The 115,343-nt window shown below is 58.0% G+C and carries 93 protein-coding genes and 1 pseudogene (2 of these 94 only partly in view); 39 read left to right on the top strand and 55 right to left on the bottom strand.

All coding sequences use genetic code 11. From position 1 onward, the window contains the following. On the top strand, nt 1-50 hold the final stretch of the coding sequence (gene ompA / locus ACQUTI_RS09295) for a porin OmpA (protein ID WP_002898408.1). 1,021 nt of this gene lie to the left of the window's left edge; the window shows 50 of its 1,071 coding nt (coding positions 1,022-1,071); the start codon falls outside the window, past its left edge; its stop codon occupies nt 48-50. A gap of 222 nt (nt 51-272) precedes the next feature. Here the strand turns inward: ompA and matP are convergent, their stop codons facing one another. Next, nucleotides 273-725 (bottom strand): macrodomain Ter protein MatP, encoded by a 453-nt coding sequence (matP, locus tag ACQUTI_RS09300; RefSeq protein WP_002898404.1) that lies wholly within the window; start codon nt 723-725, stop codon nt 273-275. Nucleotides 726-910: 185 nt separating this feature from the next. Here matP and ACQUTI_RS09305 point away from each other — a divergent pair, with 185 nt between their 5' ends. After that, nucleotides 911-2,668, top strand: coding sequence for an AAA family ATPase (locus ACQUTI_RS09305; RefSeq protein ID WP_122543105.1), 1,758 nt, complete (start codon nt 911-913; stop codon nt 2,666-2,668). Between the two features lie 69 nt (nt 2,669-2,737). Then, nucleotides 2,738-3,256 (top strand): bifunctional 3-hydroxydecanoyl-ACP dehydratase/trans-2-decenoyl-ACP isomerase, encoded by a 519-nt coding sequence (fabA, locus tag ACQUTI_RS09310; protein ID WP_004201428.1) that lies wholly within the window; start codon nt 2,738-2,740, stop codon nt 3,254-3,256. 68 nt (nt 3,257-3,324) lie between these two features. On the opposite strand, the gene rmf is transcribed toward fabA, so the two are convergent. From rmf to rlmKL, 6 genes are all read right to left on the bottom strand, one after another. Next, nucleotides 3,325-3,492 (bottom strand): ribosome modulation factor, encoded by a 168-nt coding sequence (gene rmf / locus ACQUTI_RS09315; RefSeq protein ID WP_002898396.1) that lies wholly within the window; start codon nt 3,490-3,492, stop codon nt 3,325-3,327. Between the two features lie 252 nt (nt 3,493-3,744). After that, nucleotides 3,745-4,308 carry a membrane integrity-associated transporter subunit PqiC gene (gene pqiC, locus ACQUTI_RS09320; protein ID WP_004201425.1) on the bottom strand — a complete coding sequence of 188 codons (564 nt, stop codon included), beginning with the start codon at nt 4,306-4,308 and terminating at the stop codon, nt 3,745-3,747. Beyond that, nucleotides 4,308-5,945, bottom strand: a complete 1,638-nt coding sequence (gene pqiB / locus ACQUTI_RS09325; RefSeq protein WP_004201423.1) for an intermembrane transport protein PqiB — start codon at nt 5,943-5,945, stop codon at nt 4,308-4,310. Before pqiB ends, pqiC begins: the two co-directional genes overlap by 1 nt. Beyond that, nucleotides 5,935-7,203: a membrane integrity-associated transporter subunit PqiA gene (gene pqiA, locus ACQUTI_RS09330; protein WP_004201422.1), complete on the bottom strand. Its 1,269-nt coding sequence runs from the start codon at nt 7,201-7,203 to the stop codon at nt 5,935-5,937. The genes pqiB and pqiA overlap by 11 nt, the downstream gene beginning before the upstream one ends. 14 nt (nt 7,204-7,217) lie before the next feature. Then, a complete protein-coding gene (locus ACQUTI_RS09335) occupies nt 7,218-9,125 on the bottom strand; it encodes an ABC transporter ATP-binding protein (protein ID WP_004201421.1) in 1,908 nt (635 codons plus the stop codon). A 12-nt stretch (nt 9,126-9,137) separates the two neighbouring features. Continuing rightward, entirely contained in the window at nt 9,138-11,243 is a 2,106-nt protein-coding gene (rlmKL, locus tag ACQUTI_RS09340) for a bifunctional 23S rRNA (guanine(2069)-N(7))-methyltransferase RlmK/23S rRNA (guanine(2445)-N(2))-methyltransferase RlmL (protein WP_049092771.1), read from the bottom strand. Between the two features lie 99 nt (nt 11,244-11,342). Here rlmKL and ACQUTI_RS09345 point away from each other — a divergent pair, with 99 nt between their 5' ends. Beyond that, on the top strand, nt 11,343-12,452 hold the full coding sequence (locus ACQUTI_RS09345; RefSeq protein ID WP_032455793.1) for a YcbX family protein: 1,110 nt from the start codon (nt 11,343-11,345) through the stop codon (nt 12,450-12,452). On the opposite strand, the gene zapC is transcribed toward ACQUTI_RS09345, so the two are convergent. Both zapC and pyrD read right to left on the bottom strand, forming a co-directional pair. Next, a complete protein-coding gene (gene zapC / locus ACQUTI_RS09350) occupies nt 12,449-12,991 on the bottom strand; it encodes a cell division protein ZapC (protein WP_002898308.1) in 543 nt (180 codons plus the stop codon). The genes ACQUTI_RS09345 and zapC overlap by 4 nt on opposite strands. Nucleotides 12,992-13,159: 168 nt before the next feature. Beyond that, a complete protein-coding gene (gene pyrD / locus ACQUTI_RS09355) occupies nt 13,160-14,170 on the bottom strand; it encodes a quinone-dependent dihydroorotate dehydrogenase (protein WP_004201417.1) in 1,011 nt (336 codons plus the stop codon). A gap of 248 nt (nt 14,171-14,418) precedes the next feature. On the opposite strand from pyrD, the gene ssuE reads away from it, so the two are divergent. From ssuE to ssuB, 5 genes are read left to right on the top strand one after another with little or no spacing between them, the layout of a single operon-like run. Beyond that, a complete protein-coding gene (ssuE, locus tag ACQUTI_RS09360; protein WP_004201416.1) occupies nt 14,419-14,994 on the top strand; it encodes an NADPH-dependent FMN reductase in 576 nt (191 codons plus the stop codon). Continuing rightward, nucleotides 14,987-15,949, top strand: coding sequence for a sulfonate ABC transporter substrate-binding protein (locus ACQUTI_RS09365; RefSeq protein ID WP_122543111.1), 963 nt, complete (start codon nt 14,987-14,989; stop codon nt 15,947-15,949). The genes ssuE and ACQUTI_RS09365 overlap by 8 nt, the downstream gene beginning before the upstream one ends. Beyond that, entirely contained in the window at nt 15,946-17,091 is a 1,146-nt protein-coding gene (gene ssuD / locus ACQUTI_RS09370) for an FMNH2-dependent alkanesulfonate monooxygenase (protein ID WP_048323568.1), read from the top strand. The genes ACQUTI_RS09365 and ssuD overlap by 4 nt, the downstream gene beginning before the upstream one ends. A 10-nt stretch (nt 17,092-17,101) precedes the next feature. After that, complete coding sequence (gene ssuC, locus ACQUTI_RS09375) at nt 17,102-17,893, top strand: aliphatic sulfonate ABC transporter permease SsuC (protein ID WP_004201413.1); 792 nt, start codon at nt 17,102-17,104, stop codon at nt 17,891-17,893. Then, nucleotides 17,890-18,663 carry an aliphatic sulfonates ABC transporter ATP-binding protein gene (gene ssuB, locus ACQUTI_RS09380; RefSeq protein WP_004201411.1) on the top strand — a complete coding sequence of 258 codons (774 nt, stop codon included), beginning with the start codon at nt 17,890-17,892 and terminating at the stop codon, nt 18,661-18,663. The genes ssuC and ssuB overlap by 4 nt, the downstream gene beginning before the upstream one ends. Nucleotides 18,664-18,867: 204 nt before the next feature. Here ssuB and pepN read toward each other — a convergent pair whose 3' ends face one another. Next, entirely contained in the window at nt 18,868-21,483 is a 2,616-nt protein-coding gene (pepN, locus tag ACQUTI_RS09385) for an aminopeptidase N (RefSeq protein WP_048294447.1), read from the bottom strand. 326 nt (nt 21,484-21,809) lie between these two features. Here pepN and pncB point away from each other — a divergent pair, with 326 nt between their 5' ends. From pncB to ACQUTI_RS09405, 4 genes are all read left to right on the top strand, one after another. Beyond that, nucleotides 21,810-23,012, top strand: coding sequence for a nicotinate phosphoribosyltransferase (gene pncB / locus ACQUTI_RS09390; protein ID WP_004201408.1), 1,203 nt, complete (start codon nt 21,810-21,812; stop codon nt 23,010-23,012). Between the two features lie 164 nt (nt 23,013-23,176). Beyond that, a complete protein-coding gene (gene asnS, locus ACQUTI_RS09395; protein WP_017899452.1) occupies nt 23,177-24,577 on the top strand; it encodes an asparagine--tRNA ligase in 1,401 nt (466 codons plus the stop codon). A gap of 591 nt (nt 24,578-25,168) precedes the next feature. Beyond that, on the top strand, nt 25,169-26,251 hold the full coding sequence (gene ompK35 / locus ACQUTI_RS09400; protein WP_049116479.1) for a porin OmpK35: 1,083 nt from the start codon (nt 25,169-25,171) through the stop codon (nt 26,249-26,251). Between the two features lie 187 nt (nt 26,252-26,438). Beyond that, on the top strand, nt 26,439-27,629 hold the full coding sequence (locus tag ACQUTI_RS09405) for an amino acid aminotransferase (protein WP_017899450.1): 1,191 nt from the start codon (nt 26,439-26,441) through the stop codon (nt 27,627-27,629). 65 nt (nt 27,630-27,694) lie between these two features. Here ACQUTI_RS09405 and ACQUTI_RS09410 read toward each other — a convergent pair whose 3' ends face one another. The 7 genes from ACQUTI_RS09410 to cmoM all read right to left on the bottom strand — a co-directional run bounded on the left by ACQUTI_RS09410 (nt 27,695) and on the right by cmoM (nt 38,454). After that, nucleotides 27,695-28,342 (bottom strand): MBL fold metallo-hydrolase, encoded by a 648-nt coding sequence (locus ACQUTI_RS09410; protein WP_114508006.1) that lies wholly within the window; start codon nt 28,340-28,342, stop codon nt 27,695-27,697. 13 nt (nt 28,343-28,355) lie between these two features. Beyond that, complete coding sequence (locus ACQUTI_RS09415) at nt 28,356-28,907, bottom strand: YcbK family protein (protein ID WP_004201403.1); 552 nt, start codon at nt 28,905-28,907, stop codon at nt 28,356-28,358. Nucleotides 28,908-29,210: 303 nt separating this feature from the next. Further along, nucleotides 29,211-31,001 carry a L,D-transpeptidase gene (ldtD, locus tag ACQUTI_RS09420; RefSeq protein ID WP_004201402.1) on the bottom strand — a complete coding sequence of 597 codons (1,791 nt, stop codon included), beginning with the start codon at nt 30,999-31,001 and terminating at the stop codon, nt 29,211-29,213. Nucleotides 31,002-31,201: 200 nt separating this feature from the next. Beyond that, nucleotides 31,202-35,650, bottom strand: a complete 4,449-nt coding sequence (gene mukB / locus ACQUTI_RS09425; RefSeq protein ID WP_004201401.1) for a chromosome partition protein MukB — start codon at nt 35,648-35,650, stop codon at nt 31,202-31,204. Further along, nucleotides 35,650-36,354 carry a chromosome partition protein MukE gene (gene mukE / locus ACQUTI_RS09430; protein WP_004150840.1) on the bottom strand — a complete coding sequence of 235 codons (705 nt, stop codon included), beginning with the start codon at nt 36,352-36,354 and terminating at the stop codon, nt 35,650-35,652. Before mukE ends, mukB begins: the two co-directional genes overlap by 1 nt. After that, on the bottom strand, nt 36,335-37,657 hold the full coding sequence (mukF, locus tag ACQUTI_RS09435; RefSeq protein ID WP_002898189.1) for a chromosome partition protein MukF: 1,323 nt from the start codon (nt 37,655-37,657) through the stop codon (nt 36,335-36,337). The genes mukE and mukF overlap by 20 nt, the downstream gene beginning before the upstream one ends. Continuing rightward, nucleotides 37,654-38,454, bottom strand: coding sequence for a tRNA uridine 5-oxyacetic acid(34) methyltransferase CmoM (cmoM, locus tag ACQUTI_RS09440; RefSeq protein ID WP_017899447.1), 801 nt, complete (start codon nt 38,452-38,454; stop codon nt 37,654-37,656). The genes mukF and cmoM overlap by 4 nt, the downstream gene beginning before the upstream one ends. Before the next feature lie 121 nt (nt 38,455-38,575). On the opposite strand from cmoM, the gene elyC reads away from it, so the two are divergent. Then, nucleotides 38,576-39,355 carry an envelope biogenesis factor ElyC gene (elyC, locus tag ACQUTI_RS09445; protein ID WP_004201396.1) on the top strand — a complete coding sequence of 260 codons (780 nt, stop codon included), beginning with the start codon at nt 38,576-38,578 and terminating at the stop codon, nt 39,353-39,355. On the opposite strand, the gene ACQUTI_RS09450 is transcribed toward elyC, so the two are convergent. The 13 genes from ACQUTI_RS09450 to ACQUTI_RS09510 all read right to left on the bottom strand — a co-directional run bounded on the left by ACQUTI_RS09450 (nt 39,332) and on the right by ACQUTI_RS09510 (nt 54,295). Continuing rightward, nucleotides 39,332-40,225, bottom strand: coding sequence for a YcbJ family phosphotransferase (locus tag ACQUTI_RS09450; protein ID WP_004201393.1), 894 nt, complete (start codon nt 40,223-40,225; stop codon nt 39,332-39,334). The genes elyC and ACQUTI_RS09450 overlap by 24 nt on opposite strands. Nucleotides 40,226-40,362: 137 nt before the next feature. Then, nucleotides 40,363-41,109: a 3-deoxy-manno-octulosonate cytidylyltransferase gene (gene kdsB, locus ACQUTI_RS09455; protein WP_004201392.1), complete on the bottom strand. Its 747-nt coding sequence runs from the start codon at nt 41,107-41,109 to the stop codon at nt 40,363-40,365. Further along, nucleotides 41,106-41,288, bottom strand: a complete 183-nt coding sequence (gene ycaR, locus ACQUTI_RS09460; protein ID WP_004201390.1) for a protein YcaR — start codon at nt 41,286-41,288, stop codon at nt 41,106-41,108. The genes kdsB and ycaR overlap by 4 nt, the downstream gene beginning before the upstream one ends. A gap of 63 nt (nt 41,289-41,351) precedes the next feature. After that, nucleotides 41,352-42,581: a winged helix-turn-helix domain-containing protein gene (locus ACQUTI_RS09465; RefSeq protein WP_122543113.1), complete on the bottom strand. Its 1,230-nt coding sequence runs from the start codon at nt 42,579-42,581 to the stop codon at nt 41,352-41,354. A 54-nt stretch (nt 42,582-42,635) separates the two neighbouring features. After that, nucleotides 42,636-43,616, bottom strand: coding sequence for a tetraacyldisaccharide 4'-kinase (gene lpxK / locus ACQUTI_RS09470; protein ID WP_117130241.1), 981 nt, complete (start codon nt 43,614-43,616; stop codon nt 42,636-42,638). Further along, entirely contained in the window at nt 43,613-45,361 is a 1,749-nt protein-coding gene (gene msbA, locus ACQUTI_RS09475; protein WP_004201387.1) for a lipid A ABC transporter ATP-binding protein/permease MsbA, read from the bottom strand. The genes lpxK and msbA overlap by 4 nt, the downstream gene beginning before the upstream one ends. 36 nt (nt 45,362-45,397) lie before the next feature. Next, a complete protein-coding gene (locus ACQUTI_RS09480; protein ID WP_080841185.1) occupies nt 45,398-47,662 on the bottom strand; it encodes a ComEC family protein in 2,265 nt (754 codons plus the stop codon). Nucleotides 47,663-47,864: 202 nt separating this feature from the next. Continuing rightward, nucleotides 47,865-48,152, bottom strand: coding sequence for an integration host factor subunit beta (ihfB, locus tag ACQUTI_RS09485; protein ID WP_002898165.1), 288 nt, complete (start codon nt 48,150-48,152; stop codon nt 47,865-47,867). Nucleotides 48,153-48,303: 151 nt separating this feature from the next. Beyond that, nucleotides 48,304-49,977 carry a 30S ribosomal protein S1 gene (gene rpsA, locus ACQUTI_RS09490; protein ID WP_002898162.1) on the bottom strand — a complete coding sequence of 558 codons (1,674 nt, stop codon included), beginning with the start codon at nt 49,975-49,977 and terminating at the stop codon, nt 48,304-48,306. A 133-nt stretch (nt 49,978-50,110) separates the two neighbouring features. After that, a complete protein-coding gene (gene cmk / locus ACQUTI_RS09495; protein ID WP_004201385.1) occupies nt 50,111-50,794 on the bottom strand; it encodes a (d)CMP kinase in 684 nt (227 codons plus the stop codon). Nucleotides 50,795-50,968: 174 nt separating this feature from the next. Further along, nucleotides 50,969-52,252: a 3-phosphoshikimate 1-carboxyvinyltransferase gene (gene aroA / locus ACQUTI_RS09500; RefSeq protein WP_032455786.1), complete on the bottom strand. Its 1,284-nt coding sequence runs from the start codon at nt 52,250-52,252 to the stop codon at nt 50,969-50,971. 73 nt (nt 52,253-52,325) lie between these two features. Beyond that, complete coding sequence (serC, locus tag ACQUTI_RS09505; protein ID WP_004201383.1) at nt 52,326-53,414, bottom strand: 3-phosphoserine/phosphohydroxythreonine transaminase; 1,089 nt, start codon at nt 53,412-53,414, stop codon at nt 52,326-52,328. 188 nt (nt 53,415-53,602) lie between these two features. Continuing rightward, nucleotides 53,603-54,295 carry a DUF421 domain-containing protein gene (locus ACQUTI_RS09510; protein WP_004201382.1) on the bottom strand — a complete coding sequence of 231 codons (693 nt, stop codon included), beginning with the start codon at nt 54,293-54,295 and terminating at the stop codon, nt 53,603-53,605. A 115-nt stretch (nt 54,296-54,410) separates the two neighbouring features. On the opposite strand from ACQUTI_RS09510, the gene ycaO reads away from it, so the two are divergent. From ycaO to pflA, 4 genes are all read left to right on the top strand, one after another. After that, nucleotides 54,411-56,171, top strand: a complete 1,761-nt coding sequence (gene ycaO, locus ACQUTI_RS09515; protein ID WP_023320066.1) for a 30S ribosomal protein S12 methylthiotransferase accessory factor YcaO — start codon at nt 54,411-54,413, stop codon at nt 56,169-56,171. Between the two features lie 385 nt (nt 56,172-56,556). Beyond that, nucleotides 56,557-57,414: a formate transporter FocA gene (gene focA, locus ACQUTI_RS09520; protein WP_004201380.1), complete on the top strand. Its 858-nt coding sequence runs from the start codon at nt 56,557-56,559 to the stop codon at nt 57,412-57,414. A gap of 51 nt (nt 57,415-57,465) precedes the next feature. Continuing rightward, a complete protein-coding gene (gene pflB, locus ACQUTI_RS09525; protein ID WP_004201379.1) occupies nt 57,466-59,748 on the top strand; it encodes a formate C-acetyltransferase in 2,283 nt (760 codons plus the stop codon). Nucleotides 59,749-59,939: 191 nt separating this feature from the next. Further along, the gene (gene pflA / locus ACQUTI_RS09530) at nt 59,940-60,680 is read left to right on the top strand and encodes a pyruvate formate lyase 1-activating protein (RefSeq protein ID WP_002898145.1); all 741 of its coding nucleotides are present in this window, start codon (nt 59,940-59,942) and stop codon (nt 60,678-60,680) included. 162 nt (nt 60,681-60,842) lie between these two features. Here pflA and ACQUTI_RS09535 read toward each other — a convergent pair whose 3' ends face one another. From ACQUTI_RS09535 to lrp, 9 genes are all read right to left on the bottom strand, one after another. Beyond that, entirely contained in the window at nt 60,843-61,991 is a 1,149-nt protein-coding gene (locus ACQUTI_RS09535) for an MFS transporter (RefSeq protein ID WP_004201378.1), read from the bottom strand. 274 nt (nt 61,992-62,265) lie between these two features. Beyond that, nucleotides 62,266-63,129, bottom strand: a complete 864-nt coding sequence (locus ACQUTI_RS09540; RefSeq protein WP_062914568.1) for a dimethyl sulfoxide reductase anchor subunit family protein — start codon at nt 63,127-63,129, stop codon at nt 62,266-62,268. Nucleotide 63,130: 1 nt separating this feature from the next. Beyond that, nucleotides 63,131-63,748 carry a DMSO/selenate family reductase complex B subunit gene (locus ACQUTI_RS09545; protein ID WP_004201375.1) on the bottom strand — a complete coding sequence of 206 codons (618 nt, stop codon included), beginning with the start codon at nt 63,746-63,748 and terminating at the stop codon, nt 63,131-63,133. Nucleotides 63,749-63,758: 10 nt separating this feature from the next. Beyond that, nucleotides 63,759-66,197 (bottom strand): dimethylsulfoxide reductase subunit A, encoded by a 2,439-nt coding sequence (dmsA, locus tag ACQUTI_RS09550; protein ID WP_064183031.1) that lies wholly within the window; start codon nt 66,195-66,197, stop codon nt 63,759-63,761. Between the two features lie 198 nt (nt 66,198-66,395). Next, entirely contained in the window at nt 66,396-67,688 is a 1,293-nt protein-coding gene (serS, locus tag ACQUTI_RS09555) for a serine--tRNA ligase (protein ID WP_319830447.1), read from the bottom strand. 91 nt (nt 67,689-67,779) lie between these two features. Further along, nucleotides 67,780-69,123 (bottom strand): replication-associated recombination protein RarA, encoded by a 1,344-nt coding sequence (gene rarA, locus ACQUTI_RS09560; protein WP_122543117.1) that lies wholly within the window; start codon nt 69,121-69,123, stop codon nt 67,780-67,782. Nucleotides 69,124-69,131: 8 nt separating this feature from the next. Continuing rightward, on the bottom strand, nt 69,132-69,743 hold the full coding sequence (lolA, locus tag ACQUTI_RS09565) for an outer membrane lipoprotein chaperone LolA (RefSeq protein ID WP_004201368.1): 612 nt from the start codon (nt 69,741-69,743) through the stop codon (nt 69,132-69,134). 122 nt (nt 69,744-69,865) lie between these two features. Then, the gene (ftsK, locus tag ACQUTI_RS09570; protein WP_428923246.1) at nt 69,866-74,059 is read right to left on the bottom strand and encodes a DNA translocase FtsK; all 4,194 of its coding nucleotides are present in this window, start codon (nt 74,057-74,059) and stop codon (nt 69,866-69,868) included. Between the two features lie 135 nt (nt 74,060-74,194). Next, entirely contained in the window at nt 74,195-74,689 is a 495-nt protein-coding gene (gene lrp / locus ACQUTI_RS09575; RefSeq protein ID WP_000228469.1) for a leucine-responsive transcriptional regulator Lrp, read from the bottom strand. A 532-nt stretch (nt 74,690-75,221) separates the two neighbouring features. On the opposite strand from lrp, the gene trxB reads away from it, so the two are divergent. From trxB to infA, 5 genes are all read left to right on the top strand, one after another. After that, nucleotides 75,222-76,190: a thioredoxin-disulfide reductase gene (gene trxB, locus ACQUTI_RS09580; protein WP_004201366.1), complete on the top strand. Its 969-nt coding sequence runs from the start codon at nt 75,222-75,224 to the stop codon at nt 76,188-76,190. A 114-nt stretch (nt 76,191-76,304) separates the two neighbouring features. After that, complete coding sequence (cydD, locus tag ACQUTI_RS09585) at nt 76,305-78,071, top strand: heme ABC transporter permease/ATP-binding protein CydD (protein WP_017899437.1); 1,767 nt, start codon at nt 76,305-76,307, stop codon at nt 78,069-78,071. Then, entirely contained in the window at nt 78,072-79,793 is a 1,722-nt protein-coding gene (gene cydC, locus ACQUTI_RS09590; RefSeq protein WP_017899436.1) for a heme ABC transporter ATP-binding protein/permease CydC, read from the top strand. It begins immediately after the preceding gene. Nucleotides 79,794-79,832: 39 nt separating this feature from the next. Further along, nucleotides 79,833-80,537 carry a leucyl/phenylalanyl-tRNA--protein transferase gene (gene aat / locus ACQUTI_RS09595; RefSeq protein ID WP_017899435.1) on the top strand — a complete coding sequence of 235 codons (705 nt, stop codon included), beginning with the start codon at nt 79,833-79,835 and terminating at the stop codon, nt 80,535-80,537. 350 nt (nt 80,538-80,887) lie between these two features. Further along, the gene (infA, locus tag ACQUTI_RS09600) at nt 80,888-81,106 is read left to right on the top strand and encodes a translation initiation factor IF-1 (RefSeq protein ID WP_001040187.1); all 219 of its coding nucleotides are present in this window, start codon (nt 80,888-80,890) and stop codon (nt 81,104-81,106) included. A 123-nt stretch (nt 81,107-81,229) separates the two neighbouring features. Here infA and clpA read toward each other — a convergent pair whose 3' ends face one another. Beyond that, on the bottom strand, nt 81,230-83,509 hold the full coding sequence (gene clpA / locus ACQUTI_RS09605; protein WP_004201360.1) for an ATP-dependent Clp protease ATP-binding subunit ClpA: 2,280 nt from the start codon (nt 83,507-83,509) through the stop codon (nt 81,230-81,232). A 30-nt stretch (nt 83,510-83,539) separates the two neighbouring features. Continuing rightward, the gene (clpS, locus tag ACQUTI_RS09610) at nt 83,540-83,857 is read right to left on the bottom strand and encodes an ATP-dependent Clp protease adapter ClpS (RefSeq protein ID WP_002896520.1); all 318 of its coding nucleotides are present in this window, start codon (nt 83,855-83,857) and stop codon (nt 83,540-83,542) included. A gap of 325 nt (nt 83,858-84,182) precedes the next feature. Between clpS and cspD the strand changes: the two genes are divergently transcribed. Further along, a complete protein-coding gene (gene cspD, locus ACQUTI_RS09615; RefSeq protein WP_002896516.1) occupies nt 84,183-84,404 on the top strand; it encodes a cold shock-like protein CspD in 222 nt (73 codons plus the stop codon). Between the two features lie 76 nt (nt 84,405-84,480). Here cspD and macB read toward each other — a convergent pair whose 3' ends face one another. The 3 genes from macB to ACQUTI_RS09630 all read right to left on the bottom strand — a co-directional run bounded on the left by macB (nt 84,481) and on the right by ACQUTI_RS09630 (nt 89,338). Beyond that, nucleotides 84,481-86,421, bottom strand: coding sequence for a macrolide ABC transporter ATP-binding protein/permease MacB (gene macB / locus ACQUTI_RS09620; protein ID WP_186602216.1), 1,941 nt, complete (start codon nt 86,419-86,421; stop codon nt 84,481-84,483). Then, entirely contained in the window at nt 86,418-87,533 is a 1,116-nt protein-coding gene (gene macA, locus ACQUTI_RS09625; RefSeq protein WP_004201357.1) for a macrolide transporter subunit MacA, read from the bottom strand. Before macA ends, macB begins: the two co-directional genes overlap by 4 nt. A gap of 146 nt (nt 87,534-87,679) precedes the next feature. After that, complete coding sequence (locus tag ACQUTI_RS09630; RefSeq protein WP_048323524.1) at nt 87,680-89,338, bottom strand: ATP-dependent endonuclease; 1,659 nt, start codon at nt 89,336-89,338, stop codon at nt 87,680-87,682. Nucleotides 89,339-89,757: 419 nt separating this feature from the next. Between ACQUTI_RS09630 and aqpZ the strand changes: the two are divergent. The 4 genes and pseudogenes from aqpZ to hcr all read left to right on the top strand — a co-directional run bounded on the left by aqpZ (nt 89,758) and on the right by hcr (nt 94,247). After that, nucleotides 89,758-90,457 (top strand): annotated as a pseudogene (gene aqpZ, locus ACQUTI_RS09635) (aquaporin Z). 115 nt (nt 90,458-90,572) lie between these two features. Then, a complete protein-coding gene (locus tag ACQUTI_RS09640; RefSeq protein ID WP_004201354.1) occupies nt 90,573-91,472 on the top strand; it encodes a lysine exporter LysO family protein in 900 nt (299 codons plus the stop codon). A gap of 143 nt (nt 91,473-91,615) precedes the next feature. Next, nucleotides 91,616-93,268 carry a hydroxylamine reductase gene (gene hcp / locus ACQUTI_RS09645; protein WP_043522176.1) on the top strand — a complete coding sequence of 551 codons (1,653 nt, stop codon included), beginning with the start codon at nt 91,616-91,618 and terminating at the stop codon, nt 93,266-93,268. Nucleotides 93,269-93,278: 10 nt separating this feature from the next. Then, the gene (gene hcr / locus ACQUTI_RS09650) at nt 93,279-94,247 is read left to right on the top strand and encodes an NADH oxidoreductase (protein ID WP_043522152.1); all 969 of its coding nucleotides are present in this window, start codon (nt 93,279-93,281) and stop codon (nt 94,245-94,247) included. Nucleotides 94,248-94,453: 206 nt separating this feature from the next. Here the strand turns inward: hcr and ACQUTI_RS09655 are convergent, their stop codons facing one another. Beyond that, nucleotides 94,454-94,888, bottom strand: a complete 435-nt coding sequence (locus ACQUTI_RS09655) for a DoxX family protein (RefSeq protein ID WP_004201350.1) — start codon at nt 94,886-94,888, stop codon at nt 94,454-94,456. A gap of 151 nt (nt 94,889-95,039) precedes the next feature. On the opposite strand from ACQUTI_RS09655, the gene poxB reads away from it, so the two are divergent. From poxB to ACQUTI_RS09675, 4 genes are all read left to right on the top strand, one after another. Then, the gene (gene poxB, locus ACQUTI_RS09660; RefSeq protein ID WP_023320052.1) at nt 95,040-96,758 is read left to right on the top strand and encodes a ubiquinone-dependent pyruvate dehydrogenase; all 1,719 of its coding nucleotides are present in this window, start codon (nt 95,040-95,042) and stop codon (nt 96,756-96,758) included. 38 nt (nt 96,759-96,796) lie between these two features. Beyond that, nucleotides 96,797-97,798 carry a low-specificity L-threonine aldolase gene (ltaE, locus tag ACQUTI_RS09665; RefSeq protein WP_064794448.1) on the top strand — a complete coding sequence of 334 codons (1,002 nt, stop codon included), beginning with the start codon at nt 96,797-96,799 and terminating at the stop codon, nt 97,796-97,798. Between the two features lie 10 nt (nt 97,799-97,808). Continuing rightward, nucleotides 97,809-99,251, top strand: coding sequence for an SDR family oxidoreductase (locus ACQUTI_RS09670; RefSeq protein ID WP_080935886.1), 1,443 nt, complete (start codon nt 97,809-97,811; stop codon nt 99,249-99,251). An 87-nt stretch (nt 99,252-99,338) separates the two neighbouring features. Continuing rightward, nucleotides 99,339-100,352, top strand: a complete 1,014-nt coding sequence (locus ACQUTI_RS09675; RefSeq protein WP_428923247.1) for an NAD-dependent epimerase/dehydratase family protein — start codon at nt 99,339-99,341, stop codon at nt 100,350-100,352. On the opposite strand, the gene ACQUTI_RS09680 is transcribed toward ACQUTI_RS09675, so the two are convergent. Both ACQUTI_RS09680 and ACQUTI_RS09685 read right to left on the bottom strand, forming a co-directional pair. Beyond that, nucleotides 100,349-101,179 carry an N-acetylmuramoyl-L-alanine amidase gene (locus ACQUTI_RS09680; RefSeq protein ID WP_004201345.1) on the bottom strand — a complete coding sequence of 277 codons (831 nt, stop codon included), beginning with the start codon at nt 101,177-101,179 and terminating at the stop codon, nt 100,349-100,351. The two genes, ACQUTI_RS09675 and ACQUTI_RS09680, sit on opposite strands and share 4 nt — an antisense overlap. A gap of 31 nt (nt 101,180-101,210) precedes the next feature. Beyond that, nucleotides 101,211-102,350, bottom strand: a complete 1,140-nt coding sequence (locus ACQUTI_RS09685) for a sensor domain-containing diguanylate cyclase (RefSeq protein WP_004201344.1) — start codon at nt 102,348-102,350, stop codon at nt 101,211-101,213. Nucleotides 102,351-102,710: 360 nt separating this feature from the next. Here ACQUTI_RS09685 and yahO point away from each other — a divergent pair, with 360 nt between their 5' ends. The 7 genes from yahO (at nt 102,711) to artJ (ending at nt 107,763) form a co-directional block, all read left to right on the top strand. After that, a complete protein-coding gene (yahO, locus tag ACQUTI_RS09690) occupies nt 102,711-102,947 on the top strand; it encodes a DUF1471 family periplasmic protein YahO (protein WP_428923248.1) in 237 nt (78 codons plus the stop codon). Nucleotides 102,948-103,233: 286 nt separating this feature from the next. Continuing rightward, the gene (locus ACQUTI_RS09695; protein WP_004201341.1) at nt 103,234-103,749 is read left to right on the top strand and encodes a lipoprotein; all 516 of its coding nucleotides are present in this window, start codon (nt 103,234-103,236) and stop codon (nt 103,747-103,749) included. A 226-nt stretch (nt 103,750-103,975) separates the two neighbouring features. Continuing rightward, nucleotides 103,976-104,704, top strand: coding sequence for an arginine ABC transporter ATP-binding protein ArtP (gene artP, locus ACQUTI_RS09700; protein WP_004201340.1), 729 nt, complete (start codon nt 103,976-103,978; stop codon nt 104,702-104,704). 20 nt (nt 104,705-104,724) lie between these two features. Then, nucleotides 104,725-105,456 (top strand): arginine ABC transporter substrate-binding protein ArtI, encoded by a 732-nt coding sequence (gene artI / locus ACQUTI_RS09705; RefSeq protein WP_002896390.1) that lies wholly within the window; start codon nt 104,725-104,727, stop codon nt 105,454-105,456. Between the two features lie 6 nt (nt 105,457-105,462). Then, nucleotides 105,463-106,179 carry an arginine ABC transporter permease ArtQ gene (gene artQ, locus ACQUTI_RS09710; RefSeq protein WP_004201339.1) on the top strand — a complete coding sequence of 239 codons (717 nt, stop codon included), beginning with the start codon at nt 105,463-105,465 and terminating at the stop codon, nt 106,177-106,179. Further along, the gene (gene artM / locus ACQUTI_RS09715) at nt 106,179-106,847 is read left to right on the top strand and encodes an arginine ABC transporter permease ArtM (protein ID WP_004201338.1); all 669 of its coding nucleotides are present in this window, start codon (nt 106,179-106,181) and stop codon (nt 106,845-106,847) included. Before artQ ends, artM begins: the two co-directional genes overlap by 1 nt. 184 nt (nt 106,848-107,031) lie before the next feature. Beyond that, entirely contained in the window at nt 107,032-107,763 is a 732-nt protein-coding gene (artJ, locus tag ACQUTI_RS09720; protein ID WP_004201336.1) for an arginine ABC transporter substrate-binding protein ArtJ, read from the top strand. Between the two features lie 83 nt (nt 107,764-107,846). On the opposite strand, the gene ACQUTI_RS09725 is transcribed toward artJ, so the two are convergent. The 8 genes from ACQUTI_RS09725 to potF all read right to left on the bottom strand — a co-directional run. Then, complete coding sequence (locus ACQUTI_RS09725; protein ID WP_004201335.1) at nt 107,847-109,319, bottom strand: sensor histidine kinase; 1,473 nt, start codon at nt 109,317-109,319, stop codon at nt 107,847-107,849. Beyond that, complete coding sequence (locus ACQUTI_RS09730; RefSeq protein WP_032455769.1) at nt 109,316-110,032, bottom strand: response regulator transcription factor; 717 nt, start codon at nt 110,030-110,032, stop codon at nt 109,316-109,318. The genes ACQUTI_RS09725 and ACQUTI_RS09730 overlap by 4 nt, the downstream gene beginning before the upstream one ends. A gap of 78 nt (nt 110,033-110,110) precedes the next feature. After that, nucleotides 110,111-111,238 carry a 23S rRNA (uracil(747)-C(5))-methyltransferase RlmC gene (gene rlmC / locus ACQUTI_RS09735; protein ID WP_017899418.1) on the bottom strand — a complete coding sequence of 376 codons (1,128 nt, stop codon included), beginning with the start codon at nt 111,236-111,238 and terminating at the stop codon, nt 110,111-110,113. A gap of 41 nt (nt 111,239-111,279) precedes the next feature. Further along, nucleotides 111,280-111,768, bottom strand: coding sequence for a YbjO family protein (locus ACQUTI_RS09740; RefSeq protein WP_004201332.1), 489 nt, complete (start codon nt 111,766-111,768; stop codon nt 111,280-111,282). Nucleotides 111,769-111,825: 57 nt separating this feature from the next. Next, nucleotides 111,826-112,671 carry a putrescine ABC transporter permease PotI gene (gene potI / locus ACQUTI_RS09745; RefSeq protein ID WP_002896372.1) on the bottom strand — a complete coding sequence of 282 codons (846 nt, stop codon included), beginning with the start codon at nt 112,669-112,671 and terminating at the stop codon, nt 111,826-111,828. Next, the gene (potH, locus tag ACQUTI_RS09750) at nt 112,668-113,621 is read right to left on the bottom strand and encodes a putrescine ABC transporter permease PotH (protein ID WP_004201331.1); all 954 of its coding nucleotides are present in this window, start codon (nt 113,619-113,621) and stop codon (nt 112,668-112,670) included. The genes potI and potH overlap by 4 nt, the downstream gene beginning before the upstream one ends. A 10-nt stretch (nt 113,622-113,631) precedes the next feature. Beyond that, on the bottom strand, nt 113,632-114,765 hold the full coding sequence (gene potG, locus ACQUTI_RS09755; protein ID WP_048295777.1) for a putrescine ABC transporter ATP-binding subunit PotG: 1,134 nt from the start codon (nt 114,763-114,765) through the stop codon (nt 113,632-113,634). 161 nt (nt 114,766-114,926) lie between these two features. Further along, nucleotides 114,927-115,343: the end of a spermidine/putrescine ABC transporter substrate-binding protein PotF gene (gene potF / locus ACQUTI_RS09760; RefSeq protein WP_049116974.1), read on the bottom strand. The gene runs 696 nt beyond the window's last position; 417 of the gene's 1,113 nt are visible here — the last part of the coding sequence; the start codon falls outside the window, past its right edge; it ends in the stop codon at nt 114,927-114,929.

Below are 115,343 nucleotides of genomic sequence, written 5' to 3' on the forward strand. Positions count from 1 at the left end.
AGATCGAAGTTAAAGGCTACAAAGAAGTTGTAACTCAGCCTGCGGCTTAAGTTATCACTGATGAAAAAACCCGCTTCGGCGGGTTTTTTTATGCCTTCTCGCTCGCTTTAGCGGCTGAAGGCTGAAGGCTGAAGCTGAAGCTGATAGCTGATAGCTGATAGCTGATAGCTGATAGCTGATAGCTGATAGCTGAAGACCGTGAGCGATGGATTGTGCATTGTCGACCGTGCGCTGCGACCTGCGCCTTAGCAACCGCTGAGCGGGCATGCCGGTTACTCTTTACCCAGCAGTACCTGCAGATCGTGCTTCAGGCTCGACATTTTACTGGCATATTTCTCTTTATGCTCAGCATCCTCAATCAGCTGGACAATGGTTTCGGACAAGGTTTTCCCCCGCCGCTGCGCCAGACCGGCAAGGCGCTGCCAGACGACAAACTCAAGGTCGATTGACTTCTTGCGCGTATGCTGATGCTCGGCGTTAAAATGGCGTTTCCGTCGCGCGCGGATAGTCTGCTTCATGCGGTTCATCAGCGCCGGATTCATATGCTGCTCAATCCAGGCATGCACCAGCACAGGTTCATTCTCGAGCGTCAGCAAGTCATCTACCGCAGCTTGCGCAGCGCTGGCCTCAATGTAGCGGGTAATCAGCTCACCTTCCCGGTGCTTCTTTACCAGATATTTCCATTTCCAGCCGCTTTCAAGATTTTCCAGTTGTTGATATTTCATTGCGATCTCAATGTGACCGTGTAACTCATTTCAGGATATCAGTTTTTTCCTGATGTGCTGAATATAAATCATTATTCGTGATGTGGATGGCCGGGTAATCATCGGGGTACTCATAATCCTCCGTGTGCTCTGACGCGGCATCAGGTATAATTGCGCGCTTTACATCTAACTAAAAAACAGCGACTTTGACCATTACGAAACTGACCCGAACCGACCTTGCGCCTGATCTGGAACCTTACCAGGCGCTGTTTGCTCAAGCGGAACTCTCTCATCCGGCCCCCTCCCTCTCGGGCGATCTGCAGCCGCGTTTGTTCTATGCGCTTGAGCAGCTGCTGTGCACCCCGGCAGTCTCCTCCTTCATGCTGGTGAAAGCCCCTGAGGAGCCGGAATATCTGCAATGGCTGGCGGCTGAAACTCGTACGCTGCACGAACCTGCCGCATCGCTTCACGGAGTCCGCTATGAGGTTAACGGCGCTCACGTGACGCTCGCGCCGGCGCAACGCGCTGAAGATAATTTTGCCAGTACCGCTCCGGTCGTGGCGGCTGATTGGCTGGAGGCGGAACAGCTGTTTGGCTGCGTACGCCAGTTTAACGGTGAAATCACACTTCAGCCCGGCCTGGTCCATCAGGCCAACGGCGGCGTGCTGGTGCTTTCACTACGCACGCTACTGGCACAACCGCTACTGTGGGTGCGCCTGAAAAATATGGTGACCCGTCAACGCTTTGACTGGCTCTCCATCGATGAATCACGGCCGCTGCCGGTCAGCATCCCTTCCATGCCGCTGAGCCTGAAAGTCATGCTGGTGGGCGAACGCGAATCTCTGGCCGATTTCCAGGAAATGGAGCCAGAGCTCTCTGCCCAGGCCATCTATAGTGAGTATGAAGACACCCTGCAGTTTGCAGACGCCGATACGCTGAAGGCCTGGTGCCAGTGGGTATGGCAGAATGCACAGCAGCTGGAATTACCGGGCCCGGCGAGCGATGCCTGGCCACTGCTGATCGATGAAGGAACGCGCTACACCGGCAACCAGGAGACCCTGCCGCTCAGCCCGCTATGGATAGCCCGCCAGCTGCGTGAGTCTGCCGCCTTCTGCGAAGGCGAAGAGATTACCGGCGAAGCGATGCAGACGATGCTGGCGCGCCGTGAGTGGCGTGAGGGCTACCTGGCGGAGCGTATGCAGGATGAAATCCTGCAGGAACAGATCCTGATTGAAACCGAAGGCGAATGCGTCGGGCAGATTAACGCCCTCTCGGTCATTGAATTCCCCGGTCATCCACGCGCCTTCGGCGAACCTTCGCGCATCAGCTGCGTCGTGCACATTGGCGACGGCGAGTTTATCGACGTCGAGCGTAAAGCCGAGCTGGGCGGCAACATTCATGCGAAAGGCATGATGATCATGCAGGCTTTTCTGATGTCCGAGCTGGAGCTGGAGCAACAACTCCCCTTCTCCGCTTCGCTGACCTTTGAGCAGTCCTACAGTGAAGTGGATGGCGACAGCGCCTCCATGGCTGAACTCTGCGCCTTAATCAGCGCTCTGGCCAACGTGCCGATTAATCAAAGCATCGCGATCACCGGCTCTGTCGACCAGTTTGGTCGTGTGCAGCCGGTCGGCGGTCTGAACGAGAAAATTGAAGGCTTCTTCACTATCTGCCAGCAGCGCGGTTTAACCGGCAAACAGGGAGTGATTATCCCTGCCGCCAACGTTCGCCATCTTAGCCTGAGCCACGAGCTACGTCAGGCCGTTGCCGACAACCAGTTTGCTATCTGGGCAATAGACGATATTAGCGAAGCGCTGCCGATGTTGACCCAGCTGATGTGGGACGGTGAAGGACAGACGCTGCGACAAACCATTCAGGAGCGGATAGCGCAGGCGACCCAGCAGGAGACTCGCCATCGTTTTCCGTGGCCGCTACGCTGGTTAGGTGGGACAAGTTCTAACTGATCGGACTTGTTCAGCTTACACGTGTTAGCTATCCTGCGTCCCGAACTTAAAATAAGGCTTACTGAAAACATGGTAGATAAACGCGAATCCTATACAAAAGAAGATCTTCTTGCCTCTGGTCGTGGTGAACTGTTCGGCGCGAAAGGCCCGCAGTTGCCGGCGCCAAACATGCTGATGATGGACCGCGTCATCAAAATGACCGAAACCGGTGGTAACTACGACAAAGGTTATGTTGAGGCCGAACTCGACATCAACCCGGACCTGTGGTTCTTCGGTTGCCACTTTATCGGCGATCCGGTGATGCCGGGCTGCCTGGGCCTGGATGCCATGTGGCAGCTGGTGGGTTTCTATCTCGGCTGGCTCGGTGGCGAAGGCAAAGGCCGCGCGCTGGGCGTTGGCGAAGTGAAATTCACGGGTCAGGTTCTGCCGACCGCGAAAAAAGTGACCTACCGCATCCACTTCAAGCGCATCGTTAACCGTCGTCTGATTATGGGCCTTGCGGATGGTGAAGTGCTGGTTGACGATCGCCTGATCTACACCGCAAGCGATCTGAAAGTGGGTCTGTTCCAGGATACTTCCGCTTTCTGATAACGTTCAGCAGCGATTAAAAGGCGAAGCCCCCGCTATGCGGAGGCTTCTTTTTTAAAGAGACAGTGTCAGGCCGTTAGTACCCTGTCCTCCATGGCTTCTCGCCAGCCTCCCAGCCACCATGAGCGTTGATTAAGGCTCTGGTATGGACACATTTCTTTCGATCTTCCTGCGATACCCGCCTGATATCCGCGTTGATGTGCCCGTTCCAGGCGATCTCGTTTTTGTCTCTTCATGCCTCGTTTCCCTCATTCTTTGATCTGGTGGAAAAGAAAACAGTGGTCGCAAATTATGCAGCCACGGGTTACGAATACCGCGAAATGAAGGCAACGTCAATGCGCAAAATTCACGCCATTGTCATATTTGTGACCTATATAAGAGTTCATTTTTTGTTCACCTGACACACCGGCCGGTAACGAACTGACCTGACAAAAAAAAGCCGTGCGGCTCAGATGAACCGCACGGCAGATCAGCGTGATGAATTTTACTTATGGCAGACGGTTAAGCTCGCTGGCAATGGCCGCCGCCTCCTGGCTCCACGCCTGCGCCAGGGTCTTGACCATCGCGTCATAACCATCCTGATCCTGCTTAAGCACGATGTTGAACGGGCGCTTGATCAGCTGTCCCTGATGCTTCAGCAGCCACTCACCGCTGACGATAACCCGCCCGTCGTAGCGTCCGTGAAAGCCATTGACCGCGACGTTGAGCGTATCCTGCTCGCTACCCAGCGGCTGGGATGACACCACCCAGCCCGGCAGCTGTTGGCTCAGGTTCGCCACCAGCGTGGTGCGCAGCTGCTGGTCCAGTGGGCTGGCCCACAGATTATTATTGGCGATCACATACTGCACGTCGGTGGTCTGATAGACCACCCCGTTACCCGCCAGGTAATCCGGGATGCTGACCTGCTCAACCCACAGCAGACGCGCCCCCTGGCTGGCGGCGCTCTGTGCGCCGCCCTGCGCCACCGGCAGCTGGTAATACGTTTTGCTTTCGCCGCCGCTACTGCACGCCGTCAGCACGCATACGGCTGCCGCCAGTAACCATTTTTTCATTATTTCGCTCCCTTCGGCTGTGGGTCTTTTTTATCCTTCGCCTCAAATACCAGCGCATTGCTCTTATCATTGAGCGTTTTCAGGACCGGCTGCAATTCACGCAGCACCTGATCCAGACGCTGCATATCGGCCACCATCTTATTGTAGGCCGCGGAGCCCGGCTGGAAGCCCTGCATGCTGCGGTTCAGCTCGCGCAGCGTCGTCTGCATATCCGCAGGTAACTGCTGCATCGACTGGCTGGAGGTGATCTTATTCAGACTATCCAGCGTGGTCTGCACGTGCTGCATGGTCTTCTCGCTCTGCGCCAGGGTGCTGGTCGCCTGCTCCAGTAACGGATTGAGCGGCAGGTTATTAATCTTATCCAGCGCATCCATCAGACGCTGCTGGATCTGCGCCAGACCACCGCTGATGGTCGGGATAATCGGATAGCCGTTAAACTCCTGAATTTTCCCGCGCGGCGGCGCCTTCGGATAGAAGTCGAGATCGATATACAGCGCGCCGGTCACCAGGTTACCGGTTTTCAGCGAGCCGCGCAGTCCGCGGTTGATCAGATCGTCAATGTGGGCACGAATATTCGGATCGCCGCCCAGCTGGTTAATCAGACGTTGCGGTTCCACCCGCACTTCCACCGGAATGCGATAATCGTCGTTCAAACGCTGCTTCAGACCGGGAATGAAGAACGGCACTTTGCCGACGGTTCCCAGACGGATGCCGCGGAACTCCACCGGCGCGCCCGGCTGCAGGCCGCGAACCGAGTCTTTGAAGAACATGACATAATCGATATGCTCGGTAAAGACCGAATCCTGGATGCTCTTCTGATCGTCAAATAAATGGTATTCCGTTTTATTTGCCACCGGCTCGCCGAGATCCAATCCTTCAGGAATATCGAAGCTCACGCCGCCGCCAAACAGCGTCGACAGCGAACCCATCTCGACGCGCATCCCCGCCGAAGTCAAATCTACAGCGATGCCGCTGTCCTTCCAGAAGCGGACATTGGTGGTCACCAGGCGGTCATTGGGCGCATTGATAAACAACTGATAAGTGATACGACGTTTCTGGGTGTCGAAGGTGCTGGTTTCCACCGACCCCACGCGATAGCCGCGGAACAGCACCGGATCGCCCGGCGACAGCTGCCCCGCCTTGCTGCTTTCCAGCAGAATACGGATCCCCTTGGCATCCGGCGAGGCCAGCGGCGGAGAATCCAGTAGCGGATACTGCGCTGGCACCGAACCTTTCGTCCCCGGCTGCAGTTCAATATAGGCGCCGGACAACAATGTCCCAAGACCGCTGATCCCCTCGCGACCTACCTGCGGTTTCACCACCCAGAAGACGGAATCGTTGTGCAGTAATTTCTGCATCCCTGAGTTGAGGCGGGCTTTGATTTCCACGTGGGTTAAATCGTCGGTCAGCGTCGCGCTCTCCACTACCCCAACGTCCACGCTGCGGCTCTTGATGCGGGTTTTTCCCCCTTCAATCCCTTCCGCGTTGGTGGTGATCAGCGTGACCTCAGGGCCCTGATGGCTGTAATGATAGAACAGGATCCACGCCCCGATCAGCGCAGTGACGATAGGAAAGATCCACACCGGTGACCAGTTCTTCACCTTCTGCACTTTCGCTTCTCCGCTCTTATTTTCCATGTTGTTGTATTTCCTCATGGCTTGAATCTGGCTCACGATCCCACAGTAAACGGGGATCAAACGTCATGGCTGAAAACATGGTCATCACCACCACCAGCGCAAACATCACCGCGCCGATAGCGGGATAGATATTCATCAACCCTCCCATGCGCACCAGCGCAGAGAGTACGGCGATGACAAAAACATCAATCATTGACCAGCGGCCAACAAATTCCACCACTTCATAGATCAGATGCATGCGTTCCGAATCGCGCTCACCGTTGCCATTGGCGTTCCAGCACAGCCAGGCAATAGCGATCATCTTCAGCGTCGGCACCATAATACTGGCGATAAAGATCACCAGCGCCACCGGATAAGAACCTTCGCTCCACAGTAAAACGACCCCAGCCATAATGGTCGACGGCATTTTATCGCCCAACAGATCGGTGATCATGATCGGCATAATATTGGCAGGAAGATAAAGGATAAATGAGGTCACCAGCAGCGCCAGCGTCCACTGCAGGCTGTTTTTACGCCGCGCCGTTCCTTTACTGTGACAGCGCGGGCAGATCGTCAGATCGGCCGGCAACACCGCCGTGCAGCACGCGCAGGAGCGCAGCCCCTGGCGGATACCGGCCACACCGACCTTCAGCGGTTGGGTAATGGCCGGCATGGGGGCGATATCATCCCACAGCCAGCGGCGGTCGACGCACTGAAAAGTACGTAACTGCAGCAGGCAAAACATACACCACGGCACAAAACTCAGACCGATGCCGATATCGCCGTAGGCCATCAGCTTGACGAAGCTCACCAGCACGCCGGCAAGAAAGATCTCCGCCATGCCCCAGGTTTTCAGGTGGAACAGAATACGCGCAAGGAACGCCTTGAGACCGGCGGGCATTCTGACCCGATTGACCAGCAGCAGAATGGTGACCAGGCAAAACGCCGGTACCAGCTGCACAAAGAGTAAAAAGAAAGTGCCGAGGCTGGCGTAATCCTCGGTAAATAACACATTGGGAATTTCCAGTAGCTCTATTTCGCTGCTGATCCCGCCCACTTTCATATAGATGAACGGAAACAGGTTGGCCAACAGCAGCATAAACAGCGCGACCAGCGCATACGCCGTGGGACGCTGGCGAGGCGCGTCCCACGTGGTGGTTAATGTTGTACCGCAGCGCGGACAAGCGGCTTTCTGGCGATGCTCAAGCTGCGGCAAAGCCACCAGCAAATCACATTGGGGACATAAAATATGTCGCGCAGCATGATGATGATCGCACATGACAACTCCTCGGCTCAGGCGCCGTTCTTTAATCCTTCGAGATATTCCCAGCGTTCAAAGGCCGCTTCCAGCGCCTGTTCCGCTTCGGCCAGCTTTGCCAGCACCTGCTGCGTGCGATCGTGCGGTTGTCCAAAGAAGTCGGGATCGGCCACCTGCTCCTGCAGCGTCTGCAGTTCGGCCTCGAGGGCTTCCAGCTTCTGCGGCAGCTGTTCCAGCTCGCGCTGCAGGTTATAGCTTAGTTTGTTACCGCCGCGTTTGACAGTTTCTGCTTTTGGTTGAGCGACTTCCAACGTTTTTTTCGCTGCCGGCTGCTTCTGCGCCAACGACTGGGCCTGCTGTCCGCGGGCGTCGTGATAGCCGCCGATATACTGGCCGATGCGACCGCCGCCTTCGAAGATCCAGCATTCGGTTACGGTGTTATCCACGAACTGACGATCGTGGCTCACCAGCATCACGGTGCCCTGATAGCCATCGATCAGCTCTTCCAGCAGCTCCAGCGTTTCGACATCCAGGTCGTTTGTCGGTTCATCGAGAATCAACAAGTTGCTGGGTTTCAAAAACAGCCGCGCCAGCAGCAGGCGGTTACGTTCCCCGCCAGAGAGCGCCCGCACCGGGGTCATCGCCCGTTTCGGATGGAACAGGAAGTCCTGCAGATAGCCCAGCACATGGCGCGGCTTACCGTTAACCATCACCTCCTGCTTACCTTCCGCAAGGTTATCCATCACCGTCCGGTCCGGATCCAGCTCTGCGCGGTGCTGGTCGAAGTAGGCGACTTCCAGTTTGGTACCGACGTGGATCCGCCCGCTGTCGGCCTGCAGCTGGCCAAGCATCAGCTTCAGCAGCGTGGTTTTCCCGCAGCCGTTGGGGCCAATCAGGGCAATCTTGTCGCCGCGCTGGATCTGCGCGGAGAAATCTTTCACCAGCACTTTGCCATCAACCTGATAGTTGACGTTCTCCATTTCGAAAACGATTTTGCCGGAGCGCGAAGCCTCTTCAACCTGCATCCTGGCACTGCCCATCACTTCCCGGCGCTCGCCGCGCTCACGACGCATCGCCTTCAGGGCGCGAACGCGGCCTTCGTTACGCGTGCGGCGCGCTTTGATCCCCTGACGGATCCACACTTCTTCCTGAGCGAGCTTGCGGTCGAATTCCGCATTCTGCAGTTCTTCAACCCGCAGGGCTTCTTCTTTATCCAGCAGATACTGATCGTAATCGCCCGGGTAGGTCACCAGCTTGCCGCGATCGAGGTCGACGATGCGCGTCGCCATATTGCGGATAAAGGAGCGGTCGTGCGAAATAAAGATAATGGTGCCTTTAAAGGTTTTCAGGAACCCTTCCAGCCAGTCGATGGTTTCGATATCCAGGTGGTTGGTAGGTTCATCGAGCAGCAGCACGCGCGGCCCGCTGACCAGCGCGCGGCCCAGCGCCGCTTTACGCAGCCAGCCGCCGGACAGGGAGGCCAGCTGCGCATTGGCATCAAGGCCAAGCTGCTCAATCACTTCGTTAATGCGGCTGTCCAGCTGCCACAGCCCCAGGTTATCGAGCTGCTCCTGCAGGCGCGCCAGTTCATTTAAATTTTTGTCGCTCGGATCGGTCATGACCTGATGTGATACGTCATGGTAGGCCTTCAGGTAGGCCGCCTGCTCGGCGATGCCTTCCGCGACAAAATCGTACACCGTACCGGCGACATTACGCGGCGGATCCTGCTGCAGACGCGCCACAATCAGATCCTGTTCATAAATAATGCGCCCGTCATCCAGCCCCTGCTCGCGGTTGAGGATCTTCATCAGGGTCGATTTACCGGCGCCGTTGCGTCCGACGAGGCAGACGCGCTCGTTATCTTCGATATGCAGCTCGGCATTATCCAGCAGCGGCGCATCGCTGAAGGAAAGCCAGGCGCCATGCATACTAATCAGTGACATTCTTTATTCCTTTCAGGCTGCGGTAATCAGCCAGCAGTTGTGGATCTGACGGTTGCGGGCAAAATCCTGCGACAGCGTTTTTTGCGAAATCTCTTGCGCCTTCAGGCCAAGCGCCGCCAGCCCGTCATGATCCATACGGAAACCGCGTTTGTTATTCGAGAACATAATGGTGCCGCCTTTACGCAGCAGACGTTTCAGATCGGTCATCAGGCGAATGTGATCGCGCTGGACGTCGAAAGCATCTTCCATTCGTTTGGAGTTGGAGAAGGTCGGCGGATCGATAAAGATCAGATCGAACTGCTCGGTGCTCTCCCGCAGCCAGCCCAGGACGTCCGCCTGCATCAGGCGATGCGCGCGGCCGGTCAGGCCATTGAGACGCAGGTTGCGTTCCGCCCACTCCAGATAGGTGCGCGACATATCCACCGTGGTGGTGGAGCGAGCGCCGCCGAGGCCGGCGTGGACGCTGGCGCTGCCGGTATAGGAGAACAGGTTGAGGAAATCCTTGCCTTTGCTCATCTGGCCAAGCATACGGCGGGCGATCCGGTGGTCGAGGAACAGACCGGTATCCAGGTAGTCGGTGAGGTTGACCCACAGACGCGCGTTGTACTCCTGCACCTCGATAAAGTCGCCTTTCTCCGCCATCTTCTGATACTGATTTTTCCCCTTTTGCCGCTCGCGGGTCTTCAGCACCAGCTTGTTCGGCGCGATTCCTAACACCGCGATAGTCGCGGCGATAATATCGAACAGGCGCTGGCGCGCTTTATGCGCGTCGACAGTTTTCGGCGGGGCATACTCCTGGACCACCACCCAGTCGGCGTAGCGATCGATGGCCACGTTGTATTCCGGCAGGTCAGCATCGTACAGGCGATAGCATTCAATGCCTTCCTGACGGGCCCATTTTTCAAACTTCTTCAGGTTCTTACGCAGACGGTTAGCAAAATCTTCTGCCAGCATCGCCGGCTTGCCGCCTTCGCTCTCCGCCAGGTGATAATTCTTCTGCACGCAGTCCAGCGGGCCGTTCTTGGCTTTAAACTGTTTGTCGGCGCGCAGCTGCAGGCAGCTTAACAGCTCCGGCGAGGCGCTGAACACCGACAGGTTCCAGCCGCCAAACTGACTTTTCATGATCCGGCCCAGCAAGCTGTGCAGGGCGATCAGCGCCGGCTCGCTTTCCAGACGCTCGCCGTACGGCGGGTTGCTGATCACGGTGCCGTACGGGCCTTTCGGCAGCGGATTATTCAGTTGGGCGACGTCTTTGACTTCAAAATCGATCAGCTCGCCGATGCCGGCCCGACGGGCGTTGCGGCGGGCGCGGTCAATGACGCGTGCGTCGACATCGGATCCATAGAAGCGTGACCCATATGCCGCCAGCCCCTGACGGGCGCGGGTTTGCGCTTCCGCTTTGACCTCTTTCCAGATGGCGTCGTCGTGCTGCGCCCAGCCGCCAAAGCCCCAGTGGCCGCGGTGCAGGCCCGGCGCGCGGTCGGTCGCCAGCATCGCCGCCTCAATCAGCAGGGTACCGGAGCCGCACATCGGATCGAGCAGCGGGGTGCCCGGCACCCAGCCGGAGCGCATCACGATCGCCGCCGCGAGGTTTTCTTTGATCGGCGCCATACCGGTGCCATCGCGGTAGCCGCGCAGGTGCAGGCCTTCGCCGCTCAGATCCAGCGAGATGTGCGCCGTCTCTTTGTTCAGCCAGACGTTGATCCGCAGATCGGGCGACTCACGATCGACGTTCGGACGCGGCAGATTCTTACGGGTGAAGCTGTCGACAATAGCGTCTTTGACCTTCAGCGCGCCGTACTGGCTGTTGCGGATCTCCTCATTGAGGCCGCTAAAATGCACCGCGAAGGTGGCGCCAGGGTTGAACATCTCCGTCCACGGAATGGCCTGTACGCCGAGGTACAGATCCAGATCGCTGTATACGCGACACTCGCCCAGCGGCAGCATGATGCGCGAAGCCAGCCGGCTCCACATCAGGCTTTGATACAGCAGGCGCGTATCCCCCTGAAAATGGACCCCGCCCTGGACTACCTGGCAGTCCGTCGCGCCAAGCCCTTCCAGTTCAGTTTTTAACAGCTCTTCCAGCCCACGAGCCGTACTGGCAAACAGAGAATTCATATCGTCACTTTTACTTAAAGAAAATTGGTGCGCATTATAGCCAATATGTGCCCTATGTCATAAAGTTATAGGCTTATTTTTGGAACCCGGAGGCAGCGTATGGTAACGCTCTCGCGTCTTTTTATTCATCCCGTTAAATCCATGCGCGGCATGGGCCTGACCCACGCCTTTGCCGATATCAGCGGCCTGGCCTTCGATCGCCTGTTTATGGTCACCGAAACTGACGGCACCTTTATTACCGCCCGTCAGTTTCCGCAAATGGTGAAATTTATTCCGGCGCCGCTGCATGATGGCCTTCACCTGACCGCACCGGACGGCAGCAGCGCCGTGGTGCGTTTTAACGATTTCGCCCCTCAGGCCGAACCGACAGAAGTCTGGGGCAACCATTTTACCGCCCTTATCGCGCCCGCAGCGGTTAATCAGTGGCTCAGCGGCTTTTTCAATCGCGATGTCCAGCTTCGCTGGCTGGGGCCACAGTTAACCCGCCGGGTGAAGCGCCACGATGCGGTACCGCTCTCCTTCGCCGACGGCTACCCTTACCTGCTGGCTAACGAGGCCTCCCTGCGCGATCTGCAGCAGCGCTGCCCGGCCAGCGTAAGCATAGAACAGTTTCGCCCTAATCTCGTGGTCACCGGCGCGGCGGCCTGGGATGAAGACAGCTGGAAAGTGATCCGCGTCGGCGAGGTGGTATTTGACGTCGCCAAACCGTGCAGCCGCTGCATTTTTACCACCGTCAGTCCGGAGCGCGGGCAGAAGCATCCCAGCGGAGAGCCGCTGGAAACTTTAAAGCGCTTCCGTACCGCGCAGGATAATGGCGATGTCGACTTTGGTCAGAACCTGATTGCCCGTAACAGCGGCGTGATCCGGGTGGGGGATGAAGTGGAAATCCTCGCCCGCGGCCCGGCGAAAGCCTACGGCGCCGGCGAAAGCGACGATACCTCGGCTCCCGAGGCGCAGCAGCAGGCCACGGTTGCCATTGAATGGCAGGGTCAACAATTTACCGGCAATAACCAGCAGGTGCTGCTGGAACAACTGGAGCAACAGGGCATTCGCGTCCCCTACTCGTGTCGGGCGGGGATCTGCGGCAGCTGCCGCATCCGTCTTGAAGAGGGGGAAGTGAGTCCGTTAAAGAAAAACGCGGTCGCCGGAGATGGCACCATTCTCGCCTGCAGCTGCGTGCCGAAAACGGCCCTGCGCCTGGCGCCTTAAACCGCCTGCCCCAGGCTGTAGCTGACCGCGCTCTGCGCCGGCTGCAGCCTGTCGTTCATGATTTTAATGACATCGCCCAGCTGCATAACCCGGCCGGCAAGCGTAAGACCCGGCTGAGCCAACAGACAGAGCGCGGCATTATCGCCCGGCTCCACCACCAGTAAATTCACCTGCTCGCCGGTATCGCTCAGCCAGACGCAGGCCGCGTCGCCGCCGCTCGGCTGCCAGTGATGGGTATGGGCGATAAAGTGCCAGCTTTTCGGCATCTGCGGTTTGAGAAAACGGATGGCGGTGAGCGCGTTAAGGACTAATTCCGCACGCTGCTCTTTCGATAGCTCGAGATCGCGACATTTTTCTTCAAAAGAGAAATAGAGCGCGGCGTCATCAACGCAGAATCCCGATGGGGCAAAGGCGTCCGGCGTCAGCATGCGCCGGGCGAAGCGCGAGCGAAATAACATGCCATTGGCCAGATCGAGCATCATGCGGTCGTGCTCTTCATCGTAATACCAACGCCAGTTATCGTCAGGTTTAATCCGCATTTTTCCCCCTGTCCCCTTTCATACGCCTCTGCAAAGCTGTTGCGACTTACCGCAGAATATTTTCTAAAATTAAGAAAAGTCTAAAATGTTTAAATAAGCAACAGTGAGGGAATATAAAACAACCAGGGCCGGAAATAAAGCCCTGGGGGGATTCAAAGGGGGAAAAGATTAGATGTGGGTAACAATTTCTTTAATCAGCGGCGGACCTTTAAAAATAAATCCGGAATAAATCTGCACCAGCGATGCCCCAGCGGCCATCTTTTCCCGCGCGGCAATCACGGAATCAATACCGCCCACGCCAATGATAGGCAAACGGCCATTCAACTCTGCGGAGAGCATGCGAATAATTTCGGTACTCTTTAATTGTAATGGACGACCGCTAAGCCCGCCGGTCTCATCGCAATGTTTCATTCCCTGGACCAGAGAACGATCGAGAGTAGTATTGGTGGCAATCACCCCATCAATATTATGACGCACGAGGCTATCGGCAACCTGGATCAATTCCTCAGGCAAAAGATCCGGCGCGATCTTCACGGCGACCGGCACATATTTTTGATGCTTCTGCTGCAGCTCAAGCTGCTTATTTTTAATACCGGAGAGTAAATCGTCGAGCGCTTCGCCGTATTGCAGCGTGCGCAGCCCCGGGGTGTTCGGCGAGGAGATATTAATGGCGATATAGCCAGCGTAGGGATAGACTTTTTCCATACAAATCAGGTAATCATCTTTCCCGTGCTCAACCGGCGTATCTTTATTTTTACCGATATTGATGCCCAGCACGCCGTCAAAATGCGCCTTTTTCACGTTCTCGACCAGGTTATCGACGCCATGGTTATTAAAGCCCATGCGGTTGATCAACCCCTCAGCATCCACCAGACGGAAGATCCTTGGCTTATCGTTGCCCGGCTGCGGACGCGGCGTCACGGTGCCGATCTCAATGGAGCCAAAACCCATCGCGCCCAGCGCGTCAATGCATTCCCCGTTTTTATCCAGCCCGGCCGCCAGACCCAGCGGGTTTTTAAAGGTCAACCCCATGCAGGTGACAGGCCTGGCCGGCACCTTCTGGCGAACCAGGATTTCCAGCGGCGTCCCGGTGACACGGCGTAATTGTTGAAAAGTAACTTCATGAGCGCGCTCAGGATCGAGCTGAAAAAGGGCTTTACGAACGAAGGGGTAGTACATGAACTCTCCTGGATTCCCGGTGTGCAAACCGGGGGCGTATTATGTGCGATCTGTTGCGGAAAGGGAATTGACCTGCGACAAAAAATCCCCCATCAGCGCAAACGATTACCTCCCCGCGCGCCGTTATGCGCTTTTCGGCTATCTAACGGTGGATAAATCATTTAGGGAAATAATGGCCCTCTGTCACACTCACTATAAATGTTATCAATTATAGATAAATGCAAACATTTAGTTATAAGGAGAGAGAGATGCGCGTCATTACGCTTGCGGGCAGCCCGCGTTACCCTTCCCGTTCCAGCGCCCTGCTGGAATATGCCAGAGAGACGCTCACCGCCGCCGATATCGAAGTCTGCCACTGGCATCTGCAGAACTTTGCCCCGGAAGACCTTCTCTACGCTCGCTTTGACAACCCGGCGCTGCAGACGCTCAATGAGCAGCTGGCCGGGGCTGACGGCTTGATCATCGCCACGCCGGTGTATAAAGCCTCGTTTTCCGGCGCCCTGAAAACGCTGCTCGACCTGCTTCCTGAGCGGGCGCTGGAGGGCAAAATCGTACTGCCGCTGGCCACCGGCGGCACCATCGCCCACATGCTGGCGGTGGACTACGCCCTGAAGCCGGTGCTGAATGCCCTCAAGGCTCAGGAGATCCTCCACGGCGTCTTCGCCGACGACAGCCAGGTGACCGATTACCAGCACAAGCCGCAGTTTACCCCGAACCTGCAGCGGCGCCTCGATGAAGCCCTCGAGACCTTCTGGCAGGCGCTGCACCGCCCCAGCAGCCGCGCGCCGTCATTAACGTCTCTGCGTGGGGTGGAACATGCTTAATCCTCTCCGCGCTCTGACCCTCGGCGGACTGCTACTCTTTTCCACCTTGGGCCACGCCGCCCCGGCGGCGCCTGACGCCCTGCGCATCGGTTATCAGAAAGGCAGCGTCAGCATGGTGCTGGCGAGAAGCCATCAGCTGCTGGAGCAGCGCTACCCAAAGACCCATATCTCGTGGATAGAATTCCCGGCCGGTCCGCAGATGCTGGAGGCGCTGAACGTTGGCAGCATCGATATCGGCAGCACTGGCGACATTCCGCCTATCTTTGCGCAGGCGGCGGGCGCCGATCTGGTGTATATCGGTTCGGAACCGCCCAAGCCCAAAGCGGAAGTGATTCTGGTGGCGCAGGGCAGCCCGATTCATAACGTTGCTGAGCTGAAAGGAAAAAAGGTCGCTTTTCAGAAAGGCTCCAGCTCCCACAATCTGCTACTGCGCGCCCTGCAGCTGGCAGGTTTGAAGTTTAGCGACATTCAGCCGGTCTATCTCGCCCCCGCCGATGCGCGCGCCGCCTTCCAGCAGGGCAATGTCGACGCCTGGGCGATCTGGGATCCGTATTACTCCGCCGCGCTGCTGCAGGGCGGCGCCCGGGTGCTAACCGACGGAACCGACCTGAAACAGACAGGATCCTTCTATCTCGCTTCCCGCCCTTACGCTGAACGCAATGGCGCCTTTATTGAGGGTGTACTCGATACCTTTACGCAGGCCGATGCCCTGACCCATAGCCAGCGCGCGCAAAGCATTACGCTGCTGGCGAAAACGATGGGGTTACCGGAGGCGGTGATCGCCAGCTACCTGGACCATCGTCCCCCCACCTCGGTTACCCCGGTGAGCGCCGAAACCGCCGCTCGCCAGCAGCAGACGGCCGACCTGTTCTATGAGAACAAGCTGGTGCCGAAAAAAGTTGATATCCGGGCCCGCATCTGGCAGCCCGCCGCCGCACAAGGAGCGAAATCATGAGTCTGAATATGTTCTGGTTTTTACCGACCCATGGTGATGGTCGTTATCTGGGTACCGAAGAGGGAGCCCGTCCGGTCGATTATGGCTATCTGCAGCAAATCGCGCAGACGGCGGATCGGCTGGGGTTCACCGGCGTGCTGATCCCGACCGGGCGCTCATGTGAAGATGCCTGGCTGGTTGCGGCCTCGATGATCCCGGTAACGCAGCGGCTGAAATTTCTTGTCGCCCTCAGGCCAAGCGTGGTGTCGCCGACGGTGGCCGCGCGCCAGGCGGCGACCCTGGACCGACTGTCAAACGGCCGGGCGCTGTTCAATCTGGTCACCGGCAGCGATCCCGCCGAGCTGGCTGGCGACGGTGTCTTCCTCGACCACACCGAGCGCTATGAGGCCTCGGCTGAATTTACCCACATCTGGCGCAAGCTGATGGAAGGGGAAACTGTCACCTTTAACGGTAAGCATCAGCGCGTTCGCGACGCTAAACTGCTGTTTCCGCCGCTCCAGCAGCCGCGTCCGCCGCTCTATTTCGGCGGCTCGTCTGAGGTGGCGCAGGATCTGGCCGCTGAGCAGGTCGATCTCTATCTTACATGGGGGGAACCACCGGCCCAGGTGGCAGAGAAAATTGCTCAGGTGCGGGAGAAAGCCGCCCAGCACGGTCGCCGGGTGCGTTTCGGCATCCGCCTGCATGTGATCGTGCGGGAAACCAATGAGGAAGCCTGGCAGGCAGCGGACAGCCTTATCTCTCATCTTGATGATGAGACTATCGCCCGCGCCCAGGCAGCCTTCGCCAGAACCGACTCCGTCGGCCAGCAGCGGATGGCGGCCCTGCACAATGGCCGACGCGATAAGCTGGAAATCAGCCCCAACCTGTGGGCTGGCGTCGGTTTAGCGCGCGGCGGCGCCGGGACCGCGCTGGTGGGCGATGCCGCCACCGTGGCCGAACGGATCAATGAGTACGCCGCGCTGGGTATCGATAGCTTTATCTTCTCCGGTTATCCGCATCTGGAAGAGGCGTATCGGGTCGGCGAGCTGCTGTTCCCGCTGCTCGACGTCGCGGTGCCGTCTGTCCCGCAGCCGCAAAGCCTGCGCCTGCAGGGAGAAGCCGTCGCTAACGAGTTTATCCCGCGTAAAGTGGCGCAGAGCTGAGGAGGTCGTGATGGCAAAATCAACCCATCCCCTGTTATTACGCCTCGCCCCCTGGCTGCTGCCGGTGGGAACGGTCATTGTCTGGCAGCTGGCCTCGTCCGTCGGCTGGCTGTCGACGCGGGTGCTGCCCTCGCCGGAGGGCGTATTGAAAGCGTTCTGGACCCTCTCGGCCAGCGGTGAGCTGTGGCAGCATCTGGCCATTAGCTCGTGGCGGGCGCTGGTCGGCTTCGCCATCGGCGGCTCCATAGGGCTGGTGCTAGGCCTGATCAGCGGTCTGTCACGCTGGGGCGAGCGCCTGCTGGACACGTCGATCCAGATGCTGCGCAATGTGCCGCATCTGGCGCTGATCCCGCTGGTGATCTTGTGGTTCGGCATCGATGAGACCGCCAAGATCTTCCTCGTATCGCTGGGCACCCTGTTCCCGATCTATATCAACACCTGGCACGGGATCCGCAATATCGACCGTGGACTGGTGGAGATGGCGCGCAGCTATGGTTTATCCGGCTTTGCTCTTTTCCGTCACGTGATTTTGCCCGGCGCCCTACCCTCGATTATGGTCGGCGTGCGTTTCGCCCTCGGTCTGATGTGGCTGACGCTTATTGTCGCCGAAACCATCTCGGCGAACGCCGGTATCGGCTACCTGGCGATGAATGCGCGTGAATTTCTGCAAACCGACGTGGTGGTGGTCGCCATCATTCTTTACGCCATTCTTGGCAAACTGGCCGACGTCAGCGCCCAGCTGCTGGAGCGGCTCTGGCTGCGCTGGAACCCGGCGTATCATCTTCAGGAGGCGAACGCATGAACACTGCCCGTCTAAACCCAGGTATCCCGCTGCTGCTGAACGGGGTGACTAAACGCTATGGCGACAACACCATTCTTAACGAGCTGGATCTGCATATCCCCAGCGGCCAGTTTGTGGCGGTGGTGGGCCGCAGCGGCGGCGGCAAAAGTACCCTGCTGCGCCTGCTGGCGGGCCTGGAAACCCCGAACGCTGGCGAGCTGCTGGCGGGCGCAACGCCGCTGGCGGCGATCCAGGACGACACCCGGATGATGTTTCAGGATGCGCGCCTGCTGCCGTGGAAAACGGTGATTGATAACGTGGGGCTGGGGTTAAAAGGCGCCTGGCGCGAAGCCGCCCTGCAGGCACTGGCCAGCGTCGGACTCGAGAGTCGCGCGCAGGAGTGGCCGGCGGCGCTGTCGGGCGGGCAAAAGCAGCGCGTTGCGCTGGCCCGCGCCCTGATCCATCGCCCGCGCCTGCTATTGCTGGACGAGCCGCTGGGGGCGCTGGACGCCCTCACCCGTCTGGAGATGCAGGAGCTGATCGTCTCCCTGTGGCAGGAGCATGGCTTTACGGTCCTGCTGGTGACCCACGACGTCAGCGAAGCGGTGGCGATGGCCGACCGGGTGCTGTTAATTGAAGAGAAGAAGATCGGTCTCGATTTGAACGTGGATATTCCGCGACCGCGGCGCACCGGTTCGGCGAAGCTGGCCGAGCTGGAGGCGGAGGTACTGGATCGGGTGATGAAGCGCGGCAAGAGCGAGAGCGTGCCGCGTTTATTTAGTCATGGCTGACCGGAGTAACGGTCTGCTGTCAGAACGGGGGCATATCGTCATCCGACATGTCCCCGGCTCGCGCTTTGCTCAGCCGGGCGACCAACGACAAATCTGCCGCGTATTCCAGACCGGGTAAGCATCGCGCCACCCGACAACATCACTGCGGCACCAGGTAACCCGGACAGGGCGCAATGTGCGCCGCAATCCGGGTTTACGCCACGGTTACGCCAGCGCCTTACTGATTTTCTCGTACAGATCGCCTGAGAGATCCTTCAGACCCTTCAGCTGCTCCAGCGCGGCGCGCATCAGCGCCTGGCGTTTCACATCGTAACGCTTCAGGCGAATCAACGGCTCAATCAGTCGCGATGCGACCTGCGGGTTGCGCTGGTTAAGCTCGGTCAGCATCTCCACCAGGAACTGGTAGCCGCTGCCGTCTTCCGCATGGAACGCCGCCGGGTTGCTGCTTGCGAAAGCGCCGATGAGCGACCGCACGCGGTTCGGGTTGCTCATGCTGAACGAACGATGGTTCAGCAGACCGCGTACCGTTTCGACCACATTGGCCGCCGGGCTGGTGGACTGCAGGATAAACCACTTGTCCATCACCAGGCCGTCCTGATGCCATTTGTCGTCATACTCCTGCATCAGCGCATCGCGGCACGGCAGCTCAGCGGCAACCGCCGCCGACAGCGCGGCCAGCGCGTCGGTCATGTTATCCGCCTGGTGATACTGCGCCGCCACCAGCTTATCGCCCAGCGTCGGTTCTGCGAATGCCAGATAGCGCAGGCAGGTATTGCGCAGGGCGCGCTTACCGATATCGGCATGCTCCACCCGGTAGCTGTCGAGCTTATTGGCGTTATATACCGCGAGGAATTCGTCCGCCAGCTCGTTCGCCAGGGTGCGGGTGAGCGCCTCGCGCACAGTGGCGATGGCGATAGGATCGATAATGGCGAACATCTCGGCGATTTCGTTGGCCGACGGCAGGGTTAAGATCTCGGCGGCCAGCGCCGGGTCAATCTTCTCGTCGAGCAGAATCGCGCGGAAGGCGTCCGCCACGTGCACCGGCAGCGACAGCGGCTGTCCCTGCTGATGACGGTTAACGTTCAGCTTGATGTAGGTCGCCAGCAGACTCTGCGCCGCATCCCAGCGCGAGAAATCATTCCGCGCATGGCGCATCAGGAAGGTGAGCTGCTGATCGCTCCACTTGTATTCCAGTTTCACCGGTGCTGAAAACTCGCACAGCAGGGCCGGTACCGGCTGGAAATAGACATTATCAAAGACGAAGGTCTGCTCAGCCTGAGTCACATTAAGCACCGGGTGCAGCGGATGGCCGCCCTTCTGCAGGGGGATCACCTTACCTTCGTTATCGTACAGCTCGATGGCAAACGGGATATGCAGCGGCTGCTTCTCGGCCTGCTCGGCGGTCGGTGGCGTACGCTGGCTGATGGTCAACGTATACTGCTCGGTCTCCGGATTATAGTCGTCATGGACGGTGACAATCGGCGTACCGGACTGGCTGTACCAGCGGCGGAAGTGCGACAGATCGACGTTCGAGGCATCTTCCATCGCCTGGACGAAATCGTCGCAGGTGGCGGCGCTGCCGTCATGACGTTCAAAATAGAGCTGCATCCCTTTCTGGAAGTTTTCTTCACCCAGCAGAGTGTGCAGCATGCGGATCACTTCGGCGCCCTTTTCGTAGACCGTCAGGGTGTAGAAGTTGTTCATCTCGATAACCATATCCGGGCGGATCGGGTGCGCCATCGGGCTGGCGTCTTCGGCAAACTGCAGCCCGCGCATAGTGCGCACGTTGTTGATGCGGTTCACCGCCCTCGAGCCGAGGTCGGAGCTGAACTCCTGATCGCGGAACACGGTCAGCCCCTCTTTCAGGCTGAGCTGGAACCAGTCGCGGCAGGTGACGCGGTTGCCGGTCCAGTTATGGAAATACTCATGACCAATCACGCGCTCAATATCGAGGTAGTCTTTATCGGTGGCGGTATCGGTACGGGCCAGAACATATTTGGAGTTAAAGACGTTCAGCCCTTTGTTCTCCATGGCACCCATATTAAAGAAGTCGACGGCGACAATCATATAGATGTCGAGGTCATACTCGAGGCCAAAGCGCTCCTCATCCCATTTCATGGAGTTTTTCAGCGAGGTCATCGCCCACGGCGCGCGGTCGAGATTGCCGCGATCGACGTACAGCTCCAGCGCCACTTCACGCCCGGAGCGGGTGGTAAAAGTGTCGCGCAGGACGTCGAAATCACCGGCCACCAGCGCAAACAGGTAGCACGGTTTCGGGAATGGATCCTGCCACTGTACCCAGTGACGACCGTTCTCCAGTTCCCCTTCCGCCATACGGTTGCCGTTGGAGAGCAGGAACGGATATTTGGCTTTATCGGCGATAATTTTGGTGGTAAAGCGCGCCAGCACGTCCGGACGGTCCAGATACCAGGTGATGTGGCGGAAACCTTCCGCTTCACACTGGGTGCACAGCGCTTCGCCTGACTGATACAGGCCTTCCAGCGCGGTGTTCGCCGCCGGGCTGATCTCATTGACGATGGTCAGGGTGAAATGCTCCGGCAGGCCGCCGATCACCAGCTGATTGTTTTCTTCTTTATAGTCGCTCCACGGCTGTCCGTTCACCTGCAGCGAAATCAGAGTCAGATCTTCGCCGTCCAGGCGCAATGGCACATCAGACGCTGCCGCGTGGCGGGAGACCTTGCTCTCGGCCGTAACAACGGTTTTTGCGGCATCCAGGTCAAAGGTCAAATCGATATCGCTAATCAGATACTCCGGCGCACGATAGTCGTGGCGGTATTTGGCTTGGGGCTGTTGTGTCATAAAAAACCTTTCGCATCTTCGGTAAAGTGTCGTCCCAGTCTATTCCCGTTGTGTCAATCGCGCTATGCAGAATCTTCATCTTTTCAACGTGAAACACGGAAATCGCTACATTTTGTTAACACTCGCGGCACGAAATGCCCTCGACCCGACGCAAAGCTTGTGGTGTGATCCATGTTCAATATATTAAACTAGGCCTCGCAAATGACCGTCAGCGTCGCCATTGCTCGCCATCGCGGGACAGAGCCGGGTAATAAAGGTATACTCCGCCTCCTTTTTCCGCGTTGGTTTCGATGGAACGCTCCAGTGAGAGGATGCTACTGCGCACCATGACACAATTCACTTCTCCTGTACTGCACTCGCTGCTTGATACGGATGCCTACAAGCTGCACATGCAGCAGGCTGTCTTCCACCGCTACGGCGATGTACATGTGGCGGCGGAGTTTCGCTGCCGCGGAGACGACCTGCTCGGCATCTATGCCGACGCGATCCGCGAGCAGGTGGAGTCCATGCGCGACCTGAGGCTGCGGGATGATGAATATCGCTGGCTGTCCACCCTTCCTTTTTTTCGCCAGGATTACCTCGACTGGCTGCGCGATTTTCGCTATGACCCACGCCAGGTCACGGTCACCAATGACAACGGCAAGCTGAACATTCGCCTCACCGGCCCGTGGCGGGAAGCCATCATGTGGGAAGTCCCCCTGCTGGCGGTGATAAGCGAGCTGGTCCATCGCTACCGTTCACCCGAGACGGGCGTGGAACAAGCGCTAAACGCACTGGAACATAAGCTAGGCGACTTCGCCACCATGACCGCTGACCTCGATATGAGCGCCTTCCGCCTGATGGATTTCGGCACCCGCCGTCGTTTTTCACGCGAGGTGCAGGAAGCCATTGTGCAACGCCTGCAGCAGGAGCCATGGTTTGTTGGCACCAGCAACTACGATCTGGCGCGCCGTCTCAACTTAACCCCGATGGGCACCCAGGCCCATGAGTGGTTCCAGGCTCATCAGCAGATCAGCCCGAACCTGGCCAGCAGCCAGCGGGCGGCCCTCGCCGCCTGGCTGGAAGAGTATCCTGACCAACTGGGCATCGCACTGACCGACTGCATCACCATGGATGCGTTCCTGCGCGATTTCGGTCCGGAGTTCGCCACCCGCTATCAGGGTTTGCGCCACGACTCCGGCGACCCGGTGGAATGGGGTGAAAAAGCCATCGCCCATTATCAGAAGCTGGGCATCGATCCGCTGAGCAAAGTGCTGGTCTTCTCCGATAATCTCGATCTGGCGAAAGCCGTCGACCTGTATCGCCACTTCGCCTCGCGGGTGAAGCTGAGCTTTGGGATCGGCACCCGTTTAACCTGCGATCTGCCGCAGGTTAAACCGCTCAATATCGTGATTAAGCTGGTGGAATGTAACGGCAAGCCGGTGGCGAAACTCTCCGACAGCCCGGGGAAAACCATCTGCCACGATAAGGCCTTCGTCCGCGCCCTGCGCGAAGCGTTCGACCTGCCGCCGATTAAAAAAGCGAGCTAATTTTCTTAAGGAGCCTTTCAGGCTCCTTTTTCTTTATTATTTATTGCCGAATTATCCGCTTATGATGCGAAATCTACTTGTCTGATGGAAGATGACAGGTAACATAGATATCCCCCCGCTGTAGGGGAAGAGACTTTTTTATTGGACTATATAGAGAGATTATTATGAGCGTTGTGCCTGTAGCCGACGTACTCCAGGGCCGCGTTGCCGTTGACAGCGAAGTCACGGTCCGCGGATGGGTGCGTACCCGCCGAGATTCAAAAGCTGGCTTTTCATTCCTCGCCGTCTATGACGGTTCCTGCTTTGATCCTGTACAGGCCGTTATTAATAATTCTCTGCCCAATTACAATCAGGAAGTGCTGCGTCTGACCACCGGTTGCTCGGTGATTGTCACCGGTAAAGTCGTGGCTTCCCAGGGCCAGGGTCAGAGCTTTGAGATCCAGGCGACCAACGTGGAAGTGACCGGCTGGGTGGAAGACCCGGACACTTACCCGATGGCGGCCAAGCGCCACAGCATCGAGTATCTGCGTGAAGTGGCCCACCTGCGTCCGCGCACCAACCTGATCGGCGCGGTTGCCCGCGTGCGTCACACCCTGGCGCAGGCGCTGCATCGCTTCTTTGATGAGCAGGGCTTCTTCTGGGTCTCCACCCCGCTGATCACCGCCTCCGATACCGAAGGCGCTGGCGAAATGTTCCGCGTGTCGACGCTGGATCTGGAAAACCTGCCGCGTAACGATCAGGGCAAAGTCGATTTCGACAAAGACTTCTTCGGTAAAGAGTCGTTCCTGACCGTTTCCGGCCAGCTGAACGGCGAGACCTATGCCTGCGCGCTGTCGAAGATTTACACCTTCGGCCCGACCTTCCGCGCGGAAAACTCCAACACCAGCCGCCACCTGGCGGAGTTCTGGATGCTGGAGCCGGAAGTGGCCTTCGCCAATCTGAACGATGTTGCCGGCCTGGCGGAAGCGATGCTCAAGTACGTCTTTAAAGCGGTACTGGAAGAGCGCGCGGACGACATGCAGTTCTTCGCCGAGCGCGTTGATAAAGACGCTATCGACCGTCTGCAGCGCTTTATCACCGCTGATTTTGCGCAGGTGGATTATACCGACGCCGTCACCATTCTGGAAAACTGCGGCAAGCAATTCGAGAACCCGGTGTACTGGGGCGTGGATCTCTCCTCCGAGCACGAACGTTACCTGGCTGAAGAACACTTCAAAGCGCCGGTGGTGGTGAAAAACTACCCGAAAGATATTAAGGCGTTCTACATGCGCCTTAACGAAGACGGTAAAACCGTCGCGGCAATGGACGTCCTGGCGCCGGGTATTGGCGAGATCATCGGTGGTTCCCAACGTGAAGAGCGCCTCGACGTGCTTGACGCGCGTATGGCCGAGATGGGCCTGAATAAAGAAGACTACTGGTGGTATCGCGATCTGCGCCGCTATGGCACCGTTCCACACTCCGGCTTTGGCCTGGGCTTCGAGCGTCTGATCGCCTACGTGACCGGCGTGCAGAACGTCCGCGATGTCATTCCGTTCCCGCGGACCCCGCGCAACGCGACATTCTAAATTTTTCTGACATAAACCTGAAAGGCCAGCGCAAGCTGGCCTTTTTTTATGTCAATTACTGTTATCAAAATTCAACAAACTTAAACATCAAGGCCTCGAATTCACATTTATGTTACGCACTGTTTCGGTGCATCCTGGTGATACAGATCGCACTTTTTGTTCATAACAGAGCAAAACCCCTGATTAATTTGCTCATTTTTTAACCATGCGCCGCACATCTTGCCAAGACAAAGGCTGAATAAAAAGAAGGCGAATTCAACACATAAAATGAGCAAATTTACCTTTATCCAAATTAATCATAAATATTTCATATAGATAGATATGGAAGGGGGATTTACCTCACCATGTGGAACGGAATTTTGATTAAGTTCACAAAGTTCCCAGAAATACATATTTAGTTACATGTTTTTTCGTTTTGTTACTCATATGAGATATTAGTAGCATTTTCCGGCTAGCGAAACGTTGTCGCGGATGGAAAGATGCCTTCAGACACCAAACTCTCATCAATGGTTCTGTAAGTTTTTATTGACAGAACTTATTGACGGCAGTGGCACGTGTTCATATAAAAAATATTAATGAGGGTAATAAATAATGATGAAGCGCAATATTCTGGCAGTGGTGATCCCTGCCCTGCTGGTAGCCGGTGCAGCTAACGCTGCAGAAATCTATAACAAAAACGGCAACAAACTGGATTTCTACGGAAAAATGGTCGGCGAGCACGTCTGGACCACCAATGGCAAGACCAGCAGCGACGATACCACCTACGCCCGTATCGGCCTGAAAGGCGAAACTCAGATCAACGATCAGCTGACCGGCTACGGTCAGTGGGAATACAACATGGACGCCTCCAATGTTGAAGGTTCCCAGCCGACCAAAACCCGTCTGGCGTTCGCAGGTCTGAAAGCGGGCGAGTATGGTTCATTCGACTACGGCCGTAACTACGGCGCAATCTACGACGTCGAAGCAGCAACCGATATGCTGGTTGAATGGGGCGGCGACGGCTGGAACTACACCGACAACTACATGACCGGCCGTACCAACGGCGTGGCAACCTACCGTAACTCTGACTTCTTCGGTCTGGTTGACGGCCTGAGCTTCGCGCTGCAGTACCAGGGTAAAAACGACCACGACCGTTCGATTCACAAGCAGAATGGCGACGGCTTCAGCACCGCGGCGACCTACGCGTTCGACAACGGTATTGCGCTGTCTGCTGGCTACTCCGGTTCCAACCGTAGCGTAGATCAGAAAGCTGACGGCAATGGCGACAAAGCCGAAGCCTGGGCAACCTCTGCAAAATATGACGCCAACAACGTTTACGCGGCCGTCATGTACTCCCAGACTTACAACATGACCCCGGAAAACCAGGGTAACTACTTCGCGGGCAAAACCCAGAACTTCGAAGCCGTTGTACAGTATCAGTTCGACTTCGGCCTGCGTCCGTCCATCGGCTACGTACAGACCAAAGGCAAAGACCTGCAGGCGCGCGGCGGCTTCTCCGGCGGCGATGCGGATCTGGTTAAATACGTCGAAGTGGGTACCTGGTACTACTTCAACAAGAACATGAACGTCTATGCGGCGTACAAGTTCAACCAACTGGACGACAACGCTTATACGCGTGAAGCTGGCGTAGCGACCGACGACCAGGCGGCCGTGGGTATCGTTTACCAGTTCTAATTTGCAGTACACCCCTTCGTGATATGCCTTCAGAGCAGGACTTCGGTCCTGCTTTTCTCTATTCGTGAGGCAAAGATCGTATCTTTCGAAAACCTTCGCGCTTTTTGTCGCAAACGGTTGGCAATTCGTTGTTCTCCCGTTAACCTGATAGCGGATTTCCCTTCAGTAATCACAATGGAACCTCGTCATGTTTGAGAACATTACCGCCGCCCCAGCCGACCCGATTTTAGGTCTGGCCGATCTGTTTCGTGCCGATGACCGCCCTGAAAAGATTAACCTCGGAATTGGTGTTTACAAGGATGAAACTGGTAAAACCCCCGTTCTGACCAGCGTCAAAAAAGCAGAGCAGTACCTGCTGGAAAATGAAACGACTAAAAACTATCTGGGCATCGATGGTATTCCTGAATTTGGTCGCTGCACCCAGGAGCTGCTGTTCGGTAAAGGCAATGCGATTATCGCCGATAAACGCGCCCGCACCGCGCAGACCCCGGGCGGTACCGGTGCACTGCGCGTCGCCGCAGACTTCCTCGCCAAAAACACCGACGTGAAACGCGTGTGGGTAAGCAACCCGAGCTGGCCAAACCATAAGAGTGTGTTTACCTCCGCCGGGCTGGAAGTGCGTGAATATGCCTACTACGACGCGGCTAACCACGCGCTGGACTTTGATGGTCTGCTTGCCAGCCTGAACGAAGCCCAGGCGGGCGACGTGGTACTGTTCCACGGCTGCTGCCACAACCCGACCGGTATCGATCCCACGCTCGATCAGTGGCAGACGCTGGCGCAGCTGTCGGTCGAGAAAGGCTGGCTGCCGCTGTTCGATTTCGCCTATCAGGGCTTCGCCCGCGGCCTGGAAGAAGATGCTGAAGGGTTGCGCGCCTTTGCTGCTCTGCATAAAGAGCTGCTGGTCGCCAGCTCCTACTCGAAAAACTTTGGCCTGTACAACGAGCGCGTCGGCGCCTGCACTCTGGTCGCCGCCGATCAGGAGACTGTAGACCGCGCATTCAGCCAGATGAAGTCGGTGATCCGCGCTAACTACTCCAACCCGCCTGCGCACGGCGCGTCCGTGGTGGCGACCATTCTGAGCAACGATGCGCTGAGGGCGATCTGGGAGCAGGAGCTGACCGATATGCGCCAGCGCATTCAGCGCATGCGACTGCTGTTCGTCAACACCCTGCAGGAGAAAGGCGCGAGCCGCGACTTCAGCTTTATCAGCAAACAGAACGGTATGTTCTCGTTCAGCGGCCTGACGAAAGAGCAGGTGCTGCGTCTGCGTGAAGAGTTCGCCATTTATGCGGTCGCGTCCGGCCGTATCAACGTGGCCGGCATGACGCCTGACAACATGGCGCCGCTGTGCGAAGCCATCGTCGCCGTGCTGTAAGCAATATTATTCGATATCAAGAAAAAGGCCGCGAATGCGGCCTTTTTATGTTCGCGTCAGGTGGGTTACCAGACCGGCATCTCATCCTGCAGGAACGGGTTGTTGCGGCGTTCCTCACCCAGCGTCGACCGCGGACCATGGCCGGGAATAAAGGTCACGTCATCGCCCAACGGCAACAGCTTATCCTTAATGGCAGTGATCAGCTGCCCATGGTCGCCGCGTGGAAAATCACTGCGCCCAACTCCGCCTTTGAAAATCACATCCCCGGAAATAAGCAGTCGGGAAGCGTCATCAAAGAAGACCACATGACCCGGCGTATGGCCTGGGCAGTGCAGCACCCGCAGCGCCACATTCCCTACATTAACCACATCGCCTTCATTGAGCCAGCGATCCGGACGCAGCGGCTGGCAATCCTCCAGGCCGAACATCCGGCTTTGCGCCGGTAAGCCTTCCAGCCAGAACTCATCTTCTTTTTCCGGACCAATAACCGGCACGCCATAATGCTCCGCCAGTTCCGCAGCGGCGCCGACGTGATCGAGGTGGCCATGCGTCAGCAGAATCTGCATCAGCGTGACGCCAGCCTCCGTCACCACCGCTTTGATACGTTCAGCATCGCCGCCAGGATCGACCAGCGCCGCCAGCCGGGTTTGTTCGCACCAGATAAGAGAACAGTTCTGCGCGAACGCGGTAACCGGAATAATACGATAGTTCATGACGCTCCTTTCGTTACCAGTGCCTTACGGGACCGGTATCAATATGCACAAAGTTACTACGTGGGTAATATCCTACACCACCTGCGCGCATAGATAACGCCGCTTTGCGAATATTGCTTAACGAAATACCTTCAATATGGAAATCCATTGCCTGCCCCTTGGTGTGATAGCTGTGTTTTGCTACACCACGGCTTCGTGCGCGAAGCTCATCATTGGTATCGAGGGAACGATAGCCAGAGATAAGCTGGACAGGTTTGTTGGTGCCAAGTAGTCCCTGCAACCGATAAAGATGATCGAACAGATTTGGATCGATGGACTTAATTTTATTCGCGCGGTAATCACGGAAAAAATGGTTAAGTCTTGCTAATTCATCCTGAATATAGCCTCTGCCATCGAAAAACTCCGCCTTGAGTGATTCACCAGTATGCAGGTTATTCAGCGTCAAAATACGCGGACGGGGGGTCGAGAGAGTGGCAAATGCCGGCGCAGGGAGAATGGCGGCAGCACCCAGCGCAGCACCACCCAACGCCAGCAATCTGCGGCGATTAGCGTCAAATTTGTCCATGATAATCAGGTCTACAGTCAATGAATCGTTATATACTTTTTCCGCCTTGCGCGATGCTGAACCTCAGCACGCCATCGCTCGCCACAGCCGTGATGCAGCCCGGCAAAAGAGAACGTTCGCGCTGACCGCGCCACGCATTGAGCGGAATGATATGTATATGCACTTCTGGCGCACGAAAGGCACCTTACCGGGCATTATTGCCAACGTCAAGGCAGCCTCACCCCAGGAAAATCGGGCGCTGCAGAGGAGCAGCGCCCTTTTTTACCCAGTGCTAGGACAACAAAATCCATTGAACTACTTCATTTACCTGATTAATTGTTCAGCTTTCGTCAGAATTTGTGCGCTGGATCGCGCGGTGATATCGTAATTGTAAATATCTGTTCGATATTGTGTACGTCCATCAGCGTCCACAAACGCCGTTAAGTAATATAAATTCACCGGTATATTTTGCCGAATATTGACATAGCGCGTGTCCCCTTGCTTCAGGGCATCAGAAATACGCGAGTCATTCCAGCCCGCATCCTGCAGCAGCATATTGGCCAGCTCCGAAGCCTTATTCACCCTCACACAGCCGGAACTGAGCGCACGAACATCCTTCTGGAACAGATTATGGTTCGGCGTATCGTGCAGGTAGATGGCATCGGAGCTCGGCATATTGAACTTGTAGCGTCCGAGCGAGTTACGCGCCCCGGGCGCCTGCTGGAAGCGGAACGGTAAGTTGTTCTCGGTGATGGTCGACCAGTCAACCCGATAAGGATCGATGGTCTCTTTACTGTTCCAGCCGCGCATCACGGTGTAGCCATGCTGCTCCAGATAGCCTGGATTGTTACGCACCTTCGGCAGGATATCTTTGCGCGCCAGGGTTGGCGGCACGTTCCACGGCGGATTGACCACCACGTTATTCAGCGCGCTGCTCATCATTGGCGTTTTGCGGTCTGGACGCCCCACAATCACCCGCGAGGCCAGCACCTGGCTGCCGTCCTGGTAATAGACCAGCGAGAACGCCGGAATATTGACCATAATGCCGGTGGATAGTTTGCCCGGCAGTAAGCGTAAACGCTGAATGTTCAGGGCCAGCACCCCTGCGCGCTGCGCGGAAGAGACGTTGAGCCAGTCGCGAGTCGACTGGCCGATGACGCCATCCGCCCCCAGCCCCTGCATCGCCTGGAAGCGCTTAACCCCCTCCACCAGCTGGCGATCGTACACGCCGCGCGCCGCGGGTTTGCTCTTTTTCTTCGCCGACGGGCTCACCACATCGCCAGGCAGAACGATATTGGCGGTATTGTCCAGCATCCCGGTACGCTGGAGGATCTCGCGCAGGGCACCGATATCATTGCTCCATTCGCCGGGGCGCAGCGAGCCGCTGCCGGTCATCTGCGGCCACGGGCGAGAATCAGCCACCAGCGCAAGCAGCGACTGATGCATGGCTTCATACTGCGGATGATGCGGCGCCAGGCCGGCGATAAACGCCGGCAGGGAGCCATTGTCCAGCGCCAGCTGCCACTGGTTAATCACCGACAGCGGCGGGGTCGCCATCTTGTACGGCGTTGAACTGTACAACCAGCGGGTCCCCTGGGTGGGGATGCCGCTGATAAAGTGCAGATAGCCCATCATGGCGTCCGACAGCACCACATCGCGCGCCATGCCGCTGACGGCGGGATCGGTCAGCAGACTGACCCAGGTGGTAAACTGCGGCTGAAAACCGGCGATGGCGATCTCCGCCAGCTGCTGCTGGAACGCCTGCACCGCCTCGCGGTTTTCCCACATCGGTTTCATATCCCTGGCGGCGTACAGCGACACCAGCGGATTCATAAAGACGGGTTTATACCCTGCCGGCAACAGCGCCTCGATCTGGGCGCGACTGTTTGCCGCCGTCGCCATCGACAGCGGCTGCTCACCGGCCAGCTTCGCGACCGCCGGCGATTGCCCATCGCTTTGCGCCAGCGCGACAGAGACCTCAGCGGGCGTCGCGGAACTGTCGCCGGGTACGACTTCAGGCTCTTCGGCCTGGACATTGAACAGCGGAGCAAATGCCAGTGCCAGGCTCAGGCTGAGCGCTGACAATGGACGACCATACCGTTTCTTTAGCAACATCCCTTGCCCCCTGTTGTCACACATTGCAGCCCACAAAATTGGGGCTCTTTTTCAGTATATAAAGACGAAAAGGCTTTTGCCTTACCTAATGTAAAGAAGTTTAAAGATTATACCACCCTGGCATGCCGGGCTGGATAGAAAAAAAGGGCAACTTAACGTTGCCCTCTTCACCGCTTAGCCGCCAGAATGTTGCCGCAGCCTCAGGAGGCGTCGGCCGTTCCCGGCAGCGCTTCCGGCAGCGGCGCGGCAAACCCGCGCAGCCCCACCACGTGGACATGTTCGTGATTATTGAACACTTTACGCACCAGTTTATAGGTGGTGCCTTTCTCCGGACTGATGTTCTCCGGCGCCGCGATAATCAGCTGCATCTCCAGACGTTCGCACAGCTCGAACAGCGTGGCGATGGAGCGGGCATCGAGACGCGCCGCTTCATCGAGGAAGAGCAGACGGCAAGGCGAGATATCCTTGCCGCGCAGCCGGCGGGATTCATCTTCCCAGCTCTGGACGACCATCACCAAAATCGACATACCGGTACCGATCGCTTCCCCGGTGGACAGCGCGCCGGACTCCGCGCGCAGCCAGCCGTCGGAGCCGCGGTTAACTTCCACTTCCATCTCCAGATAGTTGCGGTAGTCGAGCAGCTCTTCACCGATGGTTTGCGGCGTGCGCTGCCCCATGTCGATCTGCGGATTCAGGCGCTGATAGAGCTTAGCCAGCGCTTCCGAGAAGGTCAGGCGGTTGCTGTTGAAGAGATCCTGATGCTGTTCATGCTGCTCGGAGAGCACATCGAGCAGCATCGAATGGGTCTCACGCACATTGACGTTCAGACGCACGCTGTTGACCTGGCCGAAGGAGACGCTCTGCAATCCCTGATTGAGCATCCGGATACGATTCTGCTCGCGCTGAATGGTTTTGCGAATAATGTTGGCCACGCTGCGGGAGCTGATGGCCAGCTTCTGTTCGCGGTTTGTTAGCTCTTCGGTCAGGCGGCTGAGCTCAATCTCCATCTGCTCGATCGCTTCCACCGGATCATCGGTGCGGATAATATCCTGGCGGATACGCTCGCGCAGATGCTGGTAGACGGCAACGAAGAACTGAATTTTGCGCTCCGGACGCTTCGGATCTTCCGAGATACGCAGCACGTCGCGCAGATGTTCGTTATCAGCGACCGCCAGACGCAGCGCACCGAGCGCCTTATCCGACATGGAGCGCAGCTCGTCGGCGGAAAGATAGGCCAGCTCGCGGCGGTGCAGACGACGCTCGACGCCGTTGTCTTTCACCAGGCGCATCACCGCGCACCAGCCTGCCTTGGCGGTCACCACCTGCTCGCGCATTTCGCAATAATCGCGCTCTAACTTGCGCAGTTTGCGGGTCAGGTTGTCCATTTCCGCTTCGCAGAAGGTCAATGCTTTCTCCAGCTGATTGCGACGGGAGCGGTTATTGCTCAGTTGCATGTGCAGCTCATCGCGACGCGCACGGGCCCGCTCTTCCGCGCCGGCATCGGCGCGTACGCCAATGTCCTGCAGCTCTTTATACAGATCGTTAAGCAGCTCTTTCTTGGTGTCATACGAGCTCTTCAGCGAGGCCAGCACCTGATTGTACTGGCTAAGCTGCGCCGCATGGGCACGCATCGCGTCGCGCGCGCGGCTGCGTTCGGTTTCCGCCTGCTCCAGACGCTGGCGCAGCTTCTCGTTGAGATCGCTGTTGCCGCTGAGCATTTCCGCCGAATCGGAGTAGCTGAAGTGGGCCCGGCGCTGGACGACTTCCGCCAGGGCAAAAGCCTGCTGGCGCGCATCGCGCTGGGTCTGCTGCGCATAGGCGTAATCTTCTTTCAGCTGCTCAAACTGCTCCGGATCGCTCTGCAGCACCGAAACAATAGGCTCCAGCTTCGCCAACTGATTGCCGTGCTGCTGAATAAAGCGCGCGGCCTCCTGCGCTTCATCCAGACGTTCCTGGATCTCGTCCACGCGGTCGGCCAGCGTATCATCCGCCAGCAGATTCAGGCGCGGCAGCAGGCGGTTAAGCGCCGACACGCCCTCTTTCGCCTGCTCATACTGCACGCGGTTCTGTTGGTTATCGCTTTCATGGGCGCTCAGCGCGCGCTCCAGCTCGCCGCGGCGGCTGTTGAGTTTGCGGATCTCTTCTTCCGGATCGTCCTCGAAGGCCACCGCCAGATGGCTGCCGATGAAGCGGCTAAAAGCCTGATGCAAACGCTGTGTTTTCTGCACGTCAAACGACAGGGTCGCAAAACGCTCGGACAGCGATTCACGCTCGGCATGCAGGGTTTCAATGCGGTTTTCACGCGCGGCGCGGCCAAACAGCGGCAGCGACGGAAAGCGCGAATAACGCCACTGGCGGTCGGCAATCTTCACCACCACCGCTTTTTCCAGCTCGTCCACGCTGAATACGCTATCGTCAAAGGACTGCGGATCGCCTTCGATCAGATAGAGATCTTCCGGACAATCCTCCAGCCCTTCAAGCTGCTCGGCAACCTGCGACAGATCCGGCACCACGATGGCATGGCGCGACGGACCGTACAGCGCGGAGAAGTACGGCGCATCGTCAAGGCTAACATCATCGTAGATCTCGGACAGCAGAACGCCGCCGAACCGTTCCGCCAGCGCGTTGAGGCGCGGATCTTCCGAACCGCCCGGCTGGCTGAGACGCTCGATTTCTTCGTCGATGGCGCGCTTGCGGGCGCCGACCTCGTCACGTTCAACGATAGCTTCGCGCTCGCGCTCCAGCAGCTGCTGCAGGTATTCGGTAACCTCCTGGCCGGACTCAAACTGCTCGCCGCTCTGCTCGCACAGCTGGTTAAGGCTATTCTGCGCCGCCAGCCAGACCGGCGCCCGGCGCATCAGCGTCTGAGTGCGCGACTGCAGCTGCTCCAGCTCCTGGCGCAGGGTCATGCGCTGTTCCTGAGCGTTAGAAACGCTGTCGGCCAGCGAAGCGATGCGCGCTTCCAGCTCCTGATGCAGCGTTTCCAGATCGTCGATATCGTAGCGTTTGCCCTGGCGTTTGCAGAACTCAGCCAGCTGGCGCTCGGCGTCCTGCTGCTCGCGCAGGCGCTGCTCCAGCTCGTTGAGGCGGCTGCGCAGCCCCTGCGCCTGCTCGGCCTGGTGGCGCTGGTTCACGCCGTCGCGCAGCAATTCGCGCGCCACGTCCCAGGCTTCATTGCGCGCCAGCGGGCCGTTAATCGCCGCCACCAGCTGGTAGGCCTGTTCAAACTGGCTGTGCGCGGTTTGCGCCACGCTCATTTTCTGTTCCAGCGACAGCATTTTCTCCGTCGCTTCCTGCTCTTTCGCCTGGAAGGTTTCCAGCCACTCGTCGGCGCTCTCCGGCGTCAGGTCCGGCAGATGGCACAGCGCCTTCGCGCGCTCCAGCGCCTGCAGCGCCTGGTGATACTGAATGGCTCGGGTCTGCTGCACGTCAAGCGCCTGCTGATAGTCGGCGAGCTGGTTTTTCAGCTCATCCACTTCCAGCTCGGCGGCCTCGGCGCGGGCTTCGTTCTCTTCCTGGCGATCGATGGCTTCCGCCACCACTTCGTTCTGCTCTTCCAGACGGATCTGCAGCTCGTCAAGATCCGCTTCGTAGCGCTCGATTTTTTCCTGCTGACGCAGCGCGGTCTGCACCAGGTTCAGGTGATCGCTGGCGGCCTGGTAATCCGCTTCCAGATCGCCTTCTGCGCCGTTATGCTCCTGCAGCTCGCGCGCCATGTCGACGTGCTTATACTGCTCCGCCGCCAGTTGCGAACGCGAGGTAAAGAGATCGCGACGATACTCCAGCGCCTTATCAAGATGAATACGCCGCTCGTTGGCGTGACGCATATAGTCCGCCGCCACGTAGTTGGTGGCTTCGCTAATCAGATGTTTGAACAGATCGCGATCGGACTGGGTGACGCGGATCGCCTCGAGAGTCATGCGGTTTTCCCGCAGCGCCGCTTCCATATCCTGGAATGCCTTACGCACGCCGCTGTTTTCCGGCAACAGGTAGTCGCGCAGCGAGCGGGTAATGGTGCTGGAGATCCCGCCGTATAGCGAGGCCTCGATCAGGCGATAATATTTACTTCGATCGGAGGCGGAACGCAGACGGCGCGCCACCACGCCCAGATCGAACATCAGCGAATGATACTCGGTGATCGAGTTGAACTGCTTAAACTGGACCCCTTCCATCGCCTCGAGCTTTTCTTTCAGCTCATTGAGACTGACTACGCGCGCCTGGCGATCGTTCAGCGTTTCGGTTAACAGCTGGGTCGGCAGGATAGAGGTGGGCAGCCCCTGAATGGCGAAAGGCTTGATATCGACTTTGCGATCGCGCCCGGCAACCTGCTGCAGGCGCACGCCGACCACCACGCGCTGATGGCGGGAGTTGATAACGTCGAGCACTGAGTAACAGACGCCGGCGCGCAGCTTACCGTGCAGGCCTTTATCGCGTGAGCCGCTGGTGGCCCCCGCTTCGGTGGTGTTACGGAAGTGCAGCAGGGTTAAATCGGGGATCAGCGCCGTGACGAAGGCCGCCATGGTCGTCGACTTACCGGCGCCGTTCCCCCCGGAGAGGGTGGTGACCAGTTCATCAAGATCAAAGGTCCGGGCAAAGAAGCCGTTCCAGTTAACCAGCGTCAGCGAGCGAAACTTACCGCGTTCAATCATTACTCTTCCTCCCCGCTATCCGGCTGGTTCTCTTCATTCTCATCATTGAGTTGCAGGTGATTTTCCAGGGCCATCGCTTCCCCGTCGCGGATCAGGCGGCGCTGCGCCTCGCGCGGGTCGTCGCCGGCGCGTACATCGGCGCCAAAGCGGAATACCGATTCGGTAATGCGGAACTTACTGCTGTCGTGGCCCATAAACCACACCATCCCCAGACGGCGCAGGCGGTTTAGCGACGCGCGCATTTTTTCCTGCAGCTTCTGACGGTCCAGATCCGAACCGGTGGAACGGTTGTTGACCAGCTTCAGCAGCCTGGATTCATCCGCCAGGGTCAGCAGCTCGTCATACAGCTCCTGCTGGGTGAAAATTCCTTCGTTTGCCAGGCGCTCCGGGCTGAGATAGAGATAGCAAAGAATTTTGCCCACCATCATATCCAGTTCGGACAGCACTGAGCGTGAAATCAGGGTTGTGGAACGCGGGCGCAGGTAGAAAAACCCCTCCGGCGCGCGGATCAGCTCGACGTTATAGCGAGCGTAAAACTCTTCCAGATAATCCTGGAAGTCCATCAAAAATGCGTGATTATCCAGCTCGTCGAGGCCGATATGTCGGCCCGCGCGCAAGGCGCTGTCCAGCGCCGGAAATAACGGATTGGCTAACGCCTGCGCCAACTTAACCGGCATCACTTGTTCAATATTTGTCAATGACATGCGCCTGTACCTTGGCTCCGTAATCATTAATCGGCTGCCATTTGGCTGGCAGTCCGGTGAAATCTGCCTGGGCGACGCCCAGCTGTACCGCCTGATCCACGACGATCCGCGCCACGTCGAAGTGACGCCCGCGCGGATACTGCGCCAGGAACTCCCGCGCCACCAGGCCGAGATCCAGCGGTATTCCTTTCTCTTTATAGACCGCCAGCTGCGCTTCGATCAGCGCCGCCAGCTGCTCGCGAATTTCGTTAAACTCTTCAAATTCGAGGTCCGCCGGTAGCTCGCCGGTGACCTCTTCATCGCGCAGGGCCATCTCCTCGTCGCGCATATCCAGCAGACGGTCGGCGTTGGCGTAAGTCAGCGCCCACGGCTCATCAAAATAGGTCTGTACCGACTGGCGCAGACGCTGGGCGAAGACGCGGTTCTTATCCATATCGATAGCGGTACGGATAAACTTGTGCACGTGGCGGTCATAGCCGATCCACAGGTCAATCGCCTGTTGGCCCCAGCTGACGATGCGGTCGAGCTTGCTTTGCAGGTCGAACACCAGCCGGTCGACAAAATGGAGATCGTCGCGCGCCATGGTCGAATCCTGAATGCGCAACAGATTCGCCTGCAGCTTATCCCCCGCCGCATCCAGCGTATCCTGCAGTTCACGCAGGGTGCCGGAGGTTTCCGACAGCAACAGTTCACAGCTGGAAATCGCCGCGCGCCAGTCTTTGTTCAACAGCTGCGCGATATCGTCTTTCACCAGCTGCTGCTGCTCATCCATGATGCGCTGCGTCAGGTCGATGCTGTCGAAAATTTCCGCTACCGAATACTTCAGCGGGGCAAAAACGTTGCGATGCCAGTGAAACTCATCGCCGCCCTCTTCCGCGGCATCCGCTGCGCGCTTCAGCTCGCCGGCGACGATCGACAACTGCATCGAGAGACGCAGCGTCGAAAATTCGCGCTGCCGGATATAATAATCGGTGATCCCGATCCCCAACGGCGTCAGACGATAGATTGCATTGCCTTCGGTAATTTCGCTGGTAAAGCGGTTCAGCAGACGCTGGCGCACCAAATCGTTGATGGCGTTATTGGCGCGCTGGCTGATGGTTTCGCTGGTCTGCTCAAACGCATCACTCACGTGGCGGAACGCATCCACCAGTTCTCCCTCGCTCATTTCCCCTTCCAGCCGTTCGCCATTCAGGGTGGCGATCGCCAGCAGGAAAGAGAGTCTGTCGACCGGCAGCGAGATAGAAAAATCATTTTTCCTGGCCCAGGCAACCAGTTCGGGGACTGTCTGGGAAAATTCACTCATACTTTATCCTTGCATCTGCGGCTATGAGCCTGGCTCTTAAGCGCGGTGACATGAATATAACGGCCCAGGCTGAGGTACGGCTCCTGACGACAGTAGCGCGTCTCCAGCTCCAGCAGCGCCGCATAGCTGTCATGCTGTTGGCGTTTTTCACGCAGATAATCATGAAACACTCGCACGCCGGTTTTGCTGACAATCTGCCAGCCAATCTCTTCCAGCCAGTGATAAACCTGCTGCGGCTCACGCGGATAGTCCGGCGACAGCGTGCGTTTTTTCTTTTTTGGCATGCCCAGTTGTACGTAATCGAAATTACCGGCAACCATATTGTGCATCAGCAGGCCGTTAGCATTGTAGAACATCAACGACAAGCCGCCGCCAGGACGCAGCGTCGACCACAGGGTACGCAGCACCGCCTGGGGCTCCGCCACCCACTCCAGCACCGCATGAAACAGTACCAGATCGACCGGGCTTTCCAAGTGCTGCGCAATATCCTGAGCCGCGCATTGTACAAAATGCATGTTGTCGATCACACCTTTATCGACAGCAGCCTGGCGGGCGCGGGCCACCATTTCAGCGGAGAGATCGCACAGCGTCACGTGATGGCCCAGTTGCGCCACTTTAATGGCCGTTTGCCCTTCGCCGCCGCCGGCATCCAGTACCCTCAGCGGCCCCGGCCCCAGCTGCGCCAGCAGCGGCTCCAGATCCTGCCAGAGGATCGCCTGGCGCAGCTGGCCTTTTGTGGTGCCGTAAATATTGCGCGAAAACTTTTCAGCAATGTCATCGAAATTGCGATCCTGCACGGGCGACTCCACAAGCCAACACAAAACCGCTATTTTGTCATACCCACGCCGAGAATGAAGCGATCTGTTATAAGATCCGAACATAACTTTGGTTATATGGTTAAAAAAGGAACCATCTGGCATGCTTTTCACGCTAAAAAAGATCGTCGGCGGTCTGCTGCTACCGCTTCCTGCCCTGCTGTTGCTGATCGGTATCGGGATCGCCCTGTTATGGTTCAGCCGCTTTCAACGTACCGGGAAGTTTTGCGTGAGCCTCGGCTGGCTGCTGCTGACGCTGCTGAGCCTGCAGCCCGTGGCAGACAGCCTGCTTAAACCGATAGAAGATCGCTATCCCACCTGGCGCGGCGAGCAGCCGGTGAGCTACGTGGTGGTGCTGGGCGGCGGCTATACCTGGAACCCGGAGTGGGCGCCTAGCTCTAACCTTATCAGCAACAGCCTGCCGCGCCTGACGGAGGGCATTCGCCTGTGGCAGGAGAATCCGGGATCGAAAATGATCTTTACCGGCGCGGCGGCAAAAACCAACCCCGTCAGCACGGCGGAGGCCGGGGCGAGAGTGGCGGAAAGCCTCGGCGTACCGCGCAGCGATATCATCGTGCTCGATAAGCCGAAAGATACGGAAGAGGAAGCGCTGGCGGTGAAGGGCGCCATCGGCGACGCCCCCTTCCTGCTGGTCACCTCGGCGTCGCATCTTCCGCGGGCGATGATCTTCTTTCGCCATGCCGGTCTGGATCCGCTGCCCGCGCCGGCTAATCAGATGGCGGTCACGTCACCGCTCAATCCGTGGGAGCGGGTCATTCCTTCACCGGTGTGGCTGATGCACAGCGACCGGGTCGGCTATGAAACGCTTGGTCGCGTCTGGCAATGGCTGAAAGGCAGCTCAGGCGAGCCAGGGCAGGAGTGATTTTGCGGCGAGGTCGAAACGGGCGCGGTCAAAGCGCCCGGTATTGACCAGACTATCCACCTCATCCCACAGCAGATAAAGCCAGCGCCGCCAGACAAAGGCCTCGGAGACCGGCGCCTGCTGCAGGTAACGCCATAGCAGCTGCTCGGCCTGGCCCCCCTCCGCGAGACGGAACAGTTCGTACTCCCGCGGCGCCCACAGCATCATCCCCGGACCAACCATCGCCAGCAGCTGATCGCTGCGCGGATCTTTCAGCATGCTGCGCAGGGTGAAATTGCCGTGCACCAGTACGGCATTATCATTGAAATCGCGGAACAGCTCCGGCAGACACTCGCGCGAGCGGAACAAAACCCGCTTATCCTGCATGGTCAGACCGGTGTCCTGATACAGGTTCAGGGTGCTCCACAACATCGCCACCCGCTGCCGGTACCAGTTCGGCCACAGATTGTCCTGGGTATTATCGACCATCCCCACGCAGCCGCCGCTGTCCTGACGATGCCAGGCCAGCAGCGCCTCGACGATCTGCTCCTGCAGCTGTTCCCAGCGCGCCGGGGTGCGGGTGGGCGCCTCCACCGGGACGCCGCGCAGACGCTCAAGCAGCAGCACGTCCGGCCCGGGATGCTCTTCATGCGTCATCACGCCATAGACCACCGGCATGCGCACCGTACCGCTGCGCGCCAGAGTGGAGATCTTCCAGGCCAGCTGCCGCGCCACGCCGGGGGTGGTGAAACTTCGCGCCAGCAGCGGCATCGGATTTCCCTGCGCGTCATACAGGGACCACAGCGCCGTAGCGGCTTTTTCACTGACACACTCCACCCGGCTCAGCTTTTCGCCAAGCAGGTGACTCAGTTCGGTTCGCAACTGTTCCATTGTCGATTACCCCTATGAACACTACTGATTTCATAATGAGCGCCCGCACCTGGGTTGTCATCGGATAAGATCAAAAATGGGCAAAAAAAGCGTAAAACCGGTGGGGATATCCCCTCCTGCAAGGAGGGGACAGTGGACTAACGCAGTTCAGCGCGGACGCGCGCCAGATCTTCAGGGGTATCGACGCCGGTGCCGGGCACTTCGGCCGCCACGGCGACATGGATCTTCTCGCCATACCACAGCACCCGCAGCTGCTCGAGCATTTCTATCTGCTCCAGCGGGCTTGGCGCCCAGCTGACATAGCGGCGAATAAAGCCGGCGCGATAGCCATAGATGCCGATGTGGCGCAGCAGAGAATCACCAATGGCGTCGCGGGAGTGGGCAAAGCGATCGCGATCCCAGGGAATGGTGGCGCGGGAGAAATAGAGCGCATAGCCCTGCGCATCCATCACCACTTTGACCGCATTTGGATTAAACGCCTCTTCCGCATCGTGGATCGGTACCGCCAGCGTCGCCATTCCGCTGGTGCTGGCAGCCAGATTCTCCGCCACCTGGCGGACGATAGCCGGGGGGATCATCGGCTCATCGCCCTGGATATTGACGATGATGGTGTCATCGCTGAACGCGCACTTCTCCACCACCTCCGCCAGCCGTTCGGTGCCGGATTGATGGTCGGCGCGGGTCATGCAGACCTCGCCGCCGGCGGCTTCAACCGCCCGGGCGACCTCTTCGTGATCGGTGGCGACAATAATGCGATCCGCGCCGGATTCGCGGGCGCGCTCCAGCACATGGACAATCATCGGCTTGCCGTTAATGTCCTGCAGTGGTTTTCCCGGCAGGCGCGTGGAGGCGAAACGCGCAGGAATAATGACCACGAAACTCATGAGTGACTCTCTTCTACCGCCAGCGGACGCGCTTCTGTCTCCAGCAGCACAGGGATACCGTCGCGCAGTGGAAACGCCAGACTATCAAGTTTGCAAATAAGTTCTTGCTTATCCTGACTGTAATACAGCTTACCGTTACAGACCGGGCAGGCGATGATTTCAAGTAAACGGTGATCCATGTTTCCTCCTGATGGACTGGATAGATTTCTCAGCAGCATAACACAGGAAGGTCGGCGCCGGGATCAATCGGCATCGATTTCCCATCCTCGCTCCTGGCCGACAAACAGCCCTTCCGGCAGGCGTCGACACAGGATCCGGTCTGCCGATTGCCAGCGTGCGAAGTCGTTGATCGCCCGGCGCAGCCCCTGCTCCAGACCACGGGTGATCTTCACCTCATCCTCCAGCCACAGGGCGAAGATCTCCAGCTCCCGGCTTTTGCGATGTATTTTACTGTCCATCCGCCCGACCAGTTTCCCCTGGTGCAGCAGAGGCAGTACGAAGTAGCCATACTGACGCTTCGGCGCCGGGGTATAGCACTCCAGGCGATAGCTGAAGTTGAACAGTTGCTCAGCGCGCTTCCGATCCCAGACCACCGGGTCGAAGGGCGAGAGCACGGCGCTATGGCTGGCGGTAAGTTTACCGCCGGGCGCGGACTCCAGCTGCGCCAGCGCGTCGCGATGCAGCCACATCTCGCCAAGCGCTTCCACGTCGACTGGCACAACCAGGCCCTCTTCCTGCCAGGCCGCCAGCAAACCCGGTAGCGCCGGCTGACGTAAACGATAGTAATCCGCCAGCCACTGGGGGCGAAAGATGCCGAGGCTGCGGGCGCTGTTGCGCAGCATGATGGCCTCCGCAGCGTCGCGGGGCAGCGCATCGCGCTCGTCGTCCCAGTGCGGCATCACCCGCCGGGTTAAATCATACACGCGGTGAAAGTTGCGCCGCTCCACCACCATCACTTCACCGGCGGTAAACAGCCCTTCCAGGTGGCGCTTATGCGGTTTCCACTCCCACCAGCCGCTGGCGCCTTTGCGTGTGTGGGCAAAATCCGCCGAGCGAACCGGTCCGTTTTGTCCGATATGCGCCACCAGCTCTGCAATACTTCCGGCATGCTCCTCCATCCACGCGCGATGATATTTCCAGCCCATCTTGTCGGGGTTCAACATTCGGTGGCGCACAAGGGCGAAATCGCTGCGCGGCAGAAAACAGGCTTCATGCGCCCAGTATTCCATCAGCTCGCCGCTGCGCAATGACTCATCCAGCCAGTGCTGCGGATAGCTGCCGAGGCGGCTGAACAACACCAGGTAGGGGCTGCGGGCCACCACGTTGATGGTATCGATTTGCAGCAGCGACATTTGCTGGATGGTGGAAAGGATGTCATTCGGGCGAGCGCGACGCCGGGGCTTTTTTAATAACCCCTGCGCCGCGAGATGGAGGTGGCGCGCCTCATTAATCGATAGTTGCAATACCGACATGCAGGTTCTCCGTCAGGAATTCCAGCACAGCGGCGAGCAAAGCCGGCGCGTCGGTTAACGTTGCGCCAACGCCGCTAAGTCCGCAAGCAACCGCTGTGCGCGTTCATCGGCCATTATGGCGTCGACCGGTAAATACCACCAGTTCGCAGCGGCGAAATCGCGACATTTCACGGCGTCTTTCTCGGTCATCAGCAGCGTCTGCCCGGCGGTTACCAGAGCGGTGACATCGGCCTGGCTCAGCGCCTGATGGTCCGCCAGCGCCACGGTTTTGACCGGCTGGACGCCACAGCTTTCGAGGGTGGCGAAAAAGCGCGGCGGATGGCCGATGCCGGCCATTGCCACTACGTTAGTGAAGGTAGAGACATCGCGACGTTCGCCGGTGAGCAGGTTGACCGCCATCCCGGGACGCAGCTGCATCGGGATCTCTCCCGGACGCGCCACGCCGCCGTTGACGATAATCGCATCAACGCTTTGCAAGCGCGATGCCCGCTCACGCATCGGCCCGGCAGGCAGCCACCAGCCGTTGCCAAAGCGGCGCACGCCGTCGATGACGACAATTTCCCGGTCCCGCGCCAGCTTATAGTGCTGCAACCCATCGTCGGTGACGATAATCTGTAGCTCGTGCGCGCTGAGCAGCGCTTTCACCGCGTCGCTGCGCAGCGGAGAGACCGCCACTGGCGCGCCGGTGCGCTGATGGATGAGCACCGGTTCATCGCCTGCCTGCGCCGTACTGGTCCGGTCAGTTAATACCAGCGGGTAGCGTTCGGCTTTACCGCCGTAGCCGCGAGAGACCACCCCAACGCGAATGCCGCGCTGCTGCAGTTGCTCCACCAGCCAGATCACCACCGGCGTTTTACCGTTGCCGCCGGCGGTCAGGTTACCGACCACCACCACCGGCACCGGCGCGCGCCAGGCTTTTTTCCACCCCAGCTGATAGCTGAGGCGAATCAACGCGCTCACCAGGCCATACAGCCAGGAGAGCGGCAGCAGCAGGCGCCACAGCGGCGACTCACCGGACCAGATGCGCGCGATCATTCGCCGAATTGCATCTTATGCAGCTGGGCGTATACGCCTTTATGCTCCAGCAGGTCGTGGTGCGTTCCGCGCTCCACGATCCGCCCGTCTTCAACCACCACAATCTCATCAGCCTGCTCAATGGTTGACAAACGGTGGGCAATAACCAGCGAGGTGCGGTTTTTCTGCAGCTCATCCAGCGCCGCCTGAATCGCACGCTCGGACTCGGTATCCAGCGCCGAGGTGGCTTCATCGAGGATCAGGATCGGGCTGTTACGCAGTAGCGCACGGGCAATAGCAATACGCTGGCGCTGGCCGCCGGACAGCATCACGCCATTTTCGCCGATGATGGTATCCAGGCCATTGTCCATCTTGTTGATGAAGTCCATGGCGTAGGCCATTCGCGCAGCCTCTTCAATCTGCTCGCGGCTGTACTCTTCAGTACGGGCATAGGCGATGTTATTGGCGACGGTATCATTGAACAGGTGCACGTTCTGTGAAACCAGCGCTACCTGGTCGCGCAGCGAGCTCAGCTTGTACTCGCGCAAGTCATGGCCATCCAGCAGGATCTGCCCATCGTCGACATCGTAGAAGCGCGTGATAAGGCTGGCGATGGTCGATTTACCCGAACCGGAGCGTCCCACCAGCGCCACAGTTTTCCCTTCCGGGATATCGAGATTGATATTGCGCAGCGCGGCCACTTCGCGACCCGGATAGGTAAAGGTGACGTTCTCGAACTTGAGATTGCCTTTCGCCCGCTCAATGACGCGGGTACCTTCGTCTTTCTCCTGCTCGGAATCGAGGATCGCAAACAGCGTCTGGCATGCCGCCATCCCGCGCTGGAACTGGGCATTGACGTTGGTCAGAGACTTCAGCGGACGCATCAGCGCAATCATGGAGGAGAAGACCACGGTAATGGTCCCAGCGGTCAGGGTGTCCATCACGCTCGGGAAGCTGGCGGCATACAGGACAAAGGCCAGCGCCAGGGAGGCGATAAGCTGAATGATCGGGTCGGAGATAGACGAGGCGGAAACCATTTTCATCCCCTGCAGGCGCATTTTATTGCTGACCTTATCAAAACGTTTGGTTTCCACTTCCTGGCCGCCAAACATCAGCACCTCTTTGTGCCCTTTCAGCATCTGCTCAGCGCTGGTGGTGACCTGCCCCATCGTGTTCTGCATATTCTTACTGATATTGCGAAAACGCTTGGAGACCACGCGGATTGCTACCGACACGATTGGCGCCAGTACAATTAGGATCAACGACAGCTGCCAGCTGTAATAGAACATCATCACGAACAGGCCGATAATCGATGCCCCTTCGCGGACCACGGTGATCAGCGCGCTGGAAGAGGAGGAAGCGACCTGTTCAGAATCATAGGTGATACGTGACAGCAGCGTCCCGGTAGACTGCTTGTCAAAGAAAGCCACCGGCATGCCCATCATGTGGCCGAACAGGCGACGACGCATGGTCATTACCACTTTGCCGGAAACCCAGGAGATACAATAGCTCGAGATGTAGCTGGTGATCCCACGCAGCACCATCAGCCCGATAACCACCAGCGGCATCCATAGCAGCACTGAGCGATCCGTTTTACCAAAACCATCATCCAATAACGGTTTAAGAAGCGATAACATGAAGGTGTCACTGCCCGCGTTAAGCACTAACGCCACCGCCGCTACGATTAGCCCGGCTTTAAACGGTGCAATAATCGGCCAAAGTCGGCGGAAGGTCTGCCACGTGGAGAGATCTTTATCGTTCTGCATTCAATAAACCAGCTTGTGTTGAAATAGCCGCATATTCTACCCGTTATCGGCGGGCGCGCCAAACCACTGATGATACCAACGAGGTAAAACTTGATCCCGTAAGCTATGGATTTGCCACCCTTCTGCAGAAAAAACCACCGTTATCTGCCCCTGCTGCGGCGTGGCGAACCAGCGATACCCCCGCTGGCGATAGCGCTGAACGACCTTGTGCGAGGGCATCCGCCACGCATTGTAGCGCGAAGCGGAAACCAGCGCGGCCGCGCCATCCACCCGCCGGACCAGCAGTTCGCTGGAGGAGGTGTTGCTGCCGTGATGGGGAACCTGAATAAGTGTAGACGCCAGATGCTGCCAGTAGCGGCTGATCATCGCCTGCTCCGCCTGACGTTCTATATCGCCGGTCAGCAGGATGCTGGAGCGACCGTCATCGATTCGCACCACGCAGGAGTGATTGTTTCCCTTTGCCGCGCTGCCCGGCAGCGGCCACAGCGCCTGGAAAGTGAGTCCCTGCCACTGCCAGCGTTCGCCGCGATGGCACGGCAGATGACGCGCCCAGCCTAAAGGGCTGCGCACCCACGCCTGCGGCCAAGCCTGCAGCACGGATTCGAGGCCGCCGCGATGGTCAAGATGCTCGTGGCTCAGCATAATCCCCTGCAGCTGCAGATGGTGCCAGCGCAGCCAAGGGATAATCACCTGTCGACCGCTGTCGCCCTGCGGCCATGCCGGCCCGGTATCGTACAATAACGCCTTGCCGTGACGTTCGATCACCATCGCCAGCCCCTGCCCGACATCCAGCATCGTCACCCGCCATTGGTCCGCGGGCGGTTGCCGGCTGAATGGCCGCGCCAGCAAAAACAGCACACTCAGACACAGCGCTGGAGTATACCGCCAGCTCTGAAAACGCCAGCCCATCACCAGCAGCCACGGCAGGCTACTGATCCAGAGCCAACGGGCATCCAGCGTCAGCCAGCCGTCCGGTAAACGTCGTAACCCCCAGAACAACACCGCCAGCACGCGATCGGCTGCCAGCCAGATCAGCGACGCCACCACCTCCGGTCCAGTGAGATGCAGGAGCATTCCGGCGAGAATGAGCGGCACCGCCAGCAGGGTCACTAACGGTACCGCCAGCAAATTAGCGGCCATCGACGTCAGGCTTATGCCATGGAAGAGCAGCAGCTGCAGCGGCATCAGCAGCAGCGTCACGCCAGCCTGCAAATGCACGAGGGCGAACAGCGCTTTCCACGGCCAGCGCCAGCGACTGTCAGGCAGCGGTAACCACTGGAACCAGAAGATCAGCCCCGCCACCGCGAAGGCGGATAGCCACAGGCTTTGCGACAACACCGCCAGCGGATCGGCAACCAGAATCGCCCCCAGACAGCAGAGCCACATCTGCCACGCCGTCCAGCGTTGACCCGACAAACGTAAAGCACAACAGACTGCAAGCCCTACGCAAGTGCGCAGGGCCGGTGGCTGCATACCGGTCAGCCAGGCATAGCCGACTGCGCCCGCCAGCCCAGCCAGCAGCGGTAGCCGCCAGCCGATCCAGCGCCCCGGGAAAAGGGACTGTAAACCGCGCAGCAGGAGCACGATCAGGGAAGCCGCAAGAGCAATATGCAAACCGGAGATAGCCATCAGGTGGGAGGTGCCTGTGTTCTGCATCAGGACTTTGATCTCCGCCGGCAGCACCAGCCGCTCCCCCATCCCCAGGCCCAGCATCACCGGATGCCAGGGATAAGTCTGCAATCGCCGGGTCAGCGACGCCAGGTAGCGGGCGCGCAGACTGCAGCGGGTATCCAACGCGGAAGCGGCGACGATCCCCCCGCTCAGCGGCCGATGCTGGGCCAGCGCATAGCGCTGGCTGTCGAAGCCTCCGTCATTGAGCTGCCCATGCACCGGCCGCAGGCGCAGCGTCATCATCCAGCGCTGCCCCGCACAGACGGGGGCTGGTGCAAGTTCCCCGTATAACGTCACGCCAACCGGGGGGAACAGGAAGCGGTCCGCCAGGCGCACAATCTGTCCGCGGTGCAGAGTCTGGCCATCCGTCTCGTGGAGGAACACTTCCGCCTGCCGGGCGGCGCCGGTGAGGTGCTGCGTTGGCCACAGCGCCTGATATGCGCTCAATACTCCCCAGACCATCAGCAGAAGCGTCATCGCCACAACGGCGATGACCGTCCCGCGCAGACGGGTCAGCAACAGCGCCAGTACGCCGGCGAACGCCAGAATGCCCGGGCCCGGCAACGCGGGTAGCCAGAGTAGCGGCAGTATCGCGATGATGGCGCATCCGGCAAGCCATGGTAGACGCATAAACACCTCCCTGTGAGCGGGCAGTGTTACGCAAAGCGAAGCTGACGTCCTCGGGCAGAATTCAGGCGCGCGTGCAGCGTTCCAGACAATCGTCACGCTTGCAGTCAGGCGCTTTTTTTTTGCGAAGCGGGACGTAAATGGCGGGCACAAAAAAAGCACCCGAAGGTGCTTTTATCGTCAGGCCGGTTGCACGTCGTGCAACTCACCCTTCATAAATATTGGCGCGGTCACGTAATTCTTTCCCGGGCTTAAAGTGCGGAACGTACTTACCTTCCAGTTCGACTTTATCACCAGTTTTCGGGTTACGTCCGGTGCGAGGTGCACGATAGTGCAGAGAGAAGCTGCCGAAACCGCGGATTTCAATGCGCTCACCTTGAGCAAGCGTTGAGGCCATATGTTCCAGCATTTCTTTAACAGCATCTTCCACCGCTTTCGCCGGAATGTGAGATTGCTGGCTGGCAAGTCTTTCAATCAATTCTGACTTGGTCATTATTCCTCCGGTTTCCTTCAAGGCAAAAATTAGCTAACAGCTTAAACAAGGGCGGCCGTAGCCGCCCTTTGTGCTTGATTACAGGACGAATCCTGCAATCTGTCAAGTAAACTCGTCACTATTCAGGTTGTTATTACCTGAATGACAAAGATTACTCGCCTTTCGCTGCTTTGAACGCTTCAGCCATGGCGTTGTTGGAGAAGTTCGCGTCTTCCTGCTTGTTCACGGTAGCGATAGCGTCTTTTTCTTCCGCTTCGTCTTTCGCACGTACAGACAGGCTCACTACGCGGTTCTTACGATCCACGCCAGTGAATTTCGCTTCAACTTCGTCGCCAACGCTCAGAACCAGAGTTGCGTCTTCAACGCGGTCACGGGATGCTTCAGAAGCACGCAGGTAACCTTCTACGCCGTCAGCCAGTTCTACGGTTGCGCCTTTCGCGTCAACTGCAGTGACTTTACCAACAACGATAGCGCCTTTCTTGTTCAGAGCAACGTAGTTGTTGAACGGATCTTCCGCCAGCTGTTTAACGCCCAGGGAGATACGCTCACGCTCTGCGTCAACCTGCAGAACAACTGCTGCGATTTCGTCGCCTTTTTTGTATTCACGAACTGCTTCTTCGCCTGCAACGTTCCAGGAGATGTCAGACAGGTGAACCAGGCCGTCGATGCCGCCGTCCAGGCCGATGAAGATACCGAAGTCAGTGATAGACTTGATTTTACCTTCAACACGGTCGCCCTTGTTGTGGGTTTCCGCGAACTGCTGCCATGGGTTAGATTTGCACTGCTTCAGACCCAGGGAGATACGACGACGTTCTTCGTCGATATCCAGAACCATCACTTCCACTACGTCGCCAACGTTAACAACTTTGGACGGGTGGATGTTTTTGTTGGTCCAATCCATTTCGGAAACGTGAACCAGGCCTTCAACGCCTTCTTCGATTTCAACGAAGCAGCCGTAGTCGGTCAGGTTAGTCACGCGACCGGTCAGTTTGGTACCTTCCGGATAACGTTTAGCGATAGCTACCCACGGATCTTCGCCCAGCTGTTTCAGGCCCAGGGATACACGGGTACGCTCGCGGTCGAACTTCAGCACTTTAACAGTGATTTCGTCGCCAACGTTTACGATTTCGCTCGGATGCTTAACGCGTTTCCAGGCCATATCGGTGATGTGCAGCAGGCCGTCAACGCCGCCCAGATCAACGAATGCACCGTAGTCAGTGAGGTTCTTAACGATACCTTTGACTTCCATGCCTTCCTGCAGGTTTTCCAGCAGCTGATCGCGCTCTGCGCTGTTTTCGGATTCGATAACGGCACGACGAGAAACAACAACGTTGTTACGCTTCTGGTCCAGCTTGATGACTTTGAACTCAAGCTCTTTGCCTTCCAGGTGCAGCGTGTCGCGCACCGGACGAACGTCTACCAGGGAACCCGGCAGGAACGCACGAATACCGTTCAGCTCAACAGTGAAGCCACCTTTAACTTTGCCGTTGATAACACCGGTAACAGTTTCAGCGTCTTCGTAAGCTTTTTCCAGCGTGATCCAAGCTTCGTGACGTTTAGCTTTCTCACGGGACAGCAGAGTTTCACCGAAGCCGTCTTCTACTGCATCCAGAGCAACGTCAACTTCGTCACCAACCTGGATTTCCAGCTCGCCCTGGGCGTTTTTGAACTGCTCAGCCGGGATGGCGGACTCAGATTTCAGACCGGCGTCAACCAGTACTACGTCTTTGTCGATAGCAACAACAACACCACGAACGATGGAACCCGGGCGGGTTTCGATTTCTTTTAAGGATTCTTCAAACAGTTGAGCAAAAGATTCAGTCATGTTTAATCTTCAGGTTAATATTAACGTCCACCTGGCTCCGTGCCGGATGGGGTTGTTTCACATACCCGCTGACCATCCATTGCCGCGGGGTACTGCTATAATTCGGAGGCTTCGGCGCGTTACCGGTTAAGGCTTACGCAACGGCCAATTTTTCGCGCGCATATTGTAGCGCTTTTTCAATCACTTGCTCAATGTTTAGTTCGGTTGAATCGAGAACTAATGCATCGGCAGCCGGGACAAGCGGCGCCACGGCGCGATTTCTATCGCGATCGTCACGCTCTTTTATCTCGGACAAAAGACGTTCAAAGTTAACATCAAAGCCCTTTTCCTGCAACTGCCGCATGCGGCGATGCGCTCGCTCATCGGCCGAGGCATCGAGGAAAATTTTCACCGGCGCGTCCGGGAAAACCACCGTGCCCATATCGCGCCCGTCGGCGATAAGCCCCGGCAGTTCACGGAAGGCGCGCTGGCGGCGCAGCAGCGCTTCGCGAACGCGAGGGAAAGCCGCCACCTTCGAGGCGGCGTTCGCGACCTCCTGGGTGCGAATTTCGCCGCTGACATCTTCCCCTTCCAGCACCACTTCCAGGTTGCCGTCAGTAGAAATAAAGCGCACGTCAAGATGGGCAGCCAGGGGTACCAGCGCCTCTTCGGACTCCACGTCAACATGATGATGCAGCGCCGCCAGCGCCAGAACGCGGTAGATCGCGCCTGAATCTAACAGATGCCAGCCCAGCGCTTCCGCCATTGCCTTGCACAACGTACCTTTACCCGCACCGCCAGGCCCATCAATGGTGATTACCGGAATATTCGCCGTCATCTTTTTCTCCTTCAGCAAGGCGCATGGAATATAAACGCCGCGCATTATACGCATCAATACGCCGGAAAGTGAGCATTGCTTGTAAATTACGGACTACAGGAAATGAAAAGCAGAAGTTTTGCGCAATTATAGCGGGCTGACAGGACATCAGCCCGCGGGATGACAAAGTTTTACTCAGGCAAGGGTACTAATCCGCGCCAGTTGCTCAAAATAGTCGGGGAACGTTTTCGCCGTACATTTGGGATCAAGGATAGTCACCGGCGTATCAGACAGCGCCACCAGCGAGAAGCACATCGCCATCCGGTGGTCGTTATAGGTGCCGATTTCAGCAAACTTCAGCGTCGCCGGCGGGGTGATGCGAATATAATCTTCACCCTCTTCCACCTCGGCGCCTACTTTACGCAGTTCTGTCGCCATGGCGAACAGACGGTCCGTCTCCTTGACCCGCCAGTTGTAGATATTGCGCAGCGTGGTAGTGCCTTGCGCGAACAGCGCGGCGGTGGCGATGGTCATCGCGGCGTCCGGAATATGGTTCATATCCATATCGATAGCCTTGAGCTCGCCACGGGTGCAGGCGATGAAATCGTCGCCCCAGGTGACGGTGGCACCCATTTTTTCCAGTACGTCGGCGAAACGAATGTCGCCCTGTACGCTGCCGCGGCCGATACCGGTAACCTTCACCGTGCCGCCCTTAATGGCGCCAGCGGCGAGGAAATACGAGGCCGATGAAGCATCTCCTTCCACCAGGTAATCCCCCGGTGACTGATACTGTTGCTTGCCGCGCACCACAAAGCGCTGATAAGACTGGTTGTCCACCTCAACCCCGAAGGTTTTCATCAGGTGCAGGGTGATGTCGATATAGGGTTTCGACACCAGATCGCCCTTAATGGAGATAACGGTATCCTGTGGCGCCAGCGGCGCGGCCATCAGCAGTGCGGTCAGGAACTGGCTGGAGACGCTGCCGTCAACGTCGACGTTGCCCCCCTGGAACCCCCCGCGCAGGCGCAGCGGCGGATAATTTTCCTGCTCCAGATAGTCGATCTGAGCGCCGCCCTGACGCAGGGAATCCACCAGATGGCCAATCGGGCGCTCTTTCATTCGCGGCTCGCCGGTCAGCACGATATCGTTGCTGCCAAGGCACAGAGCTGCCGCCAGCGGGCGCATCGCGGTACCGGCGTTGCCGAGGAACAGCTCCAGCGCCGCTGCGGCATGCAGCGGGCCGCCGTTGCCGGTCACTTCACAGCGGGTACGGTCAGCAGACAGGGTGTATTGAACCCCCAGCGCACTCAGGGCATTCAGCATATGGCGCACATCGTCGCTGTCCAGCAGGTTGGTCAGCACCGTCGTGCCGCGGGCCAGGGCGGCCAGCAGCAGCGCGCGGTTGGAGACGCTTTTCGAACCTGGCAGGTTCACGGTGCCCTCTACGCGTGCGATGGGTTGTAACGTCAGGGATTCCATCAAACTTCACTCTCAAACAAACAGAATAAAAACCCCGCAGACAGGCCGCGGGGAGGAAGAAAGAAACGGGCGATTAGCCGTGGCGGCGTTCGAAGTCCAGCATAAAATCGGTTAACGCCTTCACGCCGTCCAGCGGCATCGCGTTGTAGATGGAGGCACGCATGCCGCCCACCACCCGGTGGCCCTTCAGCGCGTGCAGCCCGGCGGCAAACGACTCTTCAAGGAACAGTTTATCCAGCGCGCTGTCCGCCAGCTGGAACGGCACGTTCATGCGGGAGCGGTTGGCTTGCGCCACATCGTTACGATAGAAGCCGCTGTTATCGATCACGCCATACAGCAGTTCGGCTTTCTGCTGGTTGATCTTGTCCATCGCGGCGACGCCGCCCTGCTGTTTCAGCCACTTAAACACCAGACCGGCCAGATACCAGGCGAACGTCGGCGGCGTGTTAAACATCGAGTCATTCTCGCTTAACACGGTGTAGTCGAGGATTGACGGGCAGGCCACGCTGGCTTTACCCAGCAGATCTTCACGCACGATAACCAGCGTCAACCCTGCCGGGCCGATATTCTTCTGCGCGCCAGCGTAGATCACGCCGTAGCGGTTGACGTCAATTTCACGAGACAAAATAGTGGAGGAGAAATCGGCGGTCACGATGACGTCGTCGCCGAAGTTCGGCGTATCGTCAATCGCGATACCGTCAATGGTTTCGTTCGGGCAGTAGTGCAGATACGCCGCGCCCGGCGTCAGCTGCCACTCGCTCATTGGCTTGACCGCGCGCTTGCCGTCGACGGTGATTTTCGCGTCGATGACGTTAGGCGTGCAGTATTTCTTCGCCTCTTTGACCGCGCTGGCCGCCCAGTAGCCGGCGTCCACATAGTCAGCGACGTTTTTATCGCCGAGGATGTTCAGCGGGATCCCGGCGAACTGGCCGCGGCCGCCGCCATGGCAGAACAACACTTTATAGTTGGAAGGGATGTTCAGCAGAGAACGGAAGTCCTGTTCTGCCTCTTCTGCCACCTGGATGAACTCCTTACCACGGTGACTGATTTCCATGACCGACGTACCCAGACCGTGCCAGTCGCACAGTTCCTGCTGAGCCAGTTTGAGTACTTCCGCCGGCAGCATTGCCGGGCCCGAACTGAAGTTATAGACCTGAGCCATTTCCCCTCACCACGTTGCTATGTTGTTTTGCCCGCGAACCGCCGCGGGCATAAGTTATTCCTGTGGCTATCGGTTTTATCATTCAGTGACACGGTCCGCAATGGCTAAAACTCGCCGACGGCAAAACGCGGCGGCCGTCACACAACAGAATCTATCGGCTTGACGTAATAAAACCGACATATTTGCTGTCAGGTGAGCCGTTTCGCCCGGCTGGCCTTCGACCATTCTGCATTTGCGCAGCGGGGACATATTCGCTTTTCTCCCGCCTGCATCGCCATCACGATGCTGCAGCGTACGCAGGCGTAGATCCCTTCCTGAGGAATAGTGGTATAGCGCGTGGTGCAGTGCGTCGGGAGGATCGACAACCCGGCCCTCACCTCGTCATCGGGATAATAAAACACGCTGATCTGGCCGTTGGTTTCAAGGATCGCCAGCCGCACCTGGCCGAGCTGCTCGACGCTGTTGACCCGCAGCTCCATAAAAAATTCGAATTCGGTCATATTTTCCGCATGCAGTTTCTCCCAGGCCAGCTGCCCCTCCTCCACCACCACGATAGGTTTCCCCTCCAGCAGATCCTCCAGCTTTTCGCTATGCCCCATCAGCCACATGATGCCGCGATAAAGCAGCGCCAGCGTGACGAAGACCACCAGCACCGGCAACAGCGGGACATCGTCATAAAACGCCACGTCCCCCGCCGCCGAACCGAGGGTCAAAATAATCAGCACCTCAAACAGCGACATCTGCCGCACGCCGCGCCGTCCGGTAATTTTGAGGAAAATAAAGACCAGAACGAAGGTGTAGAGGCTGCGCAACGCCACCTCGCCGAGAAATTCCACCGGCACTTTATCGAGCGCCATCCGCTGCCAGTCAAAGGCTTTCATTATCATCTCCCTGAGCATTAAAAGATGTCTCTAAGCATAGCCAGATGATGGAGATAGCACCTGTCAGATAAAAGCCGTATCATTGCGCGCTTTCCGTACGACAAAAGTGATCGCCATGACCCAAACGTTTATTCCCGGCAAAGATGCCGCCCTGGAAGATTCCATCGCTCGCTTCCAGCAAAAATTGCTCGACCTCGGATTTGATATCGAAGAGGCCTCGTGGCTGAACCCGGTGCCGCACGTGTGGTCCGTTCACATTCGCGATAAGGAATGCGCGCTGTGCTTTACTAATGGTAAAGGCGCCACCAAAAAGGCAGCCCTCGCCTCCGCGCTGGGCGAATATTTCGAGCGCCTGTCCACCAACTATTTTTTCGCTGACTTCTGGTTAGGCGACACTATCGCTAATGGCCCGTTCGTTCACTACCCGAACGAAAAGTGGTTCCCGCTGACCGAAGACGACGAGGTCCCGGAAGGCCTGCTGGATGCTCGTCTGCGCGCGTTCTACGATCCGGACGATCAGCTGACGGCCAGCATGCTGGTGGATCTGCAATCCGGTAATGATGAGCGCGGCGTGTGCGGCCTGCCCTTTACCCGCCAGTCCGACGGCGAAACGGTCTATATTCCTATGAATATCGTCGGCAACCTGTATGTCTCCAACGGCATGTCCGCCGGCAACACCCGTAATGAAGCTCGCGTGCAGGGCCTGTCCGAAGTCTTTGAGCGCCACATCAAAAATCGCATCATCGCCGAAAGCATCAGCCTGCCGGAGATCCCGGCGGAGGTCATGGCGCGTTATCCGGGCGTCGTGGAGTCGATCGCCAAACTGGAAGCCGAAGGTTTTCCGATCTTTGCCTATGATGGCTCGCTGGGCGGCAAGTATCCGGTTATCTGCGTCGTGCTGTTTAACCCGGCAAACGGCACCTGCTTCGCCTCTTTCGGCGCCCACCCGGACTTCGGCGTGGCGCTGGAGCGTACAGTCACCGAACTGCTGCAGGGCCGTAGCCTGAAAGATCTCGACGTCTTCACGCCGCCGACCTTCGACGATGAAGAAGTCGCCGAGCACGCTAACCTCGAAACCCACTTTATCGACTCCAGCGGCCTGATTTCCTGGGATATGTTCAAGCAGGATGCCGACTATCCGTTCGTGGACTGGAGCTTCTCCGGCACCACAGAAGAAGAGTTCGCCACCCTGATGGCCATCTTCAAGGCCGAAGATAAAGAAGTATATATCGCCGACTACGAGCACCTGGGCGTTTACGCCTGCCGTATCATCGTCCCGGGGATGTCGGATATTTACCCAGCGGAAGATCTGTGGCTGGCGAACAACAGCATGGGCGCTCATCTGCGCGACACCATTCTGTCCCTGCCGGGCAGCGAGTGGGAAAAAGAAGATTACCTGGCGCTGATCGAGCAGATGGACGATGAGGGTCTGGATGATTTCACCCGCGTTCGCGAACTGCTGGGCCTCGCCACCGGCAAAGACAACGGCTGGTATACCCTGCGCGTCGGTGAGCTGAAAGCCATGCTGGCCCTGGCCGGCGGCGATCTGGAGCAGGCGCTGATCTGGACCGAGTGGACCATGGAATTCAACGCTTCGGTCTTCAGCGCCGAACGTGCTAACTACTATCGCTGCCTGCAGACCCTGCTGCTGCTGAGCCAGGAAGAGGAGCGTCAGCCGCTGCAATACCTGAACGCCTTCATCCGTATGTACGGCGCCGAGGCGGTCGAAGCCGCCAGCGCGGCGCTGAGCGGGGAAGCGCCGTTCTATGGCCTCCAGGCTGTCGACAGCGATCTGCAGGCCTTCCCGGCCCATCAGTCGCTACTGAAGGCTTATGAAAAACTGCAGCGGGCGAAGGCGGCGTTCTGGGCAAAATAAGCCCTAAGCGCGCCATCGTGGTTGCCAACAACGGAGCCCAATGTGGCTCCGTTGATTTCACCTGACGAGGTGGCCACTATAGTTTGTAGTTGTAAAGTTAATTAATAGTAAATAACGCGCTTATAACATTTACCATTCGTTAATTTTAAATAAAATACTCCATATTAATTAACTCAAGAAATGGCGTGAAAACGAAAAAATTCAACATAATTTATAAATTTTAAAATTTATTTTCCTCATAATATTCAATCAGTTAATTCAATAAATCACAAAAACCACACACTAAAAAGGCATATAGTTCCGGTGAGATATGATCTATATCAATTTCCCTTCTATAATGCTTTGTTAGTATCTCACCGCCAACTTATATAAAGAGAGAGTTAGTGTGAAAGCTGACAACCCTTTTGATCTTTTGCTCCCTGCCGCGATGGCGAAAGTCGCCGAAGAAGCAGGTGTCTATAAAGCAACGAAGCATCCGATGAAGACCTTTTATCTGGCGATCACCGCTGGCGTTTTCATCTCCATCGCTTTCGTATTCTATATCACCGCGACCACCGGCACTGCCGCGATGCCTTATGGGATTGCCAAGCTTATCGGTGGGGTCTGTTTTTCCCTGGGTCTGATTCTGTGCGTTATCTGCGGCGCTGACCTCTTTACCTCTACGGTATTGATCGTGGTGGCGAAAGCCAGCGGTCGAATTACCTGGGGGCAACTGGCAAAAAACTGGCTCAACGTCTATTTTGGTAACCTGGTGGGCGCACTGCTGTTTGTGCTGCTGATGTGGTTATCAGGCGAATATATGACTGCCAACGGCGGTTGGGGGCTTAATGTCCTGCAGACCGCTGACCACAAAATGCACCATACTTTTGTGGAGGCCGTGAGCCTGGGTATCCTCGCTAACCTGATGGTTTGTCTCGCCGTATGGATGAGCTATTCCGGTCGTAGCCTGATGGATAAAGCGATGATCATGGTCCTGCCGGTAGCGATGTTCGTTGCCAGCGGCTTTGAGCACAGCATCGCCAACATGTTTATGATCCCGATGGGTATCGTAATCCGCAACTTTGCAAGCCCGGAATTCTGGACCGCAATCGGTTCGACTCCGGAAAGTTTCTCTCACTTGACCGTTATGAACTTCATCACTGATAACCTGATTCCGGTAACTATCGGGAACATTATCGGCGGGGGTCTGCTGGTCGGGTTGACATACTGGGTCATTTACCTGCGTGGCAACGACCATCACTAAGGGTTGTTTCAGGCAGTAAATAAAAAATCCACTTAAGAAGGTAGGTGTTACATGTCCGAGCTTAATGAAAAGTTAGCCACAGCCTGGGAAGGTTTTGCGAAAGGTGACTGGCAGAATGAAGTCAACGTCCGTGACTTTATTCAGAAAAACTACACCCCATATGAAGGCGACGAATCCTTCCTGGCTGGCGCGACTGAAGCGACCACCAAGCTGTGGGACACCGTAATGGAAGGTGTAAAACAGGAAAACCGCACTCACGCGCCTGTTGATTTTGACACTGCCCTGGCTTCCACCATCACCTCTCACGACGCAGGCTATATCGAGAAAGGTCTGGAAAAAATCGTTGGTCTGCAGACCGAAGCGCCGCTGAAACGTGCGATCATCCCGTTTGGTGGTATTAAAATGGTTGAAGGTTCCTGCAAAGCGTACAATCGCGAACTGGACCCGATGCTGAAAAAAATCTTCACCGAGTACCGTAAAACTCACAACCAGGGCGTTTTCGACGTCTATACTCCGGACATCCTGCGCTGCCGTAAATCCGGCGTACTGACCGGTCTGCCGGATGCTTACGGCCGTGGTCGTATCATCGGTGACTACCGTCGCGTTGCGCTGTACGGTATCGACTTCCTGATGAAAGACAAATTCGCCCAGTTCAACTCTCTGCAAGCGAAACTGGAAAGCGGCGAAGATCTGGAAGCGACCATCCGTCTGCGTGAAGAAATTGCTGAACAGCACCGTGCGCTGGGCCAGATCAAAGAGATGGCGGCTAAATATGGCTACGACATCTCCGGTCCGGCAACCACCGCTCAGGAAGCTATCCAGTGGACCTACTTCGGTTACCTGGCTGCCGTGAAATCTCAGAACGGCGCGGCAATGTCCTTCGGTCGTACCTCCAGCTTCCTGGATATCTACATCGAACGTGACCTGCAGGCGGGTAAAATCACCGAGCAAGACGCGCAGGAAATGGTTGACCACCTGGTCATGAAACTGCGTATGGTTCGCTTCCTGCGTACCCCGGAATACGATGAACTGTTCTCCGGCGACCCGATTTGGGCAACGGAATCCATCGGCGGTATGGGCGTTGACGGCCGTACTCTGGTGACCAAAAACAGCTTCCGCTTCCTGAACACCCTGTACACCATGGGGCCGTCTCCGGAGCCGAACATCACTATCCTGTGGTCTGAAAAACTGCCGCTGAGCTTCAAGAAATTCGCGGCTAAAGTGTCCATCGATACCTCTTCTCTGCAGTATGAGAACGATGACCTGATGCGTCCGGACTTCAATAACGACGACTACGCTATCGCATGCTGCGTAAGCCCGATGGTTGTTGGTAAGCAAATGCAGTTCTTCGGTGCTCGCGCCAACCTCGCGAAAACCATGCTGTACGCTATCAACGGCGGCGTGGATGAAAAACTGAAAATGCAGGTGGGTCCGAAATCTGAACCGATCAAAGGCGACGTCCTGAACTTCGACGAAGTCATGGAGCGCATGGATCACTTCATGGACTGGCTGGCTAAACAGTACGTCACTGCGCTGAACATCATCCACTACATGCACGACAAGTACAGCTACGAAGCCTCTCTGATGGCGCTGCACGACCGTGACGTTATCCGCACCATGGCGTGTGGTATCGCGGGTCTGTCCGTTGCTGCTGACTCCCTGTCTGCTATCAAATATGCGAAAGTTAAACCGATTCGTGACGAAGACGGTCTGGCTGTTGACTTCGAAATCGAAGGCGAATATCCGCAGTTTGGTAACAACGATGCTCGCGTCGATGATATGGCCGTTGACCTGGTTGAACGTTTCATGAAGAAAATTCAGAAACTGCACACCTACCGCAACGCGATCCCGACTCAGTCTGTTCTGACCATCACCTCTAACGTGGTATATGGTAAGAAAACCGGTAACACCCCAGACGGTCGTCGCGCTGGCGCGCCGTTCGGACCAGGTGCTAACCCGATGCACGGTCGTGACCAGAAAGGCGCTGTTGCCTCTCTGACCTCCGTAGCGAAACTGCCGTTTGCTTACGCGAAAGATGGTATCTCTTACACCTTCTCTATCGTACCGAACGCGCTGGGTAAAGATGACGAAGTTCGTAAGACCAACCTGGCGGGTCTGATGGATGGTTACTTCCACCACGAAGCGTCCATCGAAGGTGGTCAGCACCTGAACGTGAACGTGATGAACCGCGAAATGCTGCTCGACGCGATGGAAAACCCGGAAAAATATCCGCAGCTGACCATCCGCGTATCTGGCTACGCTGTACGTTTTAACTCCCTGACTAAAGAACAGCAGCAGGACGTTATTACCCGTACCTTCACTCAGACCATGTAATTCCCTGTCTGACTGAAAAAGCGTACAATAAAGGCCCCACATCAGTGGGGCCTTTTTAACAAGCAATCCCCGCCCTAGCCTGCTTTGCCAGATATCTATACTTTGGGTATCTGTCAAAACAGACTCGACACAGCCGCTGAGCTGTGCACCAACACGGCCCCGGATGGGCCACATCTGGAGAAAACACCGCAATGTCAGTTATTGGTCGCATTCACTCCTTTGAATCCTGTGGCACCGTTGATGGCCCGGGCATCCGCTTTATTACCTTTTTCCAGGGCTGCCTGATGCGTTGCCTGTACTGCCATAACCGTGATACATGGGATACCCACGGCGGCAAAGAAATCACCGTTGAAGAGCTCATGAAAGAGGTGGTGACCTATCGTCACTTTATGAATGCTTCCGGCGGCGGCGTCACCGCATCCGGCGGTGAGGCGATCCTGCAGGCGGAGTTTGTTCGCGACTGGTTCCGCGCCTGTAAGAAAGAAGGTATTCATACCTGTCTCGATACCAACGGCTTTGTCCGTCGCTACGATCCGGTTATTGACGAACTGCTGGAGGTAACAGACCTGGTAATGCTGGATCTCAAGCAGATGAATGATGAGATTCACCAGAACCTGGTCGGCGTCTCTAACCATCGTACGCTGGAATTCGCCCAGTATCTGGCGAAGAAGAATATCAATGTCTGGATCCGCTACGTGGTGGTTCCGGGCTGGTCAGACGATGATGACTCCGCGCACCGCCTGGGCGAATTTACCCGCGATATGGGCAATGTCGAAAAAATCGAGCTGCTGCCCTACCATGAGCTGGGCAAACACAAATGGGTAGCAATGGGCGAAGAATACAAGCTGGACGGCGTCCATCCGCCGAAGAAAGAGACCATGGAGCGGGTAAAAGGCATCCTTGAGCAGTATGGTCATAAAGTGATGTACTAATCCCGTCCGGGCCGGTGAAGCACCTATGCCGGCCTGCAACGGCGTGGGAAGCAGTGTCCGTCCAGCCATTGCCTTCTCATGCAAAGCGACAGGTTGGTTCTGCAGCAGTAAACATAGGTAATTGAAGCGGATGACGCGCAGCATGCGCTGCGCGTTACAGGATCAGGCGTGCGCCACCGGCGTTGGATGATGCCCGGCTTTGCGCAGCAGGGTCAGCAGATAGATAAACGACACGCTGGCGATCATGATAAACAGCAGGTTATCCGAGAAGTTCTGCATCAGCATCGCCGTCAGCGTCGGGCCCAGCAGGCTGCCGATGGTATAGCTCATCAGCAGCGCCTGGTTCATCGCCACCAGCTGATGGTGCTCCACTTTCTCACAGGCCCAGGCCATCGCCACCGGATACAGCGTGAAACCGGATGCCCCAAGCACAAACAGCGCCGGCGCCATTGCCGCCTGGCTGAGCATCGCCAGACATCCCAGAATCACCACAAAAACCTGCACCCGCAGCACCAGCAGGCGGCCGTAGCGGTCTGCCAGCCGCCCTACCGGCCACTGGCCGAGGATCCCCGCGCTCACCATCACCGCCATCCAGAAGCCAATGCCGGCGTCGCTGACGCCCTGATGGTTTAGCCACAGCGGCATAAGACCATAAAGCGAGCCGAGGACAATCCCCGAGATAATGCAGCCATTGACCCCGTGGCGCGCCTGGCGCAGCTTAAGCATCGGCCAGATCCGTACCGTTTCATGCGGCTCTTCGGCCTGCCCCATAATGCGGGTAAACAGCAGCGGCAGGATCGCCGCCAGCGCCAGGCCCGTCACCCACGGCAGGACGCTCATTAAATCAGTGGGTAGTTTACTGACCATCAGCTGGCCGAGTACGGTACCAACGTAATAAACCATCATGTACGCCGCCAGCAGACGACCGCGGCTGCGAGAAGTGCCGCTGCAGACCAGCGCGCTTTCCACTACCACCCAAATCATCGCGCAGCCTACGCCGGCGATAAACCGCCAGCTCAGCCACGTCCAGAAGCCCACGGTGATCCCCAGCCCTACGCAGCCGACGGCGAAGATTAACGACGCGAGATAATAGCTGCGGTTAAACCCCAGGCGCTTGATCACCCAGCCGGCAAGCAACGTACCGGCCAGGTTGCCGGTAAAATAAGATGACCCCACCATGCCGACCTGCCAGGTTGGCATATTTTCATGGGCGAGCCACAGCGGGACGAGCGTATTCAGCACCGCTATCGCCAGGGTCAGTAAAAGCAGGCCACAGAGCAGCATTTGCACTGGCCGGGTGTAGATGGTCATGGGTAAAAACCGTGAGGAATGTTCAGATCGCGAGCGCATCATGCCACCGCTAAAAACATTGTCAATCCACCTGAAATCAGGCCTGACGCGGTTTTGCAGGGCACGATAGAAGTTTTTTATCCACAGAAGGGGGAAAGGTGAGGCAACAAATAATACGCTATTGTTTTTCTTAATTTATTAATAAATCCCGGCGTTAATTTCAGTCGAAAAATTTCATCTATCAACAGCACGTTTTCATCATGCCGGCACGCCTGCGCCGGCATGATGACGCTGATTAACTGGCGATAGCCATCCCGACGGTCATATGCAGACCATAGAATACGCCGCGGCCAATCATCTCTCCCGCCAGCACCAGAACAAACGCCAGGCCGAGCAGCGAGAGCGCCGGCTTGCGGCCGCGAATCTGCGGCACGCACCAGCAGGCCAGGGCCAGCGCCAGCAGCACCACGCGCCAGGCCATAAGCAGCCCATAATCCGGCACCAGGGCGGAGGCCTGCTGAATTGAGCTGCGGATAGTGGCGAGTTCAATCCCCTGCATCAGGACCACCACAATACTCGCCAGCAGCGCCAGCAAAGTGACCACCGGCAGCAGGCGCATCGCCCAACCGTCGACGCCTGCGACGCGCAGCAGCAGATAGCCCAGCAGCGGGCCGCCGATAAACAGCGTCAGGAAGAAGCTCAGCGGCGTCCAGACGGTATACCAGGTCGGCACCGTGTCGATGGTGTTATAGACCCGCACCATCATCCAGACGAAGATCACCCCCAGCGCCATGGTCACTACCAGCCACAGGCTACGCAGTCCGGCAGGCAGCTTTTTGCACACGGCCAGCAGCCAGCCAATCCCGCCAATGGCGAAGAAGATCGCCCCGCTGGCTATCTCATTACTCAGCGACGAGGCCCCCACGCGATTGAGCGAATTAAAGGCCCGCAGCGGCGAACCGAGGTGCATTGTCGAGGCGATAAACCCGACCCCCATCAATACCCACAGGCCGAACATGCTACCTACCACGCGCTGCTCCTGCTCACGGGAAAGCTTGCCCGTCATCAGCGCCAGCGCCAGGACGATGAAGCCGCCCGCGACGCACTGGCCGAAGACCGTAAAGATCATCAGCGGCCATTCATGCCATCCGTTTCCCATCTCACACCTCCTTCGGGTTCGCCAGGTAACCAGTGGTATCGCCACACGGCCGGGCATTGGCGTTAGGTTTGATCACGATGCTCGGCCGGGTAAAGTGCGCCGAAGGCAGCGGCGCCACCGCCGCCAGCTGGCCGTGCTTAGCGCGCAGTTCGGCAATCGGCCCGAAATCGAGCGCCCGCAACGGGCAGGACTCGACGCAGATCGGCTTTTTCCCTTCGGCGACGCGCTCGTGGCAGCCGTCGCACTTAGTCATATGGCCTTTATCGGCGTTATACTGCGGCGCGCCGTACGGACAGGCCATATGGCAGTAACGGCAGCCAATGCAGACCTCTTCGTTGACCACCACAAAACCGTCTTCGCGCTTGTGCATCGCACCGCTCGGGCAGACCTTGGTGCAGGCCGGGTCTTCGCAGTGGTTACAGGCGATGGAGAGGTAATAGGCGAACACGTTCTGATTCCAGACGCCGTTATCCTCCTGCCAGTCGCCGCCGGCATATTCATAGATGCGGCGGAAGCTGACCTCCGGGGTCAGATTTTTGTAGTCCTTACAGGCCAGTTCGCAGGTCTTGCAACCGGTGCAACGGGCGGAATCAATAAAAAATCCATACTGAGTTGTCATCGGTTACTCCTTACAGCTTCTCAACCTGGACGAGGTTGGTATGCGACGGGTTTCCCTTCGCCAGCGGCGAGGGGCGCTGGGTGGTCAGCACGTTGATGCTGCCCGCCTGATCCACACGCGAGGCGTCCGGGTTATACCATGCCCCTTCCCCCAGCGCGACCACGCCCGGCATCATGCGTGGGGTCACCTTCGCTTCGATATGCACTTCCCCACGGTCGTTGAAGATGCGAATGCGATCGCCGTTGGCAATGCCGCGCTGGCGGGCATCGATCGGGTTAATCCACATCTCCTGCCGACAGGCGGCTTTCAGTACATCAACGTTGCCGTAGGTTGAGTGAACGCGTGATTTATAGTGAAAACCGGTCAGTTGTAGCGGGTATTTTGCCGTCAGCGGATCGTTGTAGTTTTCGAAGCCCGGGGTGTATATCGGCAGCGGATCGATAACATCCCCTTCCGGCAGCTCCCAGGTGGCGGCGATTTTCGCCAGATCCTGCGAGTAAATTTCGATCTTGCCCGAAGGCGTGGTCAGCGGATTAGCCTGCGGATCCTCACGGAAGGCTTTGTAGGCCACATGATGACCTTGCGGATCGCGCTGCTTATAGATGCCCTGCTGACGGAAGGTGTCGAAATCCGGCAGGTCGGGAATCGCTTTGCGCGACTGCTCATACAGATAGCGCATCCAGCCTTCCTGGGTACGGCCTTCGGTAAATTTCTCCTCGACGCCAAGGCGCTTCGCCAGCTCGCTGGTCATCTCATAGATGGTTTTACATTCGAAACGCGGCTTGATGGCCTGGTCGGCAAAAATGACGTAGGACATGTTGCCGCAGGAGGCATCCAGCGCAAAATCCATCTGCTCAGAGGCGGTGCAGTCCGGCAGCAGAATATCGGCGTATTTCGCTGACGAGGTCATATGGCAGTCGATGACCACAATCATCTCGCACTTCTTATCGTCCTGCAGGATCTCGTGGGTGCGGTTGATCTCAGAGTGCTGGTTGATCAGGCAGTTGCCCGCATAGTTCCAGATCATTTTGATCGGCACATCGAGCTTATCTTTGCCACGCACCCCATCGCGCAGGGCGGTCATTTCCGGGCCGCGCTCAATCGCATCAGTCCACATAAACATCGAGATGCTGGTCTGAACCGGATTCTCCAGCGTCGGCATACGTTCAAACGGCAGACTGTAGGAGCCCTCGCGCGCGCCGCTATTGCCGCCGTTGATCCCGACGTTACCGGTCAGAATGGCGAGCATCGCGATAGCCCGGGTGGCGATTTCGCCGTTGGCATGACGCTGCGGCCCCCAGCCCTGGCTGATATAGGCCGGTTTAGCGGTGGCAATTTCCCGCGCCAGTTTAACAATGCGTTCGCGCGGAATACCGGTAATGGTCGAGGCCCACTCCGGCGTTTTGGCGATACCGTCAGTGCCCTCGCCAAGAATGTAAGCTTTGTAATGACCATTGGCTGGCGCACCGGCGGGCAGCGTTTTCTCGTCGTATCCCACGCAGTATTTATCGAGGAACGGCTGATCGACCAGATTCTCGGTGATCATCACCCACGCCAGACCCGATACCAGCGCCGCATCGGTGCCGGGGCGAATCGGGATCCATTCATCTTCGCGTCCGGCGCCGGTGTCGGTATAGCGCGGATCGATAATGATCATCCGGGCATTGGATTTCTGGCGCGCCTGCTCAAGGTAGTAGGTCACCCCGCCGCCACTCATTCGCGTTTCCCCGGGGTTGTTGCCGAACAGCACTACCAGCTGGCTGTTTTCAATATCCGACGGGCTGTTGCCATCTGCCCAACCGCCGTAGGTGTAATTCAACCCGGCAGCAATCTGCGCGGATGAATAGTCGCCGTAATGATTGAGATACCCGCCGCAGCAGTTCATCAGACGGGCAATCAGGGTTTTCCCCGGCGGCCAGGAGCGGGTCAGCGTGCCACCCAGCGTGCCGGTGCCGTAGTTCAGATAGATGGACTCGTTGCCGTAATCTTTAATCAGCCGCTGCGTCGTGCTGGCGATGATATCGAAAGCCTCTTCCCAGCTGATTTGCTCGAATTTACCCTCACCGCGTTTACCTACGCGCTTCATGGGGTATTTCAGCCGATCGGGGTTATAAACCCGGCGGCGCATAGAACGTCCGCGCAGGCAGGCGCGCACCTGATGCAGGCCGTCATAGTTATCGTCACCGGTATTATCGGTTTCAACGTATTTAATCGCGCCATCCACCACGTGCATGCGCAGCGGGCAGCGGCTACCGCAGTTGACGGTGCATGCGCTCCAGACCACCTTCTCACTGGCCGGGGCTGGCGTGTCGGCGGCATGGGCCATACGGGAAAAGGGTAACGTTAGTGCGTTGCTGGCCAGCGCCAGGCCGCCTATTGCCGTGGTTTTCATCAGACCACGGCGGCTTACCTCAGCAGCCAGTAAAGCATCGGGGGCTTTAATTTTCATGGATACTCGCTTTGGTTGCTCACAATAAACTGATAAGCGCTATATAGTCATATATATAACGATTTGAAATATTATTGGTTTTTTATGCTGATTTAATCCAAAGGGAGTATCACTGCATTCGCGGAAGGGATTATTGCCCGGTATCAATAAGGGTGTAAAAAAAGCGCCCGCAGGCGCTTTTAAGGGAGAAGGTAAAAATTAACCGATATATTCGAGGCCGCGCATATACGGGTGCAGGATTTCCGGGATCTCGATACGGCCATCGGCCTGCTGATAGTTTTCCATCAGCGCCACCAGCGTACGACCAACCGCCAGGCCAGAACCATTCAGGGTATGAACGAGACGGGTCTTCTTGTCGGACTTGCTGCGGCAGCGAGCCTGCATACGACGCGCCTGGAAATCCCAGACGTTAGAGCAGGAAGAGATCTCACGGTAGGTGTTCTGCGCCGGGACCCACACTTCGAGGTCATAGGTTTTGCAGGCGCTGAAGCCCATATCGCCGGTGCACAGCGCGACCTTACGGTACGGCAGGCCCAGCAGCTGCAGCACTTTCTCGGCGTGGCCGGTCATCTCTTCCAGCGCCGCCATGGAGTCTTCCGGACGGACAATCTGCACCATCTCAACTTTATCGAACTGGTGCATACGGATCAGACCGCGGGTGTCGCGACCATAAGAACCCGCTTCGGAACGGAAGCACGGCGTATGGGCGGTCATTTTGATCGGCAGATCGTCTTCATCGATAATTTCATCACGCACCAGGTTGGTCAGCGGCACTTCCGCCGTCGGGATCAGCGCGTAGTTGCTGCTGTCAGCCTCTTCTTCCAGCGGACGAGTATGGAACAGGTCGCCGGCGAATTTCGGCAGCTGGCCGGTGCCATACAGGGTGTCCTGGTTTACCAGGTACGGGACATAGTTTTCGCTATAGCCATGCTGTTCAGTGTGCAGATCCAGCATGAACTGCGCCAGGGCGCGGTGCAGACGGGCCAGCTGGCCTTTCATCACCACGAAGCGCGAACCAGTGAGCTTAACGGCGGCGGCAAAATCCAGCCCGCCGTGCATTTCACCCAGCGTCACGTGATCGCGCACGTCAAAATCGAACTGGCGCGGCGTGCCCCAGCGGCTGACTTCAACGTTGTCGTTTTCGTCACGGCCAACCGGCACGTCATCGTGAGGAATATTCGGGATCGCCAGCGCGATATCGCGGATTTCCGCCAGCAGCGCTTCAAGCTCGGATTTTGCGGCATCCAGCTGTTCGCCGAGTTTGTTCACTTCCAGGCGTAATGGCTCGATGTCTTCCCCGCGCGCTTTCGCCTGGCCAATGGATTTCGATCGGGAGTTGCGCTCCGCCTGCAGGTTTTCCGTTTGCACCTGCAGAACTTTACGACGCTCTTCAAGCGCGCGAAGTTTATCTACATCCAGCTTAAAGCCCCGGCGTGCCAGTTTTTCTGCGACTGCGTCTGGCTCGGTACGCAGCAGATTGGGATCGAGCATGCTTATCCTGTGCTTATCGAATTAAAAAAAGAAAAGTGGCCGCAGGCTACGGCCACGGAAATAGTGTAATAACCTTACCGCAACGCCTCAATTAGCGGTAGCGTTTTATCGGGCTATTTTGATCCTGTTCAGCGAGCCAGGCGAGCTTTTCGCCAATTTTGCCCTCAAGCCCCCGGTTTGTCGGGTGATAATAGCGCGTTTGCGCCATTTCCTGCGGGAAGTACTGCTCGCCGGCGGCGTAGGCGTTAGGTTCGTCATGAGCGTAGCGATACTCCTGCCCGTAGCCCATCTCTTTCATCAGCTTCGTCGGCGCATTGCGCAGATGCACCGGAACGTCATAGTCCGGACGGTCTCGCGCATCGGCCAGCGCCGCTTTAAAGGCGGTGTAGACCGCATTGCTCTTCGGCGCGCAGGCCAGATAGACAATAGCCTGGGCAATCGCCCGTTCGCCTTCCGCCGGCCCGACGCGGGTGAAGCAGTCCCACGCCGATATGGCCACCTGCATCGCCCGCGGGTCGGCGTTGCCGACGTCTTCCGAGGCAATCGCCAGACAACGGCGGGCAACATACAGCGGATCGCCCCCGGCGGTGATGATCCGCGCGTACCAGTAAAGCGCCGCGTCCGGCGCGCTACCGCGCACCGACTTATGCAGGGCGGAAATCAAATCGTAGAAACGGTCGCCTTTATTATCAAAGCGCGCGCTGCGCTCGCCGGCGATCTCGGTCAGCAGTTCCGCCTTCAGCACCCGCTTGCCCGCATCATCGCTCTCGGCCATATCGGCCATCATTTCCAGGGTATTCAGCGCCCGCCGCGCGTCGCCGTTTACCAGTTCGGCGATGGCCCTGCGGGTCTCATCCGGCAAAACGATATCCTGGCCGCCGTAGCCGCGGGTTTTATCGTTCATCGCCTGGTCAAGCACCCGCTCGATATCGTCGGTAGTGAGCGATTTCAGTAAATAGACGCGGGCGCGGGAGAGCAGCGCTGAGTTAAGCTCAAAGGAAGGGTTTTCGGTGGTCGCGCCAATAAAAGTGATAGTGCCATCTTCAATATGCGGCAGAAAGGCATCCTGCTGGCTTTTATTGAAGCGATGCACTTCGTCAACAAACAGAATCGTTCGTCGGCCGGCGTTGCGATTCTGCCGCGCGCGCTCAATGGCCTCGCGGATCTCTTTCACCCCGGAGGTCACCGCCGAGATCCTTTCGACATCGGCGCTGGCATAACGGGCGATAACTTCCGCCAGGGTAGTCTTGCCGGTACCCGGCGGCCCCCAGAGGATCATCGAATGCAGGTGCCCGGCTTCGATCGCCCGCGGCAGGGGTTTGCTCGGCGCCAGCAGGTGCTGCTGGCCAATATACTGCGCTAAATTTTCTGGCCGCATGCGAGCGGCCAGAGGTTGAAACGCGTTGTCGGAAAAATCGAGCGACAGATTGCTCACTTTCGCCTCTACTTACGTTGATCGTCCACCGTCACACCTTTCGGCGGCGTAAAGGTGAACTTAGATGCGTCGACGGCGCCGTTCTGCTGCGATTTCAGCTGATAGCTGCTGCGCTGATCGTCCTGCTCGACGGCGCTGAACTGATGGATGGTGCCGTCCCGACCGACGTTGATCGTGAACTGCTTCAGGTTGCCGCTGCCGCTTTTCGGCGTCAGCACAAAATCATCGCCGTTTTGTTTGATATTGTACTGCTGCCAGTCGCTGGACTGGTTGCGGGCAATCAGCATAAACGGCGTGTTGCTGGTGGCGTCTTTCAGCCAGGTCGCCGTGGCCTGCTCGACGAACGGGTTATAGAACCACAGGGTTTTACCATCCGAAACGAGGACGCTCTCATCCGGCTGGGTCATATGCCAGTTAAACAGATTCGGGCGTTTTACCCACAGGTCGCCCTGTCCGTCCTGCACGGCGTTGCCGCTGCCGTCGGTGACTTTTTGCGTAAAGCTGGCATGGAAGCTGCTCACTTTATCAAGACGGCTTTTTAAGTCACTGGCCGCATCTGCCCAGACCTGGCTGACGACCATACCAGACAGTAATGCACAGGTGATTGCGAGTTTTTTCATTGTTCTTCCTTAATGTGCGTCACTCCCGACGCGGGAGCCTCTTCTGCCCCTAATGTAGGACCGCCGACGGCGGCGGGACAGAAGAATTGGCTGATTTTGCGCTTATTTACCCAACTTTGCACTCATTCAAAGGGCGGCGGCGCCAGCACTTCGCGGTTACCGTTATGGCCCTGCTCGCTGACAATGCCCTGCGCTTCCATCTGTTCGATGATACGCGCGGCACGGTTATAGCCAATGCGGAACTGGCGCTGCACCCCGGAAATCGACGCTTTACGCTTCTCGGTCACAAAGCTGACCGCCTGATCGAACAGTGGATCCAGCTCTTCACCGCCGTCGAAACCGCCGCCGCCGCCTTCGCTTTCGCTGTCGGAGGTAATGCCGTCAACATACTGCGGACGACCGCGGGCTTTCCAGTCCTGAACCACAGCGTGGACTTCCTGGTCGCGAACAAACGCCCCATGGACGCGCACCGGCGTGGTGGAGTTCGGCCCGGAGTAGAGCATATCCCCCATCCCGAGCAGCGATTCCGCACCGCCCTGATCGAGAATGGTACGCGAGTCAATTTTACTCGACACGGTAAAGGCGATACGCGTCGGAATGTTGGCCTTAATCAGACCGGTAATGACATCCACCGACGGACGCTGCGTCGCCAGCACCAGGTGGATCCCCGCCGCACGCGCTTTCTGCGCCAGGCGAGCGATCAGCTCTTCCACCTTCTTACCGACGGTCATCATCAGGTCGGCGAATTCGTCCACCAGCACCACTATGTACGGTAGCTTTTCCAGTACCGGGTGCACCGCGTCCATACTGTCGCCTGGCTTCCAGTATGGATCCGGGATCGGACGGCCCATGCGTGCCGCTTCAGCAATCTTCTCGTTATAGCCCGCCAGATTTCGTACGCCCAGCGCCGACATTAGCTTGTAGCGACGCTCCATCTCGTTGACGCTCCAGCGCAGCGCATTGGCGGCGTCTTTCATGTCGGTGACCACTTCCGTCAGCAGATGCGGAATACCTTCGTAGACCGACAGCTCGAGCATTTTCGGGTCGATCATAATGAAACGCACATCTTCCGGCTGCGCCTTGTAGAGCATGCTGAGGATCATGGCGTTGACGCCGACTGACTTACCGGAACCGGTGGTACCGGCCACCAGCAGGTGCGGCATTTTCGCCAGATCGGCCACCACCGGATCGCCGGCGATGTCTTTACCCAGCACCACGGTCAGCGGCGACGGGTTATCACGGAACTTGCTGTTGTCGAGCACTTCACGCAGGTAGACGGTCTGGCGCTTTTTATTCGGCAGCTCAAGCCCGACATACGGTTTACCCGGGATCACTTCCACCACGCGCACGGCGACCGTGGACAGCGAACGCGCCAGATCCCGTGACAGGTTAGAGATTCGCGCCGCTTTGACGCCAGGCGCCAGATTCAGTTCGAAACGGGTGATCACCGGCCCCGGCGAGTAGTTCACCACATCCGCTTTAATGCGGAAGTCGGCGAGTCGCGCTTCCACCAGTCGTGCCATCTGCTCAAGAGCAAAGGTATCGACCGGCTCGACTTCACTGGGCGGCGGCGTGAGCAGATCCAGCGACGGCAGCGGCGTTGTCGGCTTTTGCAGCGGTCGACTATCGCCATTGCGCATCAGCAGCGGGTGGATCAGGCTCTCCTGCGGCGCAGGCGCGGCAGGCTGGTGCCCCTGCGGGGCAACCGGCTGTTGCGGCTGCACGGGCTGCGTCGCAGTCTGGTAAGGCTGCTGCGGCACTGGCTGAGGGTGTACCGGCTGGTGCTGCGCAGGTTGATAACCCTGCTGCGGAGCGGCGGCCGGTTGTTGATAGTGCTGGGCTGGCTGCTGCGGCTGTACTTCCGGTGTCGGCGTAAACAGCGGCTCGCTCGGACCCTCTTTGACCAGCGTTTTCATCGGCGAGAATTCATAATCCGCCGGCGAGAACGGATTAGCGCCCGGCGGCTGCTCGGAGGCGTAGCGCTGCTGCTGGGTGGCGGCAAACTGGCGCGCCAGCTCCGCTTCCGCCGCGGCATCGGCGTCATCGTCATCAGTCGCGTTATCGTCTTCCCAGCGATGGCCATAGCGCTGCTGTTGAGTGGCGGCGAACTGGCGAGCCAGCTCATCCTGCTCCATAGCATCCGCTTCCTCATCCGAGAGCAGCTCATCATCATAATGGGGGTCGCGCTCGGCCTGCCGCGCGCGCTGTTCAGCTTCCCGCTGCGACGGTAGCTTGATGCCGTAGGAGGCCAGTTCCCGACGCGTCGGGACGCGAACGCGATTTGGCCGCGGTAGTTTTGGACCAATGCCCTCTTTCACCTGGACCCGCGGTCCGCTGGAGGCCGGGCTGAACAATGGCGCTGTCGCTGCGGACGCGGCGGTCGCCGTCTTCGCAGCGGCTGCGCCGCCGCTGGCAGCCGTTGCCTGATGCACTCCTGCCGCCACCGCAGAAACTACGGTTGACTCCACGGGCGGTTTGGACGGCGAGGCGGGCGGCGTCAGCGGTTTGGTGGCGATCGGACTTTCCGGCTCCGGAATAGGCTGATACCAGGAAGCCAGCAGCTCGCGTTCGCGCGCCCGCTTCTCTTCCACTTCCTCGAAATAATAGAGCGGCGGACGTTTCACTTCTTCCTGCACGACCTCAGGCTCTGGCTGCGCGGCAGGTACCGGCGCGGGCTCAGGCTGATACGCCTGCGGCGCAGGCTGACCGGCATGCGGATCGTAAGCCGGCTGCTGATACGGCGCAGGCTCGGGTTGATACCCCTGCGGCGCAGGCTGGACAGCATGCGGATCGTAAACCGGCTGCTGATACGGCGCCGGCTCTGGCTGATACCCCTGCGGCGCAGGCTGAGCAACATGTGGATCGTAAACCGACTGCTGATACGGCGCCGGCTCTGGCTGATACCCCTGCGGCGCAGGCTGGACGGCATGCGGATCGTAAACCGGCTGCTGATACGGCGCAGGCTCAAGCTGATACGCCTGCGGCGCAGGCTGACCGGCATGCGGATCGTAAACCGGCTGCTGATACGGCGCAGGCTCGGGTTGATACCCCTGCGGCGCAGGCTGGCCGGCATACGGATCGTAAACCGGCTGCTGATACGGCGCAGGCTCAGGCTGATACGCCTGCGGTGCCGGCTGACCGGCATGAGGAGCATAAGCAGGCTGCTGATACGGTGCCGGCTCTGGCTGGTAGAGCTGCGGCGGGTAACCAGCTTCCGGCTGATAAACCGGCGCAGCGCCCTGATGACCAGCCGGTGATTCGGCCCACGGCTGCGGCGCGGCAGTGGCCGCCGCCGCCGCGCCCACCGGCTCAGCGATACTCTGGCCGTTCAGCAACGGATCGTAAGGGTCGAAATCGCCCGGGCGCGCGGCGCTGGCGCCGGAGAACAACACATCATTCTCTGCGGGACGCGCGGCGCTGGCGCCGGAAAACAGTACATCGTCGGCGGCAACAGGCGCACCGCTGGCGCTGTACTGCACTGCCTCTTCCCCGTCATCCATCCGTTTGCCGGAGAAAAGCGCCGCGTCGGTTTTACGCCCCATGGGGTTGGTAAACTTCTCAGCGAGACGTTTACGCCGCGCCAGTGCGCTGCGCAAGATACGGGCGCGACGCGACTCCTGGGGGGTTGCCGCCTCTTCGTCGTCGTACTCTTCATCGTCGTCTTCGTATTCGCCTTCATCGACCCAGGTATCATCCCGACGGGTACGATTGCTGGCAAAGGTGAGCACGGACAGGATGCCGCCGCCCAGTTTTTCCGCAATGCTGACCCACGACCAGCCGGTAAACAGCGTCAGGCCGGCCGCCCAGATGCACAACAGCGCGATGGTGCCGCCGCTGCTGTGCAGCAGCGGTTGCAGGGTGGTGCTCAGCAGGCTGCCAATCACCCCGCCAGAGGCGAAGTACCAGATATCATCGGCGTTAATCGCCGCTAGACCGCAGGAGGTCAGGATCAGGGCTAACGCACCGATGAGGCGCAGCGAAACGGCGAAATAATCAATATATTCGTCATTTTCCTGATGCCGCCAGGCAAACCAGCATCCGCCGATGATGATCACCGGGATGGTGTAGGCCATGACGCCAAAAATGAAAAAGAGGGTATCGGCAAGCCACGCGCCGGGGGCGCCGCCTAAATTATGGATAGGCTCATGCCATGCCGTTTGCGACCAGCTTGGGTCCGAGGGGTTAAAGCTCAGTAATGCCGCCATCAGCCAGATGGCGAAGAGGGAGCAAAGGATGAGCATCGCCTCGAGGAGTCGGCGCCCGCTGCTGAGTTTGGTAAGTTTGACTTCTTTGTCTTCGGTGTATTCCTGGCTCAAGAAAGGCTCTCCAGGTATCAGGCTGTTTCCTGCCTGCTGCTAAAACGGACAACAGCGCCGGGTCTCCCCGGCACTGTTGCTGTATGGATTAACAGGAGTGTAATCAAACTACGTCGAGTTTGCACCTGTTCCGTGTTAGCGCGTCTTAATAACCAGACGATTACTTTGCTTGACTTCTTCCATTACCACATAGGTACGGGTGTCGTTAACGCCCGGCAGGCGCAGCAAGGTCTCGCCCAGTAATTTACGATACGCTGACATATCCGGTACGCGGGTTTTCAACAGATAGTCGAAATCACCGGAAACCAGATGACACTCTTGAATTTCTTCAAGTTTTTGCACTGCGGCGTTAAATTGCTCAAACACATCCGGTGCGCCACGATTCAGAGTAATCTCAACAAATACCAGAAGTGATGCATCCAGATAATGCGGGTTGAGCAGCGCCGTATAGCCCTGAATAAAACCCTGTCTTTCAAGACGACGCACACGCTCAAGGCAAGGCGTCGGAGAAAGTCCCACCCGTTTAGAAAGCTCGACGTTAGAAATTCGCCCATCTTTTTGCAATTCATTCAGGATGTTACGATCAATGCGGTCGAGATCTTTGCCAGGGCGCTTCTTGCTATCTACCATTATTATTGTCTCTCTGTATTCCTTCCCTACTCCTGTTCCGGCTCTGTGCCTTCACTGCCAGAGCCCATCCTGTTATTACCCGTACGACATTGGGTAACCCAGGGGTACGTGAGAAGCCCGTTGCCTGACGGCAGTCACCGACATCACGCATGGCGTCTGTCCACACCATGCGTAGATTTCGTTAACCCGGATAAAAATGGCATTTGCGTGCATGAAAATTCGCCGCACGCCAAATACTGCTTTTCTTCTTCCTTGAATGTTTTCGCAAAAGCACAGGGGATTGTCAAAGCAAAACATCGATTTTTAGTACAAGATGCCAGATATTCATCATCTACCCTGGTTGATTCTCATTTTTTCGTCTTATAATTGTCCCGCCAACAGTAGAAATAGTTATATTCCTTGCCGGGAAAATCGCCAATTCATCGGCCGCTTCTATTGCACACATCGTTAACAAAATCGCTGCGCTCTTTTTTTACGACAACAAATTCCCTACAATCCCAGCCCAATGTATGCCAATTATTATGGGGATCTCATGGGCACAGCCAAACACAGTAAACTGCTTATCCTTGGTTCTGGACCTGCGGGATACACCGCGGCGGTCTATGCCGCACGCGCCAACCTGCAGCCGGTGCTGATCACCGGGATGGAAAAAGGCGGTCAGCTGACCACCACGACGGAAGTGGAAAACTGGCCAGGCGATCCGAACGATTTGACCGGTCCGCTGCTGATGGAGCGCATGCACGAGCATGCCACGAAATTTGAAACCGAGATTATTTTCGACCATATCAGCCGCGTCGATCTGCAAAACCGGCCGTTCCGTCTGACCGGCGACAGCGGCGAATACACCTGTGACGCGTTGATTATCGCCACCGGCGCTTCCGCCCGTTACCTGGGCCTGCCTTCCGAAGAAGCCTTCAAGGGCCGCGGCGTTTCCGCCTGCGCCACCTGTGACGGATTCTTCTATCGCAACCAGAAAGTGGCGGTGATCGGCGGCGGCAACACCGCGGTTGAAGAGGCTCTGTATCTGTCAAACATCGCCTCTGAGGTACACCTTATCCACCGTCGCGATTCCTTCCGTGCGGAAAAAATCCTCATCAAACGCCTGATGGACAAAGTGGAAAGCGGCAACATCGTGCTGCATACCGATCGCACCCTCGAAGAGGTGACCGGCGACCAGATGGGCGTCAGCGGCCTGCGTCTGCGCGATACCAAAAACAGCGACAACGTCGAGTCCCTGGAAGTAGCCGGTCTGTTTGTCGCCATCGGCCACAGCCCGAACACCGCCATCTTTGAAGGTCAGCTGGAGCTGGAGAACGGCTACATCAAAGTGCAGTCCGGTATCCATGGCAATGCGACCCAGACCAGCATCCCGGGCGTGTTCGCCGCCGGCGATGTGATGGACCATATTTATCGTCAGGCTATCACCTCCGCCGGCACCGGCTGCATGGCGGCGCTGGACGCTGAACGTTACCTCGACGGTCTGGCTGACGCCTGCAAATAATCTTTACAAGTCAGTAACAAAGGTAAAGAAGGCGACGAAAAGTCGCCTTTATTTTTGCCGCGATGTAACATTGCCGTGCCCAATATTCCGATAACGACACCTGCAAAGCGCGCAATGAATAAAACCCGTCAACAAGAGTTAACCCGCTGGTTAAAACAGCAAAGCATTATCTCCCGTCGCTGGTTGATGATTTCCCGCCTCCTTGGCGTGGCGAGCGGTCTGCTGATCGTGGCGCAGGCCTGGTTCCTGGCGCGGATCCTGCATCGGATGGTGATGGAGAATATTCCTGCGACCGCCCTGCTGCTGCCGCTAACCCTGCTGGTGCTGACCTTTGTGCTGCGCGCCTGGGTGGTCTGGCTGCGTGAACGGGTCGGCTTTCAGGCCGGGCAGCATATTCGCTATGAAATTCGCCGCCAGGTGCTCGACCGCCTCCAGCAGGCGGGCCCGGCGTGGATCCAGGGCAAACCGGCTGGCAGCTGGGCTACGCTTATCCTCGAGCAGATCGACGATATGCATGACTATTATGCCCGCTACCTGCCGCAAATGACGCTGGCGGCCTGCGTGCCGCTGCTGATCGTCATCACTATTTTCCCGATAAACTGGGCCGCCGCGCTGATCCTCCTCGGCACTGCGCCGCTGATCCCCTTGTTCATGGCCCTGGTTGGGATGGGCGCCGCCGATGCCAACCGGCGTAATTTCCAGGCGCTGGCCCGCCTCAGCGGCCACTTCCTCGACCGCCTGCGCGGCATGGAAACCTTGCGTATTTTTCACCGCGGTCAGGCCGAAACGGATAATATTCGCGACGCCTCGCAGGATTTTCGCCAACGCACCATGGAAGTCCTGCGCCTGGCGTTCCTCTCCTCCGGGGTACTGGAATTTTTCACCTCGCTCTCCATTGCGCTGGTAGCGGTTTATTTCGGCTTCTCATACCTTGGCGAGCTTAACTTCGGCCACTATGGCGCGGGCGTCACGCTGATGGCGGGCTTCCTGACGCTGATCCTCGCCCCGGAGTTTTTCCAGCCATTACGTGACCTGGGCACCTTCTACCATGCCAAAGCCCAGGCCGTCGGCGCTGCGGACAGTCTGAAAACGTTTATGGAAACCCCGCTGACCCAGGTGGAGCGTGGCGAAAAAACCTTAAATGACAACGATCTGATTGGCGTGGAAGCGCGCGATCTGCTGATTAAATCTCCCGAAGGGAAAGTCCTCGCCGGGCCGCTGACCTTTTCACTGCCTGCAGGCGCGCGGGTGGTGCTGGTGGGGCAGAGCGGCTCAGGGAAAAGTTCACTGCTGAACACCCTGCTCGGCTTTTTGCCCTATGAGGGTTCGCTGAAGGTCAATGGCGTGGAGCTGCGAGAGCTGGACGCCGATCGCTGGCGTCGCCTGTTAAGTTGGGTGGGGCAGAATCCCCAGCTTCCTGCCGCCACGCTGCGGGAAAATGTGCTGCTGGCGTGGCCGGAAGCCAGCGATGCCCAGCTTCGACTGGCGCTGGACAAGGCCTGGGTGAGCGAGTTTATCGCTCTGCTGCCGGATGGGATCCATACCGCCGTGGGCGATCAGGCGGGCCGTCTGTCGGTCGGCCAGGCGCAGCGTATCGCGGTCGCCCGCGCGCTGTTGGTGCCGTGCCGCCTGCTGCTGCTGGATGAACCCGCCGCCAGCCTCGACGCCCATAGCGAACAACGGGTCATGCAGGCATTGACCCACGCCTCGACCCAGCAAACCACGCTGCTGGTTACCCATCAGCTTGAGGGACTGGCGGACTGGGATGCCGTCTGGGTGATGCAGGACGGACAGATTATCGAACAAGGCGACTACGCCACGCTGGCCCGCGCCGGCGGGGTCTTCTCGGCGCTGCTGGCCCATCGTCAGGAGGAGATTTAAATGCGCGCGCTCTTACCCTATCTGGCACTGTACAAACGCCACAAATGGATGCTGCTGCTCGGCATCGTACTGGCTATTGTGACCCTGCTGGCCAGTATCGGCCTGCTGACGCTCTCCGGCTGGTTTCTCTCCGCCTCTGCGGTGGTGGGCGTCGCCGGGATCTACAGTTTTAACTATATGCTGCCCGCCGCGGGCGTCCGCGGCGCAGCGATTATCCGGACCGCCGGACGCTACTTCGAGCGTCTGGTCAGCCACGACGCCACCTTCCGCGTGCTACAGCACCTGCGCGTCTTCACCTTCAGCAAACTACTCCCCCTCTCTCCGGCGGGGCTGGCGCGCTTTCGCCAGGGTGAACTGCTCAACCGCGTGGTAGCCGACGTCGACACCCTGGATCATCTCTACCTGCGGGTCATTTCGCCGCTGGTCGGCGCGCTGGTGGTGATTGTGGTGGTGACCTGCGGATTAAGCCTGCTCGATGTCACCCTCGCGCTAACGCTCGGCGGTATCATGCTGGTGACCCTGCTGGTTATGCCGCCGCTGTTCTATCGCGCCGGTAAACCGGCCGGAGAGAGTATGACCCAGCTGCGCGGCCAGTATCGGCAACAGCTTACCGCCTGGCTGCAGGGCCAGGCGGAGCTGATGGTGTTTAACGCCAGCGACCGCTATCGCGCGCAAATGGAAAAGACCGAGCTCAGTTGGCAGGAGGCGCAGCGTCGCCAGGCCGAGCTGACCGCGCTTTCGCAGGCGCTGATGCTGTTGATCGGCGGTATCGCCGTGGTGGCCATGCTCTGGCTGGCCTCAGATGGCGTCGGCGGCAACAGTCAGCCCGGGGCGCTGATCGCCCTGTTCGTCTTCTGCGCCCTGGCGGCTTTCGAAGCCCTGGCGCCCGTCACCGGCGCTTTCCAGCATTTAGGTCAGGTGATCGCCTCCGCGCTGCGGATCTCGCAGATCACTGACCAGCAGCCGGAAGTCTCCTTCGTCGAGGGCGAGGCCTGCAAGCCTGCGCAGGTGGCCTTAGATTTCAGGCAGGTCACCTTCCGCTACCCGCAGCAGCCCTCCCCCGCTCTGGAGAACATCTCCCTGCAGATTGCCGCCGGGGAACATATTGCTATTCTTGGCCGAACCGGCTGCGGAAAGTCGACGCTGTTGCAGTTACTCACCCGCGCATGGGATCCGACACAGGGTGAAATATTGCTCAACGATCAGCCGCTGTCCGGGCTCAGCGAAGCCACCCTGCGGCAGTCAATGAGCGTGGTACCGCAGCGCGTGCACCTGTTCAGCGCCACCCTGCGCGACAACCTGCTGCTGGCGGCGCCTGAGGCTGATGACACTCTGCTCTGCGCCACCCTTGAGAAGGTAGGCCTGGAAAAACTGCTGGAAGATGGCGGACTCAACGGCTGGCTGGGCGAAGGCGGACGCCAGCTTTCCGGCGGCGAACTGCGCCGGCTGGCCATTGCCCGCGCGCTGCTCCACGATGCGCCGCTGATGCTGCTGGACGAACCGACAGAAGGTCTGGATGCGGCCACCGAAAGCCAGATCCTGCATCTGCTGGCGGAAGTCTTACGCGAGAAAACCGTGCTGATGGTCACCCACCGCCTGCGAGGCCTGGCGCGTTTTAATCAGATAATAGTCATGGACAACGGCCAGATAATTGAGCAAGGTAGTCACGCGGAGCTGCTCGCTAAACAGGGCCGGTACTTCCAGTTTAAACAGCGTCTGTAGGCTATTATCTAATTTTTGCTGATGCGTATTGAGGTTAAAATGCGTCTGGTTCAGCTCTCCCGGCATTCTATCGCCTTCCCTTCTCCGGAAGGCGCCCTGCGTGAACCTAACGGCCTGCTGGCGCTCGGCGGCGATCTGAGCCCCGCGCGCCTGCTGATGGCCTATCAGCGTGGTATTTTTCCCTGGTTTTCCCCCGGCGACCCGATCCTCTGGTGGTCGCCCGATCCCCGCGCGGTGCTCTGGCCGGAACAGTTCCATCTCAGCCGCAGCATGAAGCGCTTTCATCAGCGTTCGCCCTACCGCGTCACGCTCAATCACGCCTTTGGCGAGGTGATAGAGGGCTGCGCCAGCGATCGTGACGAAGGCACCTGGATAACCAGCAGCATCGTTCGCGCCTACCACCAGCTGCATGAGCTGGGGCATGCCCACTCCATTGAAGTCTGGCAGGAGAATACTCTGGTGGGGGGAATGTACGGCGTGGCACAGGGGGCGCTGTTTTGCGGCGAGTCGATGTTCAGCCGGGCGGAAAATGCCTCCAAAACCGCGCTGCTGGTATTTTGCCAGGACTTTGCGCAGAGCGGCGGTAAATTAATTGACTGTCAGGTGCTGAACAACCATACCGCATCATTAGGCGCGGTGGATATTCCCCGCCGCGATTATCTGGACTATCTGTCAGTATTACGCGGCTACCGTCTGCCCGAGCGATTTTGGGTACCGCGGGTGCTATTTCCGGGCGGACAATAAAATGTTTTCAGCACATTTTGCGTCAGGATGGTATAATTGCGCGGTAGAGTAGCTTCTGCCTGTTGCCCCGCCGCCGTTTGGGAATAATAAGAGTCAGATAACGCCCATCGTTCTGTCACTCCCCTTTACGTTTGCGCCTGTCACGCGGCATGGCCGTGTGTGTCCCGGGCAATGCGCCAAAACTACTTCGGCGATTCATACCCGTCATATTTCCATTGCCGGCGTGCTGACTGCGCGCCTTGCGGCAAGGTGAATGATTCAGGGTAGACACGTAAAACTTTACTTACATGATGAACTTCGGCATTATCTTGCCGGTTCAAAACTACGGTAGTGATACCCCAGAGGACTAGATGGCCAAAGAAGACAATATTGAAATGCAGGGCACCGTACTTGAAACGTTGCCTAACACTATGTTCCGCGTAGAACTGGAAAACGGTCACGTGGTAACCGCGCATATCTCCGGTAAAATGCGTAAAAACTACATCCGCATTCTGACGGGCGACAAAGTGACTGTTGAGCTGACCCCGTACGACCTGAGCAAAGGCCGCATTGTCTTCCGTAGTCGCTGATTGTTTTCGCCCTTAAGGCGTCAGATGCTGAAGGCCGGGATAATTCCCGGTCTTTTCATTTCTACCGCCAGCAGGCAAAAAAAAACCGGCCCCTGGCCGGTTTTTTACATTGAAGATATCGCCTTAATGGGCGGCTTCCGGTTTGTGCTTCGGCGCGCTCTGGAAGTCGTAGGTCAGCGTATTTTTCGCGCTGTCCAGAGAGACCGTCACCTGCCCGCCGTCGACCAGCGAGCCAAACAGCAGCTCGTTCGCCAGCGGTTTTTTCAGGTTGTCCTGAATGACGCGTCCCATTGGACGTGCCCCCATTGCCCGGTCGTAGCCTTTTTCCGCCAGCCAGTCGCGCGCTTCCTGGCTGACTTCCAGGGAGACGCCTTTCTGATCCAGCTGAACCTGCAGCTCGACGATAAACTTGTCGACAACCTGATGGATCACCGTGGTGGAGAGGTGATCGAACCAGATGATGTTGTCGAGACGGTTACGGAACTCCGGCGTAAAGATCTTCTTGATCTCATCCATTGCGTCCGGACTGTTGTCCTGCTGGATAAGGCCAATCGATTTACGCTCGGTTTCCCGCACCCCGGCGTTGGTGGTCATCACCAGCACCACGTTGCGGAAGTCCGCTTTACGTCCGTTGTTATCGGTCAGCGTGCCGTTGTCCATCACCTGCAGCAGCAGGTTGAACACGTCCGGATGCGCTTTTTCGATCTCATCGAGCAGCAGCACCGCATGCGGATGTTTAATCACCGCATCGGTCAGCAGCCCGCCCTGGTCGAAGCCGACGTAGCCCGGAGGCGCCCCGATTAAACGACTGACGGTATGACGTTCCATATATTCGGACATATCAAAACGCAGCAGCTCAATACCCAGCGCCTTCGCCAGCTGCACGGTCACTTCGGTTTTCCCCACCCCGGTCGGCCCGGCGAACAGGAATGAACCCACCGGCTTGTGCTCATGGCCCAGCCCGGCGCGCGCCATCTTGATGGCTTCCGTCAGCGCCTCGATGGCCTTATCCTGACCAAAGACCAGCATTTTCAGTCGATCGCCAAGGTTTTTCAGCGTATCGCGATCGCTGCGGGAGACGCTCTTCTCAGGGATCCGCGCAATGCGCGCCACCACGGACTCGATATCCGCCACATTGACCGTTTTCTTACGCTTGCTGACCGGCATTAAGCGCGCCCGCGCCCCCGCCTCGTCAATTACGTCAATCGCCTTATCCGGTAGATGGCGATCGTTAATGTATTTCACCGCCAGCTCAACCGCCGCACGCACCGCCTTGGCGGTATAACGCACATCGTGGTGCGCTTCGTACTTCGGCTTCAGGCCGTTGATAATCTGGACGGTCTCTTCCACCGACGGTTCGGTAATATCGATTTTCTGGAAACGGCGGGCCAGCGCACGATCTTTTTCAAAGATGTTGCTGAACTCCTGGTAAGTGGTGGAGCCAATCACCCGGATCTTGCCGCTGGAAAGCAGCGGTTTGATCAGGTTAGCCGCATCGACCTGGCCGCCAGACGCCGCTCCCGCACCGATGATGGTGTGGATCTCATCAATGAACAGGATGCTGTTGGTATCCTGCTCCAGCTGTTTCAGCAACGCTTTAAAGCGTTTTTCAAAATCGCCACGGTATTTCGTCCCGGCCAGCAGAGAACCAATATCAAGCGAGTAGATGGTGCAGTCAGCCATGACTTCCGGCACATCGCCCTGCACAATACGCCAGGCAAGGCCTTCGGCGATGGCGGTTTTACCGACGCCGGATTCCCCCACCAGCAGCGGGTTATTTTTACGCCGACGGCACAGCACCTGAATGGCGCGCTCCAGCTCTTTTTCACGGCCGATCAGGGGATCGATGCCGCCAACGCGAGCAAGCTGATTGAGGTTGGTGGTGAAGTTTTCCATACGTTCCTCCCCGCCGGCTTGCTCTTCATTGCCAGGCTGGCTTCCGCTGTTATCGGAAGACTGGCTCGGCTCATCTTTGCGTGTACCATGAGAAATGAAGTTCACCACATCGAGTCGGCTCACTTCATGTTTACGCAGCAGGTAGGCGGCCTGCGACTCCTGCTCGCTGAAAATGGCCACCAGCACGTTGGCGCCGGTCACTTCGCTGCGGCCAGAAGATTGCACGTGGAAAACGGCGCGCTGCAGCACACGCTGGAAGCTCAGCGTCGGCTGGGTGTCGCGCTCTTCTTCCGTGGCTGGCAGGACGGGTGTGGTTTGTTCGATGAAGGCTTCAAGTTCCTGACGCAATGCCACCAGGTCCACTGAACACGCTTCCAGGGCCTCACGGGCCGAGGGGTTGCTTAGCAGAGCCAGCAGCAAGTGCTCGACGGTCATAAACTCATGACGGTGCTCGCGCGCTCTGGCGAAAGCCATATTTAAACTGAGTTCCAGTTCTTGATTGAGCATAGGCACCTCCCCCAATTTTCATGCCTGAATTCAGGCTTTTTCCAGCGTACACAGCAATGGATGCTCGTTCTCCCTCGCGTACTGATTCACCATAGCGACTTTGGTCTCCGCCACTTCCGCGGTAAACACGCCACAAATCGCCTTACCTTCATAGTGAACCGTGAGCATCAGTTGCGTTGCACGTTCAACATCATAAGAAAAGAATTTTTGTAACACGTCAATAACAAACTCCATTGGAGTGTAGTCATCATTGACCAATATCACTTTATACATAGATGGCGGTTTAATCGCATCACGAACTTCGTCGTCAACCAGGTGCTCGAAGTCCAGCCAATCTCTCTTACTCATCGTCAGTGTTCATCATCGGTTGCTGTTGCCAACAGGCGGAGGCCTGTCGATGACCAGAGGTTATGCTCATCACAAATCTACAACAGATCATAGATAACTATCATCTATCGCTTCTATCCGCGACGGCTGTCACATTCCCCGGCAATAGCGTTAACTGCTTCAAATTTTGACGCATTTTTCGCCGTTCCCCCTCCTCAATCGCTTGACGCGTTTTCGTATTTCTCTAAATTGTAGTGGCGAGAGTTGGCGAGCAATTGAACAACTCGTCACTCCACCACCGGTTCATTCCATCTTACTAATAAAGATTTACGAAGGATGTCGAAGTATGGAAATGGGTACTGTTAAGTGGTTCAACAATGCCAAAGGGTTCGGTTTTATCTGCCCTGAGGGCGGCGGCGAAGACATTTTCGCCCATTACTCCACCATCCAGATGGATGGTTACAGAACGCTAAAAGCCGGACAAGCCGTTCGGTTTGATGTTCACCAGGGGCCAAAAGGCAACCACGCCAGCGTGATCGTCCCTGTGGAAGCGGAAACGGCTGCATAACTCTTTTGCTTCATTGTGTACATCCTGCTAATAAAATGCCAGTCCTTCTGACTGGCATTTTTATTTCTCATCCCGACTACTCCCGCGCCAGGGCATCCACCGGATCGAGCCGCGCCGCATTGCGCGCCGGCAGCCAGCCAAACAGCACCCCGGTTAACGTCGAACAGAGAAACGCCGTCACCAGCGCCAGCGGCGAAAAACCGATCTCCCAGCCCGGGAGAAACAGTTGCAGAATAAACGCGATCATCAGCGACAACGTCACCCCCAGCGCACCGCCGACCAGGCAAACCAGCACCGCCTCGATGAGAAACTGCTGCAGCACATCGCTGGCCCGCGCGCCAACCGCCATGCGGATGCCGATCTCCCGCGTCCGTTCGGTCACCGACACCAGCATAATATTCATTACGCCAATCCCGCCGACCACCAGGGCAATCACCGCCACCAATGTCAGGAACAGCTGTAAGGTATGTGTGGTCCTTTCGGCGGTTTTCAAGACGCTGTCCATATTCCAGGTGAATACATCTTTTTTACCATGCCGCAGCTCCAGCAGACGCAGCAGCTGTTTCTCTGCGGTTTCACTGTCGTAGCCTTCATGAACGCGCACAGTGATGGAGTTCAGCCACGACTGGCCCATTACTCTTCCCGCCATGGTGGTGTAGGGCAACCAGACGCGGAGAATTTTGCTGCTGCCGAACATCGACTGCTTTTCATCCGCAACGCCAATCACCGTGGCCGGCATATTACCCACCAGGATCACCTCGCCCACCACTTTCGCTTTATTGGGAAACAGCTGGCGACGGGTATTGCTGTCGAGCACCACCACCTGAGCCCGGCTGTTGAGCTGCAGTTCATTAAAGGTATTGCCCTCGCTGAAGGTCATGCCGTAGACATTAAAATACTGTGGACCGACCCCCTCCGCACTGGCGGCAACGTCAATATTGTTGGCGCGCAGGCGCAGGCTTTTTGAAACCGCCGGCGTGGCGGAGCGCACCCACGGCTGCTTCTGGATCGCCAGCAAATCGTCATACTTCAGCGCCTGCTGATAGCGCGGGTCGTCGTCGCCAAAATCCTTACCAGGATACACATCAATGGTATTGGTGCCGATGGCGCGAATATCTGCCAGCACCATCTGCTTGGCGGCATCGCCCACCACCACGATCGACACCACCGAGGCAATACCGATAATAATGCCGAGCATGGTCAGCAGGGTACGCATTTTATTCGCCGCCATCGCTCTCCAGGCCATCACCAGCGCTTCGCGAAAGCCGCTGGTAAACTGACGCCACGCCGAAGGCTCCGCCTGCGGACGGGCGCGCAGTCCGCCGCCCTGGCGGCTGGCGGACGGGTTGCGGACGATTTCGCCATCGCGGATCTCGACGATCCGCTCCGCCTGAGCGGCGACCTGCGGATCGTGAGTGACAATGATGACCGTGTGCCCCTGCGCTTTCAGCTGGTGCAGGATCGCCATCACCTCTTCGCCGGAATGGCTGTCCAGCGCGCCGGTGGGCTCATCGGCGAGGATCACTTCCCCACCGTTCATCAGGGCGCGGGCGATACTGACCCGCTGCTGTTGGCCGCCGGACAGCTGCGACGGCTGATAGTCGGCGCGATCGCCAAGCCCCAGGCGCGCCAGCAGCTCATGCGCGCGCGCCAGGCGCGCCCGCCGTTCACTGCCGGCATACACCGCCGGCACTTCGACGTTCTGCGCGGCGGTCAGATGGGACAGCAGATGGTAGCGTTGAAAGATAAAGCCAAAGTGTTCCCGCCGCAGACGGGCCAGCGCATCGCCATCCAGCTGCGCGATATCGGTTCCCGCCACCCGATAGGTGCCGCTGGTGGGTTTGTCGAGGCAGCCAAGGATATTCATCAGCGTCGATTTTCCCGAGCCGGAGGCGCCCACGATCGCCACCATCTCCCCGGCATGGATACTGAGGGTGATCCCCTTGAGGACCTCAACGCTGCCGTCGCCGGAAGGATAGCTGCGACGAATATCACGCAGCTCGAGCAGGGCCGTCATTTTGCCGCCCCGCTCGCGCTCTCGCCGACGATCACCTCATCCCCCTCTTCAAGTCCCTGCACCACCGCGACGTCGGTATCATTGCGCGCGCCAATGACAATCTCACGCTCTTTGACCTCGCCGGTACGCAACAGCCGGACGTGGTAGCGGTTATCACCGACCGCATCACCCAGGGCGCTCAGCGGGATGGTGATCACGTTCTTCACCTCGGCCAGTTGGATATGCACCTGCGCGGTCATGTCGAGGCGCAGAATTCCCTGCGGGTTCGGGACCTCGAAGCGGGCATAATAGAAGATGGCGTCGTTGACTTTTTCCGGCGTCGGCAGAATGTCCTTCAGCTTGCCTTCATAGCGAGTTAGCGGGTCGCCCAGCACGGTAAACCACGCCTTTTGTCCCGGTCTGAGGTGGATGACATCCGCTTCGGAGACCTGCGCTTTCACCAGCATGGTGCTGAGGTCCGCCAGGGTCAGAATGTTCGGCGCCTGCTGGGCAGCGATCACCGTCTGTCCCTGCAGGGTAGTAATTTGCGTCACTTCACCAGCCATCGGCGCCAGGATCCGCGTGTAGTCGAGGTTGGTCTTCGCCGTGTCGAGCGTTGCCTGGTTGCGCTTAATTTGCGCTTCAATGGTGCCGATTTGCGCCTGTTTCACCGCCAGGTCGGTGGCCGCGGTATCGAGGTCTTGTCGCGAGACCAGCTGGCGCTGCGCCAGCTGCTGCTGACGGGCCAGGGTCACCTGCGCCAGCTTACTCTCCGCGCGCGCCTGATTGAGCTGGGCGCGCAGCTCCATCAACGTTGCCTCCACCTCTTTGATCTGGTTTTGCGCCTGCTCAGGATCGATAACCCCCAGCAGTTGGTCCTTTTTGACCTTATCGCCGATATTCACGTGCAGCGTCTTCAGCTGTCCGCTGACCTGGGCGCCGACGTCAACTTTTCGCAGGGCATCCAGCTTGCCGGTGGCCAGCACGCTCTGCTGGAGATCGCCTTTGCGCACCACCAGCGTCTGGTAGTGCGGTAGCGGCGCATTGAGGATCCGCCATCCCCAGACAGCCAGACCCAGCACAACGATCGCCAACAGCCACCAGACGGTCCTGCGTTTTCCCTTAACTTTCATATTCCGATTCCTGCTGTTTCCCTGCCGCTCCAGGCGGAGATTCTATCGAAACCCGTCGGCAACAGGACACCCATTTTTCGCGCCAATGATGTTTTGTTTAGCTGCCGGAGAGCTTTGCGCCGCCGAAATTCCCGACGGCGAAGAGATTAATCAGCGCGACCGCGGGCCAGCCACAGTACCCGCGAGAACATTTTTTTCAGCAGCGTCGGCACAGCGTCCACCCCACGGCGGCCGGCTTCCATTGCCACCTCAATCGCCAGGTCCGGCTTGGATGAGCGATGGATGGCCTTGGTGATCACCCGCCGCATATTCATGGGCACATTATCCGGGATCTGCGCCACCCGGTGGTAAACGTCATCAAATCCCTGACGATACATAAAGTGTTCCATATCCAGCGCCGGCAGAGCGGTCAGATGGTCGCGCTCCAGCTCGCGATCGTTATTCAGCAGACCGCGTACGGTCGCGGCATATTTTTTTCCTGCCTCATCGCCATCCACCAGCACGTGCCACTGGATCCCCATCCGGCGGGCGAATTTGATCAATGGCTTCAGGCCCGACTGGGCGAATTCAATCACTTTCACCCCTTCAGCATCAAAATGATGGCCGCACTGGCGGGCCAGCTCGTTGATAACCCAGGTTTCCGTCTCCCCCTCCACCAGCAGCCAACAGCGGGCGAAGAGCGATGAGGCGCGATTGAAGCGGATGTGAAAGGCAATGCGTCGACTCTCTTCGGCATTCATTCCGCCCGGCCCCAGCCGCCATGCCGACACCCGCGCCGATTCACGCACCAGCCGACAAACCTGCTCCACCGGCGTCAGGGACAGCAGCTCTCCGGAGTTGGTGGTGGTCACACGCTGCAACGGCAGCAAATTCAGCAGATGCCAGGCGACGGAGAGCATGATCGGGTGCAGGCGGGTCTCGGGATCCTCAATCAACAGCAGCGGCCGCGCGTCGCGATCGAGGCGCACCGTCCCTTTCGCCTGCAGCAGGGTAGCAAATAGCCCCAGCAGGATCACCCGATGGCTGCGCCCGCCGGGCTTGTCGATCATCCGGTTGATAATATCCAGGTAACGCCAGCTACGCTGCTCATCATGGGAACGTCGACGCATCAGGCGATGTCGCGTCTGGGCGCTGCTTTGCTCGGCAAAGTAATGCTCCAGCAGCTGCACCATGGCCGACAACCCCTGACGGATCTGACCGTCGGATAAATTTTGCGGGTGGCTGACCAGTTCGCGGGACAGAAAATCCAGCTGGCGGGCGGTGATCTCAATCTGCGGCGAGTGCGGTACCGTTCCGTTATGAATGCGCCGCATAAAGCGCGCGTCGCGCAGGCGCAGCACCGGCATCAAACGCACCAGGTGTCTGGCCAGCTCATCGATATCCTCCAGCACCAGCGCTTCGCCTTCGCCATCGATAAAACTGCGCAGGGTCATCACGCTGTCGTCATCGGCGAGTTCGCCTTCCAGGCGGTAGAAGACCCGGTGATAGCCGTCATCACAGGGCACCCAACAGCGCTGAAGCGGACGGAAACGCCGCACCCGATGGCGCCCCGGCTCGGTTTCACGAAAGGTCAGAATAATATGCAAATGGTGCTCGCGTCCCTGGATGTCGCCCGCGGGGAACCAGAAGTCATCGCGAACAAAGTGATAAAGATCGAACTCTGGCGACAAAAGCAGGGTCAGCGCATCAAGCAGACTGGACTTCCCCCACGCGTTCTCCCCGATCAGGACGTTATTTTGCTCCAGCATCAACGACAGACGATTGATACCGCGAAAACCGACGATTTCTACGCGCTCAAGAAGCATATCCCCTCCGCTACACCACCACTCTCCTTCAGTAATCAACAGTATAGCGAGGGCGGCGGCAAGATGACACTCCGCTTAATCACCTCTGCGCATCCTATTCTGGAGATTAAATATATTCATAAAATTACGCACTTATCGTCTATTAACGGCTATTGATTATTCATCAAACAAAATAGTTTTATTTCAGACGTTATGTTCTACACTATTGATAATCTTGGATGGATATAGGAAGAGTTAAACTGGCAAACGCAATCCCTTCACCTTGCCCTAAATCAAATAATATCAATATATTTAACTGGCTCTGGGATGGCGATTATCTCTAGAATAACGCCGCTTTATTTTTATCGTCGTCCCTTATCACGATAAATAAAGACCGGCACGGTCCGCTCGTGCGCGTATACATTTAAATTGAGGTGGTTATGTTCAGAAAATTAGCAGCCGAATGCTTCGGCACCTTCTGGCTTGTATTTGGCGGCTGCGGTAGCGCCGTACTTGCCGCAGCATTTCCCGAGTTGGGTATCGGTTTTGCCGGCGTGGCGCTGGCATTTGGTTTAACCGTATTAACCATGGCGTATGCGGTTGGCCATATTTCCGGCGGTCATTTCAACCCGGCGGTAACCTTAGGCCTGTGGGCCGGTGGTCGTTTCCCGGCGAAAGAGGTCATTGGCTATATTATCGCCCAGGTCGTCGGCGGAATTATTGCCGCCGCGGTGCTGTACGTGGTGGCCAGCGGTAAAGCCGGCTTTGATGCCGCCGCCAGCGGCTTTGCCTCAAACGGCTATGGCGAACACTCCCCGGGCGGCTTCTCTATGCTGTCGGCTATCGTTATTGAAATCGTACTGACCTGCGGCTTCCTGCTGGTTATCCATGGCGCGACCGACAAACACGCACGCGCCTGCGGGCTTCGCGCCGATCGCTATCGGCCTGGCGCTGACTCTCATCCATTTAATCAGCATTCCGGTCACCAACACTTCCGTCAACCCGGCGCGCAGCACCGCGGTGGCGATTTTCCAGGGCGGTTGGGCGCTGCAGCAGCTGTGGCTGTTCTGGGTCATGCCGATCGTCGGCGGGATCCTTGGCGGCGTGCTGTACCGCACTCTGCTGGAAAAACGCGATTAATCCTTTCTAAAGCCCGGGTCTCCGGGCTTTTTCTTTCTGGCGACAGCTTTACTCGGCCCGGCTATTTGGGTAGTGTCATGAGCGCTATTCTCATCATGCAAGGGCTGCGTCGTTCATGTTCTCGGGACTGTTCATCATTCTGTTGCCGCTGGTCGTCGGCTATTTACTGCCTCTTCGTCACTCCTCTGCGCTAAAACTGATTCACCGGATGCTGAGCTGGATTGTCTATGTGATCCTCTTTTTTATGGGTATCAGCCTGGCGTTTCTCGACAATCTGGCCAGCAATCTGCTGGCGATATTGCATTACGCCGCGGTGAGCGTGGTCATCATTTTACTGTGTAATATTACCGCTCTGCTGTGGCTGGAAAGAAAAATGCCCTGGCGCAGTCTGCATCGTCAGGAGAAATTACCCTCGCGCCTGGCCATGGCCCTGGAATCACTCCAGCTGTGCGGGGTGGTGGTCCTCGGTTTTTTGCTTGGCCTGACCGGCCTGCCTTTTTTACAACACGCCACCGAAGCCAGCGAATATACGCTGATCTTTCTCCTGTTCCTCGTCGGTATTCAATTACGCAATAATGGAATGAGTCTGCGACAAATAGTCCTTAACCGCCGGGGAATGATCGTCGCCGTGGTGGTCACGATCAGTTCATTACTCGGCGGCATCCTCAACGCCTTTATTCTGGATTTGCCGCTAAAGACCGGTCTGGCGATGGCCAGCGGCTTCGGCTGGTATTCACTCTCCGGTATTTTACTGACCGAATCCTTTGGCCCGGTAATCGGCAGCGCGGCGTTCTTTAACGACCTGTGCCGCGAGCTGCTGGCCATCATGTTAATTCCGGGCCTGATTCGCCGAAGCCGCTCCACGGCGCTGGGTCTGTGCGGCGCCACCTCCATGGACTTCACCTTACCGGTGCTGCAGCGTTCCGGCGGCGTGGAGATCGTCCCTGCCGCCATCGTACACGGTTTTCTGCTGAGCCTGCTGGTCCCGATCCTGATCGCCTTTTTTGCCGCCTGAGTAGGCGCTGGCGGCAGACTTCCTGCCGCCAATTTTGCGCTAAATCAATCTCCCTTTAAGTTGTATCAGAAACACCTTTTCTCCTCACGCGCTCGGGCATAACCTTAAACATGTATATCAAATATAACTTTAAAGGTGTGACCATGTTTTGTGTGCAATGTGAACAAACCATTCGTACCCCGGCCGGCAACGGCTGCTCTTACGCGCAGGGGATGTGCGGTAAAACAGCGGAAACCTCCGATCTACAGGATCTGCTGATTGCGTCACTGCAAGGCCTCTCCGCCTGGGCGCTTAAGGCCCGCGAATATGGCATTATCGATCATGAGGTCGACAGCTTCGCCCCCCGCGCCTTCTTCTCTACGCTAACTAACGTCAATTTCGATTCTCCGCGCATCGTCGGCTATGCCCGTCAGGCGATTGCCATGCGTGAGGCGCTGAAAGCGCAGTGCCTGGACCTTGATGCCAGCGCCAAAGTTGACAGCCCGGTGGCCGACCTGCAGCTGGTCGGCGACGATCTGGGTGACCTGCAGCGTCAGGCGGCAGACTATGCCCCGAATAAAGATAAAGCCGCTATCGGCGAGAATATCCTCGGCCTGCGCCTGCTGTGCCTGTACGGCCTGAAAGGCGCGGCAGCTTATATGGAACACGCGCACGTGCTCGGCCAGTACGACAACGCCATTTATGCCCAGTACCACAAGATCATGGCGTGGCTGGGCACCTGGCCTGCGGATATGAATGCGCTGCTCGAATGTTCGATGGAAATCGGCCAGATGAACTTCAAAGTGATGAGCATCCTTGACGCCGGCGAAACCACCAAATATGGCCACCCAACGCCGACTCAGGTCAACGTAAAAGCCACCGCAGGTAAATGTATCCTGATCTCTGGCCACGACCTGAAAGATCTCTATAACCTGCTGGAGCAGACGGAAGGCACCGGCGTCAATGTCTATACCCACGGCGAAATGCTGCCGGCGCACGGCTATCCGGAGCTGCGTAAATTCAAACATCTGATCGGCAACTACGGCAGCGGCTGGCAGAACCAGCAGGTGGAATTCGCCCGCTTCCCAGGCCCCATCGTGATGACCTCTAACTGCATCATCGATCCCACCGTCGGCGCTTACGACGATCGCATCTGGACCCGCAGCATCGTCGGCTGGCCGGGCGTGAACCACCTGGAAGGCGAAGACTTCTCCCCGGTCATTGCCCAGGCGCAGCAGATGGCGGGCTTCCCGTACAGCGAAATCCCGCATCTGATTACCGTCGGCTTTGGCCGTCAGACCCTGCTCGGCGCGGCGGATACGCTGATCGATCTGGTCAGCCGTGAAAAACTGCGCCATATCTTCCTCGTCGGCGGCTGCGACGGCGCGCGCGGGGAACGTAACTATTTCACCGATTTTGCCACCAGCGTGCCGGATGACTGCCTGATCCTGACGCTGGCCTGCGGTAAATACCGCTTTAACAAGCTGGATTTCGGCGATATCGAAGGCCTGCCGCGTCTGGTCGACGCTGGTCAGTGTAATGATGCCTATTCGGCGATTATTCTGGCGGTCACGCTGGCGGAAAAACTGGGCTGCGGCGTCAACGATCTGCCGCTGTCGCTGGTGCTCTCCTGGTTCGAACAGAAAGCGATTGTCATCCTGCTGACGCTGCTGTCTCTCGGCGTGAAAAATATCGTCACCGGCCCGACAGCGCCAGGCTTCTTCACTCCGGATCTGCTGGCTATCCTCAATGAGAAGTTTGGTCTGCGTTCCGTGACTACCGTGGAACAAGATATGCAGCAGCTGCTGAGCGCGTAAGGAGTCCCTGATGACCATGCCAACTTCGCAATGCCCGTGGCGGATGCAGGTTCACCACATTCACCAGGAAACCCCGGACGTGTGGACCCTTTCGCTGCTGTGCCACGATTACTATCCGTATCGCGCCGGGCAGTACGCCCTGGTCAGCGTGCGTGATTCCGCGGAAACGCTGCGCGCCTACACCCTCTCCTCTACGCCGGGGGTCAGCGAGTATATTACGCTGACCGTTCGCCGCATTAACGAGGGCGCGGGTTCACAATGGTTAACCCACGAGGTCAAACGCGGCGATTATCTTTGGCTGTCCGATGCGATGGGCGAGTTTATCTGCGACGATAAGGCGGAAGACAAATTCCTGCTGCTGGCCGCCGGCTGCGGGGTGACGCCGATAATGTCGATGCGCCGCTGGCTGGCGAAGTACCGCCCGCTGGCAGACGTGCAAGTGATCTATAGCGTTCGTTCGCCGGAGGATGTGATCTTTGCCGAGGAGTGGCGCAACTATCCGGTTACCCTGGTGGCGGAGCACAACGCAACGCACGGTTTTGTCGCCGGCCGTCTGACCCTGGAGCTACTGCAGAGCGTGCCGGATATCGCCAGCCGCACCGTGATGACCTGCGGGCCAGCGCCGTATATGGAGAAGGTTGAGCAGGAGGTGGCCGCCCTGGGTGTCACCCGCTTCTTTAAGGAGAAGTTCTTCACCCCGGTGGCAGAGGCCGCCACCAGCGGGCTGAAATTCACCAAACTGCAGCCGGCGAGAGAGTTTTACGCGCCGGTGGGCACCACCCTGCTCGAGGCGCTGGAGAGCAATCAGGTGCCGGTGACCGTCGCCTGCCGCGCCGGCGTCTGCGGCTGCTGCAAAACCAGAGTCGTTTCCGGGGAGTATAGCGTCACCAGCACCATGACGCTGACCGAAGATGAAATCGCCGACGGCTATGTGCTGGCCTGCTCCTGTCACCCGCAGAGCGATCTGGTTCTCGCCTGAGGTCAAAATCCCCGGTGGCGCTACCGCTTACCGGGGCTACAGCGCTGTGCGATTTGGTAGCCCGGAGAAGGCGCAATGCGCCGCCTCCGGGAAAACCCCTGGCGACAATAAACTCTCAGGTGACATGAGATAAACGCTTTCCCGGACTAAAAAGCTGCCAACCGACAACAGTATCGACTTTACGCCCCAGGACGAATGAGGCATTTTTACCGCCAGACCGACTGACCGGCCAGCGAGTAACGCCCGGCGCCCAAAAGCGCAATCGCCAGCGCGCCAACAAAGAAATAGACCAGATTCTCGATCGCCCACGCCCCCACCGCATCAAGCGCAAATGTCTTGCCGAGACCGACCATCAGCCACGCTACCACCATGGTGAAAGCCAACACCAGCGCCGCAGGGCGCGTCAGGATGCCGACAATCAACAAACAGGGGGCGACCACCTCCCCCACCAGCACACCGTAGGCGATAAACCCCGGCAACCCCTTCGCCGCCAGCATCCCGCTAATGCCGTCCACGCCATCCAGCAGCTTGTGCAAACCGTGAAACAGCATTAACCCACCGACGGCGAGTCGTAACAAGAGTTTACCGGCGTCTTCATGCGACAGCGTTCTGTTTACTGCGTTTAACAATCCCTTAACCATTTGATGTGCTTCCTGTTTTACACCCTGTGAGATCCCAGAGTATGCCCAATGCTTCAGCAATAAAACCAGCAAAAAACTGAGGGCAATCGGCAACGTAAGCTGCAGTTTCATCTAAGCTTGAAGGCGTTATCAAAAAAAGGAGATGGAGATCATGAAACAAACCGTGGCCGCATACATTGCCAAAATGCTGGAACAGGCCGGCGTGAAACGTATCTGGGGCGTCACCGGCGATTCCCTCAATGGATTGAGCGATAGCCTGAACCGCATGGGCACCATCGACTGGATGGCCACCCGGCACGAAGAGGTTGCCGCTTTCGCCGCCGGCGCGGAGGCGCAACTGACCGGCGAACTGGCGGTCTGCGCTGGTTCCTGCGGACCGGGTAACCTGCATCTGATCAACGGTCTGTTTGACTGTCACCGCAACCATGTCCCGGTGCTGGCGATTGCCGCCCACATTCCATCCAGCGAGATTGGCAGCGGCTATTTCCAGGAGACCCATCCCCAGGAGCTGTTCCGCGAATGCAGCCACTACTGCGAGCTGGTCTCCACCCCGGAGCAGATCCCGCAGGTGCTGGCGGTGGCGATGCGCAAGGCGGTGATCAACCGCGGCGTTTCGGTGGTGGTGCTGCCCGGCGACGTGGCGCTGAAGGCGGCCCCGGAGAGCGCCAGCAGCCAGTGGTATCATGCGCCGTTGCCGACGGTCACCCCGGCGGAAGAAGAGCTGCGCAAGCTGGCCCAGCTTATCCGCTACTCCAGCAATATCGCGCTCATGTGCGGCAGCGGTTGCGCCGGCGCCCACCAGGAGCTGGTGGAGTTCGCGGCGAAAATTAAAGCTCCCATCGTCCATGCGTTGCGCGGTAAAGAGCATGTGGAGTATGACAACCCGTATGATGTGGGCATGACCGGGCTGATTGGCTTCTCTTCTGGCTTCCACACCATGATGAATGCCGACACCCTGATCCTGCTCGGCACCCAGTTCCCCTATCGCGCCTTCTATCCGACCGACGCCAAAATTATTCAGATCGACATTAACCCCGGCAGCATAGGCGCGCACAGTAAGGTCGATATGGCGCTGGTGGGCGACATTAAATCAACGCTGAAGGCGCTGCTGCCGCTGCTGGAAGAGAAAACCGATCGCCGCTTCCTCGATAAGGCGCTGGAGCACTATCGCGACGCGCGAAAAGGACTCGACGATCTGGCGAAGCCCAGCGAGAAGGCGATCCACCCGCAATATCTGGCGCAGCAGATCAGCCATTTTGCCGATGAAGACGCCATTTTCACCTGCGATGTCGGCACCCCGACCGTCTGGGCGGCACGCTATCTCAAGATGAACGGCAAACGCCGCCTGCTGGGTTCATTCAATCACGGCTCCATGGCCAACGCCATGCCGCAGGCCATTGGCGCCAAGGCCACCGCGCCGGAGCGTCAGGTGGTGGCCATGTGCGGCGACGGCGGGTTCAGCATGCTGATGGGGGATTTTCTGTCGCTGGCGCAGATGAAGCTGCCGGTAAAAATTATCATCTTTAACAACAGCGTGCTGGGTTTCGTGGCGATGGAGATGAAGGCCGGGGGCTATCTCACCGACGGCACGGAGCTGCACGACACCAACTTCGCCCGCATCGCCGAAGCCTGCGGGATTAAAGGTATTCGCGTTGAGAAAGCCTCCGAGGTGGATGAAGCGCTGCAGACCGCCTTCCGCACCGACGGTCCAGTGCTGGTCGACGTCGTGGTCGCCAAAGAGGAGCTGGCGATCCCGCCGCAGATCAAGCTGGAGCAAGCTAAAGGCTTTAGCCTGTATATGCTGCGGGCGATCATCAGCGGGCGCGGCGATGAAGTCATCGAACTGGCGAAAACCAACTGGCTCAGGTAAAACAGAAGCAATACTCTGAACCAGAACAAGGAATAGCCGTGATCGATCTGCGCAGTGATACCGTTACCCGCCCCGGGCGCGCAATGCTGGAAGCCATGATGGCCGCCCCGGTCGGGGACGATGTGTATGGCGACGACCCTACCGTCAATGAACTTCAGCGCTACGCCGCCGACCTGGCCGGCAAAGAGGCGGCGCTGTTTCTGCCCACCGGCACCCAGGCCAACCTCGTCGGCCTGCTCAGCCATTGCCAGCGCGGCGAAGAGTATATCGTCGGCCAGGGGGCGCATAACTATCTGTACGAAGCCGGCGGGGCGGCGGTTCTCGGCAGTATTCAGCCGCAGCCGATTGACGCCGCGGCGGACGGTTCGCTGCCGCTGGATAAAGTCGCAGCAAAAATCAAACCTGACGATATCCATTTTGCCCCGACCCGCCTGCTGAGTCTGGAAAACACCCATAACGGTAAGGTGCTGCCTCGCGACTATCTGCAGGAAGCCTGGGCGTTTACCCGCCAGCGCAATCTGGCGCTGCACGTCGACGGCGCGCGCATCTTTAACGCCGTGGTGGCCTACGGCTGCGAGTTACGCGATATCGCCCAATACTGCGACTCCTTCACCATCTGTCTGTCAAAGGGGCTTGGCGCCCCGGTAGGCTCGCTGCTGATCGGTAGTGAGGCGTACATTCGCCGCGCCGTTCGCTGGCGGAAAATGGTCGGCGGCGGGATGCGCCAGGCGGGCATTCTGGCCGCCGCCGGACTGTACGCGCTGAAAAATAATGTCCAGCGCCTGCAGGAGGATCACGATAACGCCGCGTGGATGGCGGATCAGCTGCGCGCCATCGGCGCGGACGTTACTCGTCACGATACCAACATGCTGTTCGTTCGCGTCGGTGATGAGCAGGCCCGGGCGCTCGGCGAGTTTATGCAGGCGCGCAACGTGCTGATCAACGCTTCGCCAGTCGTCCGTCTGGTCACTCACCTGGATGTCGACCGTCAGCAGTTGAGCGAGGTGGTCGCCCACTGGCAGGCTTTTTTACAACGATAAGGAGTCAGGCGTGTCGCAATCTGTTCTGGTGCTCGGCGCCAGCGGCTATATCGGTCAGCATTTAGTCCGCGAGTTAAGCGCGCGGGGATATCCGGTGCTGGCGGCGGCGCGCCATACCGACCGACTGCAAAAACTCGCTTTGCCCGGCGTCACCTGCCGGTCCGTCGATCTCAATCAGCCGCAGGCTCTGCCTGCGCTGCTCACCGGTATCGATACGCTTTACTATCTGGTACATGGCATGGGCGAAGGCGGCGATTTTATCGCCCATGAGCGTCGGGTGGCGACGCATGTTCGCGATGCCCTGCGCCAGATGCCGGTACGTCAGATTATCTTTCTCAGCTCGCTGCAGGCACCAGCGCAGGAGCAGTCCGACCATCTGCGCGCTCGTCAGGTCACCGGCGATCTCCTGCGCGAGTCGGGTGTGCCGGTCACCGAGCTGCGGGCCGGAATTATCGTCGGTGCCGGCTCCGCCGCCTTCGAGGTGATGCGCGACATGGTCTATAACCTGCCGGTGCTGACTCCTCCGCGCTGGGTGCGTTCGCGTACCACCCCTGTCGCGCTGGAAAACCTGCTCGTTGACCTCGTTGAGCTGCTGAATCATCCTTCCGACGCGCACCGCGTCTTCGAAGCTGCCGGTCCGGAGGTGTTAAGCTACCAGCAGCAGTTCATTCGCTTTATGGCCGCCAGCGGCAAACACCGCCCGCTTATTCCGATTCCCCTGCCGACGCGCTGGATCTCGGTGTGGTTCCTCAATGTCATCACCTCGGTGCCGCCGACCATCGCCAAAGCGCTGATTCAGGGGTTGAAGCACGATCTGATCGCCGATGACCGGACGCTGCGGGCGCTGATCCCGCAAACGCTGATCCCCTTCGATCAGGCGGTTCGCCGCACCCTGAAAGAAGAAGAGCAGCTGGTAAACTCCAGCGACTGGGGCTACGACGCCCAGGCTTTCGCCCGCTGGCGACCGGAGTATGGCTACTATCCGAAACAGGCAGGCTGCACCGTCGCCACTCCGGCGAGCCGCAAAGCCCTGTGGCAGGTTGTTAACCAAATCGGCGGTAAAGAGGGATATTTTTTCGGCAATCTGCTGTGGAAAACCCGCGGCGCGATGGATCTGCTGGTCGGCCACCGGCTGGCCAAAGGGCGACCGCAGCGCGACTATCTGCAGACCGGCGATACGGTCGACAGCTGGAAGGTGATTATTGTGGAGGAAGAAAAACAGCTCACTCTGCTGTTCGGCATGAAAGCGCCGGGGCTGGGCCGGTTAAGCTTTACCATTAACGATAAAGGCGATCGTCGTGAACTGGACGTCCGCGCCTGGTGGCACCCGCACGGTATGCCGGGCCTGGTCTACTGGCTGCTGATGATCCCGGCGCACCTGTTTATTTTCCGCGGTATGGCGCAACGCATCGCCCGGTTGGCCGAACAAATCTCAGGCAGAGTCGAAGGATAAGCATTATTCTTTCATGATTCTCATTGCATAGTCGGGAGAATCACGGAAAAATGCGCACGAAATTCTTTTCTGGGACAGTAGAGTGATATGAAGGTACTGGTTACCGGTGCGACCAGCGGATTAGGCCGCAACGCAGTGGAATATCTGCGCAACAAGGGCATCAGCGTGCGAGCGACCGGGCGCAACGAAGCGATGGGTAAGCTTCTGAGCAAAATGGGGGCGGAATTCATCCCGGCGGATTTAACCGAGCTGGTCTCTTCGCAGGCTAAAGTGATGCTCGCCGGTATCGATACCCTGTGGCACTGCTCAAGCTTTACCTCGCCCTGGGGCACGCAGCAGGCTTTCGATCTCGCTAACGTCCGCGCCACCCGTCGCCTCGGCGAGTGGTCTGTAGCATGGGGCGTACGCAATTTCGTTCATATCTCTTCGCCCTCGCTCTATTTTGATTATCACCACCATCGAGATATTCAGGAAGATTTCCGCCCGCACCGCTTCGCCAACGAGTTTGCCCGCAGCAAGGCAGCCAGCGAAGAGGTGATCAACCTGCTGGCGCAGGCCAACCCGCACACCCGTTTTACCATTTTGCGCCCGCAGAGCCTGTTCGGGCCGCACGATAAAGTCTTTATTCCCCGGCTGGCGCAAATGATGCAACACTATGGCAGCGTCCTGTTGCCACGGGGCGGCAGCGCGCTGGTCGATATGACCTATTATGAAAACGCCGTCCACGCGATGTGGCTGGCGAGCCAGCCGGCGTGCGATCATCTTCCCTCCGCCCGCGCGTGGAATATCAGCAACGGCGAACCGCGCACCCTGCGCAGTATCGTGCAGAAACTGATCGACGAGCTGGGCATCAAATGCCGGATCCGCTCAGTCCCCTACCCGATGCTGGATATTATCGCCCGCAACATGGAGCGTTTTGGCGATAAAACGGCCAAAGAGCCGGCCTTTACCCACTACGGCGTCTCGAAACTGAATTTTGATTTTACGCTCGATATCACTCGCGCGCAGGATGAGCTGGGTTATCAGCCGGTGGTGACGCTGGACGACGGGATTGTGCGTACCGCCGCCTGGCTGCGCGACCACGGTAAACTTCACCGCTAACCCTGACCATACTTTTCTAACAGCGCCTCGGCTATCGCTTCGGTTTGCGCATCTGCTACGCCATCCCAGCGCTGGGGGCGGAAGTGCATCTGGAAGGCGGTAATCACTCGTTTTTTCTGCGCGGGAGTCATCTCCGGCGTGACCTGATAGCCGTAGCGCGCCAGCAAATCCAGTACTACCTCAGGGTCCACTGGCTCACTGGCCGGGCGCCCGTTCAGATAGAAAGCCACCCGCTGCTCGTCCGGCCAGGCGCCAATCCCCTGCTGCGCCAGCTGTTGCCAGGGGAACAACGGTCCCGGATCGTCTTTGCGCTGCGGGGCGATATCGGCATGGGCTACCACGTTCTGCGGCGCGATGTGGTAGCGGGTGATAATATCGCGCGCCAGCGGGATCAGGGCCGCGATCTGCTCCGGGTGAAAGGGGGTAAAGCTTTTACCCCCCGCGGTCTTCTGCCAGCCGCGGTTTTCCAGTTCAATACCAATGGAAGTATCGTTGATGCGCGTGCTGCCGCGCCAGTAGCTCACCCCGGCGTGCCAGGCCAGATCCTCTTCCGGCACCAGCTGCCAGATCCGCGGTTTATGATGGTGGCGCGGCGGCTGTTCAGGAATTAAATAGTGGGAGCTGACCTCTTTATCAGTCAGGGTTGCCAGGGAGACATCAAAATTATCTGCGGTATAGTGGATAACCAGCACTTTTATGCGCGGATAGGCCGCCTGCGCCGGATGGCGAGTGTCCAGCTGATATCCGTCGCGATCGATGATGCCTTTTTCCCCCGCGCAGCCGGCCAGCAGTAGCGCCAACAGGAGTACATAGGCAATCCGTTTCATCCCTTCTCCCTTGCCCGGCAGCGTCTCCGGGTTAATAAGACCATTGATTACGTCCTTTATTTTTCGCCTGGTACAGCGCACTGTCCGCCCGGGCGATCAGCGTCTCCATCGGGACCGTGCCATCGGAATCGACGATCCCGATACTGACGGTCACCACCGACGCCACCTCTGATGCCTCATGAGGAAGCGCCGCCTCGTGAATTTTCTGCTGAATGCGCTCGGCAATCGCGGTGGCATGCACCAGGGGAACCCTAGGCAACGCCACCACAAATTCCTCGCCGCCATAGCGAGCCACCAGATCATCTTCGGCCCGGACCGCCATTTTCAGCACCTGCGCGACAGAAGATAAGCACTCGTCACCAGCCTGATGACCATAGCGATCGTTATAGCGTTTAAAGTAATCGACATCGATCATCATCAGCGACAACGGCGTGTTTTGCTGCCAGATCTCCGCCAGATACGCATTCAGCGCCCGGCGGTTAGCGGTCCCGGTTAATGCATCCTGGTTGGCAATACTTTCCAGCCGCTGAATAAGCTGCATATTTTCCTGATGCGTATCCCAGGCTTCATCGTACCAGCGCTGGAGAATACGTCGTCCATACAGCAAAATCGCCGTAAAGATGGTCCACAGGATCAAAAAGCGAATTTCAGCGTGATAGTGGATCTGAATTCCCGCTAGCAAGGCCGTCCCCCATAGCGGCAGCATAAAAGCGATAATGCCCGGCCAATGGTGATACAACGCAGTGAGGCCAGTGGTCAACAATATAACCAGCAGCGGCCAGGCGAAGGGCAAAGCCCAGAAAAAGATAAAACAGTAATTACTCAGGGACCAGCACAGGCTGAGCACCAGCAGCAGCGCGGTGATGATATTCAGCGTATAACGCCCCTGCGCCAGACGCGGCGTGATGGCAATAATCACTAAAATGGCCGAAATAATAATAACCGCAATCAGCGCTATTTCGATATAAGGAATAACCGCCTGGTGAGTCAGGAGCTTCTTATCAAAATAGGTAAAAATAAAGTTGCGGGAGAAAATCATTAACGCAAACGCGATATTTACAAAAGCCAGCCAGGGCAGACTCATTGACAGCGCATGGCGCTGGACATCATCTCTGGTGGCCCACAACGCGGTTCGCTGCTGCCGGGCGCGCTCTCGCTTATTTGTTAACATCTTATCTCCCTGGTGACCTGCATGACCATAGGCGCAGCCCCTGCTTGTCTATATGATAAACTATGTTTCCGGGAATGTCTGTCCGCGCGCTGTCTCCCCTGCCCCGGCCTCTTAAGCTGATTTTCAGCTAATGTCAGTAGAAATTGGTATGCTCCGTTCACGATGTGTAAACGGCAAAAAAAAGCAAGCATTATCAATGCGAATTCTGTCATCTTTTCTTTAAAAAAGAGTTAACTAGCCGTCATAAAATTGCAGTATTTTGCTTGAAAAAAAAGCAGTGTTAGTACAATCTGAAATCGCTCATTGGTGAGTTAAAACAAGAGCATGATGATAGCAAGATAAACAATGGAGTCTAAAAATATGAAATATGCAGCTTTAGTGGCAGGTGCGGCATTGTTTTTAACGGCGAACGCCTTCTCCGCTGAGATTTTATCGAAAGAAGCTTTTGATAAGGTCCATACGCAATACACCAAGATCGGCACCATTTCTTCTACCGGCCAGACCGCACCGAGCGACGCTCGTGAAGAGCTGATTAAAAAAGCTGATGAAAAAGGCGCGGATGTTATCGTGCTCTCTTCCGGGAACACGGATAAATAACTGCACATTTCCGCTAATATCTATAAGAAGAAATAACTAATCTTATCTCTCAAGAAACACTACCCTGTTTCCGGGGTAGTGTTTCTTGTTTATGCAAAGCCATAATTTATTTTTATCCCGCCGTGATTTTTTCTGCCTGAAAACCGCCGTCATCCCCCTGCTGATTTCCAGCCCTAAGGCTGTAGCCACATCAAGGTCTTAGCTCTTTGCGTCAAGTACAATCCGCACGCTATACGCTATGCTTTAACGGAAACTGAAAACGTAGTTCGCTTATAAGGAAATCATCATGCGCTACAAACTTCTTGCAGCACTTCTCCCTTGCGCGCTGGCGCTCAGCGCCTGTACGACCGTCACCCCGGCCTATAAAGATAATGGCACCCGCAGCGGCCCTTGTGTCGAAGGCGGCCCTGACGACGTAGCGCAAAAATTCTATGACATTCAGATCCAGAACCGTACTCAGGATCCGGCGGCGCTGCGCCCCTATCTCAGCGACGGCCTGGCGAAGTTACTCAATGACGCCCGTCAGGATCCGGCCAACAGCAAGCTGCTGCAGGCTAACCCGTTCTCCAGCAGCAGCACCCCCGCGGACAGCGCCGTCGTCGCCAGCGCCTCAACCATCCCTAATCGCGATGCGCGCAACATTCCGCTGCGCGTGGAGCTGAAACAGGGAACCCAGAACTGGAAAGACGAAGTGCTGATGATCCAGGAAGGCCAGTGCTGGGCCGTCGATGACGTTCGCTATCTCGGCAACAACAGCCACGCGCCGGCCGGAACGTTGCGACAGAGTCTGGAGAAACGCTAGTTCGGGAGTTGAAGCGACGCCGCTGAAACGATAACCCCGGTAAAATGTCGGTATTCGCCCCGAGAATGCCGACATTTACGCCCCCCTCACCCACCAGGCAATATTTTGTGCTAACTTTAAAGCTAAACGTGGTTTAGATTTAACTTTTAACGCATAAATATTGCATAACTATTCTGCCAAAGGTACTATTTGCGGCCTCAATAGCTATTCGTATCAGACTGCCCAGATGAGTATTAAACTAAACGGCATTAATTGCTTCTACGGCGCGCACCAGGCGCTGTTCGACATCACGCTGGATTGCCCGCAGGGGGAAACGCTGGTGCTGCTCGGCCCCAGCGGTGCCGGGAAGAGCTCGCTGCTGCGCGTACTCAACCTGCTGGAGATGCCGCGTTCCGGTTCGTTAACCATCGCCGGTAACCATTTCGACTTCACCAGAGCGCCGTCCGATAAAGCGATTCGCGAACTGCGGCAGAACGTCGGCATGGTTTTTCAGCAGTACAACCTGTGGCCGCACCTGACGGTACAGCAGAACCTGATCGAAGCCCCCTGTCGCGTACTGGGGTTAAGCAAGGATCAGGCGCTGGCTCGCGCCGAGAAGCTGCTGGAGCGCCTGCGTCTGAAGCCCTACAGCGATCGTTACCCGCTGCATTTATCCGGCGGCCAGCAGCAGCGTGTGGCGATCGCCCGCGCGCTCATGATGGAGCCGCAGGTTCTGCTGTTCGATGAGCCTACCGCGGCGCTCGACCCGGAAATCACCGCCCAGATCGTTAGCATCATCCGCGAGCTGGCTGAAACCGGCATCACCCAAGTTATCGTCACCCATGAAGTTGAAGTGGCGCGCAAGACGGCCAGCCGGGTGGTGTATATGGAAAATGGCCATGTCGTCGAGCAAGGGGATGCCTCCTGCTTCACGCATCCGCAAACTGACGCGTTTAAAAACTATCTTTCACATTGATGTTTTTCGGGGAAATGACGATGAAAAAAGTACTGATTGCCGCCCTGCTCGCAGGCATGAGCCTCTCCGCTTCCGCCGCGCAGACCATTCGTTTCGCCACCGAGGCCTCCTACCCTCCGTTTGAGCTGGTGGACGCCAACAACCAGATCGTCGGTTTCGATGTGGATCTGGCTAACGCGCTGTGTAAAGAGATCGATGCCACCTGTACCTTCACCAACCAGGCCTTTGACAGCCTGATCCCGGGGCTGAAATTCCGCCGTTTCGACGCGGTCATGGCCGGGATGGACATCACGCCTGAGCGTGAAAAGCAGGTACTGTTCTCCACCCCGTATTATGACAACTCGGCGCTGTTCGTCGGTCAGCAGGGCAAGTTCACCAGCATTGATCAGCTGAAGGGCAAAAAAGTGGGCGTACAGAACGGTACCACGCACCAGAAATTTATCACCGATAAACATCCGGAAATCACTACCGTCCCTTACGACAGCTACCAGAATGCGAAGCTGGATCTGCAGAACGGTCGTATTGACGCGGTCTTTGGTGATACCGCCGTGGTCACCGAATGGCTGAAGAGCAATCCGAAGCTGGCGGCCGTGGGCGATAAAGTGACCGACAAAGCCTATTTCGGCACCGGGCTGGGCATTGCCGTGCGTCAGGGCAACACCGACCTGCAGCAGAAATTTAACGCTGCGCTGGAAAAAGTGAAGAAAGACGGCACTTACCAGACCATCTATAACAAATGGTTCCAGAAGTAAGACTGAATGAACGAAATTTTTCCATTAGCAAGCGCCGCCGGGATGACCGTCGGCCTTGCCGTTTGCGCGCTCGCCATCGGCCTCGTCCTGGCGATGCTCTTCGCGGTACTGGAGTCAGTGAAATGGCGCCCGGTAGCCTGGCTTGCAACCGGCATTGTGACCATCCTGCGCGGACTACCTGAAATTCTGGTGGTGCTGTTTATCTATTTTGGCTCGTCCCAGCTGCTGCTGACGCTCTCTGACGGTTTTACCATCCCGCTCGGGTTCATCCAGATCCCGGTGCAGATGCAGATTGAGAACTTTGACGTCAGTCCGTTCCTCTGCGGGGCGATCGCCTTGTCGCTGCTGTATGCCGCCTACGCCTCGCAAACGCTGCGCGGCGCGCTGAAAGCCGTTCCGCAGGGTCAGTGGGAGTCCGGCCAGGCGCTCGGGCTGTCGAAAGCGGCCATTTTCTTCCGCCTGGTGATGCCTCAGATGTGGCGCCATGCGCTGCCCGGTCTCGGCAACCAGTGGCTGGTGCTGCTGAAGGACACCGCGCTGGTGAGCCTTATCAGCGTCAACGATCTGATGCTACAGACTAAAAGCATCGCCACCCGCACTCAGGAGCCCTTTAACTGGTATATCATTGCCGCGGCAATCTATCTCGTCATCACCCTGTTGAGTCAATACATCCTTAAGCGGATTGACCAGCGTGCGACGCGCTTCGAACGGAGACCAGGCTGATGCTCGACTACTTACCCGAACTGCTGAAAGGACTGCATACCAGCCTGACGCTGACCGTGGCGTCGATTATCGTGGCGCTGATCCTGTCGCTGATCTTTACCATTATCCTGACGCTGAAGACGCCGGGGCTGGTGTGGATAGTGCGCGGCTACATCACCCTGTTTACCGGTACGCCGCTGCTGGTGCAGATCTTCCTGATCTACTACGGCCCAGGACAGTTTCCTTCGCTACAGGAATATCCCTGGCTCTGGCACCTTATCTCCGAGCCGTGGCTGTGCGCCCTGATCGCCCTGTCGCTCAACAGCGCCGCCTATACCACCCAGCTGTTTTATGGCGCCATCCGGGCGATCCCCGACGGGCAATGGCAGTCGTGCAGCGCGCTGGGGATGAGTAAAAAGGATACCCTGGCGATCCTGCTGCCGTATGCCTTTAAGCGCGCGCTGTCGTCCTATTCCAACGAAGTGGTGCTGGTCTTTAAGAGTACCTCTCTGGCCTACACCATCACCCTGATGGAAGTGATGGGCCACGGCCAGCTGCTGTACGGACGGACCTACGACGTGATGGTGTTCGGCGCCGCCGGGATTATCTATCTCATCGTCAACGGGCTGCTGACGCTGCTGATGCGGCTGGTGGAGCGCAAAGCGCTAGCCTTCGAGCGGCGTAATTAGCGCCTGGCGTATTTTGCATAATAAGTGAACAACAAGACGGACAAGTCTAATACCTGTCCGTCTTTTTTTATATCAAATAAAATACTTAATCATTTTTATTGCATACAAATTCATTTAATGGCATTGTCACCCTATGCCGCAGACACGGCGAATAATCATAAGATTGACAGACGGGAGTTCCACGATGAAAAAGTTAGTTCTGGCTGCACTGCTCACCACGTTCACCTTCGGCGCCGCCGCCGCGGAGAAAATCAGCTTCGGCGTGTCCGCGACCTATCCGCCGTTTGAATCGATGGACGCTAATAACCAGATTGTCGGCTTTGATATCGATCTGGCCCATGCGCTGTGCAAACAAATGCAGGCAGAATGCACCTTTACCAACCACGCGTTTGACAGCCTGATCCCGGCGCTGAAGTTTAAGAAGTATGACGCGGTGATTTCCGGAATGGATATTACGCCGGAGCGCAGCAAGCAGGTCGCCTTCACCGACCCGTACTACGCCAACTCCGCGCTGGTGATCGCCAAAAAAGACGCATTCCACTCGTTCGATGATTTGAAAGGCAAACGGATCGGCATGGAAAACGGCACCACCCACCAGAAATATCTGCAGGATAAACATCCTGAGGTGAAGACCGTCGCCTATGACAGCTACCAGAACGCGATTATCGATCTGAAAAATGGCCGTATCGACGGCGTGTTCGGCGACACGGCGGTGGTCAACGAGTGGCTGAAAACCAACCCGCAGCTGGGGGCAGCCACGCCGAAAGTGACCGACCCGCAATACTTCGGCACCGGCCTTGGGATTGCCGTGCGCCCGGATAACAAGGCGCTGCTGGAGAAACTGAACGCGGCGCTGAAGGCGATTAAAGCCGACGGTACCTACCAGAAAATCAGCAACCAGTGGTTCCCGGAGTAACTTTTTTGCCGGGTGGCGCTGCGCTGACCCGGCCTACACTTTCCCCGTAGCCGGGTAAGGCGTAGCCGCCACCCGGCAATTTCTCAAAGTGGCACGAAGAACCTGAACCGCGCCCCGCTTACCGACTCCACCAGCCTGATCCCGCCCCCGTGCAGCTCCAGCATTCGTTTCACAATCAGCAGCCCTAACCCGCCGCGATCCTCCCGCGACGCCTGGGCAGACAACGCCGACGGCCGCTGGAACAGATCGTCGCGCAGCGCGGCATCGACGCCCGTTCCGTTGTCTGCCACTTCAACCTGGATCTGTTGATTCTCCTGCCAGACCGCCAGACGAATCTCCCCGCCGACGGGAGTATGCCGCATGGCGTTGTCGAGCAGGTTGGTCACCACCCTCTCAATCATCGACACATCGGCGTTAACCAGCGGCAGCGGCCCCGGCACATCAATTTGCAGGTTCACCTCGCGCGTGCGGGCGGTTAATTCAAACTTCTGCGCCACGTCGGAAATCAGCTCCCCCATCGCGAAACGCTCGCGCTGCGGCTTAATGCCCCCGTGCTCCAGTCGCGCCAGCTCAAAGAGCTGCTGCGAAAGATGGCGCACTTTGTTGCCCTGGCGCAGGGCGATGGTGAGATACTGCCTGCGCTCCTCGGCGGTCAGCCTTTCGTCCTTCAGGGTCAGCGTTTCCAGATACCCCAGCAGCGAGGTGAGCGGCGTGCGTAAATCGTGGGAAATATTGGCCACAAATTCGCGGCGCTGGCGGTCGCTGTCGGCCAGCCGATCCCACTGACCGGCTATCTGCCGGGCAAGGTCAATAAAGCGATTTTCGAGCACCGCCACCTCGTTACCGGGATGGGGCTCCGGCGTGCGGGCCGCCAGGGTTTTGATGGCGCTGATGCTGTCCCGATCGTTCGCCGCCACCTGGGCGGTGAGCTGGCGGACCGGCCGGGTCACCCAGAACCATGCCAGGCCTCCCGCCAGCAGGCCAAACAGAGTCACCAGCAGCAGGGTCCACAGAACAATGCTCCACAGCGTTTTTTGCCAGGCGTCGGCCGCCAGCTGATTAAAGGTCTCCCCCTGCAAAATGATATACAGGTAACCGCGCAGCTGGCCGTCGACGCGCAGCGGGGCGGCGCTGAAGACTTTTCGCCCGTCAAGGCTGCGAGGATCGTCGCCATACACCGGCGACGTACTGCCGGTGAGAAAAACCTGCACCGGCGCCATGTCGATCCGCTGGCGTTGGATATGTCCCGGCGGCGCCGCATCGGCCAGCAGGTCGCCATCCGGCGACAGCAGATAGAGCTCCACGCTGGGATTAAAGGTCATCAGACGGTCAAACAGCGACTTCAGGGTTTGCCGGTTGACCTCGCCGTGGGCGTCCAGCAGCGGTTCGCGGGCCACAATTTGCTGAGCCAGCCCGGCGGAGAGGCGCTGCACCATGGCGTTGCCATACTGCGCGCTGCTGTGTAACTGAACGACGCACACCGCCGCCGCGCACAGTATCAGCAGGGAGACCACCACCAGCGCCAGCCGCTGGCTGAGGCTCAGGCGGCGGATCACGGGGCGGCCTCTTGCGTCACCGGGGCGAACTTATAGCCTCTGCCCCAGACGGTCAGAATGATGTCCGGCTCGGCCGGGTCACGTTCGATTTTGCTGCGCAGGCGGTTGATATGGGTATTGACCGTGTGCTCATAGCCCTCGTGCTGATATCCCCAGACCTGCTCCAGCAGCGCCAGCCGCGAAAACACCTCCCCGGGATGGCGGGCAAAGTAATACAGCAGCTCGAATTCGCGCGGCGTGAGGTCCACCAACTCGCCGCGCAGCCTCACTTCGCGAGACAGCGGGTCGATGCTCAGACCATGGCAGGACAGGCGCCCGGCGTCCATCAACAGGTTCTGCCCCATCGCCTCCTGGCGACGAAACAACGCTTTAACGCGGGCGATAAGCTCCAGCAACGAAAAGGGTTTCGCCAGATAGTCGTCGGCGCCCATCTCCAGGCCCAGCACGCGGTGCATTTCGCTGGTGCGAGCGCTGATGATGATCACCGGCAGATAGCGGGTCATCTGGCGGATACGCCGGCAGATCTCCAGGCCATCGACGCCGGGCAGCATCAAATCGAGGATCACCGCATCCCAGACCCGCGTTTCCAGCCGGGCGAGAGCCTGGCCGCCGTCGGCCTCATGCACAATCTGATAGCCCTCATCCTGAAGATTGAGCCGCAGCAGCGTGGCAATATCCTCATCATCTTCCACCAGCAGAATGGTTTTGGCCATTAGATTCCCCCCACCAATAACAAAACATGCTGCGTCAAGCTTACCCGATCTCTGCGACGCAAAGCCTTCACATTTTGTTTAAACTTCGCGGACCAGCAGGGTCAGCACTTCGTAGTGGGCGGTGTGGGGGAACATATCAAATAGCTGGACCCGCTCGACGCGATAGCCGCTAAGAAGAGCAATGTCGGTCGCCATGGTGCGGGCGTTACAGCTGGAATAGATAATATAGGGCGGCGCCATGCGGCTTAAATAGTCGCACAGTTCGGCGCCAATGCCGCGACGCGGCGGGTTGACCAGCACCAGCTGCGGGATATCCGCTTCATGCGTGGCGAACTGCGTGGAGTCCAGCGCCTGAAAATGCAGATTGCTGAGCCCCAGCTGCGCGGCAGACTGCCTGGCGCAGGCGATCGCCTCCGGGGCAATCTCTATACCGGTCAGGCGCATCGCCGGCGTCGCGCAGTGCAGGCCAAAACCCCCGACGCCGCAAAACAGATCCCACATATGCTGGACCGGCAGCGCGCGCACCCAGTCGCGGGCGGTGGCGTACAGCCGGCTGGCTACCGTCGGGTTAGTTTGAAAGAAGCTTTGCGGACGGATCCACAGCGGCACCTCATTAAAGACCTCCCCCAGCGCCTGCTGTTCAGTGAAGAAGATCTCCTGCTCGCCTTCCATAATAGCCATATGCACTGGCTGGATATTCGCCGTGATCACCTTAAGCTGCGGCAACTGTGCCTGTAACCAGGGCAGCGCGGCGCGCAGCTGGGCCAACTTGGCCTCTGAGCGCAGCACGAAGCGCAGCATCATCTCCCCTTGCTGGCTGGCGGTTAGCAGCAGATATTTCAGCTCCCCGCGCTTGCGCGCGACGTTGTAGGGGGTTAACCCGGCGCGGGCGATAAAGGGCTTCAGGACGGCAAACACCGGCGCAAACTCGGCGGGATAGAGCGGGCAGTCGGTGAGATCCACCGGGGTGCCGTCGCGGTGCAGCATCCCCAGCAGCGGACGCTCAACGCTGCCGCTGACCACCATTTTGGCCTTGTTACGGAATGCCGCCTCCGGCCCGCTGACCGGCTCGCCCCAGTCGGCGACGGGGATCGCTGCCAGCAGCGTGCGCAGGTCGGCCATTTTATCGGCGAGCTGTTGCGGAACCGACCGTTCCAGCCATTGACAGGAGCGGCAGCGGCCGGCGTCGTAGAGTGCGCAATGCATAATTGACCTTCAAAATTCCAGGGGCGGGGATTGTATCACCGTTATTGCAGGCGGAAAAACCGGCGGCAGTTCGCGGGCACAAACAGCAGCGTCAGGACCAGCAGATCAGGCAGTTTTTGCATCACCAGCGAGTGGAAGATCTCCCGTTTGGATTCGCCGGGAATGCTGAACAACTCCGGATACCCGTAGCCCAGCGACGCCGCCCACAGGTAGCCGGCGGCTATCATCTGCGTCAGCAGATAGACCCAGCGCGCCCAGTTGCGCCCTTTCACCAGCGAGAAGGCGCACCAGATTTCGATAAACACCAGCGCCAGGCTGCCGAGGAAGACCAGCGTCAGGTTCCAGGTCTGGACGCTACGGTGTATGAATTCGTTCAGCCCCTGCAGGCCCAACAGATTGAGGATCATCAGCAGATCCAAACCGCGAATCAAAATAATCGCAAAGGCCGCCACCTGCACCAGCGCAGGGACGTTAAGGCGGGCATGCGATGAGCGAGTTTTCGTAAACAATCCCAACGTAATGTCTTCCATGAAAACGGCGCCACAGGGTGGCGCCGACCGGAGGCTGCTGTACCGATTTTAGGTGGTTCAGCCTTGTCTTGCACGCTGGATATCGCGCACTCGCTGCTTTTCTGCGCGGGCCATCAAATACCAGGCGATAAAACCAACAATACCAACCACGCCGAGGATGAGCGTCGCCAGGGCGTTGATCTCCGGGTTGACCCCCATGCGCACGCTGGAGAAGACCAGCATCGGCAAGGTCGTGGCCCCGGGACCGGAGACAAAGCTGGCGATCACCAGGTCATCCAGCGACAGCGTGAAGGCCAGCAGCCAGCCGGAGATCACCGCCGGCATAATCATCGGCAGCGTGATGACGAAGAAGACCTTCAGCGGCGCGGCGCCCAGATCCATCGCCGCCTCTTCGATCGAGTGGTCCAGCTCACGCAGGCGCGAGGAGATCACCACCGCCACGTAGGCGGTACAGAAGGTGACGTGCGCCAGCCAGATGGTCAACATCCCGCGATCCGACGGCCAGCCGATGGCGTGACCCAGCGCCACGAACAGCAGCAGCAGCGAGAGCCCGGTGATCACGTCCGGCATGACCAGCGGCGCGGTGATCATAAACGCGAAGCCGTTGGAGCCGCGAAAACGCCCAAAGCGCACCATCACCACCGCGGCGATGGTGCCCAGGATCGCCGCCGCCGTCGCCGCGCAGGCGGCGATAGTCAAGCTCAGCCCCACCGCGCTCATCATCGCGTCATCGTGGAACAGTTCGCTATACCAGCGCGTCGACCACCCGGCCCAGACCGTCACCAGCTTTGAGCTGTTGAACGAGTAGATCACCAGCATCAGCATCGGGGCATAAAGGAAGGTGAATCCGAGCACGAGGATCAGAATGCGCCACGGCGAGCGTACTACAGGCAAGTCGTTCATCCCTGCTCTCCCATCTGTTTTTGCTGGTGCTTGTGGAACCACATGATCGGCACAATCAGCAACAGCAGCATGACAATCGCCACCGCCGAGGCGACCGGCCAGTCGCGGTTGTTAAAGAACTCCTGCCACAGCACGCGGCCAATCATAATGCTGTCCGGCCCGCCCAGCAGCTCCGGGATCACGAACTCCCCCACCGCCGGGATAAACACCAGCATGGAGCCAGCGATAATCCCCCCTTTGGTGAGCGGAACGATCACCTGAAAGAAGGTCTTCAGGGGCCGGGCGCCGAGATCCAGCGAGGCCTCCACCAGCGAATAGTCGATGCGGGTCAGCGCGGTATAGATAGGCAGCACCATAAACGGCAGATAGGCATAGACGATACCGATATACACCGCCAGGTTGGTGTGCAGGATCTCCAGCGGCTGATCGATAACCCCTAGCCACAGCAGGAAGTTATTCAACACCCCGTTGCTCTTCAACAGCCCCATCCAGGCATAGACGCGGATCAAAAACGACGTCCACGACGGAAGGATCACCAGCAGCAGCAGAATATTGCGCGTCGATGGCTTGCTGTGCGCCACCGCCCAGGCCAGCGGATAGCCCAGCAGCAGGCAGCAGAGCGTCGAGATGCCCGCCACCTGCAGCGACTGGAGATAAGCCTCGAAATAGAGCGGATCGTCGGTCAGCTGCAGGAAGTTGGCAAAGTTAAGCGTCAGCGTCAGCTGGCCATCCGCCCACTCCATCAGATCGGTGTAGGGAGGGATCGCCCGCGCCATCTCGGCAAGACTTATCTTGAACACGATCAGGAACGGCAGCATAAACAGCAGGATCAGCCACAGATAGGGCAGCGCGATCACCAGCTTGCGGCCATGTGCCATCTGCAGGCGCGCCGCCCACAGCGCGAAGCCGCCCGGTTTTTTCGCCCCTGACGGGGATTCAACGGTACTCATCGCCCTCTCCTTACACCGTCAGTACAACGCAGCTGTCCGCATCCCAGCATAAACGCACCTCGTCACCCCAGGTGGGCGTCCCTTTCCGATGGCGGTGCTCATTCTGCAGCTGGGCGCTGATCATCTGCCCGCTTTGCAGGCGCACATGATAGATAGAGAGATCCCCCAGATAGGCGATATGAATCACCTCGCCGACGGCAAAATTGTAGCCATCCGCCGGCGGCTCATCGCACAGCATGATCTTCTCCGGACGCAGCGCCACCCATACCGGCACGTTGTCCACCACCGAGGCGTCGGGGTCAACCTTCAGCGGATGCACCAGGCCCGGCGAGCTCAGCACCAGGCCATCTTCGAGGCGCTCTTTCACCAGTCCTTCAAAGACGTTCACCGAGCCGATGAACTCGGCGCTGTAGCGGGTGGTCGGGTGTTCGTAAATCTCTTCCGGTTCGCCAATCTGCACAAACTTGCCGCGGTTCATGATGGCGATACGGCCCGCCATGGTCATGGCCTCTTCCTGATCGTGGGTCACCATCACGCAGGTCACGCCAACGCGCTCAAGAATATCCACCACCTCCAGCTGCATGCGATCGCGCAGCTTTTTATCCAGCGCCCCCATCGGTTCGTCGAGCAGCAGCAGCTTAGGTCGTTTCGCCAGACTGCGCGCCAGCGCGACACGCTGGCGCTGGCCGCCAGAGAGCTGGTGCGGCTTACGTTTAGCGAACTCCTGCATGTGCACCAGAGCCAGCATCTCCTGCACCCGGGCGGTGATTTCCGCCTTCGGCAGACGATCCTGTTTCAGGCCGAAGGCGATATTCTGCTCAACGGTCATATGGGGAAACAGGGCGTAGGACTGGAACATCATATTGATAGGCCGCTGATAGGGCGGCACGCGCGCCAGATCCACGCCGTCGAGCATAATCTGTCCGGCGGTCGGTTGCTCAAAGCCCGCCAGCATGCGCAGCAGGGTCGATTTCCCGCAGCCTGATGCGCCCAGCAGAGCAAAAATTTCGCCTTTGTAAATAGTGAGACTGACATCGTCGACAGCATGCTGGCCGTCAAACGACTTGGTTAAGTTACGGATTTCCAGCAGCGGGGTCAGCGCTTTGGGGGCTTTCGCCTGTGGGCGGGGCGTTACGTCGTTCAATCGGGTGCTCTCCGGCAAAAAAACGATCACCATATGGTCCGGTGCCATACTTCGTGCTTAACAGTGCATGTGCACCATCCTGGTGCTTCTGCTCGCCGGGCGCGCTGCCATTTCCCGGCGAGTGCCGTTCTGATTCGGCCCGCTTACCGGGCCGTCAGAGTTTATTTACCGCTCTTCACTTTGGTCCACGCGCGGGTACGCACGCGGTCGATCTTCGGATCCTGCACCTTCAGCGTGAACAGTTTGGCGAACACATCCGCTGGCGGATAAATCGCCGGGTTGTTACGGATAGTCTCGCTGACCAGCGGCGTGGAAGCCTTGTTGCCGTTGGCGTAGAACACCTGGTCGCTGATTTTGGCGATGACGTCCGGACGCATCAGATAGTTAAGGAACTGATAGGCTTCATCTTTATTCTTCGCGTCGGCCGGCATGGCAAAGACGTCAAAGAACGCCAGCGCGCCTTCCTTCGGAATAAAGTAGGAGACATTGACGCCGTTCTTCGCCTCTTTCGCGCGGTTGGCCGCCTGCCAGACGTCCCCTGCCCAGCCGATCGCCACGCAGATGTCGCCATTGGCAAG

Source organism: Klebsiella sp. 7-CIP_Kleb., from assembly GCF_050378655.1.
In the GTDB taxonomy this organism is placed as follows: domain Bacteria; phylum Pseudomonadota; class Gammaproteobacteria; order Enterobacterales; family Enterobacteriaceae; genus Klebsiella; species Klebsiella quasipneumoniae.

What these genes read in the sequence shown, in the direction of transcription:
- matP (WP_002898404.1), bottom strand. Translation starts at nt 725, where the DNA reads ATGAAATATCAACAACTGGAAAATCTTGAAAGCGGCTGGAAATGGAAA.
- fabA (WP_004201428.1), top strand. Translation starts at nt 2,738, where the DNA reads ATGGTAGATAAACGCGAATCCTATACAAAAGAAGATCTTCTTGCCTCT.
- rmf (WP_002898396.1), bottom strand. Translation starts at nt 3,492, where the DNA reads ATGAAGAGACAAAAACGAGATCGCCTGGAACGGGCACATCAACGCGGA.
- pqiC (WP_004201425.1), bottom strand. Translation starts at nt 4,308, where the DNA reads ATGAAAAAATGGTTACTGGCGGCAGCCGTATGCGTGCTGACGGCGTGC.
- pqiB (WP_004201423.1), bottom strand. Translation starts at nt 5,945, where the DNA reads ATGGAAAATAAGAGCGGAGAAGCGAAAGTGCAGAAGGTGAAGAACTGG.
- pqiA (WP_004201422.1), bottom strand. Translation starts at nt 7,203, where the DNA reads ATGTGCGATCATCATCATGCTGCGCGACATATTTTATGTCCCCAATGT.
- ACQUTI_RS09335 (WP_004201421.1), bottom strand. Translation starts at nt 9,125, where the DNA reads ATGTCACTGATTAGTATGCATGGCGCCTGGCTTTCCTTCAGCGATGCG.
- rlmKL (WP_049092771.1), bottom strand. Translation starts at nt 11,243, where the DNA reads ATGAATTCTCTGTTTGCCAGTACGGCTCGTGGGCTGGAAGAGCTGTTA.
- ACQUTI_RS09345 (WP_032455793.1), top strand. Translation starts at nt 11,343, where the DNA reads ATGGTAACGCTCTCGCGTCTTTTTATTCATCCCGTTAAATCCATGCGC.
- zapC (WP_002898308.1), bottom strand. Translation starts at nt 12,991, where the DNA reads ATGCGGATTAAACCTGACGATAACTGGCGTTGGTATTACGATGAAGAG.
- pyrD (WP_004201417.1), bottom strand. Translation starts at nt 14,170, where the DNA reads ATGTACTACCCCTTCGTTCGTAAAGCCCTTTTTCAGCTCGATCCTGAG.
- ssuE (WP_004201416.1), top strand. Translation starts at nt 14,419, where the DNA reads ATGCGCGTCATTACGCTTGCGGGCAGCCCGCGTTACCCTTCCCGTTCC.
- ACQUTI_RS09365 (WP_122543111.1), top strand. Translation starts at nt 14,987, where the DNA reads ATGCTTAATCCTCTCCGCGCTCTGACCCTCGGCGGACTGCTACTCTTT.
- ssuD (WP_048323568.1), top strand. Translation starts at nt 15,946, where the DNA reads ATGAGTCTGAATATGTTCTGGTTTTTACCGACCCATGGTGATGGTCGT.
- ssuC (WP_004201413.1), top strand. Translation starts at nt 17,102, where the DNA reads ATGGCAAAATCAACCCATCCCCTGTTATTACGCCTCGCCCCCTGGCTG.
- ssuB (WP_004201411.1), top strand. Translation starts at nt 17,890, where the DNA reads ATGAACACTGCCCGTCTAAACCCAGGTATCCCGCTGCTGCTGAACGGG.
- pepN (WP_048294447.1), bottom strand. Translation starts at nt 21,483, where the DNA reads ATGACACAACAGCCCCAAGCCAAATACCGCCACGACTATCGTGCGCCG.
- pncB (WP_004201408.1), top strand. Translation starts at nt 21,810, where the DNA reads ATGACACAATTCACTTCTCCTGTACTGCACTCGCTGCTTGATACGGAT.
- asnS (WP_017899452.1), top strand. Translation starts at nt 23,177, where the DNA reads ATGAGCGTTGTGCCTGTAGCCGACGTACTCCAGGGCCGCGTTGCCGTT.
- ompK35 (WP_049116479.1), top strand. Translation starts at nt 25,169, where the DNA reads ATGATGAAGCGCAATATTCTGGCAGTGGTGATCCCTGCCCTGCTGGTA.
- ACQUTI_RS09405 (WP_017899450.1), top strand. Translation starts at nt 26,439, where the DNA reads ATGTTTGAGAACATTACCGCCGCCCCAGCCGACCCGATTTTAGGTCTG.
- ACQUTI_RS09410 (WP_114508006.1), bottom strand. Translation starts at nt 28,342, where the DNA reads ATGAACTATCGTATTATTCCGGTTACCGCGTTCGCGCAGAACTGTTCT.
- ACQUTI_RS09415 (WP_004201403.1), bottom strand. Translation starts at nt 28,907, where the DNA reads ATGGACAAATTTGACGCTAATCGCCGCAGATTGCTGGCGTTGGGTGGT.
- ldtD (WP_004201402.1), bottom strand. Translation starts at nt 31,001, where the DNA reads ATGTTGCTAAAGAAACGGTATGGTCGTCCATTGTCAGCGCTCAGCCTG.
- mukB (WP_004201401.1), bottom strand. Translation starts at nt 35,650, where the DNA reads ATGATTGAACGCGGTAAGTTTCGCTCGCTGACGCTGGTTAACTGGAAC.
- mukE (WP_004150840.1), bottom strand. Translation starts at nt 36,354, where the DNA reads ATGTCATTGACAAATATTGAACAAGTGATGCCGGTTAAGTTGGCGCAG.
- mukF (WP_002898189.1), bottom strand. Translation starts at nt 37,657, where the DNA reads ATGAGTGAATTTTCCCAGACAGTCCCCGAACTGGTTGCCTGGGCCAGG.
- elyC (WP_004201396.1), top strand. Translation starts at nt 38,576, where the DNA reads ATGCTTTTCACGCTAAAAAAGATCGTCGGCGGTCTGCTGCTACCGCTT.
- ACQUTI_RS09450 (WP_004201393.1), bottom strand. Translation starts at nt 40,225, where the DNA reads ATGGAACAGTTGCGAACCGAACTGAGTCACCTGCTTGGCGAAAAGCTG.
- kdsB (WP_004201392.1), bottom strand. Translation starts at nt 41,109, where the DNA reads ATGAGTTTCGTGGTCATTATTCCTGCGCGTTTCGCCTCCACGCGCCTG.
- ycaR (WP_004201390.1), bottom strand. Translation starts at nt 41,288, where the DNA reads ATGGATCACCGTTTACTTGAAATCATCGCCTGCCCGGTCTGTAACGGT.
- ACQUTI_RS09465 (WP_122543113.1), bottom strand. Translation starts at nt 42,581, where the DNA reads ATGTCGGTATTGCAACTATCGATTAATGAGGCGCGCCACCTCCATCTC.
- lpxK (WP_117130241.1), bottom strand. Translation starts at nt 43,616, where the DNA reads ATGATCGCGCGCATCTGGTCCGGTGAGTCGCCGCTGTGGCGCCTGCTG.
- msbA (WP_004201387.1), bottom strand. Translation starts at nt 45,361, where the DNA reads ATGCAGAACGATAAAGATCTCTCCACGTGGCAGACCTTCCGCCGACTT.
- ACQUTI_RS09480 (WP_080841185.1), bottom strand. Translation starts at nt 47,662, where the DNA reads ATGCGTCTACCATGGCTTGCCGGATGCGCCATCATCGCGATACTGCCG.
- ihfB (WP_002898165.1), bottom strand. Translation starts at nt 48,152, where the DNA reads ATGACCAAGTCAGAATTGATTGAAAGACTTGCCAGCCAGCAATCTCAC.
- rpsA (WP_002898162.1), bottom strand. Translation starts at nt 49,977, where the DNA reads ATGACTGAATCTTTTGCTCAACTGTTTGAAGAATCCTTAAAAGAAATC.
- cmk (WP_004201385.1), bottom strand. Translation starts at nt 50,794, where the DNA reads ATGACGGCGAATATTCCGGTAATCACCATTGATGGGCCTGGCGGTGCG.
- aroA (WP_032455786.1), bottom strand. Translation starts at nt 52,252, where the DNA reads ATGGAATCCCTGACGTTACAACCCATCGCACGCGTAGAGGGCACCGTG.
- serC (WP_004201383.1), bottom strand. Translation starts at nt 53,414, where the DNA reads ATGGCTCAGGTCTATAACTTCAGTTCGGGCCCGGCAATGCTGCCGGCG.
- ACQUTI_RS09510 (WP_004201382.1), bottom strand. Translation starts at nt 54,295, where the DNA reads ATGAAAGCCTTTGACTGGCAGCGGATGGCGCTCGATAAAGTGCCGGTG.
- ycaO (WP_023320066.1), top strand. Translation starts at nt 54,411, where the DNA reads ATGACCCAAACGTTTATTCCCGGCAAAGATGCCGCCCTGGAAGATTCC.
- pflB (WP_004201379.1), top strand. Translation starts at nt 57,466, where the DNA reads ATGTCCGAGCTTAATGAAAAGTTAGCCACAGCCTGGGAAGGTTTTGCG.
- pflA (WP_002898145.1), top strand. Translation starts at nt 59,940, where the DNA reads ATGTCAGTTATTGGTCGCATTCACTCCTTTGAATCCTGTGGCACCGTT.
- ACQUTI_RS09535 (WP_004201378.1), bottom strand. Translation starts at nt 61,991, where the DNA reads ATGACCATCTACACCCGGCCAGTGCAAATGCTGCTCTGTGGCCTGCTT.
- ACQUTI_RS09540 (WP_062914568.1), bottom strand. Translation starts at nt 63,129, where the DNA reads ATGGGAAACGGATGGCATGAATGGCCGCTGATGATCTTTACGGTCTTC.
- ACQUTI_RS09545 (WP_004201375.1), bottom strand. Translation starts at nt 63,748, where the DNA reads ATGACAACTCAGTATGGATTTTTTATTGATTCCGCCCGTTGCACCGGT.
- dmsA (WP_064183031.1), bottom strand. Translation starts at nt 66,197, where the DNA reads ATGAAAATTAAAGCCCCCGATGCTTTACTGGCTGCTGAGGTAAGCCGC.
- serS (WP_319830447.1), bottom strand. Translation starts at nt 67,688, where the DNA reads ATGCTCGATCCCAATCTGCTGCGTACCGAGCCAGACGCAGTCGCAGAA.
- lolA (WP_004201368.1), bottom strand. Translation starts at nt 69,743, where the DNA reads ATGAAAAAACTCGCAATCACCTGTGCATTACTGTCTGGTATGGTCGTC.
- lrp (WP_000228469.1), bottom strand. Translation starts at nt 74,689, where the DNA reads ATGGTAGATAGCAAGAAGCGCCCTGGCAAAGATCTCGACCGCATTGAT.
- trxB (WP_004201366.1), top strand. Translation starts at nt 75,222, where the DNA reads ATGGGCACAGCCAAACACAGTAAACTGCTTATCCTTGGTTCTGGACCT.
- cydD (WP_017899437.1), top strand. Translation starts at nt 76,305, where the DNA reads ATGAATAAAACCCGTCAACAAGAGTTAACCCGCTGGTTAAAACAGCAA.
- cydC (WP_017899436.1), top strand. Translation starts at nt 78,072, where the DNA reads ATGCGCGCGCTCTTACCCTATCTGGCACTGTACAAACGCCACAAATGG.
- aat (WP_017899435.1), top strand. Translation starts at nt 79,833, where the DNA reads ATGCGTCTGGTTCAGCTCTCCCGGCATTCTATCGCCTTCCCTTCTCCG.
- infA (WP_001040187.1), top strand. Translation starts at nt 80,888, where the DNA reads ATGGCCAAAGAAGACAATATTGAAATGCAGGGCACCGTACTTGAAACG.
- clpA (WP_004201360.1), bottom strand. Translation starts at nt 83,509, where the DNA reads ATGCTCAATCAAGAACTGGAACTCAGTTTAAATATGGCTTTCGCCAGA.
- clpS (WP_002896520.1), bottom strand. Translation starts at nt 83,857, where the DNA reads ATGAGTAAGAGAGATTGGCTGGACTTCGAGCACCTGGTTGACGACGAA.
- cspD (WP_002896516.1), top strand. Translation starts at nt 84,183, where the DNA reads ATGGAAATGGGTACTGTTAAGTGGTTCAACAATGCCAAAGGGTTCGGT.
- macB (WP_186602216.1), bottom strand. Translation starts at nt 86,421, where the DNA reads ATGACGGCCCTGCTCGAGCTGCGTGATATTCGTCGCAGCTATCCTTCC.
- macA (WP_004201357.1), bottom strand. Translation starts at nt 87,533, where the DNA reads ATGAAAGTTAAGGGAAAACGCAGGACCGTCTGGTGGCTGTTGGCGATC.
- ACQUTI_RS09630 (WP_048323524.1), bottom strand. Translation starts at nt 89,338, where the DNA reads ATGCTTCTTGAGCGCGTAGAAATCGTCGGTTTTCGCGGTATCAATCGT.
- ACQUTI_RS09640 (WP_004201354.1), top strand. Translation starts at nt 90,573, where the DNA reads ATGTTCTCGGGACTGTTCATCATTCTGTTGCCGCTGGTCGTCGGCTAT.
- hcp (WP_043522176.1), top strand. Translation starts at nt 91,616, where the DNA reads ATGTTTTGTGTGCAATGTGAACAAACCATTCGTACCCCGGCCGGCAAC.
- hcr (WP_043522152.1), top strand. Translation starts at nt 93,279, where the DNA reads ATGACCATGCCAACTTCGCAATGCCCGTGGCGGATGCAGGTTCACCAC.
- ACQUTI_RS09655 (WP_004201350.1), bottom strand. Translation starts at nt 94,888, where the DNA reads ATGGTTAAGGGATTGTTAAACGCAGTAAACAGAACGCTGTCGCATGAA.
- poxB (WP_023320052.1), top strand. Translation starts at nt 95,040, where the DNA reads ATGAAACAAACCGTGGCCGCATACATTGCCAAAATGCTGGAACAGGCC.
- ACQUTI_RS09675 (WP_428923247.1), top strand. Translation starts at nt 99,339, where the DNA reads ATGAAGGTACTGGTTACCGGTGCGACCAGCGGATTAGGCCGCAACGCA.
- ACQUTI_RS09680 (WP_004201345.1), bottom strand. Translation starts at nt 101,179, where the DNA reads ATGAAACGGATTGCCTATGTACTCCTGTTGGCGCTACTGCTGGCCGGC.
- ACQUTI_RS09685 (WP_004201344.1), bottom strand. Translation starts at nt 102,350, where the DNA reads ATGTTAACAAATAAGCGAGAGCGCGCCCGGCAGCAGCGAACCGCGTTG.
- yahO (WP_428923248.1), top strand. Translation starts at nt 102,711, where the DNA reads ATGAAATATGCAGCTTTAGTGGCAGGTGCGGCATTGTTTTTAACGGCG.
- ACQUTI_RS09695 (WP_004201341.1), top strand. Translation starts at nt 103,234, where the DNA reads ATGCGCTACAAACTTCTTGCAGCACTTCTCCCTTGCGCGCTGGCGCTC.
- artP (WP_004201340.1), top strand. Translation starts at nt 103,976, where the DNA reads ATGAGTATTAAACTAAACGGCATTAATTGCTTCTACGGCGCGCACCAG.
- artI (WP_002896390.1), top strand. Translation starts at nt 104,725, where the DNA reads ATGAAAAAAGTACTGATTGCCGCCCTGCTCGCAGGCATGAGCCTCTCC.
- artQ (WP_004201339.1), top strand. Translation starts at nt 105,463, where the DNA reads ATGAACGAAATTTTTCCATTAGCAAGCGCCGCCGGGATGACCGTCGGC.
- artM (WP_004201338.1), top strand. Translation starts at nt 106,179, where the DNA reads ATGCTCGACTACTTACCCGAACTGCTGAAAGGACTGCATACCAGCCTG.
- artJ (WP_004201336.1), top strand. Translation starts at nt 107,032, where the DNA reads ATGAAAAAGTTAGTTCTGGCTGCACTGCTCACCACGTTCACCTTCGGC.
- ACQUTI_RS09730 (WP_032455769.1), bottom strand. Translation starts at nt 110,032, where the DNA reads ATGGCCAAAACCATTCTGCTGGTGGAAGATGATGAGGATATTGCCACG.
- rlmC (WP_017899418.1), bottom strand. Translation starts at nt 111,238, where the DNA reads ATGCATTGCGCACTCTACGACGCCGGCCGCTGCCGCTCCTGTCAATGG.
- ACQUTI_RS09740 (WP_004201332.1), bottom strand. Translation starts at nt 111,768, where the DNA reads ATGGAAGACATTACGTTGGGATTGTTTACGAAAACTCGCTCATCGCAT.
- potI (WP_002896372.1), bottom strand. Translation starts at nt 112,671, where the DNA reads ATGAACGACTTGCCTGTAGTACGCTCGCCGTGGCGCATTCTGATCCTC.
- potH (WP_004201331.1), bottom strand. Translation starts at nt 113,621, where the DNA reads ATGAGTACCGTTGAATCCCCGTCAGGGGCGAAAAAACCGGGCGGCTTC.